Annotated in this window: 99 protein-coding genes (2 of these 99 cut by a window edge); 46 read left to right on the forward strand and 53 right to left on the reverse strand. The window is 61.1% G+C overall.

What is annotated here, in order from left to right; translation table 11 throughout:
* Window positions 1-586: the 3' portion of a DMT family transporter gene (locus tag BM132_RS03180; RefSeq protein WP_092453194.1), read on the forward strand. 308 nt of this gene lie to the left of the window's left edge; the window shows 586 of its 894 coding nt (coding positions 309-894); its start codon lies beyond the left edge, outside the window; the stop codon is at window positions 584-586.
* Between the two features lie 18 nt (window positions 587-604).
* On the opposite strand, the gene BM132_RS03185 is transcribed toward BM132_RS03180, so the two are convergent.
* The 19 genes from BM132_RS03185 to BM132_RS03275 form a co-directional block, all read right to left on the reverse strand.
* Window positions 605-2,230, reverse strand: a complete 1,626-nt coding sequence (locus BM132_RS03185) for an NADP-dependent glyceraldehyde-3-phosphate dehydrogenase (RefSeq protein ID WP_092453196.1) — start codon at window positions 2,228-2,230, stop codon at window positions 605-607.
* Window positions 2,231-2,450: 220 nt separating this feature from the next.
* Window positions 2,451-3,365 (reverse strand): autotransporter domain-containing protein, encoded by a 915-nt coding sequence (locus tag BM132_RS03190; RefSeq protein WP_092453199.1) that lies wholly within the window; start codon window positions 3,363-3,365, stop codon window positions 2,451-2,453.
* A gap of 346 nt (window positions 3,366-3,711) precedes the next feature.
* Complete coding sequence (locus BM132_RS03195) at window positions 3,712-4,512, reverse strand: endonuclease/exonuclease/phosphatase family protein (protein ID WP_092453202.1); 801 nt, start codon at window positions 4,510-4,512, stop codon at window positions 3,712-3,714.
* A 240-nt stretch (window positions 4,513-4,752) separates the two neighbouring features.
* A complete protein-coding gene (locus tag BM132_RS03200) occupies window positions 4,753-5,517 on the reverse strand; it encodes a PIG-L deacetylase family protein (RefSeq protein ID WP_092397870.1) in 765 nt (254 codons plus the stop codon).
* Between the two features lie 248 nt (window positions 5,518-5,765).
* Entirely contained in the window at window positions 5,766-7,925 is a 2,160-nt protein-coding gene (gene glgX, locus BM132_RS03205) for a glycogen debranching protein GlgX (protein WP_092397872.1), read from the reverse strand.
* A 209-nt stretch (window positions 7,926-8,134) separates the two neighbouring features.
* Window positions 8,135-8,479: a DUF2934 domain-containing protein gene (locus BM132_RS03210; protein WP_092397874.1), complete on the reverse strand. Its 345-nt coding sequence runs from the start codon at window positions 8,477-8,479 to the stop codon at window positions 8,135-8,137.
* A 20-nt stretch (window positions 8,480-8,499) separates the two neighbouring features.
* The gene (locus tag BM132_RS03215; protein ID WP_092453205.1) at window positions 8,500-11,286 is read right to left on the reverse strand and encodes a malto-oligosyltrehalose synthase; all 2,787 of its coding nucleotides are present in this window, start codon (window positions 11,284-11,286) and stop codon (window positions 8,500-8,502) included.
* Complete coding sequence (gene malQ / locus BM132_RS03220) at window positions 11,283-13,361, reverse strand: 4-alpha-glucanotransferase (RefSeq protein WP_092453208.1); 2,079 nt, start codon at window positions 13,359-13,361, stop codon at window positions 11,283-11,285. Before malQ ends, BM132_RS03215 begins: the two co-directional genes overlap by 4 nt.
* The gene (gene treZ, locus BM132_RS03225; RefSeq protein WP_092453213.1) at window positions 13,358-15,160 is read right to left on the reverse strand and encodes a malto-oligosyltrehalose trehalohydrolase; all 1,803 of its coding nucleotides are present in this window, start codon (window positions 15,158-15,160) and stop codon (window positions 13,358-13,360) included. Before treZ ends, malQ begins: the two co-directional genes overlap by 4 nt.
* Window positions 15,161-15,167: 7 nt before the next feature.
* Window positions 15,168-16,739: a glycogen synthase GlgA gene (glgA, locus tag BM132_RS03230; protein WP_092397882.1), complete on the reverse strand. Its 1,572-nt coding sequence runs from the start codon at window positions 16,737-16,739 to the stop codon at window positions 15,168-15,170.
* A 558-nt stretch (window positions 16,740-17,297) separates the two neighbouring features.
* On the reverse strand, window positions 17,298-18,263 hold the full coding sequence (locus BM132_RS03235) for a D-2-hydroxyacid dehydrogenase family protein (protein WP_092453216.1): 966 nt from the start codon (window positions 18,261-18,263) through the stop codon (window positions 17,298-17,300).
* Window positions 18,264-18,274: 11 nt separating this feature from the next.
* Window positions 18,275-19,306: an alpha/beta fold hydrolase gene (locus BM132_RS03240; protein ID WP_092453219.1), complete on the reverse strand. Its 1,032-nt coding sequence runs from the start codon at window positions 19,304-19,306 to the stop codon at window positions 18,275-18,277.
* 86 nt (window positions 19,307-19,392) lie between these two features.
* Window positions 19,393-19,827, reverse strand: coding sequence for a YqaA family protein (locus BM132_RS03245; protein ID WP_092453223.1), 435 nt, complete (start codon window positions 19,825-19,827; stop codon window positions 19,393-19,395).
* Entirely contained in the window at window positions 19,827-20,273 is a 447-nt protein-coding gene (locus BM132_RS03250; RefSeq protein ID WP_092453226.1) for a DUF411 domain-containing protein, read from the reverse strand. Before BM132_RS03250 ends, BM132_RS03245 begins: the two co-directional genes overlap by 1 nt.
* A gap of 209 nt (window positions 20,274-20,482) precedes the next feature.
* Window positions 20,483-21,427, reverse strand: a complete 945-nt coding sequence (locus BM132_RS03255) for a GNAT family N-acetyltransferase (RefSeq protein WP_092453229.1) — start codon at window positions 21,425-21,427, stop codon at window positions 20,483-20,485.
* Window positions 21,424-22,698, reverse strand: coding sequence for a phenylacetate--CoA ligase family protein (locus BM132_RS03260; protein ID WP_092453232.1), 1,275 nt, complete (start codon window positions 22,696-22,698; stop codon window positions 21,424-21,426). Before BM132_RS03260 ends, BM132_RS03255 begins: the two co-directional genes overlap by 4 nt.
* Before the next feature lie 53 nt (window positions 22,699-22,751).
* Window positions 22,752-25,163, reverse strand: a complete 2,412-nt coding sequence (locus BM132_RS03265) for an acyl-CoA reductase (protein ID WP_092453235.1) — start codon at window positions 25,161-25,163, stop codon at window positions 22,752-22,754.
* A 1-nt stretch (window position 25,164) separates the two neighbouring features.
* Window positions 25,165-26,292 carry a LuxE/PaaK family acyltransferase gene (locus tag BM132_RS03270; RefSeq protein ID WP_092397898.1) on the reverse strand — a complete coding sequence of 376 codons (1,128 nt, stop codon included), beginning with the start codon at window positions 26,290-26,292 and terminating at the stop codon, window positions 25,165-25,167.
* A 27-nt stretch (window positions 26,293-26,319) separates the two neighbouring features.
* The gene (locus tag BM132_RS03275) at window positions 26,320-27,555 is read right to left on the reverse strand and encodes an MdfA family multidrug efflux MFS transporter (protein WP_092453885.1); all 1,236 of its coding nucleotides are present in this window, start codon (window positions 27,553-27,555) and stop codon (window positions 26,320-26,322) included.
* 309 nt (window positions 27,556-27,864) lie between these two features.
* On the opposite strand from BM132_RS03275, the gene BM132_RS03280 reads away from it, so the two are divergent.
* Window positions 27,865-28,053, forward strand: a complete 189-nt coding sequence (locus BM132_RS03280; RefSeq protein WP_047226561.1) for a hypothetical protein — start codon at window positions 27,865-27,867, stop codon at window positions 28,051-28,053.
* 9 nt (window positions 28,054-28,062) lie between these two features.
* On the opposite strand, the gene BM132_RS03285 is transcribed toward BM132_RS03280, so the two are convergent.
* Window positions 28,063-28,443: a fe2+ zn2+ uptake regulation protein gene (locus BM132_RS03285; protein ID WP_092397900.1), complete on the reverse strand. Its 381-nt coding sequence runs from the start codon at window positions 28,441-28,443 to the stop codon at window positions 28,063-28,065.
* A 268-nt stretch (window positions 28,444-28,711) separates the two neighbouring features.
* Between BM132_RS03285 and BM132_RS03290 the strand changes: the two genes are divergently transcribed.
* On the forward strand, window positions 28,712-31,060 hold the full coding sequence (locus BM132_RS03290; protein WP_092453238.1) for a bifunctional acylase PvdQ: 2,349 nt from the start codon (window positions 28,712-28,714) through the stop codon (window positions 31,058-31,060).
* Between the two features lie 49 nt (window positions 31,061-31,109).
* Here BM132_RS03290 and BM132_RS03295 read toward each other — a convergent pair whose 3' ends face one another.
* On the reverse strand, window positions 31,110-32,111 hold the full coding sequence (locus BM132_RS03295; protein ID WP_092453241.1) for a FecR family protein: 1,002 nt from the start codon (window positions 32,109-32,111) through the stop codon (window positions 31,110-31,112).
* 194 nt (window positions 32,112-32,305) lie between these two features.
* On the reverse strand, window positions 32,306-37,141 hold the full coding sequence (locus BM132_RS03300; protein ID WP_092453244.1) for a dermonecrotic toxin domain-containing protein: 4,836 nt from the start codon (window positions 37,139-37,141) through the stop codon (window positions 32,306-32,308).
* Between the two features lie 226 nt (window positions 37,142-37,367).
* On the opposite strand from BM132_RS03300, the gene BM132_RS03305 reads away from it, so the two are divergent.
* Window positions 37,368-38,399, forward strand: a complete 1,032-nt coding sequence (locus tag BM132_RS03305) for an Ldh family oxidoreductase (RefSeq protein ID WP_092397908.1) — start codon at window positions 37,368-37,370, stop codon at window positions 38,397-38,399.
* Between the two features lie 191 nt (window positions 38,400-38,590).
* On the opposite strand, the gene BM132_RS03310 is transcribed toward BM132_RS03305, so the two are convergent.
* A complete protein-coding gene (locus BM132_RS03310) occupies window positions 38,591-38,908 on the reverse strand; it encodes an ElaB/YgaM/YqjD family protein (protein WP_092453247.1) in 318 nt (105 codons plus the stop codon).
* Between the two features lie 160 nt (window positions 38,909-39,068).
* Between BM132_RS03310 and BM132_RS03315 the strand changes: the two genes are divergently transcribed.
* A complete protein-coding gene (locus tag BM132_RS03315; RefSeq protein WP_076384979.1) occupies window positions 39,069-39,323 on the forward strand; it encodes a hypothetical protein in 255 nt (84 codons plus the stop codon).
* A 3-nt stretch (window positions 39,324-39,326) separates the two neighbouring features.
* On the opposite strand, the gene BM132_RS03320 is transcribed toward BM132_RS03315, so the two are convergent.
* A complete protein-coding gene (locus tag BM132_RS03320) occupies window positions 39,327-40,226 on the reverse strand; it encodes a LysR family transcriptional regulator (RefSeq protein WP_177218134.1) in 900 nt (299 codons plus the stop codon).
* Between the two features lie 94 nt (window positions 40,227-40,320).
* Between BM132_RS03320 and BM132_RS03325 the strand changes: the two genes are divergently transcribed.
* Window positions 40,321-41,244, forward strand: coding sequence for a carbon-nitrogen hydrolase family protein (locus tag BM132_RS03325; RefSeq protein WP_092453888.1), 924 nt, complete (start codon window positions 40,321-40,323; stop codon window positions 41,242-41,244).
* A gap of 1 nt (window position 41,245) precedes the next feature.
* Here the strand turns inward: BM132_RS03325 and BM132_RS03330 are convergent, their stop codons facing one another.
* Window positions 41,246-41,716, reverse strand: coding sequence for an LEA/WHy family protein (locus tag BM132_RS03330; protein ID WP_092453253.1), 471 nt, complete (start codon window positions 41,714-41,716; stop codon window positions 41,246-41,248).
* Window positions 41,717-41,899: 183 nt separating this feature from the next.
* On the opposite strand from BM132_RS03330, the gene BM132_RS03335 reads away from it, so the two are divergent.
* From BM132_RS03335 to BM132_RS03350, 4 genes are all read left to right on the forward strand, one after another.
* On the forward strand, window positions 41,900-42,616 hold the full coding sequence (locus tag BM132_RS03335) for a helix-turn-helix transcriptional regulator (protein ID WP_092397916.1): 717 nt from the start codon (window positions 41,900-41,902) through the stop codon (window positions 42,614-42,616).
* Window positions 42,617-42,667: 51 nt separating this feature from the next.
* On the forward strand, window positions 42,668-43,009 hold the full coding sequence (locus BM132_RS03340; RefSeq protein ID WP_092397918.1) for a nuclear transport factor 2 family protein: 342 nt from the start codon (window positions 42,668-42,670) through the stop codon (window positions 43,007-43,009).
* A gap of 151 nt (window positions 43,010-43,160) precedes the next feature.
* Window positions 43,161-44,282: a cell division protein ZapE gene (gene zapE, locus BM132_RS03345; protein ID WP_092397920.1), complete on the forward strand. Its 1,122-nt coding sequence runs from the start codon at window positions 43,161-43,163 to the stop codon at window positions 44,280-44,282.
* Window positions 44,283-44,339: 57 nt separating this feature from the next.
* Window positions 44,340-44,834, forward strand: coding sequence for a GNAT family N-acetyltransferase (locus BM132_RS03350; protein ID WP_092453255.1), 495 nt, complete (start codon window positions 44,340-44,342; stop codon window positions 44,832-44,834).
* 36 nt (window positions 44,835-44,870) lie between these two features.
* Here BM132_RS03350 and BM132_RS03355 read toward each other — a convergent pair whose 3' ends face one another.
* Both BM132_RS03355 and BM132_RS28415 read right to left on the reverse strand, forming a co-directional pair.
* Window positions 44,871-46,610 carry a phosphoethanolamine transferase CptA gene (locus tag BM132_RS03355; RefSeq protein WP_092453258.1) on the reverse strand — a complete coding sequence of 580 codons (1,740 nt, stop codon included), beginning with the start codon at window positions 46,608-46,610 and terminating at the stop codon, window positions 44,871-44,873.
* A 352-nt stretch (window positions 46,611-46,962) separates the two neighbouring features.
* Window positions 46,963-47,136 (reverse strand): DUF6026 family protein, encoded by a 174-nt coding sequence (locus BM132_RS28415; protein ID WP_171061379.1) that lies wholly within the window; start codon window positions 47,134-47,136, stop codon window positions 46,963-46,965.
* Window positions 47,137-47,386: 250 nt separating this feature from the next.
* On the opposite strand from BM132_RS28415, the gene gnd reads away from it, so the two are divergent.
* The 3 genes from gnd to BM132_RS03370 are packed head-to-tail and all read left to right on the forward strand — an operon-like array spanning window position 47,387 to window position 50,725.
* Complete coding sequence (gene gnd, locus BM132_RS03360; protein ID WP_256244141.1) at window positions 47,387-48,391, forward strand: phosphogluconate dehydrogenase (NAD(+)-dependent, decarboxylating); 1,005 nt, start codon at window positions 47,387-47,389, stop codon at window positions 48,389-48,391.
* Complete coding sequence (zwf, locus tag BM132_RS03365) at window positions 48,388-49,911, forward strand: glucose-6-phosphate dehydrogenase (protein ID WP_092453261.1); 1,524 nt, start codon at window positions 48,388-48,390, stop codon at window positions 49,909-49,911. The genes gnd and zwf overlap by 4 nt, the downstream gene beginning before the upstream one ends.
* The gene (locus tag BM132_RS03370; protein WP_092453890.1) at window positions 49,904-50,725 is read left to right on the forward strand and encodes an HAD family hydrolase; all 822 of its coding nucleotides are present in this window, start codon (window positions 49,904-49,906) and stop codon (window positions 50,723-50,725) included. Before zwf ends, BM132_RS03370 begins: the two co-directional genes overlap by 8 nt.
* 13 nt (window positions 50,726-50,738) lie before the next feature.
* Here the strand turns inward: BM132_RS03370 and BM132_RS03375 are convergent, their stop codons facing one another.
* Both BM132_RS03375 and BM132_RS03380 read right to left on the reverse strand, forming a co-directional pair.
* Entirely contained in the window at window positions 50,739-52,028 is a 1,290-nt protein-coding gene (locus tag BM132_RS03375; RefSeq protein ID WP_092453264.1) for a hypothetical protein, read from the reverse strand.
* A 186-nt stretch (window positions 52,029-52,214) separates the two neighbouring features.
* The gene (locus BM132_RS03380; protein ID WP_092397932.1) at window positions 52,215-52,481 is read right to left on the reverse strand and encodes a hypothetical protein; all 267 of its coding nucleotides are present in this window, start codon (window positions 52,479-52,481) and stop codon (window positions 52,215-52,217) included.
* A gap of 340 nt (window positions 52,482-52,821) precedes the next feature.
* On the opposite strand from BM132_RS03380, the gene BM132_RS03385 reads away from it, so the two are divergent.
* Window positions 52,822-54,147 (forward strand): sigma-54 dependent transcriptional regulator, encoded by a 1,326-nt coding sequence (locus BM132_RS03385; RefSeq protein WP_092453267.1) that lies wholly within the window; start codon window positions 52,822-52,824, stop codon window positions 54,145-54,147.
* A gap of 118 nt (window positions 54,148-54,265) precedes the next feature.
* On the opposite strand, the gene BM132_RS03390 is transcribed toward BM132_RS03385, so the two are convergent.
* From BM132_RS03390 to BM132_RS03430, 9 genes are all read right to left on the reverse strand, one after another.
* Complete coding sequence (locus BM132_RS03390; RefSeq protein ID WP_092453270.1) at window positions 54,266-55,543, reverse strand: transporter; 1,278 nt, start codon at window positions 55,541-55,543, stop codon at window positions 54,266-54,268.
* A 46-nt stretch (window positions 55,544-55,589) separates the two neighbouring features.
* The gene (locus BM132_RS03395) at window positions 55,590-56,336 is read right to left on the reverse strand and encodes a hypothetical protein (protein ID WP_092397938.1); all 747 of its coding nucleotides are present in this window, start codon (window positions 56,334-56,336) and stop codon (window positions 55,590-55,592) included.
* Between the two features lie 59 nt (window positions 56,337-56,395).
* Complete coding sequence (locus BM132_RS03400) at window positions 56,396-57,076, reverse strand: C39 family peptidase (protein ID WP_092397940.1); 681 nt, start codon at window positions 57,074-57,076, stop codon at window positions 56,396-56,398.
* 65 nt (window positions 57,077-57,141) lie between these two features.
* On the reverse strand, window positions 57,142-58,125 hold the full coding sequence (locus BM132_RS03405; protein ID WP_092397942.1) for a heme utilization protein: 984 nt from the start codon (window positions 58,123-58,125) through the stop codon (window positions 57,142-57,144).
* Window positions 58,126-58,188: 63 nt separating this feature from the next.
* Window positions 58,189-58,767, reverse strand: coding sequence for an adhesin (locus BM132_RS03410; protein WP_092397944.1), 579 nt, complete (start codon window positions 58,765-58,767; stop codon window positions 58,189-58,191).
* Window position 58,768: 1 nt separating this feature from the next.
* A complete protein-coding gene (locus BM132_RS03415; RefSeq protein ID WP_092453273.1) occupies window positions 58,769-59,218 on the reverse strand; it encodes a hypothetical protein in 450 nt (149 codons plus the stop codon).
* Between the two features lie 320 nt (window positions 59,219-59,538).
* Window positions 59,539-60,063: an AAA family ATPase gene (locus BM132_RS03420; RefSeq protein WP_092397948.1), complete on the reverse strand. Its 525-nt coding sequence runs from the start codon at window positions 60,061-60,063 to the stop codon at window positions 59,539-59,541.
* Window positions 60,060-60,623: a nicotinamide riboside transporter PnuC gene (pnuC, locus tag BM132_RS03425; RefSeq protein ID WP_047226535.1), complete on the reverse strand. Its 564-nt coding sequence runs from the start codon at window positions 60,621-60,623 to the stop codon at window positions 60,060-60,062. The genes BM132_RS03420 and pnuC overlap by 4 nt, the downstream gene beginning before the upstream one ends.
* A gap of 57 nt (window positions 60,624-60,680) precedes the next feature.
* Window positions 60,681-61,169: a MarR family winged helix-turn-helix transcriptional regulator gene (locus BM132_RS03430; protein ID WP_092453276.1), complete on the reverse strand. Its 489-nt coding sequence runs from the start codon at window positions 61,167-61,169 to the stop codon at window positions 60,681-60,683.
* A gap of 215 nt (window positions 61,170-61,384) precedes the next feature.
* Here BM132_RS03430 and BM132_RS03435 point away from each other — a divergent pair, with 215 nt between their 5' ends.
* The 4 genes from BM132_RS03435 (at window position 61,385) to BM132_RS03450 (ending at window position 66,710) form a co-directional block, all read left to right on the forward strand.
* The gene (locus BM132_RS03435) at window positions 61,385-62,215 is read left to right on the forward strand and encodes a p-hydroxycinnamoyl CoA hydratase/lyase (RefSeq protein ID WP_003202420.1); all 831 of its coding nucleotides are present in this window, start codon (window positions 61,385-61,387) and stop codon (window positions 62,213-62,215) included.
* A 106-nt stretch (window positions 62,216-62,321) separates the two neighbouring features.
* Window positions 62,322-63,770, forward strand: coding sequence for an aldehyde dehydrogenase (locus tag BM132_RS03440; protein ID WP_092453279.1), 1,449 nt, complete (start codon window positions 62,322-62,324; stop codon window positions 63,768-63,770).
* Between the two features lie 142 nt (window positions 63,771-63,912).
* A complete protein-coding gene (locus BM132_RS03445) occupies window positions 63,913-65,781 on the forward strand; it encodes a feruloyl-CoA synthase (RefSeq protein ID WP_092398576.1) in 1,869 nt (622 codons plus the stop codon).
* A gap of 215 nt (window positions 65,782-65,996) precedes the next feature.
* On the forward strand, window positions 65,997-66,710 hold the full coding sequence (locus BM132_RS03450; protein WP_092453280.1) for a GntR family transcriptional regulator: 714 nt from the start codon (window positions 65,997-65,999) through the stop codon (window positions 66,708-66,710).
* A gap of 62 nt (window positions 66,711-66,772) precedes the next feature.
* Here BM132_RS03450 and BM132_RS03455 read toward each other — a convergent pair whose 3' ends face one another.
* Both BM132_RS03455 and BM132_RS03460 read right to left on the reverse strand, forming a co-directional pair.
* Window positions 66,773-67,723, reverse strand: coding sequence for a PDR/VanB family oxidoreductase (locus BM132_RS03455; RefSeq protein WP_092453282.1), 951 nt, complete (start codon window positions 67,721-67,723; stop codon window positions 66,773-66,775).
* Window positions 67,720-68,796 (reverse strand): aromatic ring-hydroxylating oxygenase subunit alpha, encoded by a 1,077-nt coding sequence (locus BM132_RS03460; RefSeq protein WP_092397958.1) that lies wholly within the window; start codon window positions 68,794-68,796, stop codon window positions 67,720-67,722. Before BM132_RS03460 ends, BM132_RS03455 begins: the two co-directional genes overlap by 4 nt.
* Before the next feature lie 215 nt (window positions 68,797-69,011).
* On the opposite strand from BM132_RS03460, the gene BM132_RS03465 reads away from it, so the two are divergent.
* The gene (locus BM132_RS03465; RefSeq protein ID WP_092397960.1) at window positions 69,012-69,848 is read left to right on the forward strand and encodes an AraC family transcriptional regulator; all 837 of its coding nucleotides are present in this window, start codon (window positions 69,012-69,014) and stop codon (window positions 69,846-69,848) included.
* Between the two features lie 53 nt (window positions 69,849-69,901).
* Complete coding sequence (locus BM132_RS03470) at window positions 69,902-70,504, forward strand: LysE family translocator (RefSeq protein WP_092453284.1); 603 nt, start codon at window positions 69,902-69,904, stop codon at window positions 70,502-70,504.
* Window positions 70,505-70,572: 68 nt separating this feature from the next.
* Here the strand turns inward: BM132_RS03470 and aldA are convergent, their stop codons facing one another.
* The 4 genes from aldA to BM132_RS03490 are packed head-to-tail and all read right to left on the reverse strand — an operon-like array spanning window position 70,573 to window position 75,326.
* Window positions 70,573-72,006: an aldehyde dehydrogenase gene (gene aldA / locus BM132_RS03475; protein WP_092453286.1), complete on the reverse strand. Its 1,434-nt coding sequence runs from the start codon at window positions 72,004-72,006 to the stop codon at window positions 70,573-70,575.
* Between the two features lie 11 nt (window positions 72,007-72,017).
* Window positions 72,018-72,818, reverse strand: coding sequence for an aldolase/citrate lyase family protein (locus BM132_RS03480; RefSeq protein WP_092453288.1), 801 nt, complete (start codon window positions 72,816-72,818; stop codon window positions 72,018-72,020).
* Window positions 72,819-72,829: 11 nt separating this feature from the next.
* Entirely contained in the window at window positions 72,830-74,014 is a 1,185-nt protein-coding gene (gene rhmD, locus BM132_RS03485) for an L-rhamnonate dehydratase (protein ID WP_092453290.1), read from the reverse strand.
* A 16-nt stretch (window positions 74,015-74,030) separates the two neighbouring features.
* A complete protein-coding gene (locus BM132_RS03490) occupies window positions 74,031-75,326 on the reverse strand; it encodes an MFS transporter (RefSeq protein WP_092397970.1) in 1,296 nt (431 codons plus the stop codon).
* A 126-nt stretch (window positions 75,327-75,452) separates the two neighbouring features.
* Between BM132_RS03490 and BM132_RS03495 the strand changes: the two genes are divergently transcribed.
* Window positions 75,453-76,397: a LysR family transcriptional regulator gene (locus BM132_RS03495; protein WP_092453292.1), complete on the forward strand. Its 945-nt coding sequence runs from the start codon at window positions 75,453-75,455 to the stop codon at window positions 76,395-76,397.
* Between the two features lie 128 nt (window positions 76,398-76,525).
* Entirely contained in the window at window positions 76,526-81,622 is a 5,097-nt protein-coding gene (locus BM132_RS03500) for a dermonecrotic toxin domain-containing protein (RefSeq protein ID WP_092453294.1), read from the forward strand.
* Here BM132_RS03500 and BM132_RS03505 read toward each other — a convergent pair.
* Both BM132_RS03505 and BM132_RS03510 read right to left on the reverse strand, forming a co-directional pair.
* Entirely contained in the window at window positions 81,591-82,562 is a 972-nt protein-coding gene (locus BM132_RS03505; RefSeq protein WP_092453296.1) for a class I SAM-dependent methyltransferase, read from the reverse strand. The genes BM132_RS03500 and BM132_RS03505 overlap by 32 nt on opposite strands.
* A gap of 90 nt (window positions 82,563-82,652) precedes the next feature.
* The gene (locus BM132_RS03510) at window positions 82,653-83,315 is read right to left on the reverse strand and encodes a murein L,D-transpeptidase catalytic domain family protein (RefSeq protein WP_092453891.1); all 663 of its coding nucleotides are present in this window, start codon (window positions 83,313-83,315) and stop codon (window positions 82,653-82,655) included.
* Window positions 83,316-83,495: 180 nt separating this feature from the next.
* Between BM132_RS03510 and BM132_RS03515 the strand changes: the two genes are divergently transcribed.
* A complete protein-coding gene (locus BM132_RS03515; RefSeq protein WP_092453298.1) occupies window positions 83,496-85,058 on the forward strand; it encodes a L,D-transpeptidase family protein in 1,563 nt (520 codons plus the stop codon).
* A 6-nt stretch (window positions 85,059-85,064) separates the two neighbouring features.
* Here the strand turns inward: BM132_RS03515 and BM132_RS03520 are convergent, their stop codons facing one another.
* On the reverse strand, window positions 85,065-85,697 hold the full coding sequence (locus BM132_RS03520) for an NAD(P)H-dependent oxidoreductase (RefSeq protein WP_092453300.1): 633 nt from the start codon (window positions 85,695-85,697) through the stop codon (window positions 85,065-85,067).
* 86 nt (window positions 85,698-85,783) lie between these two features.
* Between BM132_RS03520 and BM132_RS03525 the strand changes: the two genes are divergently transcribed.
* From BM132_RS03525 to BM132_RS03540, 4 genes are all read left to right on the forward strand, one after another.
* Window positions 85,784-86,413 (forward strand): TetR/AcrR family transcriptional regulator, encoded by a 630-nt coding sequence (locus BM132_RS03525; protein WP_092397982.1) that lies wholly within the window; start codon window positions 85,784-85,786, stop codon window positions 86,411-86,413.
* 513 nt (window positions 86,414-86,926) lie between these two features.
* Complete coding sequence (nirB, locus tag BM132_RS03530) at window positions 86,927-89,488, forward strand: nitrite reductase large subunit NirB (RefSeq protein ID WP_092453302.1); 2,562 nt, start codon at window positions 86,927-86,929, stop codon at window positions 89,486-89,488.
* Window positions 89,488-89,874, forward strand: coding sequence for a nitrite reductase small subunit NirD (gene nirD / locus BM132_RS03535; protein ID WP_092453304.1), 387 nt, complete (start codon window positions 89,488-89,490; stop codon window positions 89,872-89,874). Before nirB ends, nirD begins: the two co-directional genes overlap by 1 nt.
* A gap of 229 nt (window positions 89,875-90,103) precedes the next feature.
* Window positions 90,104-90,544, forward strand: a complete 441-nt coding sequence (locus BM132_RS03540; RefSeq protein ID WP_092397988.1) for a CBS domain-containing protein — start codon at window positions 90,104-90,106, stop codon at window positions 90,542-90,544.
* Between the two features lie 48 nt (window positions 90,545-90,592).
* Here BM132_RS03540 and BM132_RS03545 read toward each other — a convergent pair whose 3' ends face one another.
* Together BM132_RS03545 and BM132_RS03550 are read right to left on the reverse strand one after the other, a co-directional pair.
* Complete coding sequence (locus tag BM132_RS03545; protein ID WP_092453306.1) at window positions 90,593-91,630, reverse strand: AraC family transcriptional regulator; 1,038 nt, start codon at window positions 91,628-91,630, stop codon at window positions 90,593-90,595.
* 9 nt (window positions 91,631-91,639) lie between these two features.
* Window positions 91,640-92,551: a GGDEF domain-containing protein gene (locus BM132_RS03550; RefSeq protein WP_092397992.1), complete on the reverse strand. Its 912-nt coding sequence runs from the start codon at window positions 92,549-92,551 to the stop codon at window positions 91,640-91,642.
* A 541-nt stretch (window positions 92,552-93,092) separates the two neighbouring features.
* Between BM132_RS03550 and BM132_RS03555 the strand changes: the two genes are divergently transcribed.
* The 5 genes from BM132_RS03555 to BM132_RS03575 all read left to right on the forward strand — a co-directional run bounded on the left by BM132_RS03555 (window position 93,093) and on the right by BM132_RS03575 (window position 99,683).
* Window positions 93,093-95,615 carry a TonB-dependent receptor gene (locus BM132_RS03555; protein WP_092453308.1) on the forward strand — a complete coding sequence of 841 codons (2,523 nt, stop codon included), beginning with the start codon at window positions 93,093-93,095 and terminating at the stop codon, window positions 95,613-95,615.
* A 68-nt stretch (window positions 95,616-95,683) separates the two neighbouring features.
* On the forward strand, window positions 95,684-97,621 hold the full coding sequence (locus BM132_RS03560; RefSeq protein WP_371264092.1) for a phytase: 1,938 nt from the start codon (window positions 95,684-95,686) through the stop codon (window positions 97,619-97,621).
* Between the two features lie 64 nt (window positions 97,622-97,685).
* Window positions 97,686-98,393 (forward strand): protein TolQ, encoded by a 708-nt coding sequence (gene tolQ / locus BM132_RS03565; protein WP_092453312.1) that lies wholly within the window; start codon window positions 97,686-97,688, stop codon window positions 98,391-98,393.
* Window positions 98,394-98,406: 13 nt separating this feature from the next.
* Window positions 98,407-98,853 carry a protein TolR gene (gene tolR, locus BM132_RS03570; RefSeq protein WP_047226513.1) on the forward strand — a complete coding sequence of 149 codons (447 nt, stop codon included), beginning with the start codon at window positions 98,407-98,409 and terminating at the stop codon, window positions 98,851-98,853.
* Window positions 98,850-99,683 (forward strand): energy transducer TonB, encoded by an 834-nt coding sequence (locus BM132_RS03575; RefSeq protein ID WP_092453314.1) that lies wholly within the window; start codon window positions 98,850-98,852, stop codon window positions 99,681-99,683. The genes tolR and BM132_RS03575 overlap by 4 nt, the downstream gene beginning before the upstream one ends.
* A 33-nt stretch (window positions 99,684-99,716) precedes the next feature.
* Here BM132_RS03575 and BM132_RS03580 read toward each other — a convergent pair whose 3' ends face one another.
* Genes BM132_RS03580 through BM132_RS03595 form a run of 4 tightly spaced genes read right to left on the reverse strand, consistent with a single transcriptional unit; the run spans window position 99,717 to window position 104,339 of the window.
* Window positions 99,717-100,184, reverse strand: coding sequence for a response regulator (locus BM132_RS03580; protein ID WP_092453316.1), 468 nt, complete (start codon window positions 100,182-100,184; stop codon window positions 99,717-99,719).
* A complete protein-coding gene (locus BM132_RS03585) occupies window positions 100,181-102,493 on the reverse strand; it encodes an ATP-binding protein (protein WP_092453318.1) in 2,313 nt (770 codons plus the stop codon). The genes BM132_RS03580 and BM132_RS03585 overlap by 4 nt, the downstream gene beginning before the upstream one ends.
* Window positions 102,490-103,158 (reverse strand): response regulator, encoded by a 669-nt coding sequence (locus BM132_RS03590; protein ID WP_092453320.1) that lies wholly within the window; start codon window positions 103,156-103,158, stop codon window positions 102,490-102,492. The genes BM132_RS03585 and BM132_RS03590 overlap by 4 nt, the downstream gene beginning before the upstream one ends.
* A complete protein-coding gene (locus BM132_RS03595; RefSeq protein WP_092453322.1) occupies window positions 103,158-104,339 on the reverse strand; it encodes a sensor histidine kinase in 1,182 nt (393 codons plus the stop codon). The genes BM132_RS03590 and BM132_RS03595 overlap by 1 nt, the downstream gene beginning before the upstream one ends.
* Before the next feature lie 167 nt (window positions 104,340-104,506).
* On the opposite strand from BM132_RS03595, the gene BM132_RS03600 reads away from it, so the two are divergent.
* The 14 genes from BM132_RS03600 to BM132_RS03665 all read left to right on the forward strand — a co-directional run.
* Window positions 104,507-105,028: an SgcJ/EcaC family oxidoreductase gene (locus BM132_RS03600; RefSeq protein ID WP_092453324.1), complete on the forward strand. Its 522-nt coding sequence runs from the start codon at window positions 104,507-104,509 to the stop codon at window positions 105,026-105,028.
* A gap of 764 nt (window positions 105,029-105,792) precedes the next feature.
* Window positions 105,793-106,734 carry a sigma 54-interacting transcriptional regulator gene (locus tag BM132_RS03605; RefSeq protein WP_092453326.1) on the forward strand — a complete coding sequence of 314 codons (942 nt, stop codon included), beginning with the start codon at window positions 105,793-105,795 and terminating at the stop codon, window positions 106,732-106,734.
* 196 nt (window positions 106,735-106,930) lie between these two features.
* Window positions 106,931-107,137, forward strand: a complete 207-nt coding sequence (locus BM132_RS03610) for a type III secretion system major pilin HrpA (RefSeq protein ID WP_003225095.1) — start codon at window positions 106,931-106,933, stop codon at window positions 107,135-107,137.
* Between the two features lie 69 nt (window positions 107,138-107,206).
* Entirely contained in the window at window positions 107,207-108,148 is a 942-nt protein-coding gene (locus tag BM132_RS03615) for a DNA-binding protein (protein ID WP_092453328.1), read from the forward strand.
* A gap of 31 nt (window positions 108,149-108,179) precedes the next feature.
* Entirely contained in the window at window positions 108,180-108,536 is a 357-nt protein-coding gene (gene sctI, locus BM132_RS03620; protein WP_092453331.1) for a type III secretion system inner rod subunit SctI, read from the forward strand.
* 9 nt (window positions 108,537-108,545) lie between these two features.
* Entirely contained in the window at window positions 108,546-109,337 is a 792-nt protein-coding gene (sctJ, locus tag BM132_RS03625) for a type III secretion system inner membrane ring lipoprotein SctJ (RefSeq protein WP_092453333.1), read from the forward strand.
* The gene (locus tag BM132_RS03630) at window positions 109,334-109,951 is read left to right on the forward strand and encodes a hypothetical protein (protein ID WP_092453335.1); all 618 of its coding nucleotides are present in this window, start codon (window positions 109,334-109,336) and stop codon (window positions 109,949-109,951) included. The genes sctJ and BM132_RS03630 overlap by 4 nt, the downstream gene beginning before the upstream one ends.
* On the forward strand, window positions 109,905-110,501 hold the full coding sequence (gene sctL, locus BM132_RS03635; RefSeq protein WP_177218135.1) for a type III secretion system stator protein SctL: 597 nt from the start codon (window positions 109,905-109,907) through the stop codon (window positions 110,499-110,501). Before BM132_RS03630 ends, sctL begins: the two co-directional genes overlap by 47 nt.
* A gap of 72 nt (window positions 110,502-110,573) precedes the next feature.
* On the forward strand, window positions 110,574-110,795 hold the full coding sequence (locus BM132_RS03640; protein WP_092453339.1) for a serine kinase: 222 nt from the start codon (window positions 110,574-110,576) through the stop codon (window positions 110,793-110,795).
* The gene (locus tag BM132_RS03645; RefSeq protein WP_092453341.1) at window positions 110,782-111,195 is read left to right on the forward strand and encodes a type III secretion system chaperone; all 414 of its coding nucleotides are present in this window, start codon (window positions 110,782-110,784) and stop codon (window positions 111,193-111,195) included. Before BM132_RS03640 ends, BM132_RS03645 begins: the two co-directional genes overlap by 14 nt.
* Window positions 111,185-113,209, forward strand: a complete 2,025-nt coding sequence (gene sctC, locus BM132_RS03650; protein ID WP_092453343.1) for a type III secretion system outer membrane ring subunit SctC — start codon at window positions 111,185-111,187, stop codon at window positions 113,207-113,209. Before BM132_RS03645 ends, sctC begins: the two co-directional genes overlap by 11 nt.
* Window positions 113,210-113,496: 287 nt before the next feature.
* Window positions 113,497-113,847, forward strand: coding sequence for a negative regulator of hrp expression HrpV (locus BM132_RS03655; protein WP_092453345.1), 351 nt, complete (start codon window positions 113,497-113,499; stop codon window positions 113,845-113,847).
* Window positions 113,848-113,947: 100 nt separating this feature from the next.
* On the forward strand, window positions 113,948-114,346 hold the full coding sequence (locus BM132_RS03660; RefSeq protein ID WP_092453347.1) for a type III secretion system chaperone: 399 nt from the start codon (window positions 113,948-113,950) through the stop codon (window positions 114,344-114,346).
* A gap of 134 nt (window positions 114,347-114,480) precedes the next feature.
* Window positions 114,481-115,343 carry the 5' portion of a pectate lyase gene (locus tag BM132_RS03665; RefSeq protein ID WP_092453893.1) on the forward strand. It continues 556 nt past the right edge of the window, so 863 of the gene's 1,419 nt are visible here — the first part of the coding sequence; its start codon is at window positions 114,481-114,483; its stop codon lies beyond the right edge, outside the window.

Below are 115,343 nucleotides of genomic sequence, written 5' to 3' on the forward strand. Positions count from 1 at the left end.
TCAGCCGTTCATGCTGGTGGGGTTGGCAGCGTTGTTGCTGGGGGAAAAAATCACCGCCCAAAAGCTGTTCTGGCTGGCGGTGTCGTTCCTCGGCATGTTGGCCATCGTCAGCGCCCACGGTGAGCAAGGGCAGGGGGGCGGAGATTATCTGACGGGTATCGCTCTGGCGCTGGGCGCTGCCTTGCTGTACGCCATTGCGGCGTTGATCATCAAACATCTGACCGGGACACCGCCGCACTTGATCGCGCTGATCCAGGTCAGCACCGGTGTGTTGCTGTTGGCACCTTGGGCGAACTTTTCGGCGTTGCCTCAGCAGCCTGAGGCCTGGGCTAGCCTGGTAACCCTGGGCATGGTTCATACCGGCGTGATGTACGTGTTGTTATACAGCGCGATTCAACGGCTACCCACCGCAGTGACCGGCGCGTTGTCGTTCATCTACCCGATCGCGGCGATTTTCGTCGACTGGTTCGCCTTCGGTCATCGCCTCGAGTTGCTGCAGTGGCTGGGTGTGGCAGCGATCCTGCTGGCGGCAGCCGGCATGCAGCAGGGCTGGGGCATCAAGGTGCGCCGTCCAGCCCTGCCATAACCCATCCTTCGGCGCGGGTCAGAAGATGTAGTCGGTGGTCAGGAAGTTAGAGTCCCGCCCGCGGATGATGTCGCTGATCAGCGTCTTGTTGCTGTCCTGGAACTTGGTCGCCACCAGCGTGCGGATCGAAAAGGTGCGCAGCGCATCGTGGACCGACAACGTGCCCTCGGCCGAGTTTTTCCGGCCATTGAACGGGAACGTGTCCGGGCCTCGCTGGCATTGGGCGTTGATGTTGATGCGTCCGACCTGGTTGGCGAAGATGTCCACCAGTTTGCCGACTTCGGCCGGGTTGTTGCCGAAGATGCTCAGCTGTTGGCCGAAATCGGACTCCAGCACGTAATCGACCACGGTATTGAGGTCGCGGTACGGCACGATGGGGACGACCGGGCCGAACTGTTCTTCGTGGTAGACCCGCATTGCAGTGTTCACCGGATAGAGCACGGCCGGATAGAAGAACGAGCCGCGGGATTCGCCGCCGTGTTCATTCATCACCTCTGCGCCTTTGGCGACGGCATCGGCCACCAGAGCATGCAGATAATCGACCTTGCCCGCCTCGGGCAGCGGTGTCAGTGCCACACCGTCTTCCCACGGCATGCCAGGTTTCAGGGCGGCCAGCCTAGCGTTGAATTTCTCGATGAATGCCGGTGCCAGGTCTTCGTGGACAAACAGGATTTTCAGTGCTGTGCAGCGCTGGCCATTGAAGGACAGCGAGCCGGTCAGCGCCTCGCTGACGGCGTTGTCCAGGTCGACGTCCGGCAGCACCAGGCCGGGGTTCTTGGCGTCCAGGCCCAGGGCGGCACGCAAACGGTGCGGGCGCGGATGGAGTTTTTTCAGATCGCTGGCCGCTTTGTTGGTGCCGATGAAGGCAAAGATGTCGATCTTGCCGCTGGCCATCAGCGCGCTGACAGTTTCCCGGCCGCTGCCGTAAATCACATTGATCACACCGGCCGGGAAGCTGTCGCGAAACGCTTCCAGCAGCGGCCGCACCAGCAGTACGCCGAGCTTGGCCGGCTTGAAGACCACGGTGTTGCCCATGATCAATGCCGGAATCAACGTGGTGAAGGTTTCGTTCAGCGGATAGTTGTAGGGCCCCATGCACAAGGCCACGCCCAGCGGCACGCGACGGATCTGGCCGAGCGTATCCTGTTCCAGCTCGAAGCGGCTGGAGCGGCGGTCCAGTTCCTTGAGGGCGTTGATGGTGTCAACGATGTAATCGCAGGTGCGGTCGAATTCTTTTTGGGAGTCCTTGAGGTTCTTGCCGATTTCCCACATCAGCAGTTTGACTACCGCCTCGCGTTGCTCACGCATGCGCGCCAGGAAAGCCTCCACATGGCGGATGCGTTCAGCAACGCGCATCGTTGGCCACTGGCCCTGGCCGCGGTCATACGCGCGTACGGCTGCGTCCAGGGCGGTGAGTGCGGTCTGAGCATCCAGCAGTGGTGTGCTGCCCAGTATCACTTGCTCGTCCCCCTGCGGGCCTGCCAGGTATACCGGGCTGCGAACAACTGCCAGCGGTCCTTGCCAGGTTTGCAGCACGCCATCGATCAGGTATTCGCGCTGCTCGATCTGTCCCTCGAGGCGGTAGGCCTGCGGAACATCGGCAGCGCTGGGAAACAGGTTGGCGAAGAGGTTGGCTTGGGTCATGTCGTTACTCCATCAATGAAATGAGCCATGGGCTGACGCTTTCAGGCGTAAATCGCTTTTAGGGTTATACGCCCAAATGGCGGTGCTTTTTAAGTGCCGAGGGGCGGGGGACAGGATTTTATCGGCGTCAGGGAAGTGTGGAGGCGGGCAGGCTGGACTCATTGCCGATTGGTATGGCGAGCCGCCAGCACCTGGCTGCGACCCGCCCTGAAGCGAGGGTTTACCAACGCATCCGTACCCCCAGGCTGCCGATCAGCCCGTTGAGGTCGTTGTCGTCGACGTCGCTGCTGTAGTCAGCGCTGATGTAGAGGCTCACCACCGGTGTAACCCGCGCCACCAACCCCAGCCCTACCTCGACGGTGGAAGATTTGCGGCTGCTGCTGATCTTGTCGACTTTGTCCAGGGTCAAGGTGTCGGCACTCTGGACCGTGTGCCAAAGGTTGGTACGCACGTAGGGTTCCACGCCCAGGCCGTTGACCTGATACGTCCCTTTGAGGCGTGCCCCGACGCGCCCGCTCCAGGTGCTCAGTTCGTTACCGGAGCCGTTCTCGGCATTGGGGCTGTCGAGGGTGATGCGTTGGTTGATCAGTTGTGCCTGGGGTTCGACCACCCAATGGTCGCTGATACCGATGGGAAAACCGCCTTCGACCGACAACGTGACGGCATTACCTTCAGCGGCCTGACGCTGGCCTTGCTCGGTGCGGCTGTAACCGTTGACGCGCCCGCCGCTGGCACTCAGGTCCACATGCCAGCCTGCCGGACCGGTCAGGCTCCAGTACGCTCCCAGATGGGTGCCTTGCAGGTTCAGTGCTTCTTTGCCGGGCTCGACCATGGCCGGTGTCACCAGCGTGCCATCGACACGGGTGATGACCTGGTTCTGTCCACTGATCAGCCCCACGCGTTGGGTATGGCCGCTGTCGTTTCGCAAGGTGAAGAGGGCGGGGCTCTTGCTGGAGGTGGGATCAGTGTTTATGGATGCGGCGCCCTGGCTGTCGGCCTGTGTTCGGTCATACCAGGGTTGCGACGTCTGCTCGGCGGGCCAGGCCCACACCTCCATGGACGAACACAGCAACAACGAAGTCGAGATTGTGTAGAAAGTGGTAGTGATCTCTTGTGGACGGAGGGAAGTTTTCATGGGGGCCTGCCTTGCAATCGCATGCGTTTCTCGCTTATGGCGTCTCTCCTACCCCGAATGAGGGGCGACCGAATGGATTGAGGCATGCCTCGGGCGGTCCGCTGTAGCGGGGTTCCGAGGCTTGCCCCTGACTGTATTTCCGGGGGTAGTACGTTGTAGTCAAGAAGACCGGTGCCGTCGCGTCAAGAAAATGAACGATGAATGGCAAACTGAAATCAGAGCCAATAAATAACTGATTTTTTTCGGTTATCCAGATCAGTGAATTGACGTCAAGCAACCGTTTCAACCCGTCAGGTTCACTGACTCACCCTTTGACTAGTACGCCAGGTGTTGCGCAGTGTTGGCGTCACAAATGCACTTCTACGCAAAGCGGCAGGTGATCGCTCAGGTGTGTCCAGGGTTTGCTGCCCAGGATCTGCGGGGCATGGCTGGTGGCGTTGCGCAGGTAAATGCGGTCCAGGCGCAGCAGAGGGAAACGGGCCGGGTAGGTCCGCGCCGGACGACCGTGGTGGTGTTCGAAGGCTTCGTGCAGGTATTGGCGACGGGCGAGGGCAGTATTGCCGCGCAACTGCCAATCGTTGAAATCACCGGCGATGATCACCGGGGCGTCTTCGGGCAACGAATCCAGCAGTTGGCAGAGCAACTTGAGCTGCAATTGGCGATGGCTTTCCAGAAGGCTCAGGTGCACGCAGATGCCGTGGACTTCGGCATGACCCGGAACGTCCAGCACGCAATGCAGCAGCCCGCGTCGCTCGGGACCGGTGATGGAGACGTCGAGGTTACGAAACTCACGGATCGGGTATTTGGACAGCAATGCATTGCCATGATGGCCATCGGGATACACCGCGTTACGACCGTATGCAAAATCGCTCCACATGCTGTCGGCGAGGAATTCGTACTGGGACATTTGCGGCCAGTTCTCGTAGCGCGAAGCGTGGCGGTCGTGTTCGCCCAGCACTTCCTGCAGGAACACCAGATCGGCACCGGTGCTGCGTACCGCTTCACGCAGCTCGGGCAATATGAAACGACGGTTGAGGGCGGTAAAGCCCTTGTGGGTATTGACCGTCAGAACCCGTAGCCGATGGACCGCTGCGGGCGTGTCCAAAGGCGTTGATTCGACGGCATGCCGGTTGGGATCGCCAGTCACGTTCACTCCTGAATCAGACCTACCTGTTCATGCGACTTTTGGTGGCTGCCGCAGTTCCGGATTTTTCCCGTTGCCGAGTCAACCACCTCGCCACTGTGGGAGCACCGCTTGTTCGCGATGACTGAGGTTCATTCAACATTGATGCAAACTGACTCACCGCTATCGCGAGCAAGCTTTGCTCCCACAGAAGACGTTGCATGTGCCGCCGTTTTCGTGAGCAAGCCCACAACGGCGCGGTGGTCAGATGAACACAATCTCATAAGGCAAACCCATGCGATCGAGAATCACCCGTGGCACCAGCGGTGCGATGCCGTTGGCGGGTTCGCCGTTGAGCTGGCTGGCATAGGCGTGCATGGCGTGGCGTTTGCGGGCGGTGGTCCAGATATCCAGGCGCAGCTTGCGGGCCCGGTGCCAAGGGATTTTGTTTTGCTCACGGAGCGGCCAGTGCCAGGCCCACACCGGCAACTCAATGAACACGGCCGCGATGCTTTCGGCGGCCAGGGCTCCGGCGCGGCCAACGGCATCATGGTCGCTGTCACCATCCTTGCGCCAGGTACTGAACACAACGTCTCCGGGCTTCAAGTACCGAGCGATGAAAGCGCTCAGTTGGGCCTCATGTTCGGCGAGGGTTTTTTCCGGGAAACCACCGCGCACCCATTGCATGCCACGGGCCGATACCCCCAGGCGATGCAGGGCGTCCACGCTTTCCTGGGGATGGGGGCGGTAGGCATGCTGGCGCTCATCGGTCCACAGCGGTGAGCCGGGATGGCTGATGCTGCCGTCGGTGACCGAGATCAGCAAGATGGGATGACCCAGATTGCTCAGCAACTGGAGCAGACCGCCACAGGCGCCGACCTCATCACCCGGATGCGGAGCAAGGATCACGGCGCGTGCGCCAGCGGGAGTGAGGGTCTGGGTACTGATAATGGGAATGTCGGCCAGCTGGGGGGCGCTGTTCCATATTTGCGGATGCTGTCGACCTGGCAAGCGAGAAGCGAGTTTCATGAGAGACGTCCCTGTTTGTGTTCAATCTTTCAGCCATGCATCGGGCCGATTGCCTGGTGGTGCCCACCAGGGCCTGACTGCGAGCTGCGATGTTCCGATCCTGGAATCTACCGCTCGACAAGTATTGATCATGTTGGGCGATTCGTCGCGCCCCATGTTGTTGCGAATGCTGTTTTTCTGCGCGGAGACTGAGCGGGTGAACAACCGCGTCCCTGCGGTTGTGTTTTTTTCACCCGGTTATCGAAGGTTCATTCCTCCTCCTCACGCTGCAACTCGAACAACAACAGCGAGCGGCCGGTGACGGAATATTCGTAGTCAAAATCGAAACGTTCCTGGCCACGCACCTTCGGCTGGTTAGTGTCGACCATGCATGTCCAGAAACTGCCTTCGGGCACTTCCGGCAGGCGGAAGTTGACGATGTCGTGATGGGCATTGACCACCAGAAGCAGGGTCGCGTTGCCACCCTTGCGACGAATACCGGTTTCCTGCGCGCGCCCGTCCATCAGCATGCCCAGGCACCGACCGTGGCCGTCGTGCCATTGTTCGGTGGTCATCTCGCTGCCATCGGGGGCCAGCCAGGTGACATCCTTGACGCCCAGGTCTTCGTTGTAATTGCCCACCAGGAACCGCCCGCGCCGCAGGATCGGGTAGGTCAGGCGCAGTTTGATCAGGCGCTTGACGAACTTGAGCAGCGCCTCGCCATCCTCGCTCAGGTCCCAATTGACCCAGCCGATCTCGCTGTCCTGGCAATAGGCGTTGTTGTTGCCGTGCTGGGTCCGGGCGAACTCATCGCCAGCGACGATCATCGGCGTGCCCTGGGCCAACAGCAAGGTCGCAAAGAAGTTGCGCATTTGCCGCTGACGCAGTTCATTGATCTCAGGATCGTCTGTCGGGCCTTCGACGCCATGGTTCCAGGACAGGTTGTTGTTGCTGCCGTCCTGATTGTTTTCGTCGTTGGCTTCATTGTGTTTGTCGTTGTACGACACCAGGTCGTGCAGGGTAAAACCGTCGTGGGCCGTTACGAAGTTCACCGAGGCGTATGGGCGACGACCGCGCTGGTTGAACATCTCGCCGGAGGCCGTCATGCGGCTGGCAAAGTCGGCGAGTTGGCCGTCGTCACCTTTCCAGAATGCGCGCACGGTGTCGCGGAATTTGTCGTTCCATTCCACCCAGCCTGGCGGGAACCCACCGACCTGATAACCACCAGGGCCGCAATCCCACGGCTCGGCGATCATTTTCACTTGGCGCAACACCGGGTCCTGGCGACAGGCGACGAGGAAGCTGTGGCGCTCGTCGAAGCCATCGTGGTATCGACCCAGAATAGTCGCCAGGTCGAAACGGAAGCCGTCGACATGCATTTCCGTGGCCCAGTAGCGCAGGGAGTCGGTGACCATCTGCAGCACGCACGGGTGACTCAGGTCCAAGGTGTTGCCGGTGCCGGAATCGTTGATGTAGTAGCGTTTGTCATCCGGCATCAGCCGGTAGTACGAGGCATTGTCGATGCCGCGCATGGACAGGGTAGGGCCTTGCTCGTTGCCTTCAGCGGTGTGGTTGTAGACCACGTCGAGGATGACTTCCAGGTTGGCCTCGTGCAGGTGCGCAACCATCTCCTTGAATTCGGCGATTTTGCCGCTGGCCAGGTAACGCGGGTCCGGGGCGAAGAAGGCAATGCTGTTGTAGCCCCAGTAGTTGGTCATGCCCTTGTGCAACAGGTGCTGGTCATTGACGAACGCGTGGACGGGCAGCAGCTCCACCGATGAAACACCCAGCTTGCGGATGTGCTCGAGCACATCGTCCACCATCAATCCGGCGAAGGTGCCTCGCAGGTTTTCCGGCACCGAGGGGTGACGCATGCTGATGCCGCGAACATGGGTTTCATACAGGATGGTCTTGTCCCACGGCACGCTGACGCGCTGGTCGTTGCCCCAGGTATGGGCTGGGTCGATGACTTTGCATTTGGGTACGAAGGGCGCGCTGTCGCGCTCATCGAAACTCAGGTCGCCATCCGGGTGGCCGATGGTGTAGCCAAACAGTGCCTCGGACCACTTCAACTGGCCGACCAATTGCTTGGCGTAGGGGTCGATCAGCAGTTTGTTGGGGTTGAAGCGGTGGCCATTCTCCGGGTCGTAAGCGCCATAGACCCGGTAGCCATAGATCATCCCCGGGTGGGCGTCAGGCAGATAGCCGTGGTAAATCTCGTCGGTGTACTCCGGCAGCTCGATACGCTCGAGCTCGACTTCGCCGGTATCATCGAAAATACACAGTTCAACCTTGGTGGCGTTCGCTGAGAACAGCGCGAAATTGACCCCCAGGCCATCCCACGTCGCACCCAGCGGGAAAGGCAGCCCTTCACGAATCCGCGAAGCCTCGATAACGGGCGGCGGCGTAGTGTTTTTTGGATGGGTCATAGTTGCTCCTGCAAAAGACAGACAGATACGGCAATGCTGTTCACTTAAAATCTATTCGTTTCACTGTGGCGAGGCAGCTTGCTCCCGCTGTGCCGCCTAGCGGCACCATTGATGGACACCGCGCATCCAGGCGTCGGCCCGGTGTGGCGTCAGCACGCGCCCTTGTCAGAACGGGGGCGCATGCCCTTGAGGCGGATGTCAGGAATGGATCAGTTAGCCGGCGGCTTGCGCGCCGCTCGTGGCTTTTTCTCCACAGGTTTTTCCGCTGCGGAGCTGACCGCGGCAGGTTTGGCCGCAGGCTTGGCCTTGGGCGTGGTGCTTTTCGTGGCGGTCTTGGTGGCGGCGCTGCTCTTGGCCGCGCCAGACTTCAGGCCATCCGTCTTGCTGACCGCTGGTTTGCCGGCCGCTTTGGCGGGCTTGCTCGGTGCCAGGGCTTCGGCTTCGGCAAGTTTGCGGGCCATCTCCCAGTGGCGTTTTTCCTGCCCGGCGGGCTTACCCTCGGACTCCCAGATCTGATAGGCGAATTCACGAATGCGTTTATCGTCGGTACTCATCGCAGTGCTCCTGACTGAACTCAAGTTTGGATAAAGACATTGACCGGGAAATCCCCCAGTGCGTCGCTGACCATCAGCTCCCTTTGGGGTGTGACTGCCGCGCTGGAAAAAAGTCCCTTCAGTTTTTCATCCCCACGGGCAAACGGTAGTGATACGCGGGTGTCGCCCCAGTCCGATGCAGCCACCAGCGGCACGGCACCGTTTTCCAGCAGGCTGGCTGCATGGATCGGTACCACTATGATTGCCCGTTGTTGCTCATGCTCACGCATAAAGGCCAGGACCCGTTCGGCCTGCGCGCCAACCACTTGCAGTGGCTGATAGCGACCTTGCTGGAACAGTGGCAGGTGTTCGGTGCGCACGGCCAGTGTCCTGGCGATCAACGCTTGTTTGATCCTGCCATCGCGCCAGGTGCCTACCAGTTCCGCCGGGGTGCCTGGTGTTTGCATCGCCTCGCGGCGCGCCAGGAAATCCACTGGGCGGCGGTTGTCCGGATCCACCAGGCTGAAATCCCAGAACTCATTACCCTGGTACAGGTCCGGTACACCAGGGACAGTCATGCGCAGCAAGGTTTGCGCCAAACTGTTGAGGGCCCCCGCCGGGGCGATGACCTGGACCGCCTCGGCGAGGGCATTGCGCAGGGGCAGCCCCTCATCACCGAGCAACAGCCGTTCCAGGAAGAGCTGGGTCGCCTGCTCATAAGCGTCGTTGACGGCCGACCAACTGCTTTGCAACTTGGCTTCGCGCAAAGCCTTGCGTTGCCATTGCCACATGCGCTCGTTGTAATCGGCCAGTGCCGTGTGGTCGTGCACATCCAGGTCTAGCGGCCAACTTCCCAGTAGTGCCTGGTACAGAATCAATTCATCACCGGCTGAAGGAGCGGCGGGGTCGCTGTGCAGCGAGGGCGCAAGAATGCGCCATTGGTCTACGCACGCCATGTACCAATCAGCTCGTTCGCTGATGACCGCCAGCCGCGCCCTGGTGTCTTCGCCGCGCTTATGGTCATGGGTGGCGGTGGTCATCAGGTTGTCAGGGAAGTGCTCCAGTCGCTCGAGGCAGGCGTCATGAAACGCTTGCGGCGGGGCGCTGAACCGTTCGGTGTTGTAGCCCACGTCATTGCGCGACAGCAGCACTGCCGAACGATAAAGCGCTGTATCTTCCACGGCCTTGGCGGCGGCGGGCGAGGTCAGTTGCTGGAAGCGCACGCAAGCATGGCGCAGCCGTTTGCGCTGACTGCCCCGCGGGCGATCCCGCCAGCGCATCCCGCCGAGCCAGTCGGCCAGGTAGTCGAGCACCGGCCAGTCGGCTTCGCTGAGGGTTTGTCGGGCGCCTTCCAGGGCCTGACGGAAAAACACATCGTCTTCGCCACAACGGCCCAGCGGGTTGATGTAGGTGCGGTACACCGGGAAGTGCACGATCAGTTCCTGTAACGCGCGGCGAATGGCGCCGAGGGTCAGGTCACGGGTCATCACGTCGTCCCGCGCGACTTGCAACAAGGCCTGGGCGACGCTTTCGAAGTCTCCGGCCAGGGAACCATTGAGAATCTGTTGACGGGCCAGACGGGCTTCTTCGATGAAGTGCGCCGGTCGCTCGCTGTGGCGACTCCAGAACTCGGCAAGGGGCTCGGCACCGGCCGGGTCATGTTGCAGCAACGAGATCTGGTTCATGAACTCATAACCGGTACTGCCGTCGATGTTCCAGTCCTGACGCAGGCTCTCGCCATCGCCGAGAATTTTTTCAATGAAAATGGGCAGGTGCCGCGAGGGTGAAAGCGAATCAAGACGCCTGCGCAATTTTCGGCAGTAGCCGCGAGGATCGGCCAGACCGTCGATGTGGTCGATCCGCAAGCCGTCCACCAGTCCTTCGGCGATCAATTCGAAAATTTTGGCGTGGGTAGCTTCGAACACGGCTGGGCGCTCGACCCGTAGGCCACCCAGCTCATTGACGTCGAAAAAGCGCCGCCAGTTGATGTCGTCCGCCGCCGTGCGCCAACTGGCGAGCCGGTAACTCTGGCGCTCCAGCAATTGATGCAGACGCTCGAATCCCTCGGGTTGCCGGGAGTCGTAGGTGCGCAAGTTCTCTTCAATGGTGGCCTGGATACCCGGCTGGCAGACCAACTCTTGCAATTGCTGCTGCAGCGGTCGGGCCAGGGTATGGGCGTCAGTCTGGTAGTTCAGCGTGGTAAAACGCTCGGCCAACGCCCTGAGGGATTCGGCCTGTTCGGATGGCAGCGTTTCGGCAGGTTTGAGTAATTCGCCGTACTGCATGGGGCAGATAGGGAAGTGATGCTCGTAATGCTCGGCCAGGAAGCTGCCTTGCGTGGCATCGAAGCGTAACGTGAGCGTGCCTTCCTGCAAGGCCACTCCGTAGTCGCTGCCTAAAAATGGCAGCAACAGTTGGCCTTCCATCAAGGGGTCGGGAGAATGCCACTGGATATCGAAAAACTCGCCGAAGGGGCTCAAGCGTCCCCATTCCAGCAGGTCCTGCCACCAGGGATTGTCATTGCCGCCGACGGCCATGTGGTTGGACACGACATCGAGGATCAAACCCATCCGGTGCTCACGCAGGCTGGCGACCAGCCGTCGAAGCGCGGCTTCACCGCCCAGTTCCGGGTTCACTTGGGTCGGATCGACCACATCGTAGCCGTGCATGGAGCCGGCGCGGGCTTTGAGCAGTGGCGAGGCATAAATATGGCTGATGCCCAATGACGCGAAGTACGGCACCTGGGGGATGGCATCGTCCAGGGTGAAGCCTTTATGAAACTGCAGGCGAAGGGTCGCCCGCAATGGTTGGATCAACGTCTGATTCATCGGTCACGCTCGTTCGCCTGAAGCCGTGCGCAGGCGAGTACTTCCAGACGCCGGGCGGCGCCCGGGTCATCCAGCAGCACCTGGCTGTCACACGCCAGGCGACGCCGCCAGTTGGGGTGGCTATCGGTGGTGCCAGGCAGATTGGCCTGCTCGTCGATGCCCAGGGCGTCTTCGAGCGGCAGCAACACCAGCGGTGCACGGGTGTGGCCGAGGAAACGCACACTGGCGTCGAGTATCTCGTCGGTATCCTGGTGTTCTTCACGAAAGTTCTGCGGGTCCTGATTCAACACATTACTCAGGCCTTCGCGTTCACGTGCGCGGTGTTTGCGCCAGTCCATCTCGGTGTGGGAGTCGATCAGGTCCAGCCGGGCGTTCCAGTCGATATCATGGCCGTGCCACCAGCCATTGAGGGTCGGCAAGTCATGGGTACTGGTCGTGGCCAGTGCGTTGTCCGGCCAGTCGAGGATGGGCTTGAAGTGGGTATTGTCCTGCTCGAACAACAGCACGCGCATGCCGAGGATCGACCGGGCGCTGAGCTTCTCGCGAAGACCCTCGGGCACGGTGCCGAGGTCTTCGCCCAGTACGATGGCCTGATGGCGATGGGATTCAAGGGCCAGCAGGCGCAGCAGGTCGTCCACCGGATAATAAAGGTAGGCACCATCGCTGGGCGGGGCGTCGTTGGGGATCACCCACAGGCGTTGCAAGCCCATCACATGATCGATGCGCAAGCCGCCGGCGTGGGCGAAGTTGGCCCGCAGCATCTCAATGAACGCGCGAAAACCATTGCGTACCAACCCCTCCGGCGAGAATGCCGAGATGCCCCAGCCTTGGCCGGAGCGGTTGAGGATGTCCGGCGGTGCGCCCACGGTCAACGAGGCGAGCAGTTCATCCTGCCGACTCCAGGCCTGGCTGCCTCCACCATCGGCGCCTACGGCCAGGTCAGCGATCAGGCCAATGCCCATGCCGCTGGATTTAGCCGCGCTCTGGACGCGCTCCAGGCATCGGGTAATCAGCCACTGACAAAACGCGTAGAAACCGATTTCGTCGGCGTTCTCCTCAGCAAAATGCGCCAGCGTCGAACTCCGTGGGTTGCGCCATTCTTCGGGCCAATGGCGCCAGTCCAGGCTTTCTCCCCGAGCCGCGCGTTCGGCCTGCAGGGCTTCGAAGCGGCAATGATTCTCCAGGGGTTCGCCGCTGGTGTGGCGGAAACTGCTGAAATCCTCATGCAATGGGTGCTCGCCCTGGCTGAAGCCGTCGTACAGGGCGCGCAGGACTTTCTGCTTGGCCTGGGCCGCCACGGGCCAATCCACCAGCGGTTGTTCTTCCAGGTTGCGCAGTTGGTTGGTCAGGCCGGTGGCGTCAATGGCGGCGCGCAGCGCGCGTTCGCCGAGAACGGTGCCCGGCGCGGCATAGAGACTGTTGAGAAAGAGCCGGCTGGACGGTGAATAGGGGCTATAACGACCGGTGTCACTGCTGAACATCGCGTGCATCGGGCTGATCGCCAGGGCGTCGGCACCGCGCTCGCCGGCGACCCGTACCAACTCTTCCAGGGCCTGGGTGTCACCGAAGCCTCCGTCGCCGGGGCGGCGCAGCGCATATACCTGCGCGCTCAGGCCCCAAGCGCGGGGCGTCGGATCATCCACGGCATCGGCCACGCTATAGCAATGTGCTGGCGCGACCGCCAGGGTGAAATGCTGGTCCTGGATGCTGACGTGCTGGTAACCCACCGGGACCATCCCCGGCAGCCTGGCGTCGGCGTCGAGGTTCAGGTTCAGTGTGGCGCCATCCTCGAGCTGGATTTCGCAGGGCGTGGCGGCTTCGAAGTAGCGGCTCAGATCCACGCTGGCGCCGACATCGGCGGTGATCAGCGGTGGTAATTGATGATTCTGTTGATCCTGCTGCAATTGCAGCAGGCTGGCGTCGATTTCCTGGGCGGTCCCGGCTGGATGGCCCAGACCGATGAGGACTGAGCGCAAGACGGCGGGCGAGACTTTTTGCGCCCGGCCGTTGGCGTCGATCCAATCCACCGCCAGGCCCGCTCGGCCGGCGAGAATTTCCAGTTGCGCATCGCTCATAGGCGCTCTCCAGTGATATTGGGCAAGTTTGCCGCTTGCGTCAGACTGACCAGCGCGCTGTAGGGCGCCAAGGCCCCCTGCTGCAACAGACCCATGGCGTGCTGCGGATGTTCGAAAAGAATCTCGGCCTCTTCTTGAGCGGTATGCTTGACCGGTTGATCGCTGAGGTTCAGGTCAATGCGCAAAACGCTGCCGTCGCCCATGCGCCAGCGTGCGCTGACTGCGCCATGGCCCAGTACTTCGGCGCCCAAGGCCTGGGCGCCGGGCAAGCGCGGGACGATCGCTTCACGGCGGATTTTCAGCAGTTGTCGATAGAGTGTTTCACTGGCGTGTTGCTCAGCGTGCTGCGCCTCCAGATCAGGCCGTGACACCTCGAAGGTATCGGCCGCGTTAGGGTCCGGGATGCGCTCACGCTTTTCGGGATCGGCAAAGGCACTGAACGCCTTGAACTCGTTGCGCCGACCTTCACGAACCAGCTCCGCCAGCTCGCCGTGATGGCTGGTGAAAAACAGGAAGGGTTGCCGGGCGGCGACTTCATCGCCCATGAACAGCAGCGGAATCATCGGCGACAACAGCAACAAGACCGTCGCCGCTTGCAGGGCCTGAGGCGAGGCCAGTTGGTGCAGGCGTTCACCCAGTGCCCGGTTGCCAATCTGGTCGTGATTCTGCAGAAACAGCACGAAAGCGCTGGGCGGCAGGTGGCCGCTGGGTTCACCCCGGGGTTCGCCGTGGCGGTTGATATGGCCCTGGAAGACAAACCCCTGGCTGAGACAGCGGGCCAATTGTTCCGTTGGCTCTTGGGCATAGTCAGCATAATAGGCGTCGGTTTCGCCGGTCAGCAGTACGTGCAAGGCGTTGTGCCCGTCATCGTTCCATTGCGCGTCATAGCCGTGCTCCAGCAGGCTGGCCTGGTTGTGTTCGTTTTCCACGGTCAACCAGACATGCCGAACCGGATCTACCTGTTCGCGCACCCTGGCGGCCAGCTCCTGGAGAAAATCCGGATCTTCGATCGCATGCACGGCGTCCAGGCGCAGGCCATCGAAACGGTATTCCAGCAGCCACATCAGCGCATTGTCGATAAAGAAGTCCCGCACCTCGCGGCGCCGGAAGTCAATTGCCGCGCCCCAGGGGGTGTGCTTGTCTTCGCGGAAGAAGCCTTTTGCGTACCGGTGCAGATAATTGCCGTCGGGGCCGAAATGGTTGTAAACCACATCCACAATCACCGCCAGCCCGTGGCCATGGGCGCTGTCGATCAAGTGCTTGAGTTGTTCGGGCGTGCCGTAGGAGGCCTGGGGAGCATAGGGCAGGACACCGTCGTAGCCCCAGTTACGGTCACCGGGAAACTGCGACAGCGGCATCAGTTCGATGGCGGTCACCCCTAATCCAGCCAGGCGCGCCAGGTGCTGTTCGACGCCTTGGAAACCACCGAGGGCGCCGACGTGCAACTCATAGATCACGGCTTCGTGCCAGGGGCGCCCGGACCAGTGGGTATGGCGCCATGAGTAAGCATGAGGGTCGACCACCACGCTGTGGCGGTCAATGTCACCGGCCTGGGCGCGGGACGCCGGGTCGGGGACTTCCAGTTCGCCGTCGATGTTGTAGCGATAGCGGGTGCCGGCGGGACAGCGGGTCTGGATCATGAACCAGCCATCGGCCTGGGGCAGTAGCGGGATTGAATCTCCAGTGTCGAGTTCGACACTCACAAAAAAAGCATCCGGGGCCCAGAGGGCGAAGCGTGTGTGCTCGGCATCGAGCATGACCGCGCCATGGGTCCAGGTTTCAGGCGTCCTTGACGGCATTGTTACCTCATTGTCTGGCCGATTTACCCAGTGACTTGGCCACTAGCTGTTCATAGAGTTCGGCGTAGGGTTCCACGGCCTTGCACCAGTTGAATGGTGCCGACATGGCCCGGCAGCGCATGGCGTTGAGCAGGTCCGGGAACTCGAAGACCTTGAACGCCCGGCTCAAGGCCTGTTTGTAGCTCTCGACTGTGGATTCATCGAACAGAAAGCCGGTGATGCCGTCTTCGATGGTGTCCGCCAGCCCGCCGGTATTGCGTGCCACCGGCAGCGAGCCGAAGCGCTGGGCGTACATCTGGCTCAAGCCGCAGGGCTCGTAGCGCGAAGGCATCAGCAGAAAGTCGCTGCCGGCGAACATCCGCCGCGCGTCGGTTTCGTTGAAGCCGATGCGTACACCGATCCGGCCGGGAAAACGCAGCGCCAGTTCACGCATGGCTTGCTCTTCCTCCGGTTCGCCGCGACCAATGATTGCGATCTGGCCCCCGGACTCGACGATGAACTCGGCGACGGCTTCGGTCAGATCCAGGCCTTTCTGGTACACCAGGCGCGACACCACGGCGAACAGCGGGCCGCTGGAGTCGTCGAGACCGAACAGGTCGCGCACATGAGCCGCATTCACGGCTTTGCCTTCCCAGTCCCCCATGGCGAACTGGCGGAACAAGTGCGTATCGGTGGCCGCGTCCCAACTCTCGTCGATGCCGTTGGGAATGCCGCTGAGCAGGCCTTGCTGGGTTTTGGCCGCGAGAAAACCGTCGAGCCCGCAGCCGAATGCCGGGGTGGTGATTTCCTGGGCGTAGGTGGCGCTGACCGTGGTGATATGGCTGGAGTACGCCATGCCGGCCTTGAGGAACGACAACTTGCCGTAGAACTCCATGCCTTCCTGTTGCAACGCGTGCTCCGGGATACCCAGCTCCGGGCAGGAGGCCAGGCTGACCACGCCCTGGTACGCCAGGTTATGGATGGTGAACAGGGTCGGCGTGCGTTGCCCGCGCCAGTGCATGTAGGCCGGCGCCAGACCGGCCGGCCAGTCATGGGCGTGGACCAGATCGGGGCACCAGTGGATTTGGGCGAGGTTGGCGGCGATATCAGCCGCGGCCAGGCCCAGCCGGGCGAAGCGAATGTGGTTGTCGGGCCAGTCGCGACCGTTGTTGGCCCCGTAGGGTGAGCCTTCGCGGGCAAAGAGTTCCGGACAGATCAGTACGTAGATCACCAGGCCGTCGGCCATGTCCATGCGCCCGATCTTGCAGGGCGGCAGCGCGGCGTGGCCGCCCAGTTCGCCGATGATGTGGATCGGGTTGCCGCTGTTCATCACCTGCGGGTAACCGGGGATCAGCACCCGTACGTCATGCAGGCCGGCCATGGCCCGGGGCAGGGCGGAAGAAACGTCGCCCAGGCCACCGGTTTTCACCAGATCGGCAATTTCCGAGGTGACGAACAATACCTTCTTGCGATTGGGATTCTGCCTGACGACCGGGAGCAGTGCCTTGCCGCCGGTGGCCAGCACCGGTGCCGTCGGCGAGTCAGTCGCCGGCGGAAGTTGAGAACGGACTTGCTGTGGTTCCAAGGCAGCACTGATCATAACTTTCTCCCATTTTCTCGATCTGTTTCCGGCAAGCGCCAGAGCTGTTGTTTCATTGGCCGAATCCTGCGGCCAGGCGCACAAGCGCTACGCAAGGTAAGCAAAGCGCTGCCCAATGCGGTTAAGCGAATCAGGTGAAGGGGCTGCTTCAAGGACTTGCAAGGACTGCACCAGCCGTTGTTGCCCTACCTCTAACCTGACCTGTCGCCGTTGCGAAAAGTTTCCACTTTTTTTCGTCTGGACGACCGGTCGGTTTTCTCCCCGGTTGGGCAGTCTAGGTCAGAACCTAGAGCGGTGCGGCGCGCTTCGTCGAATTGTCCGACAATCAGCTTTATTGGCGGCAATGTCTTACACGACAAAGGGGGATACGCACCGACGAAGTGCAGTTTCTGGAAACGTAATGGGTGTATGGGAAAAGGGGGTGTTTCATCGGCGTGCGCGATGCCATGGCGCGACGCACCATCAGGGGGCGGGTGGAATAGAGGCGTTTTAGTGGCCATTATTGGCCCTGAAATGCGCTGTTTCTGTGGGAGCAGGCTTGCTCCCACTTAGTACGTGTCAGTCGCCAGTGGGGGTCAACAGGCGGATCGGTTTGCCGGCCGCCCAGGCTTGCAGGTCTTCGATCATCAAGGAATAGAACTTCTGATAATTGTGCCGAGTGACGTAACCCACGTGCGGTGTGGCCAGTACATTTTCCAGGGATCGGAACGGGTGGTCGGATGGCAAGGGTTCCTCGGCAAAAACGTCCAGGGCGGCACCGGCCAGGCGTTTGGCGCGCAGGGCGTCGATCAGGGCGGCTTCATCGACGATTGGACCGCGTGCGGTATTGACCAACAGCGCCTGGGGTTTCATCCAGCCCAGCACCTGGGCGTCCACCAAACCGCGGGAGCGCTCGCTGAGTACCAGATGCACCGAGAGAATGTCAGCCTGTTCGAACAGTTCCTGTTTACTCACGTAGGTCACACCCACTTCTGCGGCCCGTTCGGCGGTGAGGTTCTGGCTCCAGGCGATCACCCGCATGCCGAAGATCTGGCCGAACTGGGCTACCCGTGTGCCGATGCTGCCCAGGCCCAGGATCGCCAGCGTCTTGCCATGCAGGTCGCCGCCCAAGCCTTGCTGCCACAGGCCGGCGCGCAAGGCATTGGCCTCCTGCACCAGGTTGCGGGTCAGGGCCATGATCAGCGCCCAGGTCAGTTCGGGGGCGGCGTGCTTGTAGCTTTCGGTGCCGCATACCTGGATACCCAGCTCGGCGGCGGTTTTGAGGTCCAGGGCGGCATTGCGCATGCCGCCGGTGAGCAACAGCTTGAGGTTGGGCAGGCGGCGCAGCAGGCCTTCATCGAAGGGCGTGCGCTCACGCATCACGCAGATCACTTCGAAACGGTGCAGGCGCGCGGCGAGCGTGTCGCGCTCGGCGGGGTACTCATGAATAAATGTCACCTGGCCGATGCTATCGAGCACCGACCAGTCCACCACGTCCCGCGCTACGTCCTGCCAATCATCGATGACTGCTATTTGCACCGCCATGGAACACCTCGTCAGGGAATGGGTTTGTTCAGCCAGCCCAGCAAGGCCTGGTGGAACCGGTCCGGCTCTTCCATCTGTGGGGCATGCCCCAGATGGGCGAACTCCACCAGAGTCGACTGGGGAATCAATTGAGCCACCTGCTTGCCCAGCACTTCATATTGACCCAGTTTGGCTTTCACGGCCGGCGGCGCGATGTCGCTGCCGATGGCGGTGGTGTCGGAGGTGCCGATCAGCAGCAGCGTCGGTACCTTCAGGTCCTTGAATTCGTAGTAGACCGGCTGGGTGAAGATCATGTCGTAGATCAGCGCCGAATTCCACGCGACTTGCGTGTGCCCCGGCCCCTTGTTCAGCCCGGCGAGCATGTCCACCCAGCGCTCGAACTCCGGTTTCCAGCGGCCACCGTAGTAGGTTTTGCGCTCGTAGTTGCGGATACCGTCGGCGCTGAGTTTCAGTTCGCGCTCGTACCACTGGTCCACGGTACGGTAGGGCACGCCGAGGGCTTTCCAGTCCTCCAGGCCTATAGGGTTGACCATCGCCAGCCGCTCGACCTGATCGGGAAACTGCAGGGCGTAACGGGTGGCGAGCATGCCGCCGGTGGAGTGGCCGAGCACAATGCTTTTCTGCACCCCGAGGGCCTTGAGCAGGGCTTGGGTGTTGGTTGCCAGTTGGTGGAAGCTGTACTGGTAATAAGCGGGCTTGCTGGACGTGCAGAAACCGATCTGGTCCGGGGCGATGACCCGGTAACCGGCCTCGCTGAGGGTCTTGATCGAGTCGCCCCAGGTGGCGGCGCAAAAGTTCTTGCCGTGCATCAGGACCACGGTGCGACCATTGACCTCGCCCTGGGCCGGCACGTCCATGTAGCCCATTTGCAATGATTGGCCCTGGGACTGAAGGGGAAAGTGCTTGAGTGTGTAGGGGTATTCGAAACCTTGGAGTTCCGGGCCATAGGCCGGACCTTCAGGCGGGTTTTCCGCCTGGGCGAACAGCGGCAGGGCGGCGGTCAGAAACAGGCTGGGCAACCAGCGGGCAGTGGAACGCGACATGGGCAATCTCCTTTGGGCATCCGGCCGATCCTGGCGTGGCCCGATTATGGCGACATTAACCACAGGCAACCCAAAGACGCGAACGTTCAACCCATCCAGCCCAGGGTCGCGAGGGCGAGTGCGCCATAACGCAGCCCTTTGGCCAGGGTCACGATCAACACAAAGCGCCGCCACGGCTCCCCCATCACCCCCGCCACCAAGGTCAGTGGATCGCCGATGATGGGCATCCAACTGAGCAGCAGCGACCAGCGCCCATAACGCTGGTAATGCAGGCGGGCCTTGTCCAGATGCGCCGGACTGACCGGAAACCAGCGCCGATCCTTGAACTGCTCCAGGCGTGTGCCCAGCCACCAGTTCACCAGCGAGCCCAGTACGTTGCCCACGGTGGCGACTCCCAGCAACAGCCAGGCTTCATAGCGTTCGCTGAGCAACAGCCCAACCAGCAGTGCTTCGGATTGCAGCGGTAACAAGGTGGCGGCACCGAATGCCGCCAGGAACAAGCCGATGTAAGCCTCGCCCATCAGTGGGCCGGGTAATCCGCCACCACGGTTTGAGTCCCGTCGTTTTTCAGGCCGATCACCTGATACGCATCACTCATGCCGTCCGTTTCCATACCGGGCGAACCCATGGGCATGCCAGGCGCGGCCACACCGAGCAGGTCGTCCCGTTGGCTCAACGCCAGGACCTGGTCGGCCGGGACATGCCCCTCAACGAATTTGCCATTGATCTGGGCGGTGTGGCAGGAGCGTAGGTTTGGCGCCACACCCAGGCGCTGTTTGACTGAACCCATGTCGGTTTCAACATGGTCGTTGACCTTGAAGCCGTGTTCTTGCAGATGCGAAATCCATTTTTTACAGCAACCGCAATTGGCATCGCGGTGTACGTCAATGGTGATCGGTTCGGCGGCCTGGGCCAGAGTGGTGACAAAAAGCGCGCTCAGGGCAAGCAGGTGCAGGGGGTTGGCCATAGGGGCAGTCTCGTGTCGAACAGTTTGGGAGGAGGATAACAGAGTAGCCAGCGTGCGCTGACAGTGGCCTGAAGGGGGGATTACAGAATTGTCAGGTTGGGGGCAGTGATTCGAAGTCCGGTGCAAACTCATCAGGCTGCGCTGAGCCCTGTGTGCGAGCCATCCTGTCGAGAACCTCGGTGATGTGTTGAGCGTCCGTGCTCCCGTTTTCAAGCCGCCGAACCTGCTTGAGCGCACCTCCAGATGTACCCTTGGGCTTGCACTTGTTCGTGGAGCCTTTGCATCGGCTCCGAGTGCAAGGTGAGCGGGCGATCCAGGACGCCACGGTGAAACATTGCCTGCCAGCCGGGGCCGCCTTCGGCAGGCATGATCCCGGTGAAGATGAATCCGGCGTCCATCAATCGTTGGTAATCGTCGGCAAATTGCTGACGCAGTCCGAGTCGTACTGAAAGCGACCAATGGGCCGGCAAGCGCAGCAGTTGCCCGGCCAGGCGAAGGCCTATGTACCCGGCCACAATGTCGATTCTTCCGGGCAGTTGTCGGATCTGAAAAGGCTGTACCGAAGGCAAAGGCGCCTCGAGCGAGGTACCAAACAGCGATGCCAAGGGTTGCGTCAGCCATTGGCATGCCACCGGCCACTTAAGGTGCGGCAGCGGGCGGCGATGGCCGCTGACCACCTGGCTGCCGACTACGATGGTTTCGGCGTGGACCGTGGCGAAAGGTGAGGGCACATGGTCAGGCAGCAGCCCGGTGTCATGGAACCCCAGGCGTTGTGCCAGGCGTTGGCTGTAGCAATGGCTGGTGACTTGCTTGATCGACAGCCTGGCAAGCCCGAGGTCCTGGCAGCTGTCGAGTAACTTCTGCCCCAGGCGCGTCGCAATCTGGCTGCCCTGCACTGCGGGGTCCACCGCGATCAGGGCCAGTTCCGCGTCTTCACCATCGGCCGTCTGCCGACACAATGCGGCATGGCCGACCACGCGGTCATTCTCCACGGCGACCATGGAGTGCCAACGGTTCAGCAGGTTGTGCAGGCCAATCATATGTGGCAGGTAGACGTCTGGCGAGACATAGTGATCGCCGTAAACCCGGCGGAACAATTCGCTGGTTCCGACGCCATCCGTGGGCCTGAACGATCGGATGACCACGCTGCTCATCCGGCGGGCCTCGCTGCCAGCGGAGCATAGGCGCGGCGGTCGATGATCGACAGGTGCTTGCCGGAGCGTGGATGGCGTTCCAACGCTTGCAGGCCGCAGGCCTGGACGTGCAGGTCGAGTTGATCGATACCCGGATACTGTTTGGTCAAGGCGGCTTTCAATGTGCTGGAGAGTGACTGGCAAGCCTGCGTTTGCTCACCAGGCACCCATTTGAGCAACACGCGGTCGTTGTTCTGCACGTGCTCGATGATCAATTGCCATTGAAGATCACCGCCAATGCTGAGGATGATGTCGCTGATTTCCTGCGAAAACAGCGAGAAAACGCCTACCCGCACTCGCTGGCTTTTCGCGCTGCGGCCCTGAAGCGCGAACTTGCGTCGCAGGGTTCCAACCGGCTCGCGCCAGCACGCTCGATCGCCCACCGGATAGCGCACGATGGGCATCAGGGTTCGGGTGAGGTTGGTCACCACCAGAGTGCCGGGTCGATCGCATGCCTGGATGACCTCACCGCTCAGTTCATCGATGATCTCTACCCGTATCTGTTCGCCGAACACGCGGTGCTCGCCCAGGTCGCAGTCCGGTGCGCTGGCGCCCACCAGCCCGGCGTCGACGCTGGCATAGCCGATGGAGGCGAAGCGTGCCTGGGGGAAGGCGCGCTGCAACGCTGGCAACTGACTGTCGAACAGGTTTTCCCCGCCGAACAGTACGGTGGTGATGCCGGGCAGCGTCCGCCCCTGTTGATCCAAGTGGTCGGCGAACGCCAGCAGGTGCGCGGGCACACCCGCCAGCACATTGATGCGGTGGCCGCTCACGGCCTCGGTCAGTACGTCGAGATCCACCGCCCCGGTGAAGGGAAATTCGGCGATGGGCACATCGACTTTGCCCAGAGCACCATGAATAAACAGGAAACTGGCGTACAAGTCTCCGGAAAAAAACAAGTTGGCGATTCGATCGCCTGCCTTCAGTTGCGCTGACAGGCTCTGACCGAAGCAGTCGAGCATCCGTTGCCATTCAGTGTGGGTGTACACCGATAGTTTTCCCTGGCTGGTCGTGCCGCCGGTTTTGTAGATCAGCGCGTCTTCGACTTTGCCGGTCAGCACGTCCCAATTGTCCAGGTCATGACTGCCGGCCCAATAGTCGGCGACGTCGACAATGGGGACATCCTCCAACGTGCAGTTCTGCGCGGGTAAATGCCGTAAAGATTTGCGATAGAACGTTGAATGCTTACGAATATGGGCGAGCCATTGTTCGAATGGTAAAGAGGTGCTCATCAGGGTTCTCTCGGACTCTAACGTCCGCTTGTTCAATTACACGGAAAAAACAATCAAGCAGTGAGTCTGCGGTCAATCACCAGCGGGACTTTGCCGCTGTGTTTGTTATGTTCGAAACTCGCCGCCGGACAGGATTGCACGTCCAGTACAAGCATTTGGGACTCTACCAGCGTGGACAGCAGTTCAAGGTCCATGACCTGGCGCCGAACTGTTGGTGCGTCGCCATCGGCGCGAATCAGTAGGCGTTCGCAGCCGCTGCTGTGGTAATCAAGCACGATTTGAATGGCTGCTTGTGCCTGTTCGGCCAACTCGTGGGTATTGATTAGGTACGTCACGATGCGTATCAGGGCGCCATGGCGCTGGCGCAACTCGAACCGGGGTGACTCCAGACCACAGGGGCAGGGAGCGGTGAGCCAGCGTCCGCAATCACCGACTTCATAGCGGTGGAGGGGCTGCGCTTGGCGTCGGCGAGAAGTAAACAGCAGCCGTCCGGTTTCCCCCGGCGCGACCGGAGCGTCCTGGTCCAACTGGACGATCTCCAAGTGTTGAATGTCCTCCATGAGATGGAACACACCCTCGCCGCCGACAGTGCAGGCATGGCCAAGGGGGCCCGCGTCGACGCTGCCATAGATGGCTGAGCGAATACTCGTGACGCCGCAGTCCTCAAGCAACTGACGGCAGCCTGGGCCCAGGTGCTCGCCGCCCAGCATGACTTTGCGCATGCCGCCGTAGCCTTGAAGGGTTTCTCGCTGGCTGGAAAACAGGCGCTGCAAGGTACTTGGCATGCCCACCAGGGTATTGACCTTGTGAGTGACGATCATTCGTGCGATCTCTTCAAAGTCCGCATCTGACGTCGCGCTCATGGGGTAATGCACGGCGTTCATGTGCTCGAGTATTTTCGAGAAACTGAAGAAGCCGCCGTAGAGGTTGCCGCCATAAAACAGATTCATCACCCGATCTTTCGTCGGATCCAGACCGGCCGCGCGTAGTCCGTCGGCGGCGGCCCGCATGTGGCGATCAAAATCGCGGTGGCTGTAGGGCGACAGCACCGGTGCGCCGCTGCTACCACCTGAGCGGAAGAACAACTGGGCCTGGGGTGCGGCAGGCAGCGCCAGGAATGCCGCTTTGTCCATGATCGGCGTCGAGGGTGAAATGGGTGTCGTTGTCGGCGGGGCGTCCAGTGTCACACGATGACTGGCGACCTCAGGTTCAAGACCGACCGATACCCGACGACTCAATCGTTGCAGCGCGTAGACACCGTCGTGAGGCTCGCCCTCGTAGCCTTGCTGGATGTCTGCGGTTGCCGAGATGCGGGTCACGCCGGCGGCTAATACGCGACGTGCAAGTTCAGGCGCCCGTTGCGGTTCACAGATCAACGCGCAGCTCTGCAACACGTTTCGCCAGGGCAGTAGGGTTTCGGTGATCAGCCCATGGGGCACCGGTCGTAATATAAGCGTGCGAAACAGTGGCGATGGCAGCAGGTCGCGGTGATGCTCCCAAATAATGCACCAGCCGTGGCCCTCCCAAATCTGGCCGGTTTGTCCTGCAAAGCTGTGCTCAAGTCGGGCAAGTGCCGTGCGGGTGGTGATTTCGCACGCTTCAGCTGCACTGGTTTGCAGCGCCGGCCATTGTCCGGTGCGTCGTTCAAATGCGCCAGCCAGGGCGTTGCCCAGTGCCTGCATCTGAGCCGGCTCGTCGCTGTCCACCAACAGCCACTGGGGGCTGGAACAGGCTTGCTGATCGAGGCGGCAGACCTCATCCACCAGGCTGTCCAGCGCCTGCTCGTTGGCGGCTTGCGGCGTGACATAGGCGAAGCTGATGCGATGTCCCCAATCGATCCAGCGGCAGCCGCTCGGAAGCTGATCACGCATGGCCTTGAGTGCGGTCTCGCCACCCCAGGCGCTGACGCCCTGGGCCAGCGCGAAGAGACGCCGGCACTCGTGGTGGGGCACTGGCAGCACCGCAACGTAATCGCGCAACTGGCCGCTTGGATCACAATCGAGGAACGCCGCCAACACCCGCGCCGTCAGGTCTGCATCGCGCGTGCTGGGTCGCAGCCAGTTGACGTTGCCCGCCAGCAGGCTTTCCAGTGCGGCGAAGAACCCCAGCAGCGGTGAATTGCCGGGGGTGACATGCACCACCAACCCCAGGGGTTGCCAGCTTTCGAAAGGGCCATCGCTATAGTCGATTCGGCGTAGCGAGCGCGCGTCCGCCCCCAGCTCCCGTTCGAGTTTGCGACTCAAATGCTTGCGTTCGCAGAAGGCGATCAATGCCTGGCGCTGGCCGTCGTCCAGGAACGGAGTTTGCTCTGGGGCCCGCAGCATTTGTGCGAACGCCTGCGCACAATCAAGCACGCTATCGCTGGGGGGCGGTACGTCCAGGAGACCAGGCAGTTGCGTCTGCAGGCGTTCAAGGGCTGCATCGAGTGGCAGATCAGCGTGCAGTTGGCCGTTGATAAGATACATATCAATTCTCCTTGATCAATTCGGAAGCGGCCATGGCGCAGCTTCGGCTGGCACTGGTGCCGGCCCGACCGTGCAGTTCGAACCATTGGGTGTTCAGGCCGCACTCACAGTTGGCTGGATGCAGGGTCGCCAGGTCGCTCATCACCACGGCATGGGCGGGACTGGAAGAGATGTAAGGCGAGACGAATGACAACAATCCCGCCTTGCCGAAGGGCTGGACGCTGAAGTTCGAGGGGTGACGTATGAAAGCTTTCGAATAGACCGGCACATGAAACCTGTGGTGCGCACATTCGATGTACGGCACTGCGTGCTCGACGGCACCGTAACCGTCGCGGCAGCGGTGCGCCTCAATGCCCAGTTGCCGGGTGATGTGTTCATAGACCTCGTGGCGGGGGATCTCTTGGGCGGCCTGTTTTTTCCAACCGCCTCCCAGAAATACCAGGGAGTCGGGAGCAAGCTTGAGGTTTGGCGTTGCGGTCTCGCGCATGCGCTCAAGCGCATGACACAGCAGCGCCGGGAAGCCGAAGATCCTCACAGGCAGGCCCTCTTCGGCGAACTCCTGAAGGGCCCGGATCGCGCCAAAGACATCGAATTCATGACCTTTTCCGGTGCGCCGCAGCGCATGAAAAATCCGATTGGCCGGTGCGAAGCTGCGCAAGAACTGATCCGTATGAGCGGTGCCGACGCGATTGACCGGTTCCGGCTCGTGGCTGAACAGCAGGTAGTTGCAGGGCGAATCCGGCGTGAACCAGCCGTAGTGTTCAAAGATGCGCGCCACCATGCCCTGGGCCGCAGCCATGCTGCGCTCGTCGTAGCGCATGCGGCTTTTCTGGCCACTGGTGCCGGAGGACGTCAGCTCCAGCGCGTTCTCGCCGGTGGGGCTGAGCAACAAGCGCTGTTTGAAGTAATTGGCGTAGATGGGCGGCAAGCGCGACCAGTCAGTCAAATGCTCCAGATCCTCGACCGCCAGGCCGTTGGCGTTGAGCCAGTGTTCGTAGCCAGGGGTGTGGTGGCAATGGAACAGGCTGATCTGGGCCATGGCCCGATCAAATAGACCGGCAGGTACCGAATCGGGATCGTAAGGCTGCGCCAATGCACACAGCGCATCGGCGTGGGGAAAATGAATCATGGGTAACGTTCCTCAGGGAGGGGATTTTCAGACGTGAGCGGTCGGTTGCGACAGGAACAGACGTAGCGCCACCAGGCAGCTGAGCCCGGCGATGCCGACCATCAAGGCAAAGGCGTTCAGGCTCGTTCCGGCGCCCAGTAGCGCGAGCAGCGAGCCGGCTGTGCTCATCACTGCGATGGAAATCATCCCGACCATGGCCGAGACCAGCCCTTTGCTGTCGTCGCTGGCGAACAGCGCTAATCGATACAAGGTCGCGTTGCCCATGCCGAGCCCCAAGGCGTATAGCGCCAGGCCGCTGACCAGCGCGGGTACGCCAAGGTTGAACGGGCTGGCGATCACCAGTGCAATGAGGCCGGTAGACAAGGGCCACAGGCTGTAGCGCAAGACCCCGTGCACGCCCACTCGCTCCACCAGGCGATTGAGCAGGAGATTGCCAAGGATCACGCCGGAGAACACCGGGATTTGCCACAGGCCGTACACCAAGGGCGACAGGCCCTGGTCCTGGATCAGCAGCAGTGGGGACAGACCGATCCAGGCAATCAGGGGCAGGCTCATCAACCCCAGCGCCACGCACGCGGCCATGAAGCCGCGATGGCCCAGCAGCGCGCCATAGCGCCTGATGAGTGTGCGCAGCTCGAACGGCTCCAGGGCCGGTTGCCGGGGGCAGCAATGCGCCAGACCGTGGTTTGGGGGCATGAATGTCCATAAGGCCAGCCAGCTCACGGCCCCAAGGCCCGCCAGCAGCACGAACAGCTCGCGCCAGGACAGCCATTGCAGCAGCAAACCACCCAGCAGCGGCCCCAGCAAGGGCGAGAGGAGGGCGAGATTGCCCAGCAACGCCATGACCTTCACGGCGTCCGACTCGTTGAATACTTCCTGTATGGCCGGGTAGCTGACCGCGATCACGAAACCCAGCCCCATACCCTGGATCAAACGAAGCCCGTTGAATCCCTGCATGTGGGTGACCAGGGTGATCGCCGCGCAAGCCAGGACAAAACCGGCGCAACCGGCGAGCATGAATGCACGACGCCCATAGCGATCCGATAACGGACCGATCAGCCACGGCAGCAGAACACCGCCCAAGAGATACAGATTGAAGGCGTGGGGGATTTGATCCGCGGGTGCATCCAGTTCCCGGGTCACCGCGAGCATGGCCGGCATAACCAGGTCGCTGGCCAGGTAAGTCAATAGTTCGAAAAGAGCGATAGCCAGGCAAAAACCTGTCAATCGTATTGGCGAAAGAGTTGCCAGCAAGTTTTGCATGATTTCCAACATTGATTTTCGGTAAGGAGGTAAGCGCCTCTTATTCGAGAATACGTTGGTTAAATTCAGGGCCGAAAGAAGTCTTCCCCTGTGTTTGTGGCAGAAATGTGAGTTAAATCTGTAAGAAAGAAGTCCGATAGGCGCAGACTTTTGTGGTGATGCAGGTAATTAATCTGATGGGCGTCGGTTGCATGAGTACGCCCCTTCGGCTGTACCATGAGACCCCGTCTGCTGCCCGCCATCTCCAAAACTCTGCATTGGGGCTGGCAAGCACTGGGATACAGAGCGGATACATTCAGGAAATTGGCAATGACTCAATCGCAACGTTTGAAATACTCGATTCTGGTGGTCCTCGTGGTTCTGGCGATCATGCTGGGACTGACCTGGATGCAGAACAACGGCATGATCAGCGAGCAACTGTTTCAATACATCGCGATTGCCGTCGCGGTCATCGTGGTCGTGATCAACGGCGTGATGCGACGCAAGGTCAAGCCCTGAGCGCAGGCGTCACTCCCCGCCCTGGAGCACATGCATGGCCTTGCGGTGCAGGCTGTAGGTCTTATCGGGGTTAAGGGTGACGACACCCTCGCTGCACAGGCGCTTCAACACCTCGCGCACGCTGAGAAAGGACAATGGAATGTCCAACCCCAGCAGTTGACTGTGCACGCCCCGCACCCCCAGGCTGCGATTTTCATCGGCGGCCTTGAGCAATGCATCGATGACCTTGAGGCGAATCAGGCTGGTCCTGAGGCCGAAGCTCTTGAGCAAAAGCCTGATGTGCTCATTGCACCCTCGTTCTGCCGGCCTGTCGAACAGGTTGTGGGTGGCTGTCGCCGGAACGCCGGTCGACCTGGGCTTGCCCTCCATGGGCTGACGCGCGTCATGCATGCAAAAACTCCTTACCAGCCTGATCAGAAAAGGTCACGGATACTCTCCTGTAATAGGACGAACGAACGCGGCCAATCATGAAGGCGAAAAGCTGAAAAATTTGTTCGGATGCGATCAAACGCCCGTAGTCAGGCGGTGCCAGGCCATTAATTTTTTTTTCATCCGATTCGTTTTCAAGGGAGGCACATTCCGCTCAGGCACGCGGTATGTGAATTCCCAGGCAGCCGTCCTGGTTTTAGAAAGTATTGGATCAGGAGTGAACGTGAGAATGTCCGGGCAGTTATCGAGCTTTTGCCTCGCAGGTGTGTTTTTCGCAGTGAACCTGGGGTTCGGCTGCGTCGCCAGCGCTCAAGGTGATAAAGAACAGGCCAGTGCCGAGATCCGCCGCACCAGTTTTGGCGTGCCGCATATCCGGGCTCAGGATGAGCGCGGGTTGGGCTACGGCATCGGGTATGCGTACGCTGAAGATAATTTATGCCTGCTGGCCAATGAGATCGTAACGGTCAACGGCCAGCGCTCGCGTTACTTCGGCCCGGAGCAGGTCACGCTCGAACAGCGGGAGAACCGCGTCAGCGATATGTTTTTCAACTGGCTCAACACGCCGCAAGCCGTTTCCGGTTTCTGGCAGGCCCAGCCGCCGCAAGTCCAGCAACTGATCGAGGGCTATGTGGCGGGTTTCAACCGCGCGCTGACCGAACGCAAGGCCAAAGGCTTGCCTGAACAATGTGCAAGCGAATGGGTACGGCCGATTACGGCGTTGGACTTGGTCAAATTGACCCGACGTCTATTGGTGGAAGGTGGCGTCGGCCAGTTCGCCGAAGCCCTGGCCGGCGCTCAGCCGCCACGAGCGACGGCGGACGCCGGGGAGCCGAGGGCAGGTTTTGCAGGCGCAGCAACCCGGCAGCAGCGTTTCGCCCTGGAGCGCGGCAGCAACGCGGTCGCCATCGGCAGTGAGCGCTCCTTCAACGGGCGTGGGATGTTGCTGGCGAACCCGCACTTCCCATGGCTGGGGGGCATGCGTTTTTACCAGATGCACCTGACCATTCCCGGCAAACTGGACGTCATGGGCGCGGCCCTGCCAGGCTTGCCAGTGATCAACATCGGTTTCAGCCAGCACCTGGCCTGGACCCACACCGTCGATACCTCCAAACATTTCACGCTGTACCGTCTGCAACTCGACCCGAAAGACCCGACCCGCTACCTGCTCGATGGTCAATCCGTACCGATGAGCCAACAGACGGTGGCGGTGGACATCAAACAGCCCGATGGCCAGGTGCAGACCGTTTCGCGGGTGGTCTACGGCTCGCAGTTCGGTCCGATCGTGCAATGGCCCGGCCGGCTGGACTGGGATGACAAGTTCGCCTACAGCCTGCGCGATGCGAACCTGGAAAATGATCGGGTGCTGGCCCAGTGGTACGCCATGAACAAGGCCGTCACGCTCAAGGATTTGCAGCGCGCGGTCCATGAGATCCACGGTATTCCATGGGTCAACACCTTGGCGGTAGACGATCAGGGGCAAAGTCTCTACATGAACGTGTCGGTGGTGCCGAATGTTGATGCCGACAAGTTGGTCCGCTGCAGCGACCCGCGGGCAGGGCTGCAACTCATCGTACTGGACGGCTCGCGCGGCGAATGCGTCTGGGATATCGATCCCGAGGCCGTGCAGAAGGGTATTTACGCCGCCGACAAGCTACCGCAGTTGTTGCGCCGCGATTATGTGCAAAATTCCAACGATTCGGCCTGGATGGTCAACCCCTCACAGCCTTTGTCCGGGTACTCGCCTGTGATCAGTCAACAAGACCTGCCGCTGGGCCAGCGGACGCGTTTCGCCCTGGACCGACTGGGTAAGCTGGCCAAGGACGGGCCGGTGAAGGTGAGTGATCTGCAGCGCATGGTCATGGACGATCAGGTCTACCTTGCTGATCAGGTGATGCCGGACCTACTGGGCTTTTGTGCCGCTGACCTGGGGACCGATGCCTTGGCGTTGACCCAGGTTTGCAACGGCCTCAAGGCTTGGGATCGAACAGCCGGCCTGAACAGTGGGGTGGGGTTCATTCATTTCCAGCACATCATGGAACAGTTGCAGGCGGTGCCTGATTCGTGGCGCGTCCCGTTCGATCCGCAAGATCCGCGACACACCCCGCGCGGCCTGGCGATCGAGCGTCCTGCGGTGCTTGCGGCGGTGCGTCAGGCCATGCTGGCCTCGATGACGTCAGTGGAGGCGGCAGGGTTGCCGAAGGACAGCCGCTGGCAGGACGTCCAGGTTGCCAGCAGTGGCAGCCGGCAGACGCCCATCCACGGCGGCCCCGGGGAGCTGGGGATCTATAACGCGATTCAGAGTGTGCCGGGGGCCAACGGCAAGCGGGAAGTGGTCAGCGGCACCAGTTATCTGCAAGTGGTGAGTTTTGATGGCAAAGGACCCCGGGCTCAAGGTCTGTTGGCATTTTCCATTTCCAGCGACCCTGCATCGCCGTATTCGGCCGACCAGACCCAGGCATTTTCGAAGAAACAGTGGAGTGTGCTGCCCTTCACCGAGCAGCAGATCAAAGCCGATCCGCACTATCAGGCCGTGACTATCCGTGAGCGCGATAAGGCGGGCAGGGTGGCTGCGCACTAATTGCTGTTGTTTTACACAAAAGCCGCGACCGGACCCGGTGGCGGCTTTTTCAGTTGGAGGGTCGTTGACCGATGGAGTTGAGGACCGGGTTGCCATCCTTGTTCTGCGTCAGGTAAACCGGCAGGACTTTGGGCAACGAAGGCACCAGGTTCTTCACTTCGTTGAGGTTGTAGATACCACCGATACGCAGGGCGCCAGTGCTGTTGTCGGCCAGCATGACGGGATGTTCGAGATAACGATTGATCAGCGGGAGTGCATCGCTGAGGGCAAGGTTGTCCAGCACCAGCTTGCCGTTGCGCCACGCCAGCGAGCTGTCGTTGACATCGACTTCACGGATTTGCGGTTGGTAGTCGCCGGCTTTGTAGCTGGCCTGCATGCCCGGCGACAGTTGCGAGCCGTTACTGGCAAGTGCCTGGTTGCTGGTCACCCATACTGAGCCCTCCACCAGCGTCACCCGGACCTGATCCTGATACATCCATACATTGAAGCGAGTGCCGGTTACGCGCACTTGGCCCTGGCCGGCCCGTACAACGAACGGGTGTTGTGTGTCATGGCTGACGTCGAAAAACGCCTCGCCCTTTTTCAGCGTCACCCGACGCTCATTCTTGTAATTGGCAAATACCAGTTCACTGCCCAGGTTCAGTTCTACCTGGCTGCCATCACCCAGGGTGATGTGACGCACGCTTGCATCAGCTTCGAATCGTTCGTAGGAGTTGGCAACCCAGCCCAGGTTCCAGCCCGTGTAGGCGGCCAGGGGCATGCCCAGCACAAGCACCGCGGCTGCGACAGCCATCCGGCTCCAACGGGACCGAGGTCGCGGTATTGGCGCGGGAGATGGTGGCGCTTCGACACGCGGAAGATGATCGGCCACGGCCCATATCTCCAGCATGGCTTGGTATTCGAAAGCGTGCAGGGGATCGGCATCGTGCCATTGTTTGAATGCCAGCCGTTCGGCGTCGGTGCAGTCGACGGCGTGCAAACGCATGCACCAATGCGCGGCCGCATCGGTAATGGCGTCATATTCGGCTTCCGAGAGTGTATGTTCGGTCATTGACTCTTCCTGGTTTGCCGCATTCTAACCTTCGGCATGACCTGTCGAGAACCGCCATCATGGCGTTTGCATATCAAAATGAGCCTGTTTTTTCCGGTCAAAGGCTCGGACACCGGTAGGTCGTGCTTGTAGCGTGGCATATATCTCGTGAAAAAAAGATCAATACCCGTCCGCGCGCCCCGTCGCAGAGGCTGTCAAGCCGTAGCCGCTGGACTCATGGGCGGGGAGTCCAGTTGTCGGCCCAACTCACAGATGAGCAGTGTCATGGAATCGGCGTTTCGCAAGATAACGTCGATGCGTCCTGCCGGTGAATCTGGATCCAGAAAGATACTGCGTGCCTCGCTCATGGTCCTGGCGCCGGTCATTTTCAGGATTTCCCGGGCCATATCCCGATGTTCCGGGAAAAGCTCCAGGCTTTTGAGCCCGCCGGCAGCGCTGTCCCAGCCCATGAACAGTTTGTATCGCGGCGTGGTCAACGACAGCCCATTGCGTTGCTGGTCCTTTTGATAATTGTATTTTGCATGTCCGAACTGAGTGGCATTGGAAATCAAGTCCAGGAACGGGAGGGCCGCGTCCAGATAAACAATATCGAGCGTGTCGAAAAGCTGATGAGAAACTTCGTGGATAAGCACCGCGGCCTGGGCGTGGGCATCAACATTGAAGGAGTCCGGGACCGCGTCCTTGTACCAGTCCAATCCGACATCGAAGAAATACTGGGTCAGATAGATTCTGCCTGCCGTTTCAGGTTCGAGCACGAAGGCGGTCGCCCTATCGTCCATGTATTTCAAGCGGCCGATGACAATACGCTTGGCGTTGCGTGTTTCCCAGGACGGGTCGGCCAATGCCCGGCACAGCGGCGAGACGGCAGTGTGTATTTTCTTGATCAGGCTGGCGTCGACTTTTTTCACCCCAAAGAAGGCCTTCAGGAAAGTATCCAGCCGAGAGCCCGGCGGGACCTGATGTTTGATCTGATCCAGATTATGCAGGGCGTTGAATGAGTAATACCTGGCCACTTCCAGGGCCTGTTCGATCATGTTTGCGTAAGCCGGGTATTTGCGACGTATTTGCGCCATGCCCCGCGCCTCAATGTTGAGCGACGTTGAAGCCTTGTAGTCGCTGTAGGAATTGGCCAGCGTTGACATCACTTTTCCGTAGCGAATGGTCTGCCGTTGTGGGTCTACGGCCCATTGCTGGTTATCAGGCGACTGTTTCAGTATTGGCCCCTCTCCCTGTTCATGGACCACGCGCCAGACCTGGTTGGCTTTGGCCACCTGAAAAACGATGCCGGCAACAGGCGCATAAAGCTTGTCGGACCCTGGGGCCCTGTAGGTTCCGTCGATCACGTTCTTCTGCAGGTTGTGCAGGCTCACCTCCATGGCTTCGAAGGCTCGAAGGTTGGTGCGCGCCGGGGCGGTGGAGGCGATGTCCTGCCAACGCGGCGGGCTTGCCGCAGGGGCGCTCTGCGCGGCCGGTGCTATCGGGTCGAGCAGGCCGAAGGTGTCGTCGCGATTCAGGAAGCCGAGTGAAACCATCTCTGCCGCGCCAGCGATGAAGTCGTGCAAGCCTGCTTTCCAGTCATGCTGCTGTAGGGATTCAGCAGAGGCCTTGAAGTCTTGATAACTTTCCCAAAGCGTTTCGATAAATGTCAGTTTGCCTGGCAACTGTCGCCCCGCCAGCCTGACGCCGGCGCTGAACAGATGCAGGGCCGTTCCCCAGTCAAACTGGCGTTTTTTATCCGCTTGTGCGGTCAGCATGTCCGCTAACAGGGTGGTGTTGTCGTTGAACAATACGTCGAACAGGTTGGTCTTGATCGGATTGGAGGCCAGGGTGATTTCCGATTGAGAACCGACCGTGGAGGCGAACAGGTTCTTGAACGTGGCTTGCTGGCTTTCGGGAAGTCGACGAATCAGCAGGTCCTGCAACACGCCCGGCGTGTTGAAGGCGGCAATGAGGCTGGCCTGGTCCTTGAACTCGGTGAAGTTATGGCCCACGTGGTAGGGGGCATACAGCACATGGGGGGCTTTGTCATCGGTGCTCGATCCGATCAGGTAAAGCCCCAGTGCCTTGATCGCCGCAGTTCCCTGGGTTTTGATCAGCTCCAGTGGACGAATCAACGCGCTGGCGCCGTCCACTGCCTGGCGAGCGATGGCATCCGGCATGTCCAGTACCTGGCGAATCAAGTCAAACCCTGTGGGAGAAAGGTGCTGTTGTAGATGCAGTGCGTGAGCATGTTGCAACAGCTGCCAGGGCAACTGCCGGCGAAATCGCTGCTTTCTTTTCTGGCCATCGGTCGAGGTGGCGGAGAGTTCGTCCACTACGATTGTTTTATAGGTGGTGGGGATGTCCAACGACAACAGCATTTGCCTGATAGCCGTCTCGTTCAAGCTGTCGGGCAACGCGCGCCCGGAGGTCGAGGACACCTTGAAGCCTGTCTTTTGAGTGAAATCGGAATGATTGAGGGCGAACTCGGTCAAGCTGCTGGCGGGCCCCGCCAACGCATGGTTCGGGGTGATCAGCAGGGTAGCGGGATCCAGGTCTTTTACGGCGAAACGCGCGTTCAGGAGCGTTTTGAGCTTTTTACTCACATAGGTGTGCAGGGGCTCGATCCCGTCCAGATAATCCTTGTCATCGGCCACACTGCTTCGGTATTGCTCAAGCAGGTCAATCTGCAGGCGCTGTTCTTCAAGGGGGGCGGCGCCAAGCCAGGCGGGGAGTTTCTGTTGCAGCCGGATCGCCTGGGCGATACGACTGGCGCGTGTCAGATTGGTGGGAGCGGCTTTTTCGAGCAATGAGCCAAGGCTCTTTTGTCGTTCAGGCCCCGTCAACTGCCAGTCCCCGCTCTTGAGCGTGCTCAGATACCTGTATTGGGCCTCGAACAGCGCGATGAACGAATTCATCCGATTGAGCAGCACGTTGTCTTCGATCAGCTCAAACACATCAAGTTGATAGCGTCCATGGGGCTTGCGTTGCGCGGGCCAGAGGTTGGCGAGCAAACCAAAGCGCTTTCGTGAGTCGAGCAGGTGTCGATTCAATTGCTTCGTGGCAAGCTCGACTGACGCAAACACTTGCAAACCTTCGGCCGGCGTCCAGAGAATTGCCAGGCCCGAGTAAGGCGTATCCAGCCCGCCGCGTTCGGTCAGCAGGAAACAATTGGCCAGGGGCATGGAAACCGTTTCACCTGCTTCGGTGCATGCCAGCCTCAGCGAATAGACATCGGGCCGGAAGCCTTTGACCCCGATGCGTTGAGTGCGGTCCGGATAGTCGGCGTCAAAGGCAAAGACCGCGGCGATAAGGTCGCGCGCCGCCGGAGGCAGGGTGGCGTTGAGTTCTCTGAGTTCAGCTTCTGCACGTATTCCCAAGGAGAAAACGTTGGTCAGTTTAGGCAGCAGCTCTTTCAATGCCTGACGCAGTGAGATCTCGCTGGACAATGGCAATCGGGTCAGTTCGGCATTCAAAGCTTCTTCGACACTGGCATAGCTCTTGATCTTCCTCTCCAGCTGATCAGCCATGAAATTGGACGGGCGCAGGTTCCCGTAAAAAACCGGTTGCGTGCCCCAGTGTCCATCGGCCTTTTGCGTCAGCAGGCTTTTACCGATCAGGCTGCGTATGTCCAGGGCCTTGTCGACGAGCGCGTGGACGTCCATGTCTCCTTGGCGGGACATCTCCATGGCGAAATGAAGGTTTTTCAACTGTTTGCCAATGATCGCTTCTGCCAGCGACTCGAATACCGGCCAGGTCACCGTCTTGCCTGACACCTGGGGATCGTCAAGGCGCAGGAAGCGGTTGCGCTCCTCCAGGCTCAGCAGGCTGTAGAGTTCCTCCTTTCGCTCCGCACCAGCGGGGGTATTGAGCAGCGCCTCCCTGAAACCCAGGTAGTTGTCTACTTTCTCAAGGCCGTGACTGGGGGTGTAGAGATAGTGTCCCTTGGCGCTGATCATCAAAGAACCCGCCAGCTCGACGTAGAGCGGCTCATATTCCCAAAGACGCAAGGTTTCGATAAATAGCAGCGGTTCGTCCGGGCGAGATGGCCTGTACAGCCGCAGCAGTTCCTGGGCGTGTGCCTCGGTGAGTTGACGTTTCTCCCGCTTGATCAGAATCGTGGCTTGTAGCGCATCGCTGAGAACTTGGGAAAGAAAATGCCGGAGCGAGGTATTGAACGGGCCGGTGGCGTCCCAATAAGTGTCGATACAGTGGGTAAGCCTGGGGATCAGGTTGCTGGCGGTCACCTTCAACGCGCTCTCCCATTGGCGCTTGTTTTGCGGTGATACGGTGATGCCTGGATGGATGAAGTCGACGTCATGTCCGGCGGGCCGACCCTGGCTGTGGAAGTAGACCAGGACCGCCTCGCTCAGCGTCATGCTTCTGGTCAACTGGCTTGCCTTCTGACTTCCCGCGCTACTCCACGTGCTCATTGTTACGCGGGCCTGGCGATGATCAAAGTTGGACAGCACCTCATTCAAGATCGCGTCAAGCATCGCGCTGAGGGAGGGTAACTTGATCAGTTCATCCACCATTGTTCGGGCGTTGAGGCTTTGAGCGAACTCGATGGACTCGACCTGGGTGTTGAAGACGTCACCGTCGATACGTTGCCGGGTCGTCCTGATCGCGGAGGTGCTGTTGAGTTCGGCGCGCTGGGAAATCGATAACAGGCGAAAAAGATCGTCACGCTCGGCTGGACTGTCCAGCATCTCTTCCATCTTCTCTTCGAGAGCTTCGGGGCTGTCGAATTTTCTGATTCCGCCGTAGGGCGTGTAGAGGAACGCAGGCTGGGTCTGCGCTGCGCCTGTTGTCAGCGCTTTGAGCATAAAGCAGCCGGCCAGCGGGATCGGCGCGTTTGCGTCGACCTGCAAGAGAATCGTTTCGGCAGACATGGGGGGCGTCTGTGCGGCGCGCAGCGTGTGGCTGGACAGGGACGCGTGGTGCAGCCAGTCGAGGTCTGCCTGGGTCAATCCGTGGGGGGCGTTCAAGTCCTCCAGGTTATTGGTGGCCAATACCTCGGGAAATAATAGCGGCGTGGTTGCAGTGGTCATCGTTGCTTCTCGCTCAAGGCGCCGGGAGGTGGCACGTTTGGTGGATGAGCGGCCAGACTAGGCAACGATCAAAGAGCAAAGGTGGTACATAGTTACCGCACGCAAGCGCGGTGCTCAGCGTAATCCGGCACGAGCATGCTTTGCTCCGCCGCTGAAGCGGTGTTTAATCAGCCGGCTGGTTCCCCTTACGCTGTTGCTACCTCCAACAATCACTCTGGAGCTTCAGATGTCTGCGCTATCCGATCATGCCGGTTCAAGCACCCTGTCTTTTTCCGCTTTGGTGAGCTTGCTGGAGAAAGTATTCCTGCGACATGGCACCTCGGCCGAGGTCGCCCGGGCCTTGGCCGAAAACTGTGCCGGAGCCGAACGTGATGGCGCCCACAGTCATGGGGTATTCCGCATTCCCGGTTATGTCTCGACGCTGAAAAGTGGTTGGGTCGATGGTCAGGCAGTACCCACGGTTGAAGATGTGGCATCAGGGTTTGTGCGGGTGGACGCCGGTAACGGTTTCGCCCAGCCGGCCCTGGCCGCCGCACGTCCCTTGTTGGTAGCCAAGGCCCGTAGCGCCGGGATTGCAGTGTTGGCGATTCGCAACTCCCATCATTTCGCTGCCCTGTGGCCGGATGTCGAGCCGTTTGCCTATGAAGGTCTGGTGGCATTGAGCGTGGTCAACAGCATGACCTGCGTGGTGCCTCACGGTGCTGACCGGCCACTCTTCGGTACCAACCCCATTGCCTTCGCCGCGCCACGGGCCGATGGTGAGCCGATTGTCTTCGACCTGGCCACCAGCGCCATCGCCCATGGTGATGTGCAGATTGCCGCGCGCAAAGGCGAGTTGCTACCGCCGGGAATGGGGGTGGACAGCCTAGGTCAGCCGACTTGCGATCCGAAGGCGATTCTCGAAGGCGGGGCGCTCCTGCCTTTTGGCGGACACAAGGGCTCGGCGTTGTCGATGATGGTCGAGCTGCTGGCGGCCGCCCTGACCGGTGGCAACTTTTCCTTCGAGTTCGATTGGCACAACCATCCTGGGGCCAAGACACCCTGGACCGGTCAGTTGCTGATCGTGATCGACCCGAGCAAGGCCGCCGGGCAGAACTTCGCCGAACGCAGCCAGGAACTGGTCAGGCAGATGCATGGTGTTGGGTTGCGGAGGTTGCCGGGGGATCGTCGGCATCGCGAGCGCAGTAAATCCAATGAGCGGGGGATCGCACTGGACGAGCAGACATTGGTGCAGTTGCGGGAGTTGGCGGGAGTGTAAAGCCAGCTTCGAATGAGAGGCGAGGAATCATGGATTGTGGCGAGGGGATTTATCCCCGTCGGGTCGCGCAGCGGCCCTCAAACCTGCGCACGCCTTGCGCAGCTAAGTCGCATTGGGCTGCGATGCAGCCCTGCGGGGATAAATCCCCTCGCCACAGTTTCTGTGATCATTCACCGTTTTGCCAAGAGCACTTAACGCCGTCCGAGCAATAACCCCACCACCAGGCCGAAGCCTGCGGAAATGGCCACGGTCTGCCATGGATGTCCGCCGATATAGACTTCGGTGGCATCGACCATCGGCCGGGTGCGCTCCCGTGCGCTGGCGACCGAATCCAGTGCCTGTTGCAGTTTCTGGGAAATCTGGTCTCGCAGGTTTTCAGCGTCTTCACCGACCAGCGAAGCACTGCTTTTGAGCAGCTTTTCGGACTCTTCAATCAATGCCTTCAGTTCACTGAAGGCTTGATCCTTGATCTGTTCTCCATTCCCTTGCACGGTGCTTTTGCGAGCCATTGAGTTACTCCTTGCTGATGATGGCAGTGAACAATGGAGTGCTGCGGCTGGACAAAAGTTGCAGCGTCTGGCGATAGCAGCCCAGTTCACCCGAAATCGTGGTTAAGACGTTCCTCTGCAAGGTGTAAGATGGCGCCTATTTACGCAACAGGTATTTCCCATGAGTTTCAATCTGGCTGACAAGCCCCTGGCCGAGCGCGCGGCACTGGAAGACGAAAAGTCCCGACTCTTTGAACTGTGGCAAAACAATCTGGGCAAGGCCAAGGGCGACGCGGCCCGGTTGTTCGGCGAGCGCTCCAAGCGCAAGGGCAAGTGGTCCGAATGGGTGCGTGCCGAACTGGACGGCATGTCGCCGCCCGAGTACGCCAACATGGTGCGCAGTGAAGTCAATCGTCTGATGGCTGCCAACAAATAAACCTCAGGCAAAGGTTGTGATGATGGCCTCGCGTACCTTGACCACGGCCGGGTCCATCTGCGTATGGGTTCGCCAGCCCAGTTCGATAGGGTAGCGGGGCAGGTTCAGGGGGCAGGGCAGCAGTGCCAGGCCACTGAGCGAGGCGATCGCCCGGGCGGCATGCAGCGGAATGGTCGCCACGGCCTGGCTGCCCTTGAGCAGGAACGGCAGGGCGGCAAAGTGGGTGGTCGAGGCGCACACCCGTCGGCTCAGGCCTAGCGCGGCCAGCCCTTCGTCGGTGATGCCGATGAACCCACCCGAAGAGACGAGCAGATGCTCGCGGGCCACGAACGCCTCCAGGGTGAGCGTCTGCTGGTCTGGCGTCAGGCTGGCCGGGTCGACGAGACAGGCGTAGTCGCCTTCACCCAGTACCTGACGGCTGAGCAAGCGTTCGGTAAACCCGCCCGCCGTGATCGCCAGATCGAAACTGCGCTCCATCAGGGCCCGGCCGACGATCTGGCTATGGGTCTGGCGAAAAATCAATCGTAGCCCCGGTGCGCGTTGTGCCACTTCCTCGATCAAGCGCCGGCCATGGGCAATTTCGAAATCATCGGACAGCCCGACGATGACCGAGCGACCTTCGTAATGACTGGCGCCGGGGTCCACCATCGCCAGGCTCTGGCGACATTTATTCAGTGCCTCGCTGATCACCGGTTTGAGCTGATTGGCCCGTAAGGTCGGCGCCAGGCCGCGGCCAGTGCGCACAAACAATTGATCGTCATACAGGTTTCGAAGCCTGCGCAGTGCCGCGCTGATGGCCGACTGGGTCACGCCCAGGCGTAGCGCGGCGCGGCTGGCGCTGGATTCATCGTGCAAGGCTTCGAAGGTCTTGAGCAGATTGAGGTCAACATCCGCGATATTCATAACACTCATATCATTTAGCAGCGTATGGGGCTTTATTCATGATCGTCCGGCACCTGAAAATCAGCAACCCCAGATGATCGAGGAGTTGAAAACCATGCCCAAATCCATTGTGGCTGCCCTGCAGATCGGCTCGTTGCCCGGCGGCAAAGCTGACACCTTGGCGCAGATTCTTTCCTATGAAGATGCCGTACGTGAGGCCGGAGCACGCCTGGTGGTGATGCCCGAAGCGCTGCTGGGTGGGTATCCGAAAGGAGAAAGCTTCGGTACACAGTTGGGGTACCGGTTGCCCGAGGGGCGCGAGGCCTTTGCTCGTTATTTTGCCAACGCCATCGACGTGCCTGGCAGTGAAACCGAGGCATTGGCCGGGTCTTCGGCGCGCACGGGGGCAAGTCTGGTATTGGGGGTCATTGAGCGTGACGGCAGTACCTTGTACTGCACCGCCCTGTATTTCGAGCCAGATGCCGGCCTGGTGGCCAAGCATCGCAAGCTGATGCCCACTGGCACCGAGCGTCTGATTTGGGGTAAGGGCGACGGCTCGACTTTACCGGTGATCGACAGCCAGGTCGGTCGTGTAGGCGCTGCGGTGTGTTGGGAGAACATGATGCCGCTGTTGCGCACCGCGATGTACGCCAAAGGGGTGCAGGTCTGGTGTGCGCCGACGGTGGATGAGCGGGAGATGTGGCAGGTGACCATGCGTCATATCGCCCACGAAGGTCGTTGCTTCGTGGTCAGCGCCTGTCAGGTTCAGGCCTCGCCTCAGGCGCTGGGTATGGAGGTGGCGAACTGGCCTGCCGAGCGTCCCTTGATTGCCGGTGGCAGTGTGATTGTCGGCCCCATGGGGGACGTGTTGGCCGGTCCGCTCAAAGGCACGAGCGGGTTGTTGACCGCCCAAATCGATACCGATGAACTGGTACCGGCGCGCTACGACTATGACGTGGTCGGCCATTACGCCCGGCCCGATGTGTTCGAACTGGTGGTGGACGAGCGGGCCAAACCCGGTGTGCGTTTCACTCGTTGATTTACCAAGTGGCCGCGGTACCCGGCAAATCCAGGGTGCCGCGGTCAACGAAGCGCAGGGTGCCGAACAGTCCACCGGCCAGTTTGCCTTTGAGTACGTAAGGCAGGTTGTCCAGGCTTTGGGTCTGGCTCAGGCCCAGCGTCTGGCGCAGCACGGAGAAAGCCGAGATGCTCACCGGCACGCTCAGTACTGCCTCGGAGAACCGTGGGATGGATCCGGTCTGATCGCTGACCCCCGATGCCAGCGTTCGGCCGTTAACCTCGAGGTCGAGCGCGACACCGTTGTAATCGATGGTGGTTTCGTTAGGGTTCTGCAATCGCAGTTTCACGGCAAAGCGCATCTCCAGTTCCTGGCTGGGCAACGGTTCGATGCCCACCACGGTGATGTTCAGCGGATCGCGGTGCGGGAAGAGGGCGCAGGCGCTCAGGCTGAGCAACATCAGGAAAAGGGACATACCGAGGGCTCTGCGCATGGATAAACTCTCACGATAATAGGTGGGGCAAACGGGCGAACTGCGTAGAGCACGATAACCCACATCTCTCTCAAACCCCCGCATATCACGCGGTTTCCAGTTCAGACAAGGCTCATGGCTCCTGACAGTTTCTGACACCAGGCTCTGCTAATCTGCGTCAATCTTTTTTGCGGATCGCCCATCGTGTCGCGTACCACTCGACTGCTCACATTATTGCAAGTCTTGCGCGGCAAGCGCTGCCCGGTTACCGCTGCGACATTGGCGGCCGAGTTGAAAGTGTCCGAGCGCACGCTCTACCGCGATATCGCCGAACTCTCGGCCCTGGGGGCGCCGATCCAGGGCGAGGCGGGCATTGGCTATGTGTTGCGCAGCGGTCTGTTCCTGCCGCCATTGATGTTCACCGCCGATGAAATCGAGGCGATTGTGCTGGGGCTGCGCTACGTTGATCAGCGTGGTGACGAGGTGCTGGGCAAGGCCGCTGCCGACGCTTTGGCCAAGGTCGCTGCGGTGCTGGCGCCTGACGTCCGGGATGCCCTGCGCAACCCCACGGTGTTGCCCGGGCCTCCGGGCTACGGCTATCCACAGAATACGGTGGAGCTGAATGTGTACCGCCAGGCCATTCGCGCTCAAGCCAAGCTGCACATCGATTATGCCGACGTGAATAAGAACCCCAGCCAGCGCCTGATCTGGCCGTTGGCCCTGGGTTTTTTCAATGAGGCGCGAGTGGTGGTGGCGTGGTGTGAGTTACGCGGCGCCTATCGGACCTTTCGTACAGATCGGATCGCTACTGCCACCGAGCAGGGCGAGCGCTATCCTGGCAGGCGCAGCGACTTGCTGCGCGCCTGGTTCAAGCTGATGGACCTGGACGAGGCGGGGCGTTTCACTCCTGACAAAAACTGACACAAGGCTGTTCTAGCATGGCGTCAGATCGATAAAACAAGGAGCCGTACCATGTCCAATCCCGTCTCTTCCCTGGCCCCGGCCATCGCCGGTTACATTGCGGCCGCCAATGCCCGTGACAGTTCGGCGGTGACGCGTTTTTTCGCCGAGGATGCCAATGTGTTCGACGAAGGCCAGCACCGCGTCGGTGCCCAGGCCATCGCTCAATGGATGGAAGACACCGCCCAGCGTTTTCAGCCTCGGGTTGAGGTGCTCAATGTGCAGCAACGCACCGGCAAGGTGCTGGTGCATAACCTGATCTCCGGAACTTTCCCCGGCAGCCCGCTGGAGTTGCGCTACACCTTCCGGCTCGACGAGCAGGGGAAGATCAGTCGGCTGGATATCTCGATCTAGATGTTTGCACGTTGGTTCGTCAACACCTGTAGCGAGGGGATAAATCGCCCTCGCCACAGGGTTTTGCTGAGGTTCACAGACAGGTGAGGTCACTCACTCAAAGCCGCCGACATGGCATACTCCCCGGCCTCATTTTCCGGATCCGGGCCGTATGACTTTCGACTCCCCCTTGAGTGCCTGGCAGCATGCCATCGAACACCATGGTTTTGTCCAGGACGAGGCCCAGGAACTGGCCATCATGGCTCTGCAACAGTGCCACCAGGCACTGCACGAGGGGCGCAAGTCGATTCAGGGCGTTTATCTCTGGGGGCCGGTCGGACGCGGCAAGACCTGGTTGATGGACCGTTTCTACGAAAGCCTTAGGGTGCCGGCCCGTCGTCAGCATTTCCATCATTTCATGGCCTGGGTGCATCAGCGCTCGTTCCAGCTTACGGGCACGCCGGACCCTTTGCAGGCATTGGCGGCAGAACTGAGCCAAGAGGTCAGGGTGTTGTGTTTCGACGAGTTGTTCGTCACCGACATTGGCGATGCCATTATTCTGGGCCGTCTGTTTCAGGTTATGTTCGAGCGGGGCATGGTGGTGGTCAGCACCTCCAACCTGCCGCCCGAGGAGCTTTATGCCAACGGCCACAACCGCGAGCGATTCCTGCCCACCATCACGGCGATCAAGCAGCACATGCAGGTCGTGCCGGTGAACGGATGGCAAGATCATCGCCAGCATCCGGGGGCATTGCAGCAGCGCTACTGGCTACGCGACTGTGGGCAACCCGATCCGTTGGAGGCTGTTTTTGCCCAGTTGACCGCAGGACAGGCGCCCAACAGTTTGCCGATTGAAGTCGGCCATCGTCTGCTTGAGCCCGTGCGGGCCAGCGATACGGTGCTCTGGAGTCGTTACGCGGATATGTGTGAGCAGCCGTTCTCAGCCATGGACTTCATGGCGCTGTGCGACCGTTTCAAGGCCATCCTGATCAGCGACGTACCTAGTCTGAGCGCCGAGCAGCGCGAGGGGCGCATTGCCCGTGGAACCGAAGACGGGGTTGAAAGGGTCGAGGCGGGTGATCGTGAGTTGCCGCAGTTGTCCATCCATGATGACGGTGTGCGGCGTTTCATTGCCCTGGTCGATGAATGCTACGACCGCAAAGTGCCGTTGTACCTTTCGGCACAGGTGCCGATGGACCGGTTGTACACCGAGGGCTATCTGCAATTCCCGTTTCGTCGTACGCTCAGTCGCCTGCAGGAAATGCAAATGCAGCGTTTTGGTCAGTCCGCCTGACCGTATCCCGCCGACGGCACCGGAGCCGCCGGTACTACCGAAGTGAGATGGAACGCCGTGGAAGAAACCAGGGACATTCTTGTATTGCAAGCCAGCTATACCAATGCAGTCCACGCCGAAGCAATCTGTTATGTGCTGAACGGCTATGCAGAAGATCCAATGGGCGGTGGCCAGTCGCTGCCGCCGGAAGTGTTGCTGCATCTACCCGAGGAACTGGCCAAGCGCCCGCATGCCTTCAGCGTACTGGCTTTCGTCAACGGCGAACCGGCGGGCCTGGTCAATTGCTTCGAAGGTTTTTCGACCTTCGCTTGCCGACCACTGGTCAGCGTCCACGATGTTGTGGTGATGAAGCCGTTCCGCGGCTTGGGGTTGAGCCAAAAGATGCTGCAGAAGGTCGAGGATATCGCCCGCCAGCGTGGTTGCTGCAAAATCACCCTGGAGGTGCTTGAAGGCAATGCCATCGCCCAGGCCAGCTATACCAGGTTTGGCTTTGCCCCAGGTATGTTCGACCCGGCCCACGGTCGAATGCTGTTCTGGACAAAGCCCCTGTAGAGGCCGCCCCTGTGGAAGCGGGCGAGGGCGCTCCGGCTATTTTTGCACGACCCGCACCGCAGGCGCCTTGGGCTGCATCAGGCTGAAGTCGATCAAGGCCTTGCGCTGGTGTTCATAAGGGTTGCCGATCAACAGCGGACGGGCCTTGAAGTCATCGCTTACCAGGCTTTTACTGCGGTCCAGCTCATCAAAACTCAAACCGGCCAGGTCTGCCCAGGTGTGGATCAAGTGAGCGCTGCTGTAGGGGCGTGACAGGTCAGCGCTGAAGTTCCAGCCATGAGTTTCACGCCACTTGGGCGAGGCCCAGGCGATGAACGGAACGGTGTACATCGGCGCGGTCGGCTTGCCTTCGTTGCGGCCAAGCGTGCTATGGCCCGGCGAATCGAACACGTCTTCACCATGGTCCGACAGGTACAGCAAAAAGCCGTTGGGGTCGGTTTTGGCGTAGTCCTTGATCAGACTGGACACTACGAAGTCGTTGTACAGCACCGCGTTGTCGTAACTGTTGTAGGTCGGGACCTGGTCGTCACGCACCCCCGCCGGTACGCCCTGGCGGTCGGTGAACTTCTTGAAGTTGGGCGGATACCGGTACTGATAGCTCATGTGGGTGCCGAGCAGGTGCACCACGATCAGTTTGCGCGCCGTGCTGTCTGCCAGGGCCTGATTGAACGGGGCGATCACATCGCCGTCGTATTGCGCCGCGTTCTGGTTGCGGTTGTTGTTCAGGTATACCTGCGCATCGGCTTGTTGAGAGAAAGTCGTGAGCATGGTGTTGCGCTTGGTCATGGTCTGCTGGTTGGTGATCCAGAAGGTCTTGTAACCGGCCTGCTTCATCATGCTCACCAAGGACGGTGTGCTCAGGTAAAGGTCCGGGTTCTGTTCATCGGCAAAGGTCAGTACCTGCTGCAGTGCTTCGATGGTGTAGGGGCGCGGGGTGATGACATTGTCGAAAACCGAGAGCTGGTCCTTGAGCTTGTCCAGTTCCGGCGTGGTTTTCCTTGGATAACCGTACAGGCTCATGCGCTGGCGGTTGGTGGACTCGCCGATGACCAGCACCAGGGTGGCGGGCTGCTCGGCCATGGCGTCCTTGAGGTTACGCAGCGGTGCGATCTTGCTGGCGCTGTGAAGCATGCCTTGCATGTTTTCCAGCTGCTCGCCATAGCGCCGGTATGCCACCAGCATTTGCCACGGCACGGCTGGCTCGATACGACTTTCGAATTTCTCCAGACCACCGGCAAGCGTGCCGGCCCGCAGGGTGTGTTTGATCAGCGGATAGCCGACCACTGCCACCACAATCGCAGTCGCCGCGACCATGGCTTGGCCGCGGGGCAGGTACACCGGGCGCAGGCGTGTCCAGAGCCAATACCCGACGGCGGTATGGGCCAGGAAGGCCACCACCATCCACCAGGCAAAATACTGCGTCATGTACTCGCCGGCTTCGGACACGTTCGATTCGAACATGATGAAGATGACGCTCTGGGAAAACTCTTGCTGATAGATGAAAAAGTAACCGAGGCTGGCCATAGAGCAGGCCCACAGCACCACGCCGATCAACGCCGCAAGCAGGCGGGTCCGAGCAGGGAAGAGCAATACGGGCGCCAGCCACAGTGCGCTCATGACGAAGGCCTGACGAAACCCGGTAAAGCCCGAAGTGTCGGTCACCAGTATGAGCAGTTGGGTAATACCCGAGAAATACCAGAAAAACAGAAAAAGCCAACCAAAACCGGCCCAGTCGAAACTTTTCGCAGTCGTTGTGCTGCGTTTGAACAAACTCATCAAGCGCTCCAGCCGTCCTGTCGACGACGCCGCTGGCACCCAATGGATGCCCACAGGCATGCGCCGAACTACCCTAAAAGGCCGGGAGTATCGCGATGGAGGTGTGAAAAATTTGTAAGATATTTGGTTACAAAACGAATGTCGGGGGGGATGTGGCGAAGGCGTTTTTTTGTGGCGAGGAGATTTATTTCCGGTGGTCGCGTTGCACCCTCACGCACTGAAACCCGCGCACCCAGGGGCGGGACTGCTACGCGCTGCAGCAGGAACACATGCCCTTGGCACGAGTGGGTATACATGGAAATGACACCGGTTTGTCCAGTGCCACTTCCGGCGCCGCGCCTCTGCTCGGGGGTTACCGAGCCAGGGCCTGGCTCTGATGGGACAGCTGGGAGTGTTGCAACTGCATGCGCAATTGCGTCACCTCATCAAGCAGCAGATCACGCTCTTCTTTAAGCAGGCGTAATTCGTCGCGACGAATGGTCACGTAAAGGGTTTGGGGAGGACGTGCGGTAACTACGGAGTCCATTGCTCACCTCGCAAATGGCGTACATCAACTATAGAGATGTCGCCAGTATTTGGTCGACACCTCTACTATCGGCGCCGATTCTGATTTCTTTTGCTTGTGATTGGAACTTTTTTATTTTTCATGGTCGCTGTGTCTTTGGCCGGATCTGGAGCGTTATCCCTTGTGATCGCTCGAATTACCCGGAAACTATGCAGCAATGCTCTGGACTAACCTCCACTCGTCGATTGAGCTAAACCTTTGACACACCTTTATTTGTAGTAGGGAGCATCAGCACATGCAACTCGGGATCATTGGACTGGGCCGCATGGGCGGCAATATTGCGCGGCGCCTGATGCTCAATGGGCACACCACCGTCGTCTACGATCGCAATGCCGCCTTTGTTGAAAACCTGAGCCAGGAGGGCGCAACGGGCGTCGCGGATCTGCCGCAACTGGTGGCCGGTCTGGAAAAACCACGGGCGGTCTGGGTCATGTTGCCCGCCGGCGCCCCCACCGAAGACACGATTAACGTTCTCAGCGAGTTGCTGGAGCCGGGCGACGTCATCATCGATGGCGGTAACACGTACTACAAGGATGACATCCGTCGCGCGCAGGCGTTGTCGGTCAAAGGCCTGAATTATATCGACGTCGGCACTTCCGGCGGCGTCTGGGGCCTGGAGCGCGGTTATTGCATGATGATTGGTGGTGACGCCGAAGTGGTGAAGCGCCTGGACCCTTTGTTCGACAGCCTGGCACCAGGGATGGGCGATATTCCGCGCACCCGCGACCGCAAGTCTGACGATGATCGCGCGGAACGCGGCTACATCCACGCGGGCCCGGCCGGTTCGGGGCATTTCGTGAAGATGATCCACAACGGCATTGAATACGGAATGATGCAGGCCTTCGCCGAGGGCTTTGACATCCTCAAGACCAAATCCAGCGAAAGCCTGCCACCTGAGCAGCGATTTGACTTGAATGTGGCCGATATCGCCGAAGTCTGGCGTCGCGGCAGTGTGGTGTCGTCCTGGCTGCTGGATTTGACCGCCGACGCCTTGGCCAGCGATCCGAAGCTGGACGGCTTCTCCGGTGAGGTTGCCGACAGTGGTGAAGGGCGCTGGACCATCGAAGCGGCCATCGAGCAAGCGGTTCCGGTGCCGGTGCTCTCCAGTTCATTGTTCGCCCGTTTCCGCTCGCGCCAGCAGAGCACCTACGGTGACAAGATGCTATCGGCCATGCGCTTTGGCTTCGGTGGCCACGTGGAGACGCCGAAAAAATGACCTCGATCGGCAGGAAACCCAAGGCAGAACCCGCGCCGCCGACCACGCTGTTTCTGTTCGGCGCCCATGGCGATCTGGTCAAGCGTCTGCTGATGCCGGCGCTGTACCACCTCAGTCGCGACGGGCTGCTGGGAGATGGCCTGCAGATCATTGGTGTCGACCACAACGCTATCAGTGATGTGGACTTCGCCCGCAAACTCGAGGATTTCATCCGTCACCAAGCGGCGAGCAAGGGCGGCGATGCCGACCGGGCGCTCGACCCGGTGCTGTGGGCCAGCCTGGCGCGGGGCATCAGTTACGTTCAGGGTGACTTCCTCGATGACAGCACCTACGAAGCACTGGCGGCGAAAATCGCCGCCAGTGGCACCGGCAACGCGGTTTTCTATCTGGCGACCGCGCCGCGTTTTTTCAGTGAAGTGGTCCGCCGCCTCGGTGCGGCCGGGCTGCTTCAGGAACAGGACGATGCCTTCCGGCGTGTGGTGATCGAGAAACCGTTCGGTTCCGATCTGCCAACCGCCGAAGCGCTCAATGCCTGCCTGCTCAAAGTCATGAGCGAAAAACAGATCTACCGGATCGACCATTACCTGGGCAAGGAAACGGTTCAGAACATTCTGGTCAGCCGTTTTTCCAACAGCCTGTTCGAGGCCTTCTGGAACAATCACTACATCGACCATGTACAAATCACCGCCGCGGAAACCGTTGGCGTGGAAACCCGTGGCAGTTTCTACGAACACACCGGCGCCCTGCGGGACATGGTGCCCAACCACTTGTTCCAGTTGTTGGCGATGGTGGCCATGGAACCGCCGGCCGCCTTTGGCGCCGATGCGGTGCGTGGCGAAAAAGCCAAGGTGGTCGGGGCCATTCGCCCCTGGTCGGTGGAGCAGGCCCGCGCCAACTCGGTGCGTGGCCAGTACACCGCAGGCCAGGTCGGCGGCGTAGCGGTCAACGGTTACCGCGAGGAAGCCAATGTTGCGCCCGACAGCAGCACCGAAACCTACGTCGCCCTCAAGGTGATGATCGATAACTGGCGTTGGGTCGGGGTGCCGTTTTACCTGCGCACAGGCAAACGCATGAGTGTGCGGGACACGGAAATTGTCATCTGCTTCAAACCGGCGCCTTACGCGCAGTTTCGCGATACCGAAGTCGATGAACTGCAACCCACGTACTTGAGAATCCAGATCCAGCCCAATGAAGGCATGTGGTTCGACCTGCTGGCCAAGCGGCCGGGGCCGACCCTCGACATGGCGAATATTGAACTGGGATTTGCCTACAAGGACTTCTTCGAAATGCAACCGTCCACGGGTTACGAAACCTTGATCTACGACTGCCTGACCGGCGATCAGACCTTGTTTCAGCGTGCCGACAACATTGAAAACGGCTGGCGTGCGGTCCAGCCGTTCCTCGATGCCTGGCAACAGGACGCGACGCTCCAGTTCTACAAAGCCGGTGAAGATGGTCCGTCGGCCGCAGATGATCTGCTGACACGCGATGGCCGCGTTTGGCATGCGCTCGATGAGTGATCAGGTGAAACACCCCATCCGTTTTTTGCTCAGTGACATGGACGGCACGCTGCTGCTGCCTGACCACAGTCTCAACCAGCGCACCATCGAGGCCGTTCGCTCGCTGCGCGAGGCGGGCGTGATGTTCAGCCTCGCCACCGGGCGGCCGCCCCGGGCGATGTTGCAGCAGATCGAAGCCTTGGGCGTGGACCTGCCTACCGCCGCGTTCAATGGCGGTACGCTGGTCCACCCGGACGGCAGTTTCCTCGCCGTACACTACCTGCCACCTGAGGCGGCTTTGGCGACGCTGGCCTTGTACGCCGACCAGCCTGCTATCGAGGTCTGGGTGTTTGCCGACGGTGACTGGCTGGTGCGCGACGCTAACGGTCCGATGGTGCCGGTGGAGACGCGCGGGCTTGGCTATCCGCCGGTGCAAGTCGAGAGTTTCGAGCCTTACCTGGAACGTATCGACAAGATCGTTGCCACCAGCCCCAACACGCAGCTGCTGGTTGAGCTGGAGGCGCGCTTGCATCCGCTGCTCAAGGGGCAGGCTCAGGTCTCGCGTTCGCAACCGATCTATCTGGATGTGACGGCGATGCGGGCAAACAAGGGTGAAGCGCTGGCGACCCTGGCCGCCTTCCTCGGGGTGCCGTTGGAACAGACCGCCGCCATGGGCGACGGTGGCAACGATCCGGCGATGTTTCACCGTGCGGGGTTGTCGATTGCCATGGGGCAGGCGGAGGAGGCGATTCAGCGTCAGGCCGATGTCATCACCGCAGCCAATACCGAAGACGGCGCGGCGCTGGCAATCGAGCGATTCATTCTGGCTCGATGAACCACGCAAATCCTCAGGGCCGGTACCGCACCACCACCGCCTGATACTTGCCATGCAGAGAATAGCCGCCCACCAGGATCTTCCCGTCTGCCTGCAGAGCCAGGGATGTGGCGGTGTCGAGGCTGTAGCCCAGTCGAGTGCGGACCCAACCTCTGCCCTCAGCGAAATCCGGGTCGAGGCTGGCGTCCGGCAAGTGTCGGGCCAGAACGAAGTCAGTTTCGATGCCGCCGATGGTGGCACCGGCGGTCACCAGCTTTGCGTCCGCTTGAAGCTGGGCCGCCGTCCACTGACTGGCGCTGTTGCCAAATTTCAGGAGCTGACACTGTCCTTGGTTGCAGCGAGGGTCCGGTTTGCCGTCGCTGCCCACTCTTAACGACAGGCAATGCATCGGGTCGCGGCTGCTGCCCAACGCTTGCAGATCACCGTCTGGAAGTTGGACGATCTGGCTGACCATTACGCTGTGCTGCTCAGTCGTGATGGACAGGAAACCGTCCTCGCCAAAGCTGTCATCCAGTGTGCCGCTGGGATCATAGCGGGCCATCAGACCTTGTTGGGGCAAGTCAATCACTCCGCCGACCACGATGCTGCCGTCGGCCTGAAGCGCCACACAACCCAGCCAAGTGTTTTTCAACAGATGCCGGACCATCACAAAGCCGCGGTTGTTGAACGAAGTGTCCAATGCGCCGTCCGGCAGGAGCCGGATCAGGATGCCGACATGGTCAGATAGTTGGTAATGATGATTGGCGAGGATGAGGATCCGGCCATCGGCCTGCACCCGCATGTCACAGGCTTCAAGGCCCGGTACGCCGGGTGGGAGCCACGTATCGCGCAGACCTTGGGAGAGATTGCCGCACAGCCGTATGACCTGCTGCCCGGCGCTGCCGAAGCTTTGAACGGCGCGGCCCTGCTGATCGAACAGCGCGATGGCGGGCAGGGTGCGGTCGGTGTTTTCGTAGTGCAGGCCGGACAGCAGGATACGGCCGTCGGGTAATTCCATCACCTTGCCCGCCGTGGCTTCGAAGCCGCGCTCAAAAGAGCCGATCACATAGCCATGGTGTCCGAAGCCCGCGTCAGCCGAACCGTCGTGGTTGAGCCGTGCAAGCCCGAACCGGCTGCCCTCGGTCGTTTCGATCCGGGCTGCCACCAGGATTCTTCCGGCATGATCGACCGTCAGGCCCGTGGTCAGACTCCCGAGGTTACCGGTGAAATGCAACCAGGCTTTACCGTTATCGGCAAAGCCTGGGTCGAGATGGCCGGCACAGGCTGCGGTCGTCGGCATTGCAAACGCGGATTGATCGAGCATGCATGCCTCTCCTTGCGTGTCGATAAGCCCGGAGGGGCGCCGACTGCATGAGGGCAACATTCAATCCCTGAATGTGACAATGCACAACTGTCAGACTCTGCAGAAACAGCAGCGAATCGTGCCAGAACACTGGCTTTTCGACCCAGTGCAAAGCCTGCAATCCATCATCAGGTTACCGGCAAGGATTTACTCAGGCATGGACCAGGATTGCAGGGTGTAGCCTTCCTGGCTCAACTCGGCACGGGCCTGTTTCAACCAGTCAGCCAGTTGGGCCGGGTCGGTGTAGGCACTGCTTGGAATCTGAGTACGGCCAATATGAGTATTGGTGCGGTCAATGACGGTCAGGCTCAGTTCACCATTACCGTCTTGTGGAGCCCAGGCCACGCATTGAAAAGGACGAAAGGCGCGGTCGGCAATCAGAAGAGCTTCGTTGATACGGAGCGGGGCGTTCATGGCGTTATCTCTCAAGTATGCCCAATCAAATGATGTGCCGTCGGTTGGGCGTACCGGGCGGCTGGTTACTTGTACTGATGTCTTGTAAGGGGGGGCAGGTCACACATTCCTTAAATAAATTTCGATTTTCTTTCAGACCCGGCTTTTGGACTTTTGTTTGAAAGCTTGATGAAAGATTCAAGCGGGCGACAACTAACCAAACGCGCCCTTATAACCACTTTAAAGCGAACCCGATAATCAATTGATACAAGCAGGTGTCAACTTCTTGCTACTGTTACATGCAGGTTCGCCAAACGACTGTTTTTCCTCATATTCCTTATTTTGGCGCCAAGGATCAGTCATGATCGAAGCCAGTACGTCGCGTCGTCTGCTCGTGGTTGATCCCTGCGATGATTGCCATCGCCTGTTGCCCGGATTACGCACCATTGGTTGGGACGTGGAGAGCTGTTCCCTTGAGCATGCGGGTGATCGAACGTGTGACGTCGGGCTGTTGCGACTTCAGCCTTTTCACCTGGAACGGCCGGAGGCGGTCAAGGAGTTGATCAGCCGCAGCGGCACCGAGTGGATCGCCGTGCTGAATCAGGAAGTGCTGCGCCTGAAGAATGTCGGAGACTTTGTCTGCGAATGGTTTTTTGATTTCCATACCTTGCCATTCGATGTGTCCCGGGTTCAGGTGACCCTGGGCCGCGCCTTTGGCATGGCGCGTTTGCGCGGACAGGGCTCGATTCACGTCAATGAGCCTGAACATGAATTACTGGGTGACAGCAAACCCATTCGGGAGCTGCGCAAGTTGTTGAGCAAATTGGCACCTGCCGAATCGCCAGTGTTAATTCGCGGTGAAAGCGGCACCGGCAAGGAACTGGTGGCGCGCACGCTGCATCGCCAATCCCATCGGCGCAACAAACCGTTCATTGCCATCAATTGTGGCGCGATACCGGAGCACTTGATCCAGTCGGAATTGTTCGGGCACGAGAAAGGTGCTTTCACGGGGGCCCATCAGCGCAAGATCGGGCGGATCGAAGCGGCGCACGGCGGCACCCTGTTTCTGGATGAGATTGGTGACCTGCCGTTGGAGCTACAGGCCAATCTGTTGCGTTTCCTGCAGGAGAAACACATCGAGCGGGTCGGGGGCAGCCAGCCGATCGCCGTCGATGTGCGGATTTTGGCCGCCACCCATGTGGATCTGGAAGCCGCCATCGATCACAAGCTGTTTCGTGAAGACCTGTATTATCGCTTGAACGTGCTGCAGGTGCTGATGGCGCCGTTGCGTGAACGCCATGGCGATTTGTCGATGCTGGCCAGCCACTTCTCGCATTTCTACAGTCAGGAAACCGGACGTCGACCTCGCAGTTTCAGTGAAGACGCGTTGGTGGCCATGGGTAAGCATGACTGGCCGGGTAATGTGCGTGAGCTGGCCAATCGGGTACGTCGCGGCCTGGTGTTGGCCGAGGGGCGGCAGATTGAAGCGATGGACCTTGGCCTGACCGGCCATCAAGGGCCGGTGGCGCCGATGGGCACCCTTGAAGATTACAAGACCCGTGCTGAGCGTCAGGCGCTGAGTGATGTACTTAACCGGCACAGTGACAACCTGAGTGTTGCTGCCCGCGTGCTGGGCATATCCCGGCCGACGTTCTACCGGCTGCTGCACAAGCATCAAATCCGCTGAATCAAGCCCTGCACGCGTCAATGCGAGCGCGAGCCTGCTCGCGATAGCGCTGTGTCAGTCACAAACAGTTAACTGATCGACCGCTATCGCGAGCAGGCTCGCTCCCGCAAGGACTGCATCAGAAGTAATAGGGGAATTTCAGGCTAAAGGTGAAGTCCGGCGCATCGTCGGTCAGACCGATGGACAGGTTGGGCACGATGGTCAGGTTGTCGCTGGCGGCTACGGTCATGCCGATGTTGAAATAGCCGGCATTGGCGTCGCTGGAGACCACCGACTCCCAATCCCCGCCGTCCTGTTTGAGCTTGCTTTTCTTTTGGATGAGGTCGGAAACCGAGAACGACATACTCATCTTCTCGTTCAGCGCGAAGGCAATGCCCGCACCGATCTGGAAGCTGTCGCCGATCCGCACCTTGCCCGGTATCCTCTGGTTGACGGTGGAGCTTATGTCGTCGAAGGACTCTTCGAAATTATGGGTGTAGGAAAGGCTGCCGAACAGCACTGCCGGGTCGAAGGTCTTGACCAGCGAGATCCCGGGTGTGATCGACCATACGCCGTTGCCGGTGGGCAGGTCTTCAGGCACGAACAGGTTGGTGTTGGCCTGGGACTGGCGCAGCTTGATGCCAAACGGCTCCTCGCCGGTGGGGGCCTTGACGCGTAGCGTGAGCACCGCGTCCGGGCTGTTGATCGATTCATCCATGAACTTGTAGGCGATGCCGAAGTTGACGTCACCGATGGTGGGATCGCGGGTAACGGTTTCTTCGCTGGTCACCCCAGCCGCGCCTTGGTTGGCACCGCCGGACTGATAGGTGGATTCGCGGTAGACCACCGGTACGTTGAGATCGAACTGCCAGCGATTGTCGAAGTTGTAACGGCCGGTGAGGTCCAGGGTCCAAGTGTCGGCCTTGATCCTGTCCAGGTTGATGTTGCCCAGGAAAATCGAGTCCAGGGCCAGGAAGCCGTTCAGAATCAATTGTCGTGTGTCGTAGCGCGAATAAGTCACGCCGGTTTCGAAGCTGAACTTGCCACCGCCAAAAAAGCCGCTGGCCTCGTCATAGAGGTTGGAGACACTCTGGGCCGGTTGTGAATCATCGGCCAGGGACTGCCCGTAACCGCTGCCACCGGCCGCTGCGCCGCCCGCCGCATTCTGGTTGCCTTTCATGTCGGCCGGGGATTTGGCCAAACGCTTGGGCGCGGGAGCAGCGGGTTGATCCTCGACCTGGCGAACTCGCTGCTCGAGTATCGCCAGGGCTCTTTGCTGGACCTCGTATCGTTGTCTGAGCTCGAGAAGCTCCTGCTTCAGAGCTTGAATGTCGGCGTCAGGTGCTGCTTGCAGCAGGGGCGCCGGTAAAAGAGTGCTTACGCACATCACAGCGCGCAACGATACGGATCGATACATGAAATATGCCGTCCCTATTTGCCCAGTGGTCGCAAGGCAGCGTAGTTCAATATCCGAGATTGCGCAGTCCGCGCAGCTGGGTCAGGTTGCAGTCCAAAGCTCCGGCGCTGAGGCCGTTGTTGTTCAAAACCACGTTGAGTTGCGTCATGTTGTTGACCAGGTTGCTGTTACCCAGCAAGCGAGTGTTTTGCAGCAAGCCGCCCTGGGCTACTTGTTGCAGAGAACTACCCTGGTTGTGATTGGCCTGGATCGCCATCTGCACGCCGCTGCCGGTGGCGGTGACCGCGACACTGCCGGCGGCGTTGCTGCCGCTGATGGTTTGGCCTTTGCTCAGCAACTGGCCTTGAGCAGGCACCAGAGCGGGGGCCTGGTTGCTTTCCCTGACGTTGATGCTGACGTTGTTGTAGGCGGAGTTGCCATCACCCGCGGCGCGTACGCTCTGGGTCACACCCTGGCCGCCCGCCAGGCCCGCGCCACCGACAATGTTGCCGCTGCCCTGTTGCGGGGCCTGGCCATTGCCGGTCTGCTTGATCGTTGAGACATAGAATTGGGGTTTGACGGTGGCCGCCTGGATCTGCATGGAACTGCTCGCGCCGATCAGGTCGCCACTGGCGTTGCGCCAGGTGCTGCTCATGACGATGCCGAAGCTGATGACCCGGCCGGGCATGACATAGCGTCCACGCAGTTCGGCAAGCTCCTGATCCTTGACTTCGATGGGTTTGAATCCGGCGTGGGCATGGCCCGACACAGCCGCGGCAAGGCCGGCAAACGCCAGCCAGCGTGAAGTTTTCATGTGCTGCTCCCGGAGCTTCCTGCTCCTTTTTGTACTTATCGTTGGCGATTGGTCGGCGATTAGAAAAAGTCGCTCTGTATGAAGCCAAAATCCATCAGCTCTGCATCTTTGACCGGGTTGAACCCGTCCAGTTTGTTGCGCGCCGTCAGCGGTTGCGGAGGGGTGCGCAGTGCGTTGGTCTTGTCGTAACCCGGGCCGACGATGGCAAACACGATGCCGTTCCAGCCTTTGACGAAATCATCATGGGCGTAGCGCTTGTGCCCCAGTACAGGGTCGGCGATATAGACCCATTGCTGGTCGGCTCGCTGCAATACCACGAAGTGCTTGTAGCCACGGATGTCCATCAGGACCACCACCGGAATTGTCACTGCCTCGAGCTTTTCCGGCGGTATCCGGTAGCCCCGGGCGCGCATGCCGATGCTTTCCACGTAGCGCTTCATATCGAGCATGGAAAATCCCTGGGTGCGGACCAGGTCATGGTCGGCTTTGACCAGCATGCCCTTGATGACGTGCTCTTCATCCACGTCAAGCCAATAGGCCTGGCGCAGTACCGTGGCCAGCGCGGCGGCGCCGCAACTGAAATCGGTTTTCTGCTCGACGATGTCGCTGAACTTGCGCTCGCGCACACTCTGTACTGGCTTGTAGACCAACATGCCGCCGGGTAGGGCGGCGACCGGCATCTGCGCAGCTTCAGCCACGCCGGCCAGACAAAGGAGCAGAGAAAGGGCTGCCGCTCGCATGATCGATACGCCTTATGCACACCTGGGAAAGAAGCCCCGTTTCCGGGGCTTCGTTTCGATCGCGCTTACATGCAAGCCCTGCAACCGGCTGCAATGGACAGCGAGTTGCTTTGCTGGTTGCCCACGCCCGCCGACACGTTGGCGCCGCCGTTACCGGAGAAGCCGTTCATGGAGTTGGTCATGGTAGCGTTGTTGATGACAGGGTTTTTCCAGCCATCGCGGGTCAGCACTTGCTGAGTGTTGCTGCCGGCCAGTTCGAAGGTGCCCACGGCGGAGAACTTGAACTTGTCGTCATCGTGACCGCCGCCGTAGCCGCCTCTGTTGCCCCAGCCGCCATGGTTGTCGTCTTCGACGGTGCCGGTGCCTTTGGCCTTGAACGTGCCGGAAGCGGCATAGGTGCTGGTAAGGGTGTCGGTTTTGTAGGTTCTTACGCCCTTGTTGTCGACCACAAGGCCTGTGGAGGACTGATCGGCCGCGGCCGCGGCTTCGGCGACACGTCCACCCGATACAGCAATGGCCAGGTTGTTTTTCTGTTGGTTGAAGTTACCGGCGGTCACGTTGATGCCGATGTTGCCGGAGCCGTTGTTGCCCGCATTGGTGAGCGAGGCGTTGTTTCGGGTCGAGTTGTTTTTGACATAGTTATTGTTATTGACCTGCATGGCGCTGGAGGCAGCGACAGCCGAGCCGAAGATGAATGCTTCGTCAGCGGTGGCGATGGCTGCGGCATTGTCCTGCTGGTTGCCGTCGCCGGCGGCGATGTTGGCGCCCATATTGCCGTTGCTGCCATTGAGCGAGTCAGCGGCTTCGGCGGTGTTGCGGGTGGCCTGGTTGGTCACCACGTTGCCGTCGCTGTTCTGCACATCCAGCACGGCTGCGCCAGCCCCTGCGGTGATCGAGAGCAGTTGCTCAAACGACGGGCCTTTCGGACCGTGATTGCCGTGCCCGTTACCGTGCCCATTGCCACGTCCGTTTCCATCGGCCTGTGCGGCCATTGCCATGACAGCGGCGAGAGCAAAAACCAATGGTTTGAGTGCCATTGTTGGTTTCATGGTGTTTCTCCTTGCGTGTCGTTGGTTAAGTGTCAGTACTTTCTTATGCGCACTGTTTCCGGATCAGTCAGCGACCCGGATGCTCAGGGTGTTAGCCATGCGGTTTCCCACCCCGGCACTCTGGTTCACCTGGATGACCCCTCGGCTGCCGGTGAAGGCCTGGTCGCTGGTGACGACCTGGCGACTGCCGGTTGGGGTGCCAGTTGCTCCTGAGTTTGGTAGCAACGCCACGTTCTGCTGAGAAAGGGCGCTATCGTCGATGCTCTGCGGCCGGGCACTGATACCCACCCGCATGACATTGGCCATCTGGTTGTTGGCACCGGCGGACTGGTTAACGCCCAGCACTCCGTTGCCGTTGCTAAATGAACTGCCGCCGATGCGGGCCGTTGCGTTCACCGACGGGTTGGCCGCTGTATCCAGCCGTTGACGCACGTCGGTGGTGGCCTGTGCGTGGGTACCGATGGCGATGGCCCGGGTGTTGGTCTGCTGGGTCTGATCGCCAGCGGCCTGGTTGACGTTGAAGTTGCCGGTATAGCGGCTGCCGGAATCCTGCAGGTTGGCGTTACTGATCACCGCCACGCCCGGATCGGCGAACACGGTGGACGAGCCGAGCAGGGCAAATAGAAACAGGGCTGCTTTCATGTCACTGACCTCCGCCCAGCCGACCCAACGGGGCCAAGCCGGAACTCAGCGAACGGTTGATCGTGCCGGAGATGGCACCACCGCTGCCGCCACCGTGACCGGCGCGCATGCCCGGCAGGCCGTTGGGGTTGGTCACGACGTTCAGACCTTGCACCCCGGTGTTGTTCGGGTTGACGGCGTTGCGGATCGACGAGCCGCTGGCAACGTTGGCGAATTCGCCGTCGCTCAGCTCGATGCTGGCGGTCGCTTGATTGACTCGATCAGATGGGTTGGCGTTGACGGTGCTCGGGTAGGGGTCTTTGCCACCGTTGCGACCGATATGAACGGGTTGGACGTCACGGGTGAGCACAATGACGCCGTTGCCCTCGGCCTGCACGGGGAGGCTGAACGTCGCGCCGGTGGCGCAGCCGATCAACAGCAGGCAGGTCAAACTTCTATTGAAAGTCCCCACGGCATCGATTCCTTCTTCGGTGGGCTGGCCTTGGTCCAGCGGTGCGAAGGAGGAAGAGCAGGTGTTGTGCCGCTTATAAAAAGTCTATCAAATTCAATGGGTTGGTATGTTTCAGTGGAATTGCGCCTGGCGACTGTTTCATTCGTGAGACAGGCCGATAGAGGCTAATGGCCGGGCGCTATCGCTTGGCTCTGGTTCAAGGCTTCGCAAGCAGGTGTTTCAAGAACCTGACAAAGGCAACGGAAAAACCATCTAGGTGCTCTGGAGCCGGGTTTGCCACGACCTGGGTGTTTCAAGAGTGGTACAAACAGATGGGTGAATCAGGCTTGGAGCAGTCGAGTCACGGTTGCAAACACCCGTTCCCGACGTTGCGCCCAATCGCCTTCAATGACCTGCAAGGGTTGCTGATGCCGAACCAGCCACTGCTCGATAGCCTCGAAAAACCTCATTCGGTCTTCCAGTTCGGGTTGGCAGCGCAGGCCGTCGCCAGTCCATTCGACCTGTTGCGGACTCAGCAGCAGGTGCAAGTCGTAATGGCGCGCCAGCAAGGCCGGCTCCAGCCAGCTTGGGCAGTCGCCGAACAGGGTTTGGCTCCAGAGGATGTTGCTCAACAGGTGGGTGTCGAGGATCAACAACGGTGGTTTACAGGCGCGGGCCGCGTCTTCCCAGGCCAACTGTCCTGCGGCGATATCGGTGATGTCCGACAGGCGGGTCTGACGCGGATTCTGCTCCATGAAGTGGCGAACGTATTCGTCCACCCGCAAGCCGCCGAAGTGCTCCTGCAACTGCGCCGCCAGCCAGCTCTTGCCGCTGGACTCCGGCCCGGTGAGCACCATGACCTTCATGTGCGCAGGACCGGGTCGGCGCGCCATTCGCGCCAGCCCTGTACGGCCAACAGGGTGAACAAGGCGTAGAGCGCAGCGGTCAGGTACAGGTCCTTATAGATGAACAAGCCCACGAAGATGATGTCCAGGGCGATCCACAGCGGCCAGCATTGCACGCGTTTTTGCGCCATCCACCACTGGGCCACGAGACTGAAACCGGTGAGCGCGGCGTCGAGCCAGGGTTGGGCGGCGTCGGTCCAGTGCGCCATTGCCGCGCCCAGCATCAGGCTGCCTGCCGCGCCGACCGCCAGGCCACGCAATACTGAAGGAGCGCCCAGGCGGGTGATTTGTCGCCCCTCATGATGCTGCCCCGCACGAGTCCATTGGTACCAGCCATAAAGTTGCAGTACGGCGTAGACACACTGCAGCAACATGTCCGAGTACAGCTTCACTTCGAAGAAGATCCAGCTATAGAGCAGCACCATGACCAGGCCGATCGGCCAGCACCAGGGGTTCTGCTTGACGGTCAACCAGACAGCGATCACGCCGAGGGCTGCGGCAAACAGTTCAAGCCCGGACATGGCGGTTCCTTGGGTAGTAGAAGAAGGCGGCGATTGTAAACGCTGGCGCCAGTTTTTCTATGACTGGTAAACCTTCTTGAGCAGGCGCAGCAATTCTTCGCGCTCGGCACCGTCAAGGGTTGAGGTGGAGTCCAGGTCGCTCTGTGCGGCGATTTGCTTGAGTTCCTTGAGCAGGGTTTCGCCGGTTTTGCTCAAAAATATCCCGTAGGAGCGTTTGTCGGGCTTGCACCGCACCCGCACGGCCAGTGCCCGGCTTTCCAGCTTGTTCAACAGTGGCACGACCTGCGGCGGTTCGATCGACAGGGCCTTGGCCAGATCGGTCTGCATCAGGCCAGGGTTCTGGTCGATGATCGCCAGGGCCGAAAATTGGGCGGGCCGCAGATCGTGGATGGCGAGTCGACCGATCAGGTTCTGGAACAGTTTCAATTGGGCGCGACGCAGGGCGTAACCGATCAGATCATCCAGCGCGGAGTCCAGCGGGGCCTGTGCGTCGGTACCGCTGGCCTGGGGCTCGGCGGGTTCGGCAAGCTTGGAAGACTTGGCCATCGGAGGGAGCATCCTCAAGGTGAGTGATTAACAAGGCTATCCATTTTGCCGAGGTTGAAGGGCGATGGCTATGGTGGAGATCGAAATAGTGATTGCCGCTTTGTCCTGTCCGTTGGGGAAAATACAGATAAATGGATTAATAGTTAATTGACATAACTAGTTTTCGAGTTTAGTTTTTGCTCATCTTCAGCCAAGAACAAGAGAGCACGCCCGCCATGAGCAATTACGAAGGTCGCTGGAAAACGGTCAAGGTCGACATCGAGGAAGGCATTGCCTGGGTCACCCTCAATCGCCCGGAAAAACGCAACGCCATGAGTCCGACGCTCAATCGCGAGATGATCGACGTGCTGGAAACCCTGGAGCAGGACCCGGCCGCCGGAGTACTGGTGCTGACCGGGGCCGGTGATGCCTGGACGGCTGGCATGGACCTCAAGGAATACTTCCGCGAAGTGGATGCCGGGCCTGAAATCCTGCAAGAAAAAATCCGTCGCGAAGCCTCCCAGTGGCAATGGAAACTGCTGCGCATGTACGCCAAACCGACCATTGCCATGGTCAATGGCTGGTGCTTCGGTGGCGGCTTCAGCCCGCTGGTTGCGTGTGACCTGGCGATCTGCGCTGACGAGGCGACCTTCGGCCTTTCGGAAATCAACTGGGGCATCCCGCCCGGCAACCTGGTCAGCAAGGCCATGGCCGATACCGTGGGCCATCGTCAGTCGCTGTACTACATCATGACCGGCAAGACCTTTGGCGGGCAGAAAGCCGCCGAGATGGGACTGGTCAACGAAAGCGTGCCCCTGGCGCAACTGCGTGAAGTCACCGTTGAGCTGGCGCGTAACCTGCTGGAGAAAAACCCGGTGGTGTTGCGAGCGGCCAAGCATGGGTTCAAGCGCTGCCGCGAACTGACCTGGGAGCAAAACGAGGATTACCTGTACGCCAAGCTCGATCAGTCGCGCCTGCTCGACACCGAGGGTGGTCGCGAACAGGGGATGAAACAGTTCCTTGACGACAAGAGCATCAAGCCGGGGTTGCAGACCTACAAACGCTGAGACAACGGCGCGGCGGGTGCCGATCCTGTGCCCGCAGGCTGTTGCTAAAAGGCCCTTGGCGCTACTGTGAATGTGTTCCCTATAAAGACAATAAAGAGGAATCACCATGCTGGACGTGCCCCTGTTGATCGGCGGCCAGTCGTGCCCCGCCCGTGACGGTCGGACTTTCGAGCGTTGCAATCCGGTAACCGGTGAAGTGGTCTCCCGTGTGGCGGCTGCCACGCTGGAGGATGCCGACGCCGCCGTGGCCGCCGCGCAAGCTGCGTTTCCCGCCTGGGCAGCGTTGGCGCCCAATGAGCGGCGCACGCGTCTGCTGCGTGCCGCCGAGCAGTTGCAGGCGCGCACTGGCGAGTTCATTGCCGCTGCCGGCGAGACGGGTGCCATGGCCAACTGGTACGGTTTCAACGTGCATCTGGCGGCGAATATGCTGCGCGAAGCTGCGTCCATGACCACCCAGATCAATGGCGAAATCATTCCTTCGGATGTGCCCGGCAGTTTTGCCATGGCCTTGCGTCAGCCGTGTGGCGTGGTGCTGGGTATCGCGCCGTGGAATGCCCCGGTGATTCTCGCCACCCGCGCCATCGCCATGCCTCTGGCCTGCGGCAACACCGTGGTGCTCAAGGCTTCTGAAATCAGCCCGGCGGTGCACCGCTTGATTGGCCAGGTATTGCAGGACGCCGGGCTGGGCGATGGCGTGGTCAACGTCATCTGCAATGCCCCGGCAGATGCGCCGGCCATTGTCGCGCGGCTGATCGCCAACCCGGCGGTACGCCGTGTCAATTTCACCGGCTCGACCCATGTCGGGCGCATCGTTGGCGAACTGTCGGCGCGCCACCTAAAGCCGGCATTACTGGAACTGGGCGGCAAGGCGCCGTTGCTGGTGCTCGATGACGCTGACCTGGATGCAGCGGTAGAAGCCGCCGCCTTCGGGGCGTACTTCAATCAGGGGCAGATTTGCATGTCCACCGAGCGGCTGATCGTCGATGCCAGCGTGGCCGATGCCTTTGTTTCCAAGCTGAGCGCCAAGATCGCCACCTTGCGTGCCGGTGATCCTGCGGCCGGTGATTCGGTATTGGGTTCGCTGGTAGACGTCAGTGCCGGCCAGCGTATCAAGGGGTTGATCGACGATGCCTTGGCCAAAGGCGCGACGCTGGTGGCGGGAGGGCAACTGGACGGCAGCATTCTGCAGCCGACCTTGCTCGACGGCATTACTCCAGACATGCGCCTGTACCGCGAAGAGTCTTTCGGGCCGGTGGCGGTGTTGCTGCGGGGTGAAGGCGACGAAGCCTTGTTGCGCTTGGCCAATGATTCCGAATTCGGCCTTTCGGCAGCCATTTTCAGCCGCGATACCACTCGGGCGTTGGCCTTGGCTCAACGGGTCGAGTCGGGCATCTGCCACATCAATGGTCCGACCGTGCACGACGAGGCGCAGATGCCCTTCGGTGGGGTCAAGTCCAGCGGTTACGGCAGTTTTGGCGGCAAGGCGTCCATCGAGCATTTCACCCAGTTGCGCTGGGTGACGATGCAGAACGGCGCCCGGCATTACCCGATCTGATATCCGTCGCATGCGGGCGGTGGCGCGTGGACATCGCCGGCCCGATGCAGGCCAGACATAACAATAACAAGGCCGCAGCCAGATGCTGCCACGCTCCGCTCGCTTCGTGTGGGTTCGGCGTGCCTTGATGGAGGAAATGTACGTGAGTGTTGAGTTCAGATCGTCCTCCCGAGCCAGCCCCGGGCGCTATCGCCAGGTGTCGATTGGTCATCCAGCCGTTGAAGTCAGAGAAGAGCAGGGCATCCTGCACATGCGCTCCCTGGAGCCGTTGGCTGCGTTGCCGACGCGTTTGCTCGATCGCCTGGTGCATTGGGCCCAGGTGCGCCCGCAACAGACCTTCATTGCCGCCCGCCAGGCGGGCGGGGACTGGCGGCGAGTCAGCTATGCCCAGATGCTCGACAGTGTGCGGGCCATCGCGCAAGGCCTGTTGAGCTATGGCTTGTCAGCCGAAAAGCCCCTGGCGCTGCTATCGGGTAATGACATCGAGCATCTGCAAATGGCCCTTGGCGCGATGTACGCCGGGATCCCCTATTGCCCGGTGTCGCCGGCCTATTCATTGTTGTCCCAGGATTTCGCCAAGCTGCGCCACGTTTGCGATCTGTTGCAGCCGGGGTTGGTGTTTGTCAGCGAGGCTGCGCCGTTTGAGCGGGCGATCAATGCGGTGCTGCCGGCGGACATTCCCTTGATCACAGTACGCGGCGAAATGGCCGCAAGGTCCAGGGCAAGCTTTGCCAGCCTGCTGGCGCAACCCGGTGGTATTGAGGCCGAGCGGGCCTTTGCCGCCACCGGGCCGGACAGCATTGCCAAGTTCCTCTTCACCTCGGGCTCCACCAAGTTGCCCAAGGCTGTGATCACTACCCAACGCATGCTCTGCGCCAACCAGCAAATGCTCTTGCAGACCTTTCCGGTGTTCGGTGAAGCGCCGCCGGTATTGGTGGATTGGTTGCCGTGGAACCATACATTCGGTGGCAGTCACAACGTCGGCATCGTGTTGTACAACGGCGGCACGTTTTACCTGGACGACGGCAAGCCCACCGCCCAGGGCTTCGCCGAAACCTTGCGCAACCTCAAGGAGATTTCTCCCACTGCGTACCTGACGGTGCCCAAAGGCTGGGAAGAGTTGGTCAGTGCCCTGGAACAGGACGGCGAGTTGCGCGAGCGTTTCTTCGAGCGCATCAGCCTGTTCTTTTTTGCGGCAGCGGGTCTGTCCCAAAGTACGTGGGATCGGCTCGACAAGGTCGCCGAACAGCATTGCGGTGAGCGCATCCGCATGATGGCCGGGCTGGGCATGACGGAGGCGTCGCCGTCCTGTACTTTCACCACCGGACCGTTGTCCATGGCCGGTTACATCGGCTTGCCGGCACCCGGCTGCGAGGTGCGGCTGGTGCCGGTGGACGGCAAGTTTGAAGGCCGCTTTCGCGGACCGCACATCATGCCCGGCTACTGGCGCTCGCCGCAGCAGACCGCTGAGGTGTTCGACGAAGACGGATTTTATTGTTCGGGCGATGCGATCAAGTTGGCCGATCCCAATGATCCGCAACTGGGTTTGATGTTTGACGGACGGATAGCCGAGGACTTCAAGCTGTCCTCCGGGGTGTTCGTCAGTGTCGGGCCGTTGCGCAACCGGGCGGTGCTGGAGGGGACCCCGTACGTCCAGGACCTGGTGGTGACCGCGCCGGATCGCGAATGCCTGGGCGCGCTGGTGTTCCCACGGCTGGCTGAATGCCGGCGTTTGTCAGGCCTGTCCCCGAGCGCCAGCGATGCCGAGGTCTTGGCCAGCCCACCGGTACGCCAATGGTTCGCCGATTGGCTGCAACGGCTTAACCGCGAGGCGAGCGGCAACGCCAGCCGCGTGGAGTGGATTGCCTTGCTCGATGAACCGGCCTCTATCGATCGTGGTGAAATCACGGACAAGGGCTCGATCAACCAACGGGCGGTGCTGCAATGGCGCGCGGCGCAAGTCGAGGCGCTGTACCGCGGCGAAGATCCATCGATCCTGCGGGCGAACTAGTCGGTCCTGATACAAGACCTGTGGGAGCAAGGCTTGCCCGCGATGGCGATGGATCAGTTGGCATCAATGTTGGCTGATCTACCGCCATCGCGGGCAAGCCTTGCTCCCACAGGACTTTCCTGAGCCTGATTCTTCTTCGATTGGCCTGCCCCCGTCGTGACACCCCGTCCCAAGCCTTCTACTATGGCGACTCTGTTTTCTCTGGAAGAACCTGGATGAGTAAGCCCGGCCAAATGGTGCTGGTCGCATTGCGCAGGATGATCGCCTCAGGCGAGCTGGCGGGTGGTGAGCGCTTGATGGAAATTCCCACGGCTGAGTTGTTCGGTGTTTCGCGAATGCCGGTGCGCATGGCGTTTCGTACCCTGGAGCAGGAAGGGCTGCTGGTGCGCTTCGGTGGTCGCGGATTCCAGGTGCGCTCGGTCAGTGCCGAGGAAATCGCCGGAGCCGTGGAAGTGCGCGGTGTGCTCGAAGGCCTGGCCGCGCGGCAAACGGCCGAGCGTGGCTTATCCGAAGAGGGGCGAGCGGCACTTGAACAGTGCCTGGTGCAGGGCGACGAACTGTTTGCCAAGGGCTATGTAACCGAGGACGACCTTGAGGTCTATCACGACTTGAACATGCGCTTTCATCAGGTGATCGTCGAGGGCAGCCATAATCCGGCGATTGCCGATGCCCTGGCGCGCAACGATCACCTGCCATTTGCCTCAGTCACCGCCCTGGCGGTGGATCGCCAGAACATGGCCGGCGAGTTTCGCCGCTTCAACTACGCCCACATGCAGCACCACTCAGTGTTCGATGCGCTGATCCATCGCCAGGGCGCCCGCGCCGAGGCAATCATGCGCGAACATGCCAATGCGACTTTGCGTTATGCCGAGGTGTTCGGCTCGACGTTGGCTGATGAGCGGATGAAGGTGATTGTTCGGTCGCAGTGAGCACGCATACGCCTGTGGGAGCAAAACGGTGCTCTCACAGGCTCTGGCCACTGCGTTTTGGGTCAGATATCCAACACCAGAAGTGGCGTCTTCGAGCGGGAGCAGCACGGCGTGAACTGGTCGTTGCAAGCCTGTTCAGCCTCGGTCAAAAACATGTCCCGGTGCTCCGGCACACCTTCCAGCACACGCGTCAGGCAGGTGCCGCACACGCCCTGTTCGCAGGAAATCGGAATCTCGATGCCGTGGCTTTCCAGCACCTGGACCACGCTTCGGTCGGCGGGTACTTCGAAGACCTGGCCGCTGCTGGCGACTTTCACCGAGAAGCTGCCATCCGCGCGGGTGTCGGTGGGCGCTGCGGCGAAATACTCGCGGTGCACACAGGTTTCCTGCCAGCCCAGGGCCCTGGCGGTATCGAGTATATGCTGCATGAAACCGCCGGGGCCGCACACATAAAGGTGCACATCGTCACCAGGCGCGGCCAGCACTCGAGCGGCGTCCAGCATGGTTTCGGGTTCTTCATCAAAATGCAGGAACACTCGATCGGCATAGGGTGACCGGCGCAAGCGTTCGACAAACGCTGCCCGCTCCCTGGATCGGGCGCAGTAATGCAGCTCGAACGCCGCACCGCTCTGGGCCAGCTGTTCGGTCATGCACAGGATTGGCGTGATACCGATGCCTCCGGCAAACAGCAAGCTGCGTCGGGCCTCTGGGGCGAGGGGGAACAAGTTGCGCGGTTCGCTGATCAGCAGGCGCGCGCCAGGCAGAATCTGTTCATGCAAATTGCGCGAACCGCCTCGAGACGTCACATCCTTGAGCACCCCGATGAGGTAGCGATGCCGTTCCTCGGGATGATTGCACAGCGAATACTGACGAATCATGCCGTTGGGCAGGTGTACGTCGATATGGGCACCGGCGGTGAACGCCGGTAAAGGCTGGCCGTCGACACTCGTCAGCTCGTAGCTGCAGATGTCCTGGGCTTCGTTGTGCCGCGCCGTGACCTGGACTTCAATCATGCTCGTTGCTCCCCCTGATGGGTGCTGGCAATCAATCCCGCTTGCGGCTCGCGCTCGCGGGCAATCAAACGGTCCAGCACCCGACGCGACTGCACGCCGCCGGCATCGATATTGAGCTTGAGCAGGCTGCGTTGTGGGTGATCCAGCAAGTTGCGTTGCTGACGCTCGAGCATTTCCAGGTCTTCGCTGAAAATCTTGCCCTGGCCCTCGCGAATGCTGGCGGTCAGCGCTTCGTCCTGCGGCTGGAAGTGTCGGGCCATGCCCCAGAAGTACCAGATGGATGTCTCGGTTTCCGGGGTGATGAAGTCCACCACGATGCTGGATGCCTTGAACTGCGGCGCGGCGTGATACCCGCCCTTGCCGGCATGGGCCACGCCAACTTCGATCAGCACATGGCTGGGCGGGGTGAAACGGCAGATCTGCCAGCGGTCCACCGGCACGTCGTCGGCCAGGTTGTTGCCACGCAAGGCCATGCGCCAGAAAGGCGGGGCCATGATGTTTTCCATGTGCCGGGCGGTGACCACTTCGTCACCTTCGACCGTGGTCACCGGCGGCGCCTCGTCGATTTCCTTCTGGCCGATGCTGGAAGCGTGCACGTAGGTTTCGTGGGTCAGGTCCATCAGGTTGTCGATCATGAGGCGGTAATCGCACTGGATATGGAACAGGCCGCCGCCGTAAGCCCACTCGTCACTTTCGGCCCATTCAAGATGATGGATTAGCGTCGGGTCAGCCAAGGCCTGGTCACCGGGCCAGACCCAGATAAACCCATGACGCTCCTGCACCGCAAAGGTCTTGTTGCAAGGGAACCCTCGCACCCGTTGCCCTGGCATTTCGACGGTCTTGCCATCGCACCCCATCACCAGCCCGTGATAGCCGCACACCAGGTTACCGTTTTCGACATAGCCCAAAGAGAGCGGGGCGCCGCGATGGGGGCAGAAATCTTCCACAGCGACAACTTGGCCTTCATGACCGCGGTAAAAAACCATTTTCTCACCGCATATCTGGCGGCCCAGCGGTTTGTCAGCGAGTTCATCAGGGGTGCAGGCGACATACCAGGTGTTCTTGGGGTACATGACGGATCTCCGTACGGACATTGTTGTGCTTATGGATCCATTAACTCTCTTAACTATTTCTGTTGTCAATATTTTTGGCGGTTTTGCAGACGGTTGGTGCCCTCCAATGGATCCATTTGTTTTCCTTCCTATGAAAAAAACTGCACAAATCTTCCAGACACCTCTGGCGCCAGCGGTTAACCTGCTCGGGCAGATACACAAAAACGGGACCGCCCATGACGCCGCGCAACTGGATCGATCTCAAGCAGGACGCCACGTCCGGCATCGAGACCGTGCGCGCGCATTTCGAGGGGCATGCCTACGATCCCCATTGGCACGACGCCTATCTGGTGGGCGTGACCGAGCAGGGCGTGCAGCAGTTCCATTGTCGCCGCCAGCAGCACAACAGCACGCCGGGCAAGGTGTTTCTGCTCGAGCCTGGCGAGTTGCATGACGGCAACGCGCCCCACGCCAGCGGTTTCACCTATCGCACGTTGTACCTCGAGCCACAGTGGCTGGAGCGCGAGTTGCGGTCGTTGTTCGACGTGGCTCCGGATAATGCACAGCTGGGATTTGCCGCCACCCTGGCTGACGATGCGCGGCTGGCGAGCGCCACGGCGCTGGCGTTCCAGAGCCTGCACCAGCAGGAGATCCGCATCGTCCGTCAGACGACCCTCGACGCCTTGCTGGCTAACCTGACCCAGCACCTGCACTGGCGTGCGCGGATCAATCCCGATCCGCGCTTGCCATTGGTGGCGCAGCAGGCCCGTGATTACCTGCACAGTCATCTGAGTGAAGACATCGGGCTGGATGACCTGGCACGGGTCACCGGGGTGGATCGTTTTCGCCTGACCCGCGCCTTCAAGGCTGCGTTCGGTCTCGCCCCCCATGCCTATCTGATCCAGTTGCGTCTGGCCCGGGCCCGGCGCTTGCTGGCCCGTGGCGAAAGCGCGGTGGCGGTGGCGGCGATACTCGGGTTTGCCGACCAGAGTCATTTGGGTCGCTGGTTCCAGCGTGCCTATCGCCTGAGCCCGGCGGACTACCGCAAGCGTTGCTCAAACGTTCCAGACTGAGCGCCGTTGGGTGGGGATGATCAGGCTACGATCATTCACCGAGATGTTGCTCCATGGACCAGTTGCTGCCGTTTGCCTTGTTCGCCTTTGTCGCCTCCATTACCCCGGGCCCGACCAATATCCTGGTGCTGAGCCACAGCTCGCGCTTTGGCCTGGCAACCACCTGGCCGATCATCCTCGGCGCCTGCGCTGCCGCAGCCTTGTTGGTGTTGTTGGTCGGCACGGGATTGGGGGATGTGCTGGCCCGTCATGCGACGATTCAGACGTTGCTGTCATGGGCTGGAATTGCCTGGCTGAGCTGGATGGCCTGGCAAATATTCAGCACGCCGGCCCAGGCCATTGACCCCGAGCGCCGCATTGAGGGCCCACGACTTGGCTTGACAGGGGCGGCCGCTTTGCAGTTGGTCAATCCCAAGACCTGGATGATGGCATTGGCGGTGGTCAGCGTTTTCGCCGGCACCGAGGCCGACCGCACCGTGCGGGTGCTCTGGCTGTCCCTGGCGTTCTTCGCGATTTCCATTCCGTGCATGACCGTGTGGGCCTATCTGGGCCTCGGTGCTGCCAGATTCTGCCGCAGCGCCGTGGCCATGGGGCGGTTCAATCGAGTCATGGCGGTGTTGTTGCTGATGTCGGCGTGGTTGACGTTGGTGGTCTGAGCCGCTGACGAGAGGGGCGAAGCGCCCACCCAAAGGCAGCGCTTCGCCAAGCCTCGGTCTATCGCAGGTCAGCTTTGCAAGTACACCGCATGGGTATGGGTGTATTCGTACAAGCCGTGCTTGCCATCGGCCCCACCCACCCCAGACTTACGCACGCCGGCATGGAAGCCCTGCATGGCTTCGAAATTTTCGCGGTTGACGTAGGTCTCGCCAAAGTCCAGGCCACGAATGGCGTGCATGGCCCGGCTCAGGTCGCGGGTGTAGACCGAAGAGGTCAGGCCGTAGTCGCAGTCATTGGCCAGGGCGATGGCCTCGTCCAGGTCGTCAATGATCTGGATCGGCAGCACGGGACCGAAGATTTCCTCACGCATGATGTCCATCGAGGCGTTGCAACCGGCCAGTACCGTGGGTTGAAAGTGAAAGCCCTGGGGACGCTCCGCCACGCGGCCGCCGCTGACCAGGCTGGCGCCTTGGCTGAGGGCGGTTCGCACCTTGCGTTCAACACTGTCCAGGCCCTGACGGTTGATCAGTGGACCCATTTCCACGTCGGCTTCGGCGATCGGGTCGCCGTAGCGGGTTGCGGACATCGCCGCGCTGATGCGTTCGATGAATTGATCGGCGACCTTGCGCTCAACGTAGACACGTTCGGCACAGTTGCAGACTTGCCCGGTATTGATAATCCGTGAGTCGCGAATGGCTTTCACCGCCAGCGCCAGATCGGCGTCCGCCAGCACGATGGCCGGGGCCTTGCCGCCCAGTTCCAGGTTGAGCTTGGTAATGTTCGGTGCCGCCGCCATCATGATCCGTGAGCCGGTGTCGACGCTGCCGGTGAAGCTGATCATGTCCACGCCTTGGTGAGCGCTCAAGGCTGCGCCGACCTGGCCGTCGCCGCATACAACATTGAACACGCCGGGCGGCAGGTCGGTTTCGGCCACCAGTCGGGCAAATTCGAAGCAGTTGTTCGGGGTTTCTTCGCTGGGCTTGATGACGATGGTGTTGCCGGTCAACAACGCGGGGGCCATCTTGCGAGCGATCAGGAAGAACGGAAAGTTCCACGGCAGGATCCCGGCCACCACGCCCAGGGGCTTGCGGAACAGGAAGATGTTTTCACCGCGCCGGTCGCTGGTGATGATCTCGCCTTCGATGCGTCGGGCCCATTCGGCCATATAGTCGAGGTAGTCAGCGGTGAAATTCACCTCCACCTCGGCCAGGGCGCTGATCTTGCCTTGTTCCAAGGTGATGGTGCGTGCCAGGTGGGCGACGTTTTCCCGCAGTTTGGCGGCGATGCGGCGCAGGTGTCCGGCGCGTTCGATAGCCGGTTTGGCCGCCCAGTCTTTCTGCGTGGCGCGGGCGGCAGCCAGGGCCTGATCGACGTTGGCGGCGCTGGAAGCCGGAACCCGGGACAGCAAAGCGCCGGTTGCGGGGTTGAACACCTCCAGGTGCGCCTCGCTGTGGGTGAACTGGCCGTTGATGAAATTCTGGAATACAGGAACGGATGACATGGCGGTGTCCTTCAATAAGTGCGCGACGGCGCTTGAACGGCGGCGGGTTCACGGTAGCGGGCGAGGGTGGCAATGGCACTCTGGCGCAGCAGGCTGATGTCGATGGCCACGGCGATGAACTGGCAACCCCAGCCCTGATAACGGCGGGCGTCTTCTTCGTTGGGCGCGAGGATGCCGCAGGCCTTGCCGGCGGCGAGGGTGGCGTTCACGGCGTATTGGATGCGCGCCTGGACTTCGGGGTGGCCAGGATTGCCTGCGTGACCAAGGCCGATGGACAGGTCGGCGGGGCCGATGAACACCGCGTCCACACCCTCGACGGCGGCGATGGCTTCGACGTTTTCCACCCCGGTGCGTGACTCCACCTGGACGATCAGGCACAGCTCTTGATGGGCTGTGGTGAGGTAGTTGGCGACGCCGTCCCAGCGGGTCGCGCGGGTCAGGCCACCGCCCACACCACGAATGCCTTGGGGCGGATAACGCATGGCGCGCACCAGGGCCTGAGCCTGTTCAGCGGTCTCGACCATGGGAATCATCAGGGTTTGGGCGCCGACGTCCAACAGTTGCTTGATCAGGTTGGCATCGCCGGTCACCGCTCGCACCACTGGCGCGGTGGCATAGGGCGCCACGGCCTGGAGCTGGTTGAGCACGCTGGGCACGTTGTTGGGGGCGTGTTCGCCGTCGATCAGCATCCAGTCGTAACCGGTGCCGGCGACGATTTCGGCGGCGTAACCGCTGGCGAAGCCGGCCCAGATGCCGTACTGCGTATGCTTGGCGGTGAGCGCGGCCTTGAAGGCATTGTGAGGCATGTTCATGGTGGGCTCCTCTAGCGGTGATAAGGCCGGTGCAGTTGGCACTCGGGATTCAGCGCCACGCCGAAGCCGGGCTGGTCGAGGACCGACAGGCGCATGCGGCCTTGCACCGGTACCGGCTCGCCCAGCAATTGCGGGTGGAACATCGGCACCACTTCATCCGCCTGGGGCGCCATCATCAGGAATTCGGCGAACGGACTGTTATGCCGGGTGGCGACGAAGTGATAGCTGTAGACCGAGGAACCGTGGGGGATGACCAGTGCGTTATGGGCATCGGCCAGGGCCGAGATTTTCACCAGTTCGGTGAGGCCGCCGCACCAGCCGACGTCCGGCTGGATGATGTCGCAGCAGCCCATTTCCAGCAGCATGCGAAAGCCCCAACGGGTGGCTTCGTGCTCGCCGGTGGTCACCAGCATGCCCTTGGGTACATTGTTGCGCAGCGCCGCGTAGCCCCAATAATCGTCGGGTGGCAGAGCCTCTTCGATCCATTTCAAGCCGTGCTCATGGGCGCCGACCGCAAGTCTGGTGGCGTAGTTGAGGTCCAGGCTCATCCAGCAATCGAGCATCAACCAGAAGTCCGGACCGACCCGTTCGCGCATCGTTGCCAGTGCCTCGAGATTCTTGCGCAGGCCTTCCTCGCCTTCGGCCGGGCTGTGATGCAAAGGCATCTTGCCGCCGATGAAACCCATTTTTTGTGCCAGGTCGGGGCGGGCGCCGGTGGCGTAGAACTGCAACTCATCGCGCACCGCGCCGCCGAGCAGTTGATGCACCGGTTCCTGGCGGATCTTGCCGAGTAGATCCCAGAGGGCCAGGTCCACCCCGGAAATGGTGTTAATCACCAGGCCTTTGCGACCGTAGTAGAGCGTCGATTGGTACATCTGGTCCCAGATCTTTTCGATGTCGGTGACCCGGGCGCCTTCGACGAAACGCGCCAGATGCTTCTCTACGATGTAGGCCGCCGGTTCGCCGCCGGTGGTCACGGCAAAACCGACCGTGCCGTCACTGGCCTCGATCTCTACCACCAGGGTGCCAAGCACGTTGATACCGAAGCTGCGGCGACTCTGCCGGTACTGTGGGTATTTGCTCATCGGCGTGGCGATGTGATCGTCGATCCAGTGGCCGTCCGCCTGATCGTGATAATCCGCGCCGCCGCCTCGCAGGACGAAGGCGCGAACGTGTTTGATAGTGGGGATACCCATGGTGCAGCTCCTTGAGTTAAACCGTGGCCGGTGTGTTCGAAGCGCGTTGGCCGGGGGAGTGGATGCCCAGTACCAGCAACGCGGCGATGACGGTGGTGGCGGCGAGCAAATAAAGGCCGGCCGCGGGGGAATGAAAGGCGCCTTCGGCCCAGTTCTTCAGCACCGGGGCAATGAAACCGCCGAGTGCGCCGAAGGAGTTGATCAACGCGATACCTGCCGCAGCGGCACTGCCAGCCAGGTAACTCGAGGGAAAGGTCCAGAACACCGGCTGCACGGCAATGAAACCGGAAGCGGCAAAACACAGGGCGATGATGCCCAGCAGTGGGCTGGAAACGCTCACCGAGCAGGCGATCCCGGCGGCGGCCATCAACAGGGTCAACGCAGCCGTGCGGCGGCGCTGGCCAGTGCGGTCGCTGTAACCGGGAATCAGGTAGGCCGCGCACAGCGCACAAACCCACGGAATGGCCGTGACCAGGCCCACCATCAAGCCAACCTTGCTGCCCAGCAACCCGCCCACTTGGGTCGGCAGGTAAAACACCACGCCGTAGACGCTGGCCTGGATCAGCAGGTAGATCAGGCACAGGTACAGCACCGAAGGCTGGCACAACACGCTGAGCAGGCTGCGGCCATGGGATTGTTTGTGCTGGTCCTCGGCATCAAGCAGCTCCTGGACTTGGCGGCGCTCTTCAACCGTCAGCCATTTCGCATCGGCGGGGCGATTGTCCAGGTACCAGTAGGCCCATACGCCCACTGCCGAAGCCATCAGGCCTTCCACGGCGAACAGCCATTGCCAGCCGTGAACACCGGCGAAACCGTCCAGCTCCAACAGCAGGCCTGATAGCGGGCTGCCGAATATGAACGCCAGTGGTGCACCGAAATAAAAGAAGCCCATGGCCTTGCCCCGGGCCGCCGAGGGGAACCAGTAGGTGAGGTAGAGAATCACGCCGGGGAAGAACCCGGCTTCGGCCACGCCTAGCAGGAAGCGCAGCACATAGAAACTGGTTTCGTTGTGGGCAAAGACCATCGCCGCCGACACCAGGCCCCAGGTGACCATGATCCGGCACATCCACAGCTTCGCACCGACGCGGTGAAGGATCAGGTTGCTGGGCACTTCCAGCAACGCGTAACCGGCAAAGAACACGCCGGCGCCAAATGCGAATGCGGCGTCGCCGATACCGGTGTCGGCCTGGAAGGCTTGCTTGGCGAAGCCAACGTTGGCGCGGTCGAGAAAGGCCATGATGTACATCAGCAGCAGGAAGGGCAGCAGGCGCCAGGAAATCTTGGCCAGCACAGACACAGGAAGAGTCTTCATCGCGGGAGTCCTTTAGCAGGTATTTGTTCTTATGGGCTGGACTGTACGGCGGGCGATTGATGCGTTACAAATCGAATCTCGCTAACAATCGATACCTTGAAGGTATCGGTAATCAGAGGCCTATCAATGACTCATCCTGTATTGTCGCGCAGTCTGTTCAACCGCCTGCGCTACAAGCACTTGCACATGCTGGTGGCCTTGAGCGCCAGCCAGAACCTGCACCGGGCGTCCCAGAGCCTGAACATGTCGCAACCGGCGGCGACCCGGATGCTGCACGAGATCGAGGACATGTTCGGTTGCGACCTGTTCGAGCGACTGCCCCGGGGCATGCGTCCGACTGCCCTGGGCCAGGAGCTGATTCGCTTCGCCGAGTTGGCTCTCAGCGGCCTGGACCGCTGCGCCGAAGACCTGCTGGCCCGGCAGCAAGGCGGTTACGGTTACCTGTCCATCGGCACCATCATGGGAGCAGCGCCGGACCTGGTCATGGATTCCATTGCCCGGATCAAGGCGCTCAATCCGCAGCTGCGGATCCGCATCATGGGCGACACCAGCGACCAGGTGATCCAGTTGCTGGAGCAAGGCCGCATTGACCTGGCCATCGCCCGGCGCAACGCCGCCACCGACAGCGAGCACTACGACTTCGAACCACTGGGCAATGAGCGACTGCTGGTGGTGGTTCACGCCGGCCATCCCCTGGCCCGGCGCAAAAAACTGGACCTGGCCGAACTGGTCAGCGACTGGCCGTGGATCCTGCAGCCGGAAACCAGCCCGGCGCGCATCGGCCTCGATCAAGCGCTGCAACGTCTTGCGTTGCCGACACCCGCAGACATCATCGAATGCAGCTCGGTGTATTCCATGCAACAGCTGATTCAACTGACCGACGCGATCATGGTGCTCTCGGAAACCGCCTTGCGCGATTACCTGAAAATGGGCTTGGTGGTAGCGCTGCCGGTGGCGCTGGACGTGCAATTGGCGCCGTTTGGCTTGTTGCGGCGCAAGGGGGAGCCGGTGAACCGGGAGCTGGGGTTGTTCATTGATCTGCTGCGCACGCAGGCCGCGGCGGGAAGGTAGCGCCGAAGCGCTTGCTGCGCTGACGCCCGCAACCCCTTGCAACGGTTGCGCGGTTTCAAAAAACGATCGGTTTGGAGAGCATCGACCACGTCAACGTATTCAATCGCCCCCAAGGAAGGAGGTCCAACATGTCCACACTCGAGACCCATGTCGAGTTTATCCGCGCCAGGCTGCCCGTCTGGTTGAAACGCGCTTCGCGGGCCCATCAGAAACGTTTCAAGGTCCTCACCCAGCAATTGCAGCGCGACAGTGACACCCTCAATGCGCTGATGATCGACTTGCCGGCCCCCGATACCTTTACGCGCGATCTGCTGCAGGCTCAGCCGCAGGTACAAGCCTGGGGGGCGGTGAATGGCACGGGCGGTGTCGCGGGTGCGGTACGTCGGGCCCGGGTCAAGCGCGATCCCTTCGGTGCCTCGCTGTCGGTGGTCGAAGCGGCCATGCGCAATTACCCTCCCGCCGATGCGACCGTCGGCAGCGAGTTCGATAAGAAAGGCGAGCTGTTCATCAAGGGCAAGCCTGGAGAGTTCAGCCGTTGGGGGGCGCCGTCAGCCACGGCGGCGCTGCCCACGACCCCGGCCAGCTTCGCGCGGCTTTGTCGACAGGTAGATGTGGGCGGGGCTTATCAGCGCTTGCTCGAACAACGGCTGCCGCGTATCGGCAGAGAGGTTCCCGCCGTCGCCAAGGCCTATAGGGCTTACGCACGTAGCCAGCTCGCCTATGACGCCTACGAGGCGAAGCTGGATGGACGCCTGGACGAAACGGGTGAGCGACTGCTGGCTTATGTCGGGGTGCAGCTTGAAGATCGACTCGTGGCGCCTCTGGCTTGTGAGGTCAAGGCGCTGGAGGTGCTGTCGGCGCCGCTGTTCGGCGCTCGGGTGTATTGGGGCCTGGCAGCAGATGCCAAAGGCGTGCGCCCGGTGGTCTTGCACCTGCCCCATGACGTGGTGGCGCCCATCAAGCAATTTCCCAGCTTGCAGGCCATGGCCGCCCAGTTGACCGAGCGGATGCGCAAACGCAGTTACCGCCAGAGCCTGATGCGTTATCTTCCGATGCGCTTGCAGGCCCGGCTGGGCGAAGCCCTGCATGATCAGGTGGAGTGGGAGGTAAAAGACAACCTCAATCTCTTTCAGGAAATCCACGCTCGCATTACCGGCTGGCGAGAGGGCGAGCTGGGTGAGGATGGCAACCCCCGACGCATTCGGGTGCCAGCGCCCCACGTGCCCTGGAATCTTAGCGATGTGCGCGAAAATCACTGGGACGATCGCTATCACGAATGGCGCACCCACACCTTGGCCAATGCCTCGGCGCTGATGGTCCCAACCAAGAATCAGGACTGGCAGGCGCTCCTGGCTCGCTTCGAGTATTGGGAAAGCCTCGTCGAGCGCTCGTTGATGTTGGCCGTCAGCTTCATCCCGTTTTGCGCACCGATTGGAATGGCCGCAGCGGCGGTGGGCGGGGTGCGCCTGGTGTATGAGTTCTTCGAAGGTATCCAGGCGTTCAACGAGGGGCATGCACAAGAAGGCATCGATCACATTTTCAACGTCTTGTTCGGCGTCGCTCAAGGCGCTTACCTTGGGTTTATCGGCGGGGCAGTTGAACCCATGCCGATGCAGGACGGTACGACGCGCCTGTGGAATGGCGATGTCACGCCGTTCCAGGCCCGGCGCGGCCCCCCCATGGAGGCCGAGCAGGATGCCTGGGGCGTCTGGCGCACGACGGACCAGGCATGGGTGCAGGTTGAGGGCCGTTACTTCGAGGTGCAAGGGAGCGCCGATGCCTTGGGTTTGCGCCTGCCCGCCGGGCATCGAGGCGTGACGCCTTTGCTGGAATGGAGCCGCGCCCGTGGCTGGCGCTGGGCGCACCGTAACCCGTTGCAGCGCAGTAACCTGGAACTGTTGCGCGACTTTGCCGAAACGCCAGGCGAACTGGACGACAAGACGATCCTTGCCCTGCAGCGGCAGGTGGGTATCAGCGAGGCGCACCTGCGTTATCTGCAAGTGGAAGGACAGCCGCTGCCGGCGCTATTTGCCGACGCCCTGAGTGAAGCGCGCAATTGGCAAAAGGTGCAGCAGACCATCGGGCGTCTGCGCCGCGATGAAGCGCCTGGGCATGTGCCTGTTCAAATCACGCTAGCCCTTGTGGATCTGCCGGGTTGGCCAAAGGACTTGATGTTGCGCTACCACGACGGCGGACAGACCCACTTCGTAGGTGACACAGCCGCCACGCGCACTCTCGACGTGTACGACGCAGACCTGGCGCAAGACGCCTGGGCGGATCGCATCCTGGCTGGGCTGAGCGTGGATGAACAGCGCACGCTGCTGGGGCAAAGCACCCTTGGCCTGCGCCCGGTGGAGCGCAGTCGGTTATTGGCCAGGCGCTGGTCCGATTACCTAGAACGCCATGGGACGCAAGTAAGCGCTGCCATGGTCCGGCCCGCAGGGCTCGATCCGCTGGCTGTTCCCGTGGCGCGTGCCTTCTCAGGCTTACCGGAGTCCATGGCTAACGAACTGGCCAATCTGGCTCAAGGCCAGGACCGGTTGCGCCTGCTTAAAGGCCGGGTTATCGGGCGCCTGGGCAAGCAATGTGTAGAAGCCCTGAGCGAGTTGCGCCTGACCCGTGCCTTGCGCGCCCTGGAGCGTGGCGAAAGCAGTGCCGACCGGGATGGCATCGTCATGGGGCTGCTTGGCAGTATCACGCGCTTGCGCGGTCGACTGCACTTGCGTCTGTTGTCGCCCGAGCAGCGGCACCTGCTCACGGTGGGAGAAACGGGGCCTTTGAAAGTCATTCGCCAGGAAGGCTGGCAATACCAGCCTTTTGACGAAGAGGGCAGCGAACTGGCCGGGCCTTCGAACCTGGAGCAAGCGCTGCTCAGGGCCATGCCGGACGAGGCGCGCAAAGCCTTGGGCCTGAATATCTGGGACGCGGAAAAGCTGCGCGAGGAACTGCTGGAGATGGCCTTGGGTGACCGCCAGAGCCTGCGCGCTTACTTGCGACTCAAGCGCCTGGACAGCGATGGGGCGACCCCGCAATGGTTGAACAAGGCCTTCGGTTATCCTCTAAGCGGGCGTGGCAGGCTTCCCTTGCAGCGCTGGCATGGCAGTCTGCAAAGGCGTCTTGAGCGGTTGTATCCCCACTCTGCCGGAGAAGCCCTCACGGAACTGCAACGAAGCCTGACCGACCAGGCCGGGCGCGAAGGCATCAGCCTGGACGATCTGGTCACCCGGTTGACCCAGGAATGGGCGACGCTGGATGAAGGGCTGCGCCAGTGGGAGGTGCACGAAGGTATTCATCATCCTGTCGAGAGCCAGTATCACCGCGAGGACCTGATTGCTCTGCGCAAGGAGGTGGCGAAGGAAATCCGTCGAGCCTGGCGGCGTGAACCCGATCCGACCAGGGAAGACAGCGAGTTGGTTCTGCGTCTGTCAGGGTGGCACATCGGCCGGCTTCCACCGCTGAGCGCGCGTTTCGAGCACATTGAGGAACTGATGCTGGCTCATATGGGCTTGAATGAGGACCCCTCGGATTTTCTGCGGCTGTTCCCCAATGTCGATACGTTGCGCCTGCACGACAACAACCTCACCGCCGTGCCCATGGCCACCGGCGAGTTTCGTCACTTGCTGGAACTGTCATTGGGCAAGAACCCGCTCAATATGGATGCGAACGTATTCGCGCCCTTGCTCGGGGCCGATCGCGCGCCCCTTCTAGAAGAACTCAACCTGTCCGGGGTGAGCGGCGGGGCGGTGGGCAGTGCCGACAGGGTGACGGCCATCGGCCGTCTGGGTGAGCTACCTTCACTGCATGAACTGGTATGGTCCGACAACGTGCATTTCACCCCCGAAGAGCTACAGACCATTACCGCGCTACCGGGGTTGCAGAGGCTGGATCTGGCCCGCTGTGGCCTGCGGCTGGATCAGCAGGGCAGTGCCTTTCTGCGCACCGCCACGGGCTTGAAGGAGCTGCGTCTGAGCGGCAACAACTGCCGCGAATTACCTGATTTACCTGAACTTGCGGCCCTGGAATCGCTGGAACTGGCCAATGCGAAGCTCGATCGGGTACCGGCCCTGGCATTAACCTTGATATCCCGGCCTTCATCCGAACCCCTATTCGTCGATCTCAAGGGCAACCACATCACTGACATCCAGGGTGATCTGATTCCCGCGCTTGGCAGCATGCCGACGAGCAATACACTTGGGTTGTGGCTCGAAGACAATCCGCTGCCCAGTAGCCAGATCCGGATCCTGCGCGCACTGGACCCACAGTCCTTTCGCTATACCGTCGACGATTGGCTGGAGACCTTCACAGGACTGCAACGGGCGTTGGAAGTGGCTCGCGACGATGCCGGAGGGCGACGGTTCATCGACTGGTTCTGCGCAGCCATCAGTGACGTCGATGCTGACACGCCGGGCGGGCTCGCCCTTGGCGATCGCCAAAGGGCCGCCGGTATTTTGCAGTATTACACCGGCTACCCGGACATCTATGCCGAACTCTCTGCCCGGATTACCGACTTCAACCAGCAACTTGGACAGTTGCGCATGCGCTTGCAAGGGCGGGTCATGGACCCGCAAACGCCGGATGTCGCCGAACTGGAGTTGCACTTTCTCATGTTCCAATCGGTTCAGCGCGCGCGTCTCGAGCCGCAAGGCGAGCCTTTTGCGAGCTTCATCGGCCACCACTACGACTATTGGGACCGGGTGCTAAGCAGCCGCCTTCCCGAGGTTTCCCAGCGCCGTGCGGCGATGACCCGAGAGGGCTTCATCAATTGGCTCAGCGAAGCCCAGGACACTTTCAACAGCAACGATCAAACGCCACGTGTAGGGGAGCAGGTCTGGCGGCCATACTTGGGGTTGATGTCCCGAGACTGGCTCGAAGGTCTGGCAACCTGGGAGACGGTGGAAGACGACCTGGTGGACGCTTTCAGCGAGCCTGTGGACCCATCCCGCTGGCCGCAGGTGCTGCTCGATAATCTGGTTCAACCGGGCGATGACCTGCCCAGTGCCCTGGAGCCCGTGACGGCGCCCGAAGGCACCGTCTGGCATCGGGTGCGGCTCGAAGCGGTGGCGGATGTGGATTGGAACGCGGGCGAGCCGGTGACACTCACGGAAGACCAGTTGCGGCGCACCATGATCATCTACCGTTCGGTCAAGAGCCGGGAAGTCGAGGCCATGGTACGTCGGATCACCGCGGGACTTGTCACCCCCTGGTGGTCGTTGCGGGCGCCGTAGTCTCATCGCCGGTAAACACCAACGCCTTCAGGCCACATTCCCCGTCGGTGTCGGGAAACTCCGGCGGATTGGCCAGGCGTTCCACGAATTTCAGGTTTGGCGCTTCACGGGTGACACCGTCGATAAGAAAGTCCGGGCCGGTGGCCGGGTCGTTGCTGCAGGCCAGGACCGTGCCACCGGCGCTGAGCAGTTCCGGCAGGCGCCGCAGTACCCGCTGATAGTCTTTGGTCAGCAGGAAACTGCCTTTCTGAAAGGTGGGCGGATCGATGATGACCAGATCGTAGGGGCCACTGTTGATCACCTTGCCCCAGGACTTGAACAAGTCGTGGCCAAGGAAACTTACCTGACTCAGGTCGTGGCTGTTGAGGCGATGATTGTCGCGGCCACGGCTCAGGGCCGCGCGCGACATGTCCAGGTTGACCACATGTTGCGCACCGCCGGCGATGGCGGCCACCGAAAAACCGCAGGTGTAGGCGAACAGATTCAGTACTCGCTTGCCGCTGGCGTTGGCTCGAACCCAGTCGCGGCCGTAGCGCATATCGAGAAAAAGCCCGTTGTTCTGCTTCTTGCCCAGGTCGATCCGGTAACGCAAGCCGCCTTCGATCAGCGTCCATTCTTCGACCGGCTCGCCCACCAGCCACTGGGTAGTGCTGTCGGGAAGATAACGGTGTTGCACGGCCAGCGTATGGGCCGTGCTGTGCTGCCAGGCCGGTGTGGCCGTGAGGGCGAGCAGCATGGACATCAGATCGTCCAACTGCGCAGGCTCAGGCGCCTTGAACAACGAAACCAGCACCACCCCTTGCAGCCAGTCGACGGTGATCTGCTCCAGCCCCGGCCAGCAGCGACCGCGGCCATGGAACAGGCGCCGGGTTTCTTCCGGCACCGAGGTCAGGGCCGTCAGTAAATGGGTCTGCAGGGTTTGAAGGGCTTCAGGGTTCATCGCAAAGGCCAGCAATTCGAAGGGCCGGCATTTTAACCACCCAGTGACCTTGTGGCGAGGGAGCAAACGCCCTCGCCACAAGCGCGCGGCCTAGCCATCACTGGTCGCAAGAATACTGGCAACCTGTTGCGGTTGACAGTTGAGGTAGGCCGAGCGCTTGAGCCAGCTCGGGTCCGGGTACCAGGAAAACATGAATTGCCCGTCTTTAAGTTTGTCGATCACCTTGCGCGCCACCTGCGGGCGGACGGCTGGGCAGCCCAGGCTGCGGCCAATGCGCCCCTGACGCACGCTCCACAGCGGGTTCACATAATCGGCGGCGTGGATCACGATCGCGCGATCGCGGGCCAGGTCATTGAAGCCCGGCTCCAGACCATCCATGCGCAACGAGTATCCATGGGCGCCCTGATAACTTTCCTGAGTGCGAAACAGCCCCAGGCTCGACTGGAAACTGCCCAGACGATTGGAGAACTGTGTGGCGAAGTTTTCCCCGGATTTTTGCCCGTGGGCCACCAGGTCGCGCAATACCAGCTTCTTCTGGCGCAGGTCGAAGATCCACAGGCGCCGGGCCGTGGAGGGTTGCGAGTAGTCGATGACCGCCAGGTGACGGGCGGGGCGAGCGCCGTTGGCGACAGCGCATTGCATGGCGCTCAAGGCACTTTTAAGCGCCTGGGGATTGAGTTCCGGCGCTGCGTGGGTGAGGCTGTTGTAAAGCGGCTGAGAATTTCCTTTGTCGGCCAGCGCCGGGCCGCACATGACGCCAAGGCCGGTGATGACCAGGCAGAGTCGGCGCAAGAGGCTGGCTGAAGATGGAAAATTCCCACGGTGGTGTTCGTTTGCGGCATCCCGTCCGATTTGGTTTGTTTGCATGATGGCGGGTCGTACCTGTCGCAAAGTTGACCGTCAACGGGACGGCCATGGATTGGAGTAAAGCAGTTGTTCAAAAAGTCCGCATGTTACCTGAGCCTTTTATTGCTCACTGCGCCATTGGTCGCTACAGCCGAGCAAAGCGATCCGGCCCTGGTGCAAACCACCTTGGCCCAGCTATCCGTCAACTGTCCCGAACTGGCCGCAGGCGTCGACTTTCCGACGATGATGAGTTTGCAGGCGTTCTACGAGCAAAACGCAGGCCAGGACGTCTGGTCGGACGATGAGCGGCGGATGGCGTTGCAGGTACAGTTGCAGCAACTGGCCGACGACGGACTGGACCCGGCACGCTACAGCTTGCCCGCAGAAGAAACCGCCCAAAACGCCCATTGTGTAGACATCGCCATCAGTCAGCGCTACTTGCAAGCGCTGTATGAGCTACGTTTCGGCTACCTGCCTCAGGAGCGCCTGGAGCCGGTTTGGAAGGCCGACCCGCTGCCGCAGGATCGCCAGGCCGCAGTGTTGGCCATCGCCGGGCTGGGGCTACAGGACCTGAATGACGCTTTTGAACAGGCCCGACCGCGCCTGGCGCTGTATCGCAACTTGCGTGAACTTTACGCCCGGCAACGGCAACTACCCTTGCCCGAATGGCAACCGGTGCCTGGCGGCCCGTTGTTGCACCCGGACAAGCGCGACGCCCGCGTGCCGGCCCTGGCCCAGCGATTGTTCAGCGAAGGCTATTTCAGCGCACCCCCGGTGATCATCGACGATCACTACAACCCCGACCTGGTGGCGGCGATGAAAAGCTTCCAGCTTCATCATTCGCTGCAAGCCGATGGGGTAGTGGGGCCATGGACGGTGACGGAGCTGAACATCAGCCCGTTCATGCGGCGCGAGCAGTTGCGCGTCAATCTGGAACGCATGCGCTGGCTGGCTCGGGACCTGGAGGCGGACAGCGTACTGGTCAATGTGGCGGCGGCCCGGTTGACGGTCTACCAGGACGGCGCACCGGTCTGGCAAACCCGCACCCAAGTGGGCCGCGCGGACCGGGAAACACCCCTGCTCAAGTCCCGGGTGACACGACTGACCCTCAACCCGACCTGGACCATCCCCCCGACCATCATGCGCGAAGACAAACTGCCTGAGATTCGTCGCGACCCCGAGTTCTTGAGTCGACACAACTTGAGGGTGATCGATCGCGATGGCTTGCCGTTACTGGCCCAGGACATCGATTGGGAGCATCCCGGCGGCCTCATGCTGCGCCAGGACCCCGGTCCACAAAACCCACTGGGTAAAATGGCGATCCGCTTTCCCAACCCGTTTTCCGTGTACCTGCATGACACGCCCAGCCAGTCCCTGTTCAGCAAGGAACCGCGGGCGTTCAGTTCGGGGTGCGTGCGAGTCGAACAGGCCATGCAGTTGCGCGACTGGCTGGTGAGCCCGGCTGAACGTCTGCGCACCGACACGCTGCTGGCCAGCGGGCTGACTCATGAGTTCAGGCTGGCCAGGCCGGTGCCGATTCTGTTGGGCTACTGGACAGTGCAAGCCGACAACCAGGGGCAGGCAGTGTACATCCCGGATATCTACAAGCGTGATCAGGTCCTCTCTGCCGCCAAGGGCAGCGTGCTCTGATGGCGGTCAGGCGCACTCGGTGCTTGCTTGAACCGGTGCAGTCTCGTCGCGAACCTGGAACAACTGCCGGCCAATGGCATAGGCAGCGTCCAGGTGACGTGCCGGTTCGAGGGTTTCCGATTCGAGCAAACGCTTGGAACTGACCACCCGGGCGCCGCAGTAATCAAAGATACCGTGGTCGATTTGCGCGGTCATCGCCTGGTCATAACCGTGGCGCTGGAACGTACCTTCATCAGCCCCGCCCACGGCCACCAGATGCACCTGCAAACGCTGCAATTTTTTGATAAAGGGCTTATCGAGGCTGAAATCGAACGCCCAGCCGTTGGAAAACACCCGGTCGATCCACCCCTTGAGCAAGGCTGGCATCGACCACCAGTAAATGGGATACACCAGCACCAGCGCATCTGCGCGGTCGATTCTGGCTTGTTCGGCCAAAACGTCCATGGGCGGTGAGGCTTCGCGGTGGTGTACCGCATGGTCGGCGAAACTGAACCGCGGATCGAAGCCTTCGGCGGCCAGGTCGGCGATCTCGAACGTATCGGCGGGATTGGCTTGGGTCAGGCCTTGGGCGATTTTTTTGGCGAGGCCGTGGGTAAGGGAGTGGGAATCGTGGTGAGCGACAACGATGAGTGCGTGCATGGCAAAACTCCTCATGGCAATGACCGGTATCAAGCAGGTATGCTTGGTTAAGTTACCTTTGGTAAGTTACGGTTGGTAAAGTTAGCATGTCAAGTCTTGATGAAAATTCGCGATCTTCTGCTGCTCCCCGTCGACGCTTGTCTCGCGAGGATCGGCAACGACAGCTGTTGGATGTCGCCTGGCGGCTGGTGCGAGAGGAGGGCAGCGAAGCGCTGACCCTGGCCCGGCTCGCCGAACAGGCGGGGGTCACCAAACCCATCGTGTATGACCACTTCACCACTCGGTCCGGGCTGTTGGCGGCGCTCTATCAGGATTTCGATGCCCGACAGACAGCGCTCATGGACGCCGCCCTGGAAGCGAGCGAGTCAACACTGCAAAGCCGCGCCGAGGTGATTGCTTCTTCGTTTGTCGAATGCGTCCTGCTGCAAGGCCGGGAGATCCCGGGGGTCATTGCAGCGCTGACAAGTTCGCCAGAACTGGAGCGCATCAAACGCGAATATGAGGCGATTTTCCTGGCCAAGTGCCGAGCCGTCCTGGAACCGTTCGCCGGTACACGGGCCCTCACGCAGGCGAGTCTGCGGGCGATGCTGGGTGCGGCAGAAGCCCTGTCCAATGCCGCTGCCACCGGGGAAGTCAGCGCTGACGAGGCCAAACAAGAACTCTTTGTGACCATCGTGGCGATGGTGGACAGAACCGCCCGCATCTGCGCGACCTGAACCTCCCCCATCGCGAGCAGGCTCACTCCCACGATGGCCCGAGCCCCTCTGTGGGAGCGAGCCTGCTCGCGATGGCGTCCGCCCAGTCACTGCACTTTTATGAAGCCGCAGGCGATAGATCGCACCATGGCAAGGCAATCGTCCGCGCATGGAAGCTTCAGGCGAGCGCCTGTAAGCATGAGGTGATTGGGCGGGCTCTTTCGCGGGCAAGCCCGCTCCCACAGGGATTTTCAAGGGTTGCAAGCAGCGTTGGATCTATGAATTCAAAGGGACAGACAAAGGCTTGGCACGCTCGCTGCAAGAGGCTGTTCAGGCCCACTGTAAATACACTCAAGTGGGCAACCCCGTCGGTCAACGAAGATCGAGAGCCAGCAGGCCGGGGATAACGGTAGATCGGGGCGCAGTCGCCGGATCGATACCGCACAGAACAGGCAAAGACGCCTGGAACCGCAAGGTTTCAGGCGTCTTTTTTTTTGCTTCCAAAATCGTGATGGGCTTTTGTCGGGTGCTTTTATGAATTCCAACGTCGCTTCCCTGAACAAGCTGCAAACACTGATCGTGATCGGCAATGGCATGGTCGGCCATCACTGCGTCGAGCAACTGATCGAGCGCGGTGCCCTCAATCATTGCCACCTGCATGTATTCAGCGAAGAACCGATGCGCGCCTATGATCGCGTGCATCTGTCGGAGTATTTCTCTGGCCGTGACGCCGAGTCCCTGGCGCTTGGGCAAGCCTCGTTGTACCAGACCCCCGGCGTCACGCTGCACTTGGGCGTGCCAGTGCTGGAAATTGATCGCCAGGCGCGCCAGGTGATCACCGCCCAGGCTCGCATCAGCTACGACAAACTGGTCCTCGCTACCGGCTCTTACCCGTTCGTGCCACCGATCCAGGGCGCCGAAGGCGATTCCTGCCTGGTCTATCGCACCCTGCAAGACCTGGACGCCATTCGTGCCGCCGCAAGCAACGCCCGTCGTGGTGTGGTGGTCGGGGGTGGTCTGCTGGGCCTGGAAGCGGCCAATGCCCTCAAGACTCTGGGCCTGGAAGCCCATGTGGTGGAATTCGCCCCGCGATTGATGCCGGTACAACTGGATGAGCAGGGCGGTTTGGCCCTCAAGGCGCGCATCGAGAAGCTGGGCGTCGGCGTGCATCTGTCCAAGGGCACGCAGTCCATCAGCGCTGGTGAACAGTACCGTTATCGGATGAATTTCGGCGATGACGACTTCCTGGAAACCGACCTGATCGTGTTCTCCGCCGGCATCCGCGCCCAGGATGCCCTCGCTCGCCAGTGCGATCTGCAGATCGGCCCGCGCGGTGGCGTGGTGATCGATGACCATTGCCTGAGCAGTGACCCGGACATCTACGCCATCGGTGAATGCGCAGCCTGGAACGGCAGCATTTTCGGCCTGGTCGCACCGGGTTACCAGATGGCTCGCAACGTCGCGGCTTGCCTGTGCGGTGATAGCGCCGAACCGTTCACTGGCGCGGACATGTCCACCAAGCTCAAGTTGCTGGGGGTGGACGTAGGTTCCATCGGCGACGCCCACGGCAATACACCGGGTTCGCGCAGCTTCCAGTTCATCGATCAAACCAGCGCCAGCTACCGGCGACTGGTGGTGGATGCCGACGGCAAACGAGTGATCGGCGCGGTCCTGGTGGGCGATAACAGCTACTACGACACCCTGCTGCAATACATGCAGAACGGCATCGCTTTGCCCAAGGACGCCGCCGGCCTGATCCTGCCGAGTTCCGAAGGCGCACCCACGTTGGGCCCGGCAGCGCTGCCGGCGGCAGCGACCATTTGCTCGTGCCACAACGTCACCAAAGGCTCGATCTGTGCGGCCATCGACAGCGGCTGCACCGACCTTGGGCAACTGAAATGCGATACCAAGGCCGGCACCGGTTGCGGCGGTTGCGCCGCCTTGGTCAAGCAGGTGTTCGAGCACGAACTGATCGCTCGCGGCGTCAGCGTCGACAAGAGCCTGTGCGAACACTTCGCCTATACCCGTCAGGAGCTTTATGCCTTGGTGCGGGTTGAAGGCATCATCAGCTTCGACGAGCTGCTGGCCAAGCACGGCCGCGGCCACACCGGTTGCGACTTGTGCAAACCGGCGGTGGGCTCGATCCTGGCGTCGTGCTGGAACCAGCCGATCATGGACCCGTCCCTGGTGCCGTTGCAGGACACCAACGATACCTTCATGGCGAACATGCAGAAAAACGGCACCTATTCGGTGGTGCCACGCATCGCCGGGGGCGAAATCACCGCCGACAAGCTGATCGCCATCGGCGTGGTCGCCAAAAAATACGACCTCTACACCAAGATCACCGGCGGCCAGCGCATCGACCTGTTCGGCGCCCAGTTGCACCAGTTGCCGGATATCTGGGCTGAACTGATCGAAGCGGGTTTCGAAACCGGGCACGCCTACGGCAAGTCGACCCGTACGGTGAAGTCCTGCGTGGGCAGCACCTGGTGCCGTTACGGCGTGCAGGACAGCGTGCAAATGGCCCTGACCATTGAAGATCGCTACAAGGGTTTGCGTTCGCCCCACAAGCTCAAGTTCGCGGTGTCCGGCTGCACCCGCGAGTGCGCCGAGGCCCAGAGCAAGGACGTCGGCGTGATCGCCACCGAGAAGGGCTGGAACCTCTACGTGGCCGGTAACGGCGGCATGCGCCCACGTCACGCCGAGCTGTTCGCCACCGACCTGGATGACGCGACCCTGATTCGCTACATCGACCGCTTCCTGATGTTCTACATCCGCACCGCCGACAAGTTGCAACGCACGTCGGTCTGGCGCGAAAGCCTGGAAGGCGGCCTGGACTACCTCAAGGACGTGATCATCGACGACAGCCTGGGCCTGGGGGCCGAACTCGAAGCCCAGATGCAATTGGTGGTCGATCGTTATGAATGTGAGTGGGCCAACGCCCTCAAAGACCCGGACAAACTCAAGCGCTTCCGCACCTTCGTCAACGACGGTCGCGGCGATCCGGATGTTCATTTCGTCAGGGAACGCGGCCAGCGCCGGCCGGTTCATGCCCACGAGCTTCACCTGATTCCCGTTACCGAGGAGGTGCTCTGATGAGCCAGTCAAACGTTGTTCGTATCCCCACCCGCGACGCGGCCCCAAGCCCTGTGCAATGGCGTGCCCTGTGCAGCCGTGAGGATCTGGTGCCCAACTCCGGCGTGGTCGCCTGGCACGACGGCAGCCAGGTGGCGCTGTTGTACCTGCCCGAACAACAGGACAAGCCGTTGTACGCCATCGACAACCGCGACCCCAAGTCCGGGGCGAACGTGATCGGTCGTGGGCTGTTGGGCTGCATCAAGGGCGAACTGGTGATCGCATCGCCCTTGTACAAACAGCATTTCCGCCTGGAAGACGGCCACTGCCTGGAGTACCCGGAGCAGCGTCTGCGGGTGTGGCCGGTGCGCCTGAATGGTGATGTGGTGGAGATTGGCGAAGACTGATTCGCACCTGGCCGCAGCAACACTGCTGTTGTGGCGAGGGGATTTATCCCCGTTGGGCTGCGCAGCAGCCCTTAAACCTGCCAACTCGGTATCACTGATAGATCGGATGCGCTGTTCTTGGGGCTGCGTAGCAGCCCAACGGGGATAAATCCCCTCGCCACAGGGGGTGCGCCTAGCGCAGATCATCTTGTTTGGTTGGCTTGCCTTTAACTGAAGTTGAGGATCAACAATGAAAACAGCCGCTCAACTGGTAAGACTCAAGAGTGTGCAGCACCAGCAGGTTCACAGCATCGCGCCGGAGCAGACCGTGCTCGAAGCGCTGCAGATCATGGCCGAGAAAAATGTCGGCGCGTTGCCGGTGATCGAAGACGGTCAGGTGGTTGGCGTGTTCAGCGAGCGCGACTATGCGCGCAAGATGGTGTTGCAGGGACGCTCCTCGGTGGGCACTTCGGTACGCACGGTCATGAGTGCCCCCGTGGTCACCGCCGATAGCCAGCAGAGCATCGACCGCTGCATGGAAGTCATGACCGATAGCCACCTGCGGCACTTGCCGGTGCTGGATAACGGCCAGTTGATGGGGTTGTTGTCCATTGGCGATCTGGTGAAAGAGGCCATTGTCGAGCAGGCGGATTTGATCCGGCAGTTGGAACACTACATTCGCGGGCACTGAGCCCACAGGGAATTTATTTGTGGTGGTGCGAAGTTCCGCTAAATTCCCTCACCCCAACATCAGCAATTGCCGGATCAGATTCGGCGTACTGCCGGTCCAGCGCTTGAACGAGCGGCGAAAGTTCGCCGTGTCGTTGAAGTTCAGGTACTGCGCCACTTCCTCGTTGCTGAACCCCTTGACCTGATACAAGTACAACGCCACATGGGTGTGCACCCGGTCGACCTGTTGCTGGAACCCGGTATGGTGCTTGTGCAGTTTGCGCTTGAGGGTCGCCGGGCTCATGGCGAAAGCCTGGGCGGTCTGTTCCAGGCTGGGCGTCTGCTGCACATGGCTGTGCAGGTAGTCATAGACGCAGTCCAGAAAGCTGGCGGCGAAACCCAATTGCTCGAGCTGGTCCCGGGACTCGATCCGTGCCACCTGGCCGACGGTGGCCGAGATGTTAGGCCAGGGCTGAGCCAGACAGTGGCGAGGCAGGCGCATCAGGTCCAGCGGACGATTGAATTGCGTCTGTTCACCCAGGTGCACCCAGTACTGTTCGACGTAACGCGGCTCTTCATGGCGAAAGCTGCATTGCCAGGGCAGACGTTCGCCGCTCAGCCATGCACTCATGGCAACCATCGACGTCATGCTTGCTTCCAGTATGAAGCGCCATTGTTCAGCGGCACCGCAACTGTCCAGCCAATGGACGTAGGCGTAGTGCTCGTCCAATAACAGGCGCGGTGCGGCCAGGGGACTGAGCAGGGCTTGTTGGTCGATCAGGGTTTCCAGGGCCTGATGCAGATTCTGCGCGTGGCGCAAGGCATGACTGGCCGGTCCGTAATGCCCTGGTAGCAGCCGCTGGCCGAACAGAAAACTGCTGTCACTGGCATCGAGCAGGCGTCGGCTGTTGTCGATCAGGCCCAGAAACTGTTGCGGGCTGATGCGGCTCTGGCCGGCGAGGATATCGTCGTGAAACAGCCCCGTGCCACGCAGCAGGCGGTGGCTGTCGATGTCACGCGACAGTGCCAGATCGATCAGCGCCGCAGGCTGATAGTGCCCCGGAATGAAGCGGCTATCGGTTTCATACCAGCAGGTCTTGAGCGTCATGGACCGGCCTCAGGCGCTTTTCAATGTGGAACGGGATCGGGCCAGCGTCAGGTTGAGGCGTTTGAGCAAGGCTTCCGGCGACTCGTCGAATGCCATCACCACGGCGGTACTGGCCGTCAGTTGCAAGCGCTCGCCGTGTTGCCGGGTCTTGTGGGCCAGGCTGCAAACGGCGTGGGCAAGCTCGGCGGCCAGATGCCGGGCCTGGCGCTCGCCGGTGTCGGGCAACAGGACCACAAAGCGATCACCGGCCAGGCGGCAAAGCAGATCCTGACGGCGCAGGTTCAGCACCAGCAATTGACTGACCGCTTGCAGCACCGCATCGCCCTCACCGTGACCGAAACGCTGATTGATGGCGGTGAAGTTGTCCAGGTCCAGAGCCAACAAGGACAAAGGCTGCTGGCGGCGCCGGCTGTCCTCCAGGCTGCTCGTCAGTTCATGTTTGAAAAAGTCCGCGCCTCCCAGCGGCGTGAGTTTGTCGAACAGGCGGTGCTCGCGGAACAACCGTTCACGCTTTTCCATTTGCCCGTTGATCGCCAGTTGCTCCCGGTGCCAGTGATAGATGCCGAGGGTCAGCAGAATCATGCCCACCGGCATCGGCCCGGACTCCAGCCAGTGGTCCCAGGTGATGGTGTCGGGCAGACGGATAAACTCGTCGAGGCTGTCGATCCACCAGGAAAAAAAGATGCAACCCAGGCCCCATACCAGATAGTTGGTCACCCGACCGGCCGGGCGACTCTTGAGCACCAGGCCGAGCCAGACCAGAGCCAGCAAGGCCGAGCCGCCTTCGCCGAGAATATCCAGCCAGACCCACTCACTCAGCGGTTTGAGCTCACCGTTGGCCAGGTGGAGCATCAGCCCGAGGTTGGCCGCCAGCAGAAGCAGGGCGAGTTTGAGGCGGTGCGGGCGCAGCATGGAGAACATGGCCGGAATCCTTTGCCAGAAGCGGAGTGCGGCTCAGCACAGCAGATGGATGTGACAGTGCGGTGACAGCGGGTGAAGGGCTGGGGAAGGTCGAATCAGCTCACCTGTTGTCGGGATTTTTTCTTGGTCTGCTCGCAAGCCCCGTGGCGAGGGAGCTTGCTCCCGCTCGACTCTGTAGGAGCTGGCGAAGCCTGCGATCTTTTGATCTTTCGCTGGATATTTAGGTGGGCGAGGGAAAGATCGCAGCCTCGTTGCACTCGTCAACTCCTACACAGCTCCAACATAGCGCCTACAGAGGTCTTGCGGCTTATCGGGGAAAGCGCCTCGTCACAAGGAGCTTTGTATCGTGTTACGGGTGTAGCTTGCCGCTGTAAGGACAGGTCATTTCAGCTCATTCTGGTCCGCCAACCCCCTTGGATCAGCACGTCTGAGCCCCTGCGACCAAACGCTGTCACAGAACCGTCACCCCCCACCCCTAGCGTGCCCTCCCAGTTGCCGGGCCGTTGCCTGGCGGATTTTTGGATTCCTGGGGGAGACCACCATGCATCACCGCACCAGCACTGCCGGGCTCGTCGGTTTTACGTTCACCGCGTTGGCGATGGCCATTGCCAGTGAGCGGTTGAGCGCTGCCGAGCAGACGGCCACCGAACATGTCGAAGTGGTCGGCCAGGCGGCCAGCATCGATCAGGCTCTGAAGGAGCAGCGCAGCGCCGACAGCATCAAGAGCGTGGTGCATGCCGACGGCGTGGCGCAGTTGCCGGATGAAAACGTCGCCGAAGCCGTGCAGCGCTTGCCGGGCATCAGCGTCGAACGTGATCAGGGCGAAGGGCGCTTTGTCAGCGTGCGGGGCCTGGGGCCAGACCTCAACAGCGTGACCATCAACGGCACGCTGGTGCCGGCGCCGGAAAGCGAGCGCCGGGCCGTTGCCCTGGACGTGCTGCCTTCGGAGTTGGTGCAGTCGCTGTCGGTGATCAAGACGCTGACGCCGGACATGGACGCCAACTCTTTGGGCGGCACGGTTGACGTGAAAAGCCTCTCGGCTTTCGACCACAAGGGCTTGTTCTACACCGGCAGCAGCGAAGCCAGCTACGACAAGAATACCGGGCAGACCAGTCCGAAATTCTCTGGGGCGATCAGCGACCGTTTCAGCCTGGGCGACGGCATCGATAACTTCGGCGTTGCCGCGGCGCTGAGCTGGCAGAAGCGCGACTTTGGCTCGGACAACGTTGAAACCGGCGGCGCCTGGGATTTCGAGCAAGGCTCACGGCTCGAAGAATTTGAACAACGCGACTATGACATCCGTCGGGAGCGCGCCGGCGGCGGGCTGAACTTCGACTACAAGCCGGATGATGTGAGCAGCTACTACCTGCGCACGCTTTACAGCCGTTACAAGGACAGCGAAACCCGCAATGCTGCCAGCCTGGCTTTCGAGGACCCGCAAGCGGCCGGTGAGCTGGGTGCCGCAGAAGGCGAGCGCAAGGTCAAACAGCGCGAAGAAACCCAGGAGATCCAGTCCTACGTACTGGGCGGGGAACGCATGTTCGGTCTCTGGACCCTCAGCGGCCAGGGCGGCTACAGCAAGTCCAGCGAGGACAGCCCCGGTCACATTGCCGGTGCCACATTCGAAGGCATCGACGGTTTCGAGGGGGGCTTCTACGGCAACGACAAGCCGCGGCCGATCATCGGTTCGGGGTTCTACGATCCGGCCAACTTCAGCCTGGACAAGGTGGACTGGGAACAGCAGAACACCACTGACACCGAGAAAAACCTGCGCCTGGACCTGGCCAGAGACTATGACGTCAGTGGCTACGCCTCCCAGGTCAAATTCGGCGGCAAAGTCAGCCGCCGCGACAAGGACAACGATCTCGACGCCTGGGTCTATGAGGATTTCGACGACCTGGGGTTCACTGACGAGCAGTTGAACCTCGGCCAGTTCCAGAAGGGCAACGTGGATTACCGCCTCGGCCAGTACGGTCCAGGCATCAGCGCCGGGGCCATCGAACAATTGTTGGGTGGTCTGGACCGCGACGCCTTCTTTGATGAGCAGGAGTCGCGGGTCAATGACTTCCAGATGAGCGAAGACATCAACGCCGCTTACCTGATGAACACCGTGGACATCGACGATTGGCGCTTGATCGCCGGCATGCGTTACGAGGGCACGGAGTTCGAAGCCAAAGGCAGCGGCGTTACCGATGGCGTGTTCACCGACACCCAGACCCGGCGTAAATATCACCACTGGCTGCCGGGCCTGCACGCGCGCTATCAGTTGGACAAGAACACCCAGGTGCGTGCGGCCTGGACCAAATCCGTGGTGCGCCCGACCTTCGGGCAACTGGCCCCGGGGTTTGTCATTGACGATGACGAGGCGACCTTCGGCAACCCGGACCTCAAGCCCCTGGAGTCGAGCAACCTGGACCTGGGCATTGAACATTTCATGGGCCGGGCCGGCACTGTTTCGGCTTTTGTGTTCTACAAGGACATCAAGAACTTCGTCTACAACACCGATCTGGCCGGCACAGGCGCCTGGGCCGACTTCTCCGAGGCCCACAGCTTCGAAAACGGCGACAGCGCCAAGCTCTATGGCCTGGAACTGGCCTACTCACAAAAATTCGACTGGTTGCCAGCCCCCTGGAACGGACTGCTGCTCGGGGCCAACACCACCTTCAGTCGTTCGGACGCCGAGATCGAAGGGTTCGATCAGGCCAGCGGTACACAGCGCAAGCGCAGCATCGACCTGCCGAACCAATCGGACACCGTGGGTAACCTGATGCTCGGCTGGGAAAACGACAAGCTGAGCCTGCGCCTGTCGGCCAATTACAAATCGGCCTATCTGTATGAACTGGCATCCATCAGCGACCGCGACCATGACCTGCACGTTGACGCCCAGACCTTTGTCGACTTCAGCGCCCGCTACTCCCTGACCAAGAACCTGCAAGTGAGCCTGGAAGCCCAGAACCTCACCGACGAGTCGTATTTCGTCTACACCGGCCACCGCTCTTACAACGGCCAATACGAGGAATACGGCCCGACCTACAAGCTGGGACTGACGTTCACCCATTTCTAGATCGCGACGCCGATCACTTGTGGCGAGGGGATTTATCCCCGCCGGGGCGCGATGCGCCCTCCCTTTCAATGACAAGGATTTTTCCGTTGAACACAGCTTTGTTTTTTCCCAAACAGTACCTGCTGGCAATGCTCATCAGTCTGGCAACCGTTCCAGCCCTGGCGGCTTCCCCAACCTTGAAGCTGCAACCCTGGCCGCAGACCCAGGAGCGCTCGATCAATGCCCTGGCATTTGTGCCCGGCCATTCGACGACCCAGCGACTGGCCATTGCCGATGAAGGCTTGTTGCTGCTCGATGCCCAAGGCCGCGAACTGTCGCGCCTGGAGGGCTCCTTCGAAGGTCTCGACAGCCGGGCCCTCGGGGCGAACGTGCTGGTCGCCAGCCTCGACAGCACTCGTCAGCAAGCACTGTTGGTCAGCCTCGACCCGGATAAACGCCAGTGGGGGAAGCCGCTGTACCTGCCCGCGCGGGATTTTCCGGTAAACGGGCTGTGCCTGTACCGCGATGAAGCGAGCAACCTGTTTGTGTTTCTGGTAGGTGAAGAAGGCAAGGGCGAACAATGGCTGGTGGGTAACGGCGAGCAACTGAGCGCCAGCGCACAGCGCGTACGCGGCCTGCCACTGCCGCCCGATGCCCAGGCCTGCCAGGTGCAGGACAGCGCCAATCAACTGTTCGTCAACGAGGAACAGGTGGGCTGGTGGGCCTACCCGGCATCCTCCGAGGCCGATGCGGTGCGTGTACCCGTGGCGATGCGCACACCGTTCGGTGACATCCAGCAGGCCGCTGGGGACCTGGCGGCGTTACCAGGCGGGTTGCTGGGCCTGGACCCACAAGCGCGACAGCTGCATCTGTATCAGCAAGACGGCCAGGGCTGGACCTCAACAGCCCGCCTGGCGCTGCCCGGCCTGAACGAGCCGGAAAGTCTGGCGGTAAGGGCGACGAAAAACGGCCTTGAACTGTTGTTGCGCGACGATGACAGCGCACGCCTGTATCAGGGCCAAATCAATTGGCAGCCCACGCCTGTTTCCCTGCCGCCGGTACTGCCCACGGTGGCGGCCATTGCCCAGAGCGAACCGGTAGCACGCCAGGGCGACGCGGCGGATGACCCGGCGATCTGGATTCATCCCACCACGCCTGCCTTGAGCCGGGTGCTGGGCACCAACAAGAAGCAAGGCCTGCTGGCGTATGACCTGCAAGGCAAGCTGCTGCAGGAGCTGGCGGTGGGCCGCCTCAACAACGTCGATGTGCGCGGCAACTTCAGGCTGGGCACGCAAACCGTCGATCTGGCCGTCGCCAGCAACCGCGATCGCAACAGCCTCAGCCTGTTCCGCATTGACCGTGTCAGCGGTGAGTTGAGCGAGGCCGGCGAGATTGCCACACCGCTCAAGGAAATCTACGGCATCTGCCTGTTCCAGCCGGTTGAAGGCGAACTGTATGCCTTTGCCAATGGCAAGGACGGGCGTTATTTGCAGTACCGCCTCAGCGCCCCGGACGGTGTGGTGAAAGGGGAGTTGGTGCGCCAGTTCAGCGTCGACAGCCAGCCTGAAGGTTGCGTCGCCGATGACCGCCGCCAGCGTCTGTTTCTCGGCGAAGAAGACGTCGGTGTCTGGGCGGTGGATGCCCGGGCCGACCGGCCGGCGACATTGAACAACGTGATCAAGGTCGGACCTCAGTTGCATGCCGACGTCGAGGGCATCGCCCTGTACCAAGGCGCCGGCCACGATTACCTGGTGATCTCAAGCCAGGGCAACGACAGCTATGTGCTACTTGATGCCGAACCGCCTTATGCCGTGCGCGGTGCGTTGCGCGTCGGCCTGAACGGCGCCGCGGGCATTGATGGCGCCTCGGAAACCGATGGCCTGGAAGTGACTTCGGCCAACCTGGGCGGGCCCTGGAACGACGGCATGCTGGTGGTCCAGGACGGCCGCAAACGGATGCCCGAGCAGACCCAGAACTTCAAGTTCGTGCCCTGGAGCGAAGTGGCCAAAGCCTTGCGCCTGCCTTGAACGGCGCTGTCATCAACCGGTCATGAACATTTCATCGAATAGCAGCCAGACAGGAGTTCTACCCATGCAAGCCACTCTGGAACATATGACAATCTGGGGCCTGATCAGCGATGCGAGTCTTCTGGTCAAGGCCGTCATGCTCACCCTGCTGCTGGCCTCGCTGTTGAGCTGGTACCTGATCATCCAGCGCAGCACCGCGTTGCGCCGCAACGAGCGCCAGTTCAACGGTTTCATCCAGCGTTTTCGCAGCACCAGCGATTTGCCAGCGCTGTTGCGCGAGACCGCCCAGGTGCGCGAGGAAGAGGGCGGCGTGGAGCCGATCTTTCACGCCGGCTTCCAGGCTTTCACCCAGCTCAACGTACCCTCCGGCAGCCCACAGGTGGTGCTTGAAGGGGTGGAGCGTTCGCTGCAAGTGGCAATCAGCGAGCAGGAGGTCCAGTTGGAGAAAGGCTTGCAGTTTCTCGCCACGGTCGGTTCGGTCAGCCCTTACATCGGTTTGTTCGGCACGGTCTGGGGGATCATGAACGCCTTCCTGGGTTTGTCCCAAGTGCAGCAGGCCAGCCTCTCCACTGTGGCGCCGGGCATCGCCGAGGCCTTGATTGCCACCGCCATCGGCCTGTTCGCGGCGATTCCCGCTGTGATCGCCTACAACCGGTTTTCCGCCCGCGGCCAGACCTTGTTGACGCGTTACTACGCGTTCGGCAATGAGTTGCAGGCCCGCCTGCACCGCAAGCTGCACGGCGCCCCGGTGAACCTGGCCGCGGCCGCTTGAGAGGAGAGGGCAGATGCTAGTCAAACCCCAACGCAAGCACGGGCCCAAGGCCGAAATGAACGTGGTGCCTTACATCGATGTGATGCTGGTGCTGCTGGTGATCTTCATGGTCACGGCCCCCATGTTGACCCAAGGCGTGAAAATCGAACTGCCCAAGGTCGCCAGCCAGGCATTGGCCAACGATAGCCGCCAACAGATCCTGACCCTGTCTGTGAAGGCCGAGGGCGGTTATTACTGGAACCTGGGCGCCGAACTGGACACCCAAAGCCAGACCGACAGCGCGGTGGACCTGGATCAGATGCGCGCCAAGGTGGCCCAGGTTGTCGCCGAGCGCAGCGACACTCAGGTGTATATCCGTGCCGACGACCACGCCGACTACGGTCGTGTCGTGGCCGCCATGGCCGCTTTGCAGCAGGGCGGGGTGAGCAACCTTGGGCTGGTGACCGAGGCACCCCGATGACGGCGATGATCATGCACAGTCCATCCTTGGGTTTATCCACGGTGTCCGGCAGTGGTTTTTGGAGGAACAGCCTGGCGGCAGGACTCGCCGTGGCCTTGCACGCGGTGGTCGCGGCATTGCTGGTGCTGGGCTGGACCGTAGAGAAACCTGCCGTCGAAGCGCCGCGGGTGCTGCGCACGCAACTGGTGATGTTGCCACCGCTGCCGGTGCCTGAAGCGCCTGCGCCGACCGCCGTGGCGGAGGTCGTCCCAGAACCGGTCGAAGTCGCGCCGGCTCCAGTGCAAGCGCCACGCCCGCCACCGAGCAAACCTGTGGTCGATCCAAGGCTTCAAGCACAGAAACTGGAGCAGGCAACCCTGGCGCGCAAACGGGTTGAGGAGCAAAAGCGCGAGCAGCAGGCCCAGCAACAGGCCGAACGACAGCGCGAGCGTCAGGAGAACCAGCGACGCCAGCAGGAAGCCGAGCAACAGGCCGCCGAACGACAGCGCCAAGCGGCTCAACAGGCCCAGGCGCTCGCCCGGCAACGCCAAGCCGAACAGGCGCGCCTGGCCGCCGCCGACAGTCGCCACTATCAACCCCTGAGCAAAGAGGCTCCGGATTATCCGCAACGGGCTTTGGACAAAGGGTTGGAAGGCGATTGCACGGTAGAGTACAGCGTCAAGCCGGACGGGCGAATCGACAACCCCAAGGTGCTGGACGGCTGCCATCCGTTGTTCATCCGACCCTCGTTGACTGCGGCCCAGACCTTCCGTTATCAGCCGCGGATCGTCGACGGCCAGGCCGTGACGGTGCCGGCGGTGCGCAATACCTTTCACTACCGCATCGAATAGAACCCAAGCCTATGGCGACCCGACGCACCAGGACTAAACCGCGCCGGCGGCCGGTCGGTGCTGGCGCAACAGTTCGATCTGTCGTGATGGAACCAGCTCGCGCAACGCCTTATAAAGCGCCCGTGTTTCCAGCAGGTTCCAGATGCGCAGCATGGTTTCCAGCGCATCCAGGGGTTTGCTGATGAAGTCCCGGGCGCCCAGCGCCAGGGCGCGTAGACGGGTGTCGCGGGTCGCGTCGGCGGTCAGCACCAGAATAGGCAGGTAGTCGTTTGCCGGGATGCGCCGGTTGAGCTGCTCCAGCACGGCGAAGCCATCGAATGCCGGCATGTGCAGGTCCAGGATCACCAGGTCAGGCTCAAAACTGTTGAACAGGTCAAGGGTGCGCAAAGGCTCGGTGCTGCTCAATACGTTGTGCAACCCTTCGCGAGCCAGCAACTGCTCCATCAGGTCCAGGTTGGGGCGCTGATCGTCAACGATCAGGATGCGCAAATCGCGATTCATGCGGGCTCCGGTAAATAACGCTCAAGGTGGCCGAGAAAGGCCTGGATATGAATGGGTTTGGTCAGGATCGCCGTGGCCCCGGCTTCGTGCAGGGCACGGTGGGTCAGGTCGCTGGCATCGGCGGTGATCATCAGTACCGGTGTGGCCGCCGTGGCTGCCGATTGCCGCAAACGGCGCAGTACCTCCAGGCCTGTCAGGTCCGGCAGGGTCACGTCCAGCAGGATCAACTGCGGGGCGTGCTGGCGAGCCAGGTCCAGGCCCAACTGGCCTTGCATGCTCGACAGCAGTTGGATACCCGGACGACGCTGCATCAGGGTCTCGATCAGCGCCAGACTCGACAGGTTGTCTTCGATGCACAATATCTTGCCGTGATATTCGACCGACGGACGCGGTACCTTCAGCGCGACGATGGGGGGCAAACGGGCGTGTTCCACCCGGGCACCGGGCAATTGCAGGGTAAAACAACAACCTTGCCCCGGCTCGCTGTGGACCTGGAGGCTGCCTTGCATCATTTCCAGCAGGCTCTTGCTCAAGGACAGCCCAAGACCGGTGCCCTCGACCTGTGGATCGGCACCCAGGCGCTCGAATGGCTTGAACAACCGGTCAAGCTGCTCGGGGGCAATGCCATGCCCGGTGTCGCTGACGGCAATGCTGACTCGCGGCCCCTGGGCCGTCACTTCAATGCGCACTTCACCGCCGGGTCGGTTGTATTTGATGGCGTTGGACAACAGATTGAGCAGCACCTGCACCAGGCGTTGACGGTCGGCCAGCACCCCGCTGCTGTCGGGTAGCGGCGCCAGCTCGGCCAACTGAATCCCTGCGTCGGCCGCCATGGGTGAGACCAGCGTCAGGGCTTCGTGCAACACCGTCGTCAAGGCAATCGGCTCAATGTTCAGCGGCAGACGACCGGCCTCGATCCGGGCAATGTCCAGCACCTCGTTGATCAATGCCAGCAGATGCTGGCCGGCGCGCAGGATGTGACTGACCTGTGGGCGCTGGCCGGCGCTGGAGTCCATGTCCAGCAGTTGCGCGAAGCCGAGTATGGCGTTCAGCGGGGTGCGCAGTTCGTGGCTCATGCGCGACAGAAATTCGCTTTTGGCGCGGCTGGCGCTTTCGGCTTCTTCACGGGCGGTGCGCAGAGCGATCTCGGCGGCGCGGCGGTCAGTGATGTCGCGGGTGATCTTGGAAAACCCGCGCAGGGTGCCGGTACTGTCGTACTGGGCAGTGATGACCACACTGGCCCAGAAGCGGCTGCCGTCCTTGCGACAGCGCCAGCCTTCTTCCATGTAATGACCGTCACGGGCGGCTTCGTGCAGCGCCATGTCCGGGTGTGCCGGGCATTCCTCGGCCAGATAGAACAACGAAAAATGCCGGCCGAGGATTTCCTGTTCGGTGTAACCCTTGATCCGTTCGGCGCCGGCGTTCCAGGTAATGACATGGCCCTGGGCGTCCAGCGCGAAGATTCCGTAGTCCTTCACCCCATCGATGATCAGTCGCAAGCGTTCTTCGTTATCCCGCAGAGCCCGCTCGCGTTCGGCAAGCAACTGCCCGGCCTCTACCAGACGGGTGCCCAACTGGCCGATTTCGTCCTGCTCCGGCGGTTGCGGCAGCAACGGTTGACCCAAGGCCAGGCGCTGAGCGTTGCCCTGCACCTGTTGCACGCGGGCGACAATACCCTTGGACAGGAACAGCACCGCTACGATGGCGCCAAGCAGTCCGCACAGCGCCGCCAGCAGCGTGGCGAACAACAAGCGCATGCGCGTGGCCGAGGCGGCGGCGCTGCGGTCGGCGAGCAGCGCGTCTTCACGTATACGCATGGCGTTGATCTGCTCGCGCAGCACGTCCAGGACGTGTTTGTTTTCGATCAGAATCGTCGTGATGGCCGCTGTGTCATCGGCCTTGCCGTTGCGCAAGGCATCCAGTCCATCGAGTTTTTCTGCGATCAGTGGGGTGATGGTCTTGAGGCGTTCGCGCATCCGGGTGTCGCGAATGTTGTGGTCCAACCGTTGTAACGCGGCCTGGATCAGCGGCGTGGCCTGTTCGTAGCTGGGTAGGAAGTCTTCGCGCCGGGTCAGCAGGTAACCGCGCACGCTGGCCGCGGCTTCGGCCAGCAGGGTATGCACCGTCTGGATATCCCCCTGGACCAGCAGCACCCGGCGCACGTCTTCCTCGGCCCGGGCGGTCTGGCGTTCGGTGATGTAGATCAGCACCAGCGACAGCAACAGCACCACCAGGGGCAGGGAAATGACCACCAATGCCTTGCCCCGCAATGGCAGGTTGGCCCAGCGGCGGGCGGCGAGGAACCTCATGGCCATTGCCCGCTGGGTTGTGCCACCAACCCCAGGGCGACACCGCGCACGGCGGCCTGGGTCCGGTCGGCGGCGCCCAACTTGCCGATAACTCGCTCCACGTGGGCCTTGGCGGTGCCGGCGGCGATGCCGAGTTTTTCGCCGATTTCACGGTTGCTGAAGCCGCCGGCCACCAGCCCCAGCACCTGGCGCTCGCGGGCTGTCAGGGCCTGGACCTGGGCGGCGCCACTGGCACCGCGCTCGGCCATGCGTCGCAGCAGGCGCGCACTGACCGAACTGTTCAGGGCCTCTTCGCCTTGGGCGACCCGTTTGAGGGCGTCCAGCACTTCATCGCGGCTGGCATCCTTGAGCAGATAACCGACCGCGCCTGCGCCGATGGCGGCTTCAAGGTGATCAGGGCTGTCGTCCATGGTGAAGATCACCACTTTGATCCCCGGCTGACGCTGCTGCAGGATACGCGCCGCCCCCAGGCCATTGAGCACCGGCATGCGAATGTCGAGAATGGCGATGTCCGGTTGCAGCCGCTCGCACAGATCAAGGGCTTCCTGGCCGTCGCGGGCCTGGCCGACGACTTCGAACCCCGCGCTGCCGGCCAGCATGCTGATAAAACCGGTGCGGGTCACTTCGTGGTCATCGGCCAAAAGCAGGCGTAAAGGGGGCGTCATCAGTGTGTTCCGTGGGTGGGTAGGGGGATGCTGGCCAGCAAACGGGTGCCGCCATCGGGCTGGCTGAAACAGCTCAGGTGGCCACCCAGCAGGCTGGCACGTTCCTGCATGGCCGCCAGGCCCAGATGACAGGTGCCATTGGTCTCGATGGGTTGTTCCAGAGCAAAGCCACGGCCATTGTCTTCGACCCGCAGCGAGGCCCGGTCGCCGCTCACCACCAGTCCCAGGCGCACATGACTGGCCCGGGCGTGCTTGAGAATGTTGTTGATGCCTTCCTGGGCAATGCGGAACAGGGCGATTTCGGCGTTGCCCGGCAGGCGAGCGGCGCTGTGCTCGGCCCAGTCCACCGACAGGCCAGCATCGCGCAGGCGGTCGGCTTCCTTGTCGACGGCTTTGTACAGGCCGAAGTCATCCAGCGCATGGGGGCGCAGGCCGCCGATCAACTGCCGGCCTTCGCCGACACAACCCCGGGCAAGATCGAGGATGGCCTGCAGGTCGTTCGCCAGGGCCGGCGGGAGAGGCGGGCAGCGACCGGCGAACCCCTGCAGGCGCTGATGCAGGCCGGCCAGGTTCTGTGCCAGGCCATCATGCAGGTCGTAGGCCACGCGTTTGCGTTCGTCTTCCTGGGCGCTGAACAGTCGATGGACCAGCTCGGACATGGTGCGTTCGCGGGCCTGCAGTACTTCGAGCAGGCGACTGTTTTCCAAATGGGCAGCCAGCAGGGTCGCCAATAGTTGCAGTGACTCAATATCCTCGTGGTCCGGCGTGCCCAGGGCCACGCCGTTGCCCAGCAGTAACGCCCCGAACACCACACCGTCGGAGCCCCGCAACGGAACGCGCAAGACCTGAGGCAGGGCGCTGCCAGGGTACTCCAGCCATTGCGGCTCGGCCGACGGCGGCTGAGCCAGGCTGGCAAGCAGATCGAGCCGTTCTTGGCTGCCATGGCTGGCGATGGTGCGAAACGTGGTGTCCGCCGCCCACTCCAGCAGCAGGCCATGATCCATGGCCATGAATGCGCACGCCCGTTGCACTGCGCGCTGGCGCATCGCCGAGAGGGGCAATTGCGTCAGTTCATGGCCGGTGCCCAACAGCAGGCGCAGCCGTGCGGCACGACTTTGCGACTGGCGATATTGGGTTCGGATGGCCAGGGCACTGCCGGGGTCATGGGGTGGGCTTTGCATGATAGGGCTCCAGCGTGGATGGGACCGGTCGGCGTGACCGTATTAGAGCGTGTCATCAGCACCGGGCCTATCTGCCGAACGGCATAGGCAATCGGCACCGGTTGGCCGATGGCGAAGGCCGCCAGGCCCGGCAAAGTCGGCTCATTGAAACCCACAGGAACGTTACGATGAAACTGAAAACCTTCGCCGCTGCCGCTTTTTTCATGCTGACCACACCCTTGGCCCTGGCACTTGAAACAACACCATACGTTTACCGCACCGTAGCCGAGCAGCCACAGAATCAGAATGACCGTGAAATTGCCGCATTGTTCGAGCGCTGGAATGCGGCCCTCAAAACCGGTAGCGCTGCTGCGGTAACCAGCCTGTATGCGCCGGATGCGATATTGCAGCCCACGGTATCCAACCAGGTGCGCAACACGGCGGCATTGATTCAGGATTACTTTGAACACTTCCTGGCCAGCAAGCCGGTGGGGCAGATCAACTACCGGGAAATCCGTCACCTGGGACCTGACGCGGCGATGGACAGTGGCGTATACACATTCGCTCTGACCAACGCTGACGGCTCCACGCGCGAGGTTCAGGCGCGCTACACCTTTATCTATGAACGCATTGACGGTCAATGGAAGATCCTTAACCACCATTCCTCGGCCATGCCGCAAGTCCAGAAGCAATTGCATGCCAGCCACTGAGGCTGCTTGAACAAATGAGTTCTCCCCCGGCCGCGCGGGGGCGAACCATCAGGTCGGGTAACTAGACGCCGGACTGTGCGCATACCCCCTGCCTGGCGCAAGGGCTGTTTCCTGGCCATCGCCGGAACCGCATGCTCGCCCAAGCCTTTGCTATGCTGATTAACAAAAGTAACCAGTTCTCGCTGGATTGTGACGCCTGACCCATCCTCACAACGTACTGGAGCACTCCTGTCGGATTGGCTGTTCCGACTGGCTTGGCTGACGGCTATCCGTGCGACTGAGTGGCGACAAATTTAAGAACCTATGACGCAGGTCTTAAAATTAAGAAGCTTAACGTTTTCTTTGTTTTGTTTTTTGTCATACTCCCTCCAACCGAGCCGGCAGTGATACCTGCCAGCCTGGGTAAGCGTGGTCGCGGTCCGAAGTGACTCTTTCGGGTTCCTTCCAGACCTCACGACGCTGCTGCGATGAGTACAGTGGGACGTTATAAATGCAGCTCAGACGAGCATCGCGCATTGACAGCCCTTGAATGAATCGCGCATATACGGCTGTCGAAAACGAACGATCTCCCGTCAAGGCGAGCTCGCGGCGCGACACGGTGTTGGTGAGCACCGGCTGTTTGATTATCCCGCCACTAAAAAAACCATAACGGCGGCAGGTCTACTTGAGTTTGACGTCCATTGTCCTCCTTGTACTTGGGCAAGGGGGCACGACGTCTGTACTTCTCGATCCATTGAGAGCGAGCAGCATCGTGAGGGAACAAGATGACTGGGGATTTTTCGAACAATAATTCTTCACCGTTGGAACATGAAGTGCTCGATATCGTCGGTACTTTGCAAGCGTTTATCAGGAAAGCCGCTCCCCTGAAGGTCGACATGGTACTGGAAGGAGAAACCGGCACGGGAAAGGACACCCTGGCGCGCCGCATCCATGAGCTGTCCTGTCGCGAAGGGCCGCTGGTAGCCCTCAACTGCGCGGCGGTGCCTGAACAACTGGCCGAGAGCGAGTTGTTCGGGGTGATGGCGGGTGCCTACACCGGCGCTTCGAAATCCCGCGCCGGCTACATCGAGGCCTCCGATAAGGGCACCTTGTACCTGGACGAGGTCGACAGCATGCCTTTGCTGTTGCAGGCCAAACTGCTGCGGGTCCTGGAAATGCGCGGCATCGAACGCCTGGGCTCGACGCGCTTCGTGCCGCTGGATCTACGGGTGATCGTCGCGACCCAGACACCGTTGGAAAAACTGGTGGAGGAAGGCAAGTTTCGTCGTGATCTGTTTTTTCGTCTCAACGTGATCAAGATCCAACTGCCCACTCTGCGCTCGAGCCTGCAACACATCCGGCCCTTGTTCCAGCGCTTTGTCCTTGAGGCCGCCGAGCGCCATCGCCAGCCGATTCCAGAACCCGACCCTCACTTGCTCCAACGCCTGCTCAGCCATCGCTGGCCGGGCAATATCCGTGAACTCAAATGCGCCGCCGAGCGATTCGTCCTGGGCATGCCGCCTTTGCAGTCGCCTGATGAGTTCCCCGATGCACAGCGCGGTGCGCCGCTTAAAAGCTATCTACGCCTGTTCGAGCGCACGCTGATCCAGGAATGCCTGTCCCGTCATGCCAAGTGCATCGACGCGGTGGTCAACGAACTGGGCATCCCGCGCCGTACCCTGTATCACCGCATGAGAAGCCTGAGCATCGATGGGGCGGAGCTCTGATTCCTTTTATCCGGAATATTCCGTGGCGGGGGGATAAAACCCCGCGACACCGGCGTCCGCCTGTCAGGCGCGTTGTTTTCGTGAAACCGACACCTCCTTTCTCATCCCCATGGAACCGCTTCGGATAATCGACCACTCATTGTTCGAACACCATCCAGGTGTTCAACACAACCTTCGATAATCAGGAGTAAATACTATGGCGGGTACCGCTTCCCTCGGCGCTTCGATGGCTGCAATGACTCAGATGGACGCCACGGCTGCTGCCACTACCACCATGAACGCCCAGGCTCAGTCCAACAAGATGATGACCGATACCGTCAACGGTATCGCCAGCGCCTACCAGGATTCGGCCACCAAGGCGCAGAACGCAGCCCAACAAACCGGTAAGGCGATCAACTACTAAGTGGTCGTGGGCCCCCTTGGCCAGAGGTCGAGGGGGCCATGACTTGCGCAGTCAACAAGGAGTGCACGCATGCTTTCTTCTTCGATTAGCCTGCCCCAGACCAGTTCTTTCCAGGGCAGCAGTTTCAGCGCGTCGAACATGGCCGATTTCCAGGCCGGTTCTGACAGCATGGCCGGTCAGATAGCTTCGCTGTTGGGTGATGCATTGTTCGAGAAATCCGGCAGCGGGGCGAACATCCGCGATGCTGACAATCCGTTGCTTGGCATGATTGCCGACCACATGGACAAGAATCCCGACAAATTCGCCCGACCTGACGACGCCAACGGCAGTGTCCGCGGCTGGCGTGACGAGTTGAGCGAGGACAACTACCTCAGCGGCGATGAAAAGGAGACGTTCACCAAGGGCCTGGAGTCGCTGATCAAGGACTTGCTTGGCGGCGGTACGCAGTCCCAGGGCCTGGGCGGTGCCGGCAATACCGGCGTCATGGGTGGCATGGGCGGTTCAGGCGGCTGGAACAACACTTCGGGCGCTACCGGTTCCGATAACGCTATCCAGCAATTGCTGTCCGCGTTGTTGGGTAGCCTGGGTGAGGAGAAGCTCGACAATCTGCTCAAACCCACCGGCAATCCGATCCGTGACTCCCGTGGCGAGATGGAGTTCTCCAACGAGGACAAGGATGTGCTCAAGGAGGTGGCGCGCTTCATGGATATGCACCCTGAAGAGTTCGGCAAGCCGGACGGCAAGTCCAAGGACTGGATGGGTGAGTTGTCCGAGGGCGATCAGTTCATGTCCCGTGGTGAAAGCGCTCAGTTTCAGAAAGCCATCGACATGATCAAAGGCGAGGTCAAGGGCAGTGCCCAGGGCAATTCGCTGGGCGGACTGTTCCCCAACGCCGAACAGAACTTTCTCAATGGAGGCGCTGGCAACACCCTTCAGACCGACGCGAGTATTGCGGCGGGCAACGTACTGTCGGTGCTGACGCAACAGAGTTCCTCCAGTTACCGCGGCTGACGCAAACCTTCGTCCTGGCAGGAGCGCTTGCATGACCATTACACGGATCACCTCACATCAATCGGACCTGGCCGCTGGCGAAGCCGTACCGGTCAGGCCTCCTGCCGAGGCGGACATTGCCTGGTTCAACGTGCAGATGCAGCAGGCAGCGGCACGCCCCGGTCCTCAGGATGCGCTGATTTCACCCATCGCTCAGGCGTCGGCGACCTTGCAGCAAGGGGCGGACAAAGCCGCCCGCGACCTGCAGCGCGCCGCCCGCTCGGTCGATCCGCAGCAGGCGTTGCAGGCCAACCGATCGCTGTCATCGTTCTACCTGGAGAGCCTGCTCAGCGCCAAATTGGTGAGCAAGGCCGCCCAGAGCGTGGAAAAACTCACCAGTCTTCAATAAGGCATACCCATGCAACCCAAGGCATTTGGCCGCATGGCCGTGCTCTCGGCGATATTGCTGCTGGCCGGCTGCGGCGACCGTATGGAGCTGCACCGCGATCTGACCGAACAGGACGCCAATGAAGTATTGGCGGAGCTGACCGGCAAGCACATCGACGCGCAAAAGCGTCTGGACAAGAACGGCGTGGCGGTACTGGTCGATGCCCGCGATATTTCCCGCGCGGTGCGGGCGCTGGAGGCGGCTGGTTTGCCGCACCGTTCGCGCTCAAGCCTGGGGGATGTGTTTCGCAAGGAAGGCGTCATTTCTTCTCCGCTGGAAGAGCGCGCCCGCTACATCTATGCCTTGTCGCAGGAACTGGAACAGACGCTGTCGCAGATCGACGGGGTGGTGGTGGCGCGGGTTCACGTGGTACTGCCAGAGCGCATTGCACCGGGCGAACCGGTGCAGCCGGCTTCGGCGGCGGTGTTCATCAAGCACCGCAACGATCTGGACCCGGACAGCGTCTTGCCACGTATCCGCCGCATGGTCGCCAGCAGTATTCCAGGCATGGGCAATGCCGACGACAAGAAACTGGCCGTGGTCTTCGTGCCCGCCCAGGGCTATCGCGAGGCAGTGGAAATGGTCGACATCGGACCGTTCACCATGACCCGCGAGCGCGCCCGGTTCTGGCAGTGGCTCGCCGGGCTTTGTGCGGTGGCGGCGGTCTTGCTGGTCGGTGGACTCGTCTCCGTCAACCCGTCATGGCGTCAGCGCCTGATGGGTAGAACGCCGGCTCAACCTGCTGCGGTCAAGCCGCAATGAGGGGTGGGACGCAGCCAAGTGACGAATCGGCCCTGCGCTGGGTTGCCTGGTGGGTGACGGGGGCGGAGCAAGCTTGTGGGGATCTGCCGGCCGATGGTGCGCTGCGCAACTGGCTGCGCGAGCATCCTGAAGAGCGTTTGCCGGACACTGAAATGCCGCCGCCACCCAACCTCATCCTGCTGCCGTTACTGGCGCTCGAACCGGCGCAATGGTCGCGGCTGTTTTCCCTGGTGGCGACGGTGTGTGACGGCGCTCATCGGCCGGCGCGGGCAGGACTGGGGCCCGCCGAGCTGATCTGGTGCCGGAGGCTGGGCAAGGCCCTGCAACCGGGACGATGGATGCCTGTGAGCGGTTTTGCCGACGCACCTGATATCCAGGGTCTGCGTCTTCTGCGCGCGTGGGTCGGGGAGACGGTATGGCAGCGCCTGCGTCTTTCATTCGTGCGCGCCGATGTCGTCGAGGCCGAACGCCACCCGTGGCACGGCTTGCCGGCGACCCGGTTGATCGCGCTGTGGCAGGCCGCGGCCTGGTATTGGCTGACACTCTTTGCACAAGGACCTTCTTATGATGACCCGCCGCAGTCTGACCCTCAGCCTGCATCAGACGCCGCTTGAATGTGCTTTGCTGCGCCGCGAAACCCTGGAACAGAGCGTGCTGGCCGATCAGTTGCTCGACCGTGCCAGGCAGTTGGCCCAGGGCATCGTTGATGCAGCTCAAGACACCGCCGATCACTTGCGCCAGCACGCTGGCGATGAGGCCCGCGCAGAGGTCTGGCGGCAGGCCGAAGAGGTCCTGGGCACATGGCAACGGCAGCGTGAGGCGATGTGGGACGCAATTGCCGAACACGCCGAGGCGCTGGTGCAACAAGCCTTGCACACACTGCTGGGCGAGGTGCCCGACAGCGCAAGGATCCAGGGCATCCTGCGTCAGTTGACCGACTGCCAACGTCGTGACGAAGCAGCGGTCGTGCTCTGCCATCCCGATTGGCTGGAGCGTGTCACAGCAGGGCTTGCCAGCGCCGAAGCTTGCCAATGGACAGTGCGGGCCGATCCGCTGTTGGCCACCGAGACCCTGTGTCTGCGTACTGAAACGGGTGACTTCAGCCTTGGCTGGCAGGCGCTTGAGCGTCATGTCTGGCCAGACGAGAACCTCAAGGTCGATTAAATATTCGTGGCGGGGGAACCGCTCCCGCCAGTGCGCCACTCAGGGAACAGTTCTCAGACCTGGAGTCTTCCGATGCTTTCTCCTGATGCACTACGCCGCCGGCTGGACCACAACTTCGAACAGTCGCAGAACGATCTGGACAGCGCCGCTCTCGACATGGACGCCTTCAACCCGCAAGACTGGCACGCCTTCAACTCTGCCATTCGCCAGTCCTCCACCGCCAGCTGGGCCGCCAACCAGGAAATCGTGGTCAAGCACAACCTGGCCAAGGCCATTATCAATGAAATCCGCTGAGTTGATCGTCACGGCGCAACGCTGGCTCGATAGCGCAGAAGCGCAACTGAGCCTGCTGATCGACCAGGCTCCGGTTCGCCTGCAACGACGTGGCAGTGCGGTGGTGTGCATCGTGCCGCTGAGTGTCGCCTGGCGCGCGGGCGACGCGGGTCTGGAGGCGGCACTGCGTCTGTCGGCTCCCAGCATTGGGCGCTTCAGCGGCGCCCTGGCCCTGGATGCGGCGAACAAGCGGCTGTGCCTGATGCGTTATGTAGCGATCAACGGTGCGGCCGCACTCATCGAAGTGATTGAAGAACTGACCAATCAGCGTGACGTCTGGGAAGCCATGCTCGAACAGACGGCCCCTCCTGTGCGTCGTCTCAACCGTCCTGTCACTCTGGGAAAACACTATGGGCTCTAAGGGATTTTGCTGGTTGGCGCTGCTGGGTGCACTGGCCTGGCCAGCGATGGCCGCCGTGCCTGAAGACTGGCGTACCTCGGCCTATGCCTATGAGGCCAGCCAGACACCGCTGGAAACAGTGCTGCGTGATTTTACCAACGCTTATGGCGTGGGCCTGAACCTCAGTGGCGTCAGCGGCGTCGTGGATGCGAAGCTGCGAGCGGCCAGCGCGCAGGAGTTCCTCGACCGACTGGCCCTGGAGCATCAGTTCCAATGGTTTTCCTATAACGGCCAGTTGTACGTCAGCCCGCAATCGGCGCAAGTTTCCCAGCGCCTGGAAATTTCCGCCGAAGCCGCGCCGGACCTCAAGCAGGCGCTCACCGACATCGGCTTGCTGGACAAGCGTTTTGGTTGGGGCGAATTGCCTGACGAAGGCGTGGTGTTGGTCAGCGGGCCAAGTCGTTACGTCGAGTTGGTACGCAGTTTCAGCCAGCAGAAGGTCAAGCCCGAAGAGAAGCAACAGGTCATGATGTTTGCTCTGCGTTACGCCGCCGTGGCCGACCGGCAGATCCGTTACAGGGACCAGAGCGTGACACTGTCGGGCGTGGCGACCTTGCTCGAAGGCTTGCTCGATAATACCCCGCAGCAACCTTCCCCCGAGGACCCGATGGCCAATATCGAAGCGCTGCAGGGCATGGCGGACATGGCGCGCACAAAGATCTTCAATCTGGCCAACGAACGCAAGGCTTCGCCTGCAAGCTCGCGGCCCGCCAAGGCCAGTGGCGGCCAGCGCCGGGTGGTGGCCGATGTGCGCAACAATGCCGTGTTGATATACGACGACCCGGAAAAGCGCGCCGTCTATCAGCAACTGATCGAGCAATTGGATCAGCCAAGCAATCTGGTGGAAATCGACGCAATCATTCTGGACATCGACCGCAACCAGCTCTCGAACCTGGAGTCGCGCTGGTCGGCCAGGGCCGGTGGGGTGGGGTTCGGCAGTTCGTTACTGACCAGCGGTTCGTCTACCTTGTTTATCCGCGATTTCGACCGCTTCTTTGCCGACATTCAGGCCCTGGAAGGGCAAGGCGTAGCGTCGATGATTGCCCGTCCCTCGGTACTGACCCTGGAGAACCAGCCGGCGGTCATCGACTTCAGTCGGACCGCCTATATCACCACCACCGGTGAGCGGGTGGCCAATGTTCAGCCGGTCACGGCGGGTACCAGCCTGCGAGTGATTCCCCGGACCATCCCGGGTGCGCAGCACAATCGTTTTCAGCTGATCGTCGATATCGAAGACGGCCAACTGGAACAAAAGCGTGATGAGCAGACCCCGACTGTCAAGCGCGGCACGGTGAGCACTCAGGCGGTGGTGGGGGAGAATCGCTCGCTGGTGATCGGTGGTTTCCACGTCGATGAGCGCGGCGATCAGGACAATAAGGTGCCGGTTCTGGGCAGCCTGCCGCTGGTGGGGCCGATGTTTGCCTCGACTCGGCGAGAGGTGTCACGCCGGGAGCGACTGTTCATCCTCACCCCGAGGCTGATCGGTGATCAGATCGATCCGGCACGTTACGTCAGCAGCGAAAACAGGGAGCAACTCGACCAGGCGCTGGCCAGCGGTCGTCAGCCGGGCGGCACCTCACAGCAGCGCGCAGCGATTGCGGCCACACTGGCCGGTCTGGTGCGAGGCCAGGTGCCGGTTGATATCAAAAAGTTATCATCTGGTGTGCCCTTGCAACATCTGTGTAAAGTGGACGGCACTCTTAGGATCGAGCGTGCACAGGGGCAGTGGTACAGCGCGAAAGATTTCACGGTGACGGTAGGCGTGGTGCATAACAGCGGCACTCGCGCCCGGGATTTTGATCCTGGGCAGTGTGCGGGAAGCCGCACACTGGCCGTCGCCGCCGCACCGTACGTCACGCTGCAGCCGGGGCAGTCCAGCGAAGTATTCGTCGCGTTGAAACCCCTGGCAGCCACTTCCTCGTCGCCCTTGCCGGCGCGTCTTTCGATGCTGCCGCCGGGGCAAGTGGCGCAATAAGCCTCGCGAGAAGGCTGTTCAGTAATGAGGTGTTGTGTCCGGACAATTGGAGCCGTTGTTGGCACTCGCTTGTCGACGATGGCGCAAAGAGGTAAATAGAATGCCAAGACAATATAGGGTTACTTTTTTAATCTGTATTTCTTTGTTGAGTGCGTGCACTTCCGTATCAGAAACATCCTGTTTCACTTCGGATTGCCGTCAACTTGACGCCAATAAAAATGTACTGAACATCTGGTGGTCGCCCACCTTGCGCGATGGCGGTGGGCAATACAGCGCGGTGTCTTTGAATGACTGAAATGATTTTGCGAAGCACAGACCAACAGGACTTCATTACCCGGGTCAGCCAGAAGTGTGCAAGCAGCTGGCAATGGGCGCCCGGCATTGATTTCGTTTGCCGGCAAGAGAGCGTGGGCTGGGGGCTGGCGCTGAATATAAAGCCTCAGGCACAGCGCCCGGACCTGTTCTCGGAAACCCTGAAACGGCGTTTCGAGGATGTCGAGTCCTATGAGGGTTACTATATTTGCCTGGACAGCCAGCACACTTTTGTCGTCTGGCATGAACTCAGCAATGATGATCAGGATGAACAGGTTCAACATCTGCTTTGCGAGTTTCTTTCCCTGGCCGGCTTAAAGCGCTGATTCCAGAATATTTATTCCGCGTGGAACTATTTGCCTTTTATTTTCCACTGATGTTGCGCGTCGGTATTAGTCCGACTAATTCAACTTAAGGGGATATAAAGTGGCGAATTCCAAAGCCAGTATTGATCGTTTCATTGCCCGCCTGGCGCATCAGTTGGGCTCTTCTCTTCATCTGCAAGGCGGTGTTTGCGCATTGCACGACGCTAAACAACAGGAAGCCGTGATCATCGAGTCGCCGGAACACAGTGACAACGTGATTCTGCACTGTCGTCTCGGTGCAGCTCTGCCCGGCATGGATACGTTCAAGCAGTTGCTCAACCTCAATTTCGATGTCTGTTCCTTGCGCGGTTGCTGGTTGGCCCTCGACCAGGCAGACGTGCGCCTGTGTACCCAGCGGGATCTGGATCAACTGGACGAGGAAGGCTTTTGTGACTGGGTCAGCGGGTTCGTTGCGCAGGGCCGGGAAACCCGTACCCGTCTGGAGCGCTACCTGGGTTGAGTCGGGATGGAACCACAGTGGGCGCGCCGGCCACATAAGGGGGCGGTCCGCTATGCAGGTACGGCGGGGCTAGCGAGGTATCAGCGGCAATGGTTGCCGCTGTCCAGATAATCTCGAACGGGGTGACTTTATTCATGGCGGAATTCGGCAATCTTTCCGGACTCTCACAAAGCGGCTTTTCTGGTGCGGGTCTGTTTCAAGAAATGGGTATGGGGCCAACCGCCCCAACAGGGCAGGCCGGATTACAGGAACTGGCCAGTATGTTGGCCGAGATGCTGCTGGGCACAACCCAAGGGAACCAGACGGGGGCTGGCAAAGGGACTGGAGCTGAGTTGTTGCAGGCGTTGCAGGGCAATGACAAAGGCATGGGGGGCGATGGCAAGGGCAATGCAGGCAGCCTCGATGCCGATTCATCCAAGGAACTGCTGACGCAAATCCTGATGGCGTTGTTCGAAAAGATCCTGGGTGGGGAAGGCGGCAAGGGGGGTGAAGGCGGACAGGGCGTCGGTGGGAACGGCGCCGGCGGCGTCAGCGGTCTGGGTGGTCAAGCTCCGGGCGGCGGTGTTGGGGGGGGCGACGGCGCCGGCAGCATTGAAGACCTGGTCAATACTCTGATGAAAAGCCTCGGCGAAGGTTCGCTGAACAATGCGCTGAGCCCTACGGCCAATGGGGGTGCCCAGGTGTCACAGGACGACAGGCTCAAGGAACTGCTGGAGATGATCGGCCAGTTCATGGACAGTCATCCAGAGACATTCGGTACACCCGGCGCACCCGGTGGCGATGCACCGACGAGCAGCAGTCTGGGGCCAGCAATCGGCGGCGCATCGACCCAGAACGGCGCTGGCATTGGCAGTCCTGCTTCGGGCCCTGCGGCACCGACCACTTCCGGCCCGACGCCGACACTCGACAACAGTGGCGTGGCGCCGGTGTCGTTCCCGACGGCTTCGACTAGCCCGACCGTGGTCAACCAGACCATCAAGGTCGGTCCGGGTGAAGT

The organism is Pseudomonas sp. NFACC45, from assembly GCF_900113505.1.
Lineage (GTDB): Bacteria > Pseudomonadota > Gammaproteobacteria > Pseudomonadales > Pseudomonadaceae > Aquipseudomonas > Aquipseudomonas tehranensis.

What these genes read in the sequence shown, in the direction of transcription:
- BM132_RS03280 (WP_047226561.1), top strand. Translation starts at nt 27,865, where the DNA reads ATGACTCAATCGCAACGTTTGAAATACTCGATTCTGGTGGTCCTCGTG.
- BM132_RS03520 (WP_092453300.1), bottom strand. Translation starts at nt 85,697, where the DNA reads ATGCACGCACTCATCGTTGTCGCTCACCACGATTCCCACTCCCTTACC.
- nirD (WP_092453304.1), top strand. Translation starts at nt 89,488, where the DNA reads ATGAGCCAGTCAAACGTTGTTCGTATCCCCACCCGCGACGCGGCCCCA.
- pnuC (WP_047226535.1), bottom strand. Translation starts at nt 60,623, where the DNA reads ATGTCCGGGCTTGAACTGTTTGCCGCAGCCCTCGGCGTGATCGCTGTC.
- BM132_RS03510 (WP_092453891.1), bottom strand. Translation starts at nt 83,315, where the DNA reads ATGTGCGGCCCGGCGCTGGCCGACAAAGGAAATTCTCAGCCGCTTTAC.
- BM132_RS03495 (WP_092453292.1), top strand. Translation starts at nt 75,453, where the DNA reads ATGACTCATCCTGTATTGTCGCGCAGTCTGTTCAACCGCCTGCGCTAC.
- BM132_RS03370 (WP_092453890.1), top strand. Translation starts at nt 49,904, where the DNA reads ATGAGTGATCAGGTGAAACACCCCATCCGTTTTTTGCTCAGTGACATG.
- treZ (WP_092453213.1), bottom strand. Translation starts at nt 15,160, where the DNA reads ATGCCGTCAAGGACGCCTGAAACCTGGACCCATGGCGCGGTCATGCTC.
- sctL (WP_177218135.1), top strand. Translation starts at nt 109,905, where the DNA reads ATGACCCGCCGCAGTCTGACCCTCAGCCTGCATCAGACGCCGCTTGAA.
- glgX (WP_092397872.1), bottom strand. Translation starts at nt 7,925, where the DNA reads ATGACCCATCCAAAAAACACTACGCCGCCGCCCGTTATCGAGGCTTCG.
- BM132_RS03355 (WP_092453258.1), bottom strand. Translation starts at nt 46,610, where the DNA reads ATGAGTTTGTTCAAACGCAGCACAACGACTGCGAAAAGTTTCGACTGG.
- BM132_RS03655 (WP_092453345.1), top strand. Translation starts at nt 113,497, where the DNA reads ATGACTGAAATGATTTTGCGAAGCACAGACCAACAGGACTTCATTACC.
- BM132_RS03215 (WP_092453205.1), bottom strand. Translation starts at nt 11,286, where the DNA reads ATGAATCAGACGTTGATCCAACCATTGCGGGCGACCCTTCGCCTGCAG.
- BM132_RS03560 (WP_371264092.1), top strand. Translation starts at nt 95,684, where the DNA reads ATGACAAGGATTTTTCCGTTGAACACAGCTTTGTTTTTTCCCAAACAG.
- BM132_RS03455 (WP_092453282.1), bottom strand. Translation starts at nt 67,723, where the DNA reads ATGATTGAAGTCCAGGTCACGGCGCGGCACAACGAAGCCCAGGACATC.
- sctI (WP_092453331.1), top strand. Translation starts at nt 108,180, where the DNA reads ATGACCATTACACGGATCACCTCACATCAATCGGACCTGGCCGCTGGC.
- BM132_RS03325 (WP_092453888.1), top strand. Translation starts at nt 40,321, where the DNA reads ATGCCCAAATCCATTGTGGCTGCCCTGCAGATCGGCTCGTTGCCCGGC.
- BM132_RS03640 (WP_092453339.1), top strand. Translation starts at nt 110,574, where the DNA reads ATGCTTTCTCCTGATGCACTACGCCGCCGGCTGGACCACAACTTCGAA.
- BM132_RS03435 (WP_003202420.1), top strand. Translation starts at nt 61,385, where the DNA reads ATGAGCAATTACGAAGGTCGCTGGAAAACGGTCAAGGTCGACATCGAG.
- BM132_RS03375 (WP_092453264.1), bottom strand. Translation starts at nt 52,028, where the DNA reads ATGCTCGATCAATCCGCGTTTGCAATGCCGACGACCGCAGCCTGTGCC.
- BM132_RS03265 (WP_092453235.1), bottom strand. Translation starts at nt 25,163, where the DNA reads ATGTATCTTATCAACGGCCAACTGCACGCTGATCTGCCACTCGATGCA.
- aldA (WP_092453286.1), bottom strand. Translation starts at nt 72,006, where the DNA reads ATGTCATCCGTTCCTGTATTCCAGAATTTCATCAACGGCCAGTTCACC.
- BM132_RS03185 (WP_092453196.1), bottom strand. Translation starts at nt 2,230, where the DNA reads ATGACCCAAGCCAACCTCTTCGCCAACCTGTTTCCCAGCGCTGCCGAT.
- BM132_RS03260 (WP_092453232.1), bottom strand. Translation starts at nt 22,698, where the DNA reads ATGAGCACCTCTTTACCATTCGAACAATGGCTCGCCCATATTCGTAAG.
- BM132_RS03590 (WP_092453320.1), bottom strand. Translation starts at nt 103,158, where the DNA reads ATGACGCCCCCTTTACGCCTGCTTTTGGCCGATGACCACGAAGTGACC.
- BM132_RS03340 (WP_092397918.1), top strand. Translation starts at nt 42,668, where the DNA reads ATGTCCAATCCCGTCTCTTCCCTGGCCCCGGCCATCGCCGGTTACATT.
- BM132_RS28415 (WP_171061379.1), bottom strand. Translation starts at nt 47,136, where the DNA reads ATGGACTCCGTAGTTACCGCACGTCCTCCCCAAACCCTTTACGTGACC.
- BM132_RS03190 (WP_092453199.1), bottom strand. Translation starts at nt 3,365, where the DNA reads ATGAAAACTTCCCTCCGTCCACAAGAGATCACTACCACTTTCTACACA.
- BM132_RS03645 (WP_092453341.1), top strand. Translation starts at nt 110,782, where the DNA reads ATGAAATCCGCTGAGTTGATCGTCACGGCGCAACGCTGGCTCGATAGC.
- BM132_RS03480 (WP_092453288.1), bottom strand. Translation starts at nt 72,818, where the DNA reads ATGAACATGCCTCACAATGCCTTCAAGGCCGCGCTCACCGCCAAGCAT.
- BM132_RS03585 (WP_092453318.1), bottom strand. Translation starts at nt 102,493, where the DNA reads ATGAGGTTCCTCGCCGCCCGCCGCTGGGCCAACCTGCCATTGCGGGGC.
- tolR (WP_047226513.1), top strand. Translation starts at nt 98,407, where the DNA reads ATGCTAGTCAAACCCCAACGCAAGCACGGGCCCAAGGCCGAAATGAAC.
- BM132_RS03615 (WP_092453328.1), top strand. Translation starts at nt 107,207, where the DNA reads ATGCTTTCTTCTTCGATTAGCCTGCCCCAGACCAGTTCTTTCCAGGGC.
- BM132_RS03250 (WP_092453226.1), bottom strand. Translation starts at nt 20,273, where the DNA reads ATGGCCAACCCCCTGCACCTGCTTGCCCTGAGCGCGCTTTTTGTCACC.
- BM132_RS03420 (WP_092397948.1), bottom strand. Translation starts at nt 60,063, where the DNA reads ATGAAGGTCATGGTGCTCACCGGGCCGGAGTCCAGCGGCAAGAGCTGG.
- BM132_RS03630 (WP_092453335.1), top strand. Translation starts at nt 109,334, where the DNA reads ATGAGGGGTGGGACGCAGCCAAGTGACGAATCGGCCCTGCGCTGGGTT.
- BM132_RS03580 (WP_092453316.1), bottom strand. Translation starts at nt 100,184, where the DNA reads ATGAATCGCGATTTGCGCATCCTGATCGTTGACGATCAGCGCCCCAAC.
- BM132_RS03320 (WP_177218134.1), bottom strand. Translation starts at nt 40,226, where the DNA reads ATGAATATCGCGGATGTTGACCTCAATCTGCTCAAGACCTTCGAAGCC.
- BM132_RS03430 (WP_092453276.1), bottom strand. Translation starts at nt 61,169, where the DNA reads ATGGCCAAGTCTTCCAAGCTTGCCGAACCCGCCGAGCCCCAGGCCAGC.
- BM132_RS03550 (WP_092397992.1), bottom strand. Translation starts at nt 92,551, where the DNA reads ATGTTCTCCATGCTGCGCCCGCACCGCCTCAAACTCGCCCTGCTTCTG.
- BM132_RS03470 (WP_092453284.1), top strand. Translation starts at nt 69,902, where the DNA reads ATGGACCAGTTGCTGCCGTTTGCCTTGTTCGCCTTTGTCGCCTCCATT.
- BM132_RS03465 (WP_092397960.1), top strand. Translation starts at nt 69,012, where the DNA reads ATGACGCCGCGCAACTGGATCGATCTCAAGCAGGACGCCACGTCCGGC.
- sctJ (WP_092453333.1), top strand. Translation starts at nt 108,546, where the DNA reads ATGCAACCCAAGGCATTTGGCCGCATGGCCGTGCTCTCGGCGATATTG.
- BM132_RS03450 (WP_092453280.1), top strand. Translation starts at nt 65,997, where the DNA reads ATGAGTAAGCCCGGCCAAATGGTGCTGGTCGCATTGCGCAGGATGATC.
- BM132_RS03555 (WP_092453308.1), top strand. Translation starts at nt 93,093, where the DNA reads ATGCATCACCGCACCAGCACTGCCGGGCTCGTCGGTTTTACGTTCACC.
- nirB (WP_092453302.1), top strand. Translation starts at nt 86,927, where the DNA reads ATGAATTCCAACGTCGCTTCCCTGAACAAGCTGCAAACACTGATCGTG.
- BM132_RS03315 (WP_076384979.1), top strand. Translation starts at nt 39,069, where the DNA reads ATGAGTTTCAATCTGGCTGACAAGCCCCTGGCCGAGCGCGCGGCACTG.
- BM132_RS03490 (WP_092397970.1), bottom strand. Translation starts at nt 75,326, where the DNA reads ATGAAGACTCTTCCTGTGTCTGTGCTGGCCAAGATTTCCTGGCGCCTG.
- BM132_RS03285 (WP_092397900.1), bottom strand. Translation starts at nt 28,443, where the DNA reads ATGCATGACGCGCGTCAGCCCATGGAGGGCAAGCCCAGGTCGACCGGC.
- BM132_RS03310 (WP_092453247.1), bottom strand. Translation starts at nt 38,908, where the DNA reads ATGGCTCGCAAAAGCACCGTGCAAGGGAATGGAGAACAGATCAAGGAT.
- BM132_RS03500 (WP_092453294.1), top strand. Translation starts at nt 76,526, where the DNA reads ATGTCCACACTCGAGACCCATGTCGAGTTTATCCGCGCCAGGCTGCCC.
- zapE (WP_092397920.1), top strand. Translation starts at nt 43,161, where the DNA reads ATGACTTTCGACTCCCCCTTGAGTGCCTGGCAGCATGCCATCGAACAC.
- BM132_RS03410 (WP_092397944.1), bottom strand. Translation starts at nt 58,767, where the DNA reads ATGAAAGCAGCCCTGTTTCTATTTGCCCTGCTCGGCTCGTCCACCGTG.
- BM132_RS03270 (WP_092397898.1), bottom strand. Translation starts at nt 26,292, where the DNA reads ATGATTCATTTTCCCCACGCCGATGCGCTGTGTGCATTGGCGCAGCCT.
- BM132_RS03525 (WP_092397982.1), top strand. Translation starts at nt 85,784, where the DNA reads ATGTCAAGTCTTGATGAAAATTCGCGATCTTCTGCTGCTCCCCGTCGA.
- BM132_RS03405 (WP_092397942.1), bottom strand. Translation starts at nt 58,125, where the DNA reads ATGAAACCAACAATGGCACTCAAACCATTGGTTTTTGCTCTCGCCGCT.
- BM132_RS03240 (WP_092453219.1), bottom strand. Translation starts at nt 19,306, where the DNA reads ATGTCGCGTTCCACTGCCCGCTGGTTGCCCAGCCTGTTTCTGACCGCC.
- BM132_RS03600 (WP_092453324.1), top strand. Translation starts at nt 104,507, where the DNA reads ATGAAACTGAAAACCTTCGCCGCTGCCGCTTTTTTCATGCTGACCACA.
- BM132_RS03275 (WP_092453885.1), bottom strand. Translation starts at nt 27,555, where the DNA reads ATGCAAAACTTGCTGGCAACTCTTTCGCCAATACGATTGACAGGTTTT.
- BM132_RS03385 (WP_092453267.1), top strand. Translation starts at nt 52,822, where the DNA reads ATGATCGAAGCCAGTACGTCGCGTCGTCTGCTCGTGGTTGATCCCTGC.
- malQ (WP_092453208.1), bottom strand. Translation starts at nt 13,361, where the DNA reads ATGAGCGATGCGCAACTGGAAATTCTCGCCGGCCGAGCGGGCCTGGCG.
- BM132_RS03575 (WP_092453314.1), top strand. Translation starts at nt 98,850, where the DNA reads ATGACGGCGATGATCATGCACAGTCCATCCTTGGGTTTATCCACGGTG.
- BM132_RS03400 (WP_092397940.1), bottom strand. Translation starts at nt 57,076, where the DNA reads ATGCGAGCGGCAGCCCTTTCTCTGCTCCTTTGTCTGGCCGGCGTGGCT.
- glgA (WP_092397882.1), bottom strand. Translation starts at nt 16,739, where the DNA reads ATGATCAGTGCTGCCTTGGAACCACAGCAAGTCCGTTCTCAACTTCCG.
- sctC (WP_092453343.1), top strand. Translation starts at nt 111,185, where the DNA reads ATGGGCTCTAAGGGATTTTGCTGGTTGGCGCTGCTGGGTGCACTGGCC.
- rhmD (WP_092453290.1), bottom strand. Translation starts at nt 74,014, where the DNA reads ATGGGTATCCCCACTATCAAACACGTTCGCGCCTTCGTCCTGCGAGGC.
- BM132_RS03210 (WP_092397874.1), bottom strand. Translation starts at nt 8,479, where the DNA reads ATGAGTACCGACGATAAACGCATTCGTGAATTCGCCTATCAGATCTGG.
- zwf (WP_092453261.1), top strand. Translation starts at nt 48,388, where the DNA reads ATGACCTCGATCGGCAGGAAACCCAAGGCAGAACCCGCGCCGCCGACC.
- BM132_RS03300 (WP_092453244.1), bottom strand. Translation starts at nt 37,141, where the DNA reads ATGACCACTGCAACCACGCCGCTATTATTTCCCGAGGTATTGGCCACC.
- BM132_RS03390 (WP_092453270.1), bottom strand. Translation starts at nt 55,543, where the DNA reads ATGTATCGATCCGTATCGTTGCGCGCTGTGATGTGCGTAAGCACTCTT.
- BM132_RS03305 (WP_092397908.1), top strand. Translation starts at nt 37,368, where the DNA reads ATGTCTGCGCTATCCGATCATGCCGGTTCAAGCACCCTGTCTTTTTCC.
- BM132_RS03245 (WP_092453223.1), bottom strand. Translation starts at nt 19,827, where the DNA reads ATGGGCGAGGCTTACATCGGCTTGTTCCTGGCGGCATTCGGTGCCGCC.
- BM132_RS03545 (WP_092453306.1), bottom strand. Translation starts at nt 91,630, where the DNA reads ATGACGCTCAAGACCTGCTGGTATGAAACCGATAGCCGCTTCATTCCG.
- BM132_RS03610 (WP_003225095.1), top strand. Translation starts at nt 106,931, where the DNA reads ATGGCGGGTACCGCTTCCCTCGGCGCTTCGATGGCTGCAATGACTCAG.
- BM132_RS03460 (WP_092397958.1), bottom strand. Translation starts at nt 68,796, where the DNA reads ATGTACCCCAAGAACACCTGGTATGTCGCCTGCACCCCTGATGAACTC.
- BM132_RS03440 (WP_092453279.1), top strand. Translation starts at nt 62,322, where the DNA reads ATGCTGGACGTGCCCCTGTTGATCGGCGGCCAGTCGTGCCCCGCCCGT.
- BM132_RS03200 (WP_092397870.1), bottom strand. Translation starts at nt 5,517, where the DNA reads ATGAAACTCGCTTCTCGCTTGCCAGGTCGACAGCATCCGCAAATATGG.
- BM132_RS03330 (WP_092453253.1), bottom strand. Translation starts at nt 41,716, where the DNA reads ATGCGCAGAGCCCTCGGTATGTCCCTTTTCCTGATGTTGCTCAGCCTG.
- BM132_RS03540 (WP_092397988.1), top strand. Translation starts at nt 90,104, where the DNA reads ATGAAAACAGCCGCTCAACTGGTAAGACTCAAGAGTGTGCAGCACCAG.
- BM132_RS03505 (WP_092453296.1), bottom strand. Translation starts at nt 82,562, where the DNA reads ATGAACCCTGAAGCCCTTCAAACCCTGCAGACCCATTTACTGACGGCC.
- BM132_RS03595 (WP_092453322.1), bottom strand. Translation starts at nt 104,339, where the DNA reads ATGCAAAGCCCACCCCATGACCCCGGCAGTGCCCTGGCCATCCGAACC.
- BM132_RS03235 (WP_092453216.1), bottom strand. Translation starts at nt 18,263, where the DNA reads ATGGCGGTGCAAATAGCAGTCATCGATGATTGGCAGGACGTAGCGCGG.
- BM132_RS03290 (WP_092453238.1), top strand. Translation starts at nt 28,712, where the DNA reads ATGTCCGGGCAGTTATCGAGCTTTTGCCTCGCAGGTGTGTTTTTCGCA.
- BM132_RS03380 (WP_092397932.1), bottom strand. Translation starts at nt 52,481, where the DNA reads ATGAACGCCCCGCTCCGTATCAACGAAGCTCTTCTGATTGCCGACCGC.
- BM132_RS03295 (WP_092453241.1), bottom strand. Translation starts at nt 32,111, where the DNA reads ATGACCGAACATACACTCTCGGAAGCCGAATATGACGCCATTACCGAT.
- BM132_RS03395 (WP_092397938.1), bottom strand. Translation starts at nt 56,336, where the DNA reads ATGAAAACTTCACGCTGGCTGGCGTTTGCCGGCCTTGCCGCGGCTGTG.
- tolQ (WP_092453312.1), top strand. Translation starts at nt 97,686, where the DNA reads ATGCAAGCCACTCTGGAACATATGACAATCTGGGGCCTGATCAGCGAT.
- BM132_RS03605 (WP_092453326.1), top strand. Translation starts at nt 105,793, where the DNA reads ATGACTGGGGATTTTTCGAACAATAATTCTTCACCGTTGGAACATGAA.
- BM132_RS03255 (WP_092453229.1), bottom strand. Translation starts at nt 21,427, where the DNA reads ATGAGCAGCGTGGTCATCCGATCGTTCAGGCCCACGGATGGCGTCGGA.